Origin of the sequence: Leclercia sp. W17 (assembly GCF_003336325.1) — a bacterium.
Lineage (GTDB): Bacteria > Pseudomonadota > Gammaproteobacteria > Enterobacterales > Enterobacteriaceae > Enterobacter.
Genome location: NZ_CP031101.1, coordinates 2,588,218 through 2,702,039 on the forward strand (window position 1 = coordinate 2,588,218; position 113,822 = coordinate 2,702,039).

The following is a 113,822-nucleotide window of genomic DNA, read 5'->3' on the forward strand; positions in this document are numbered from 1 at the left end:
AAGAACAAACGGGCAAGGCAAAAAATACATCGCGCCTGGCTGGGATCTGAAAGATGAAGCCGGTGTAGGTGTGCGGGTGTGGGCAACCATGAAAGGTGAGGAAGAGCCCCGTGAGTTAGTGATCATGCTTTCTCAGGCGCAGGTTCGCAACTCGACTCTCTGGGCAAGCGATCCACGCCAGCAACTCGCTTACCTCGCGGTTAAGCGCTGGGCTCGCCTGTACTGCCCGGACGTGATTCTCGGCGTTAACAGTGCGGATGAAGTTGAACCGCGCACCGAGAAGGAGATCAACCCGGCCCCCGTCCAGCGCGTGAGTTTGGCTGACATCAAAGGTGACAACGTAACAACCACTCAAAGCGCGCAGGAATCGGCCGCCAACATCGATGGTCTGGCCGATGATTTCCGGGATCGCATTGAAGCGGCTCAGGATGTGGATAACGCCAAAGCAGTTCGGGCTGATATCGAAAGCGCCAAGAACACCCTGGGTTCTGCCCTGTATACCGAGCTGAAAAACAAGGCCGTGAAGCGTTACCACCTGGTGGATGCGTATAACCGGGTTGAGGCAGCAATCAACTCTCTGCCGCAACCCGGAGAGCCGGATGGTGCCGAGCGCTTCGAGGAAGTCGAGTGCGTGCTGGCAGCAGCCAAACGTCACCTGGGGGACGACCTGCACGATAAGTTCAGCATCACCCTAGCAGATATGAAACCGGAATACGTTGGCTAAGGGAGGCGGGAGGGTTCGCCCTCCCGATAGAAAACTTATGCGATTAATCAACCGCAGCACACAGTCACCACTGGCGCGTCAGGCCTGCGACATCGCTTTGGCAGCCCATCAGGAACGCTACGGCAACTACGGGCGCAGCCGGATGAAAGAGACATACACGGTGCGGGTGGAAGGCGTGAAGGTCTGGGTGGAGGTAGTGAACCGCAAGGCGAGCTACGTGGCCACGGCGATGACCGGCATGCGCCGCCTGCGATCCTTACCCGGGCAGGCCGCCTGATATTGAAATATCACCGAGCAACCTCAAACGGCTGATGGCTGTGCCGGGTGCGGAAAAATAGCCAGTTCGCCCCGGCATTCAGTTTATGTGGAGAAAGGTATGAGTGAAGTAATCATGATGGTATCACCCGGGAAATGGGTGTCTGAGGAGCAGTTGATAGCCCTAAAGGGGATTAAGAAGGGAACGCTGAAGAAGGCGCGAGAGAAGACTTTCCTGGAGGGGAAGGAATACAAACACGTTTCTTTTGACTGTAGTCCGTGGGATAACAGCCCTTGTTTTTACAACCTGGATGAGATCGACCGCTGGATTGAGCGTCAGGCCTCAGCGAAACCGCGGCGACAATCTGCTTAAATACTCTGACCATCAACCAACGAGGAATCGTTATGAAATACCCAACAGGAGTGGAAAACCACGGCGGCACGCTAAGGCTGTGGTTCATCTACAAAGGGGTCAGAGTGCGTGAAAGCCTGGGGGTGGCTGACACCCCCAAAAACAGAAAAGTGGCCGGCGAGTTACGGACGTCGATCTGCTATGCCATCAAAACCGGAACCTTCAACTATGCCCAGCAGTTCCCCTCCTCCCAGAACCTGGCGCGGTTCGGGGAGGCAAGGCAAGAGGTAACGATCGGGGAGCTATCCGCGAGATGGCTCGCACTGAAGGAAATGGAGGTGGCTGAATCATCGCTCAACACTTATGGGCGAGTCATTGCTAATGTTACGGCTATTATTGGACCCGGCACCCTGCTTTCCTCAATCACCAAAGAGAGCATGCTGGAAGTGCGGAAGGAATTGCTGACCGGTTTCCAGGTCATGAAGCAGGGGCATAAAACTCCGAAGCGGGGTCGATCCGCTGTTACTGTGAACAACTACATGACCGTGTTGTTCGGTATCTTCCAGTTTGCGGTTGAAAATGGCTACATTTCAAAGTCACCAATGAACGGTGTGGCCCCTCTGCGAGAGTCCCGCCCGGATCCTGACCCAATCACCCGGGAGGAGTTCCCTCGCCTGATTGACGCCTGCCACCATCAACAGAGCAAGAATCTGTGGGCTATCGCCGTTTACACCGGATTGCGGCCGGGTGAACTGTGCGGACTCGCCTGGGAGGATGTGGACTTGAAGGCGGGAACAATCACTGTCAGAAGAAGCCTGACGCAGAAAGGGATATTCACTCTGCCGAAAACCAATGCCGGCACTAACCGGGTTGTGCACCTGATCGAGCCTGCCCTCGAGGCATTCAAAAGCCAGTATAAAATGACCCGTCTCTCTCAGGAGAATAACGTACCTGTTAAGCTGAGGGAGTACGGAAAGAAAGAGTTCAATAAGTGCACGTTTGTTTTCCTGCCGTCCCTGACAGCCAGGGCCGGGAATTACGGCAAGCACTTCTCCATCAACTCCATAGGGAACTCGTGGGATGCGGCGATGAAAAGAGCCGGCCTTCGCCACCGGAAATCGTATCAGTCGAGACACACGTATGCGTGCTGGTCGCTTTCTGCAGGAGCAAACCCGAACTTCATTGCTAACCAGATGGGGCATGCCGATGCCCAGATGGTATTTCAGGTTTATGGGAAGTGGATGGAGGAAAACAACCTGGATCAGATCGCCATGTTGAGTTCAAAATTAAGCGACTTTGCCCCAACCATGCCCCACAGCGACAGGACCGCTGCATAATATCTTTAAATATCTTCGACATACCCCTCTTAGCGCTGAAAATCCATGAACTCTAACGCGGTACCCAGCCAACCGGATACGGCGGCTTTTATCAGGTCAGATGTGGATCTTTCATGTTGTAGTTGAGTCATATTGGCTATCTCGAAAGGGTAAGATGCGTACCGCTAAACCGCATTCAGTATTATTATTAAGAGAACGTCAGTAATACCTTGCAGCACTGCCGCTGGTCTTTCTCAAACAGTTCAATAGCGTCTTTAACGTCTTGATACTCAAAGCGATGAGTAATCAGTTTGTCAGGGTCGATAAGCCCTTTCTCCAGCCAGTCGATGACCACCGGGAATTTATTGGCGTTCAGACGTGACGAGAAAATGGAAAGCTCTTTACCGGTGATCCCCTGCTGCGCAACCTGGCTCGGTTCGCTGGAGAAGCCCATGAGCACAATGCGCGCGCCCGGCGAAGCCAGATTGACAGCCTCCTGCAAAATAGAAGGGTGACAGGCCGCATCAATAATCAGCGTCGGTTTAATGCCCTTCTCTTCCAGCACCGCCTGCAGAGACTGGTTGCCGTTGTTGATGACCCAGTCCGCCCCGCTGCGCTGGGCCATCGCCAGACGCTCGTCGATGCGATCGACCACAATGACCTGTTTCACCTTGTAGACGCCCTTCAGCGCCTGGACGGTGACCAGCCCCATCGGGCCGGCGCCGTAAATGAGCGCCACATCCTGCTCTGTCGGGCTGGCGTGGCCGGTGACGTTGGCCGCGATGGTGAATGGCTCAACCATCACCGCATGTTCATCGCTGACGGCATCCGGAATGACCCAGGCATTTTTTGCGGGTACCACGGCGTATTCGCTGAAGCCGCCGTCACGATGCACGCCCAGTACCACCAGAGAGGTGCAGACGTTCGGTTTGCCGACCGAGCACGGGTAGCAGTGGCCGCAGCTGATCACCGGGTCAACCGAGACGCGCTGGCCCAGGCGTGCGGTGTCGACGCCCTCGCCGACGGCATCGATGACGCCAAAGAACTCATGGCCGATCACACGGGGATATTTGGCGAACGGGTTGTGGCCGCGATAGATATGGCTGTCGGAACCGCAGATCCCGGCCAGCTTCACTTTGACGCACACTTCGCCTGGTGCAGGCGCGGGTAGCGAACGCTCTTCGATCACCAGCGAATTCGGTTGTTGAATAACGATACTTTTCATTTTTTGCTCCTTTACCAGTTCCACAGCGTGCCGTCTTCAAGACGAGCAACAGGCAGGTAAGCGGGATCGTAGGGATATTTCGCCGCCAGTTTTTCATCAAACTCGATGCCCAGGCCCGGTTTATCGCCCGGATGCATGTAGCCATCTTCAAAGGTCCAGTTGATGTTGAAGACCTCCAGCATCTGCTCGGAATAGCCCATGTACTCCTGTACACCAAAGTTTGGTACCCACAGGTCGAAGTGCAGCGCAGCCGCGTGGCAAACTGGCGACAGATCCGACGGGCCGTGTGAGCCGGTGCGTACCTGGTAGAGAGAGGCGAAATCGGCGATTCGACGCATTCCGGTAATGCCGCCCGCGTGGGTGATGGTGGTGCGGATGTAGTCGATCAGCTGCTCTTCGATCAGCTGTTTGCAATCCCAGATGCTGTTGAACACTTCGCCCACCGCAATCGGCGTCACGGTGTGCTGACGGATCAGGCGGAAGCACTCCTGGTTCTCTGCCGGGGTCGGGTCTTCCATCCAGAACATGCGGTACTGCTCAATGCTCTTACCGAAACGCGCGGCTTCGATCGGCGTCAGGCGGTGGTGCATGTCGTGAAGCAGGTGTTCATTGAAACCAAATTTGTTACGCACGGCGTCAAACAGTTTTGGCGTAAAATCGAGGTACTTTTCCGTTGACCAGAGCTGCTCTTCCGGCCAGTTGCCTTTGGTGGCAGGCTCATAGGCCAGCCCTTTCCCTTTAGACATGCCGTAGGTGGTTTTCATTCCCGGCACACCGCACTGTACGCGGATGGCCTTGAATCCCATCTCTTTATGGCGGGCGTAATCTTCCAGCACATCGTCAATGGTGTGACCGGTGGTGTGGCAGTAAACCATCACCCCTTCACGGGAGGCGCCACCCAGCAGCTGGTACAGCGGCATGTTGGCGGCTTTGGCTTTGATGTCCCACAACGCCATGTCGATAGCGGAAATCGCCGACATGGTGACCGGACCGCGACGCCAGTAGGCGCCTTTATAGAAGAACTGCCAGATATCTTCGATACGGTGGGCATCACGGCCAATCAGCTGCGGGCAGAGATGATCTTTCAGGTATGACGCGACGGAAAGCTCGCGGCCATTAAGGGTGGCGTCACCCAGGCCGACAATTCCCTCGTCGGTAGTGATTTTCAGCGTGACAAAGTTACGCCCTGGACAGGTGACAAATACTTCAGCCCCTACAATCTTCATTTTCCGGTTCCTTACATCTTTTACTGTGATGCCGGAAATCTACGTAATTACCCTACTACCATACAAGTATGAAGTTTAAAAAACCTTCGCTGGATCACAGATTGGGCGCTCAGGCGCGCCCCCAGCCTGCCACGATAATCAGCATGCCGCACAGCGCCACCAGCGCTCCGGCCCAGTCGTAGAGGCTTAGCTTCACGCCATCGACCACCCGCAACCACAACAGCGCCGTGCAGACATAGACCCCGCCATAAGCGGCATAGACGCGCCCGCTTGCCGCGGGATGTAGCGTGAGCAGCCAGACAAACAGCGCCAGTGCCACGCCCGCGGGAATCAACAACAGTATCGAAGCGCCTTTCTTCAGCCAGAGCCAGGGCAGAAAACAGCCGAGAATTTCGCACAATGCGGTGGCAAAAAAGAGCAAAGTTGTTTTAAACATATTTAACGTTGTCTGATGTGTGATGAGGTATCATACCTGAATGTGAAAGGAACCCTTCCACACGCCTGATGTGGGTATGCCCTCAAAATGGACTGATGTAACAACTTCGGTGGAATTATCGAATGTCCACCGTCTACAAGGAAATCGCTATGCGTAAAATGAGCACACGCCTCTGCCTGGCTGCCCTGCTGGCTGCTGTTTTCATCGCGCCAGTATCCGCCAACACCAGTAAACTGATTATTGAATCTGGCGACAGCGCCCAGAGCCGTCAAAATGCCGCCATGGATAAAGAGCAGTGGAACGATACCCGCAGCCTGCGCCATAAGGTGAACAGCCGCGTGGAAAAAGAGTGGGATAAAGAAGACGTCGCTTTTGACGCCCGGGATAAATGCCAGCAGAGCGCCAATATGAACGCCTACTGGGAGCCCAACACCCTGCGCTGCCTTGACCGTCGCACTGGCCGTGCCCTGGCTCCCTGATTGTTCCCGTACGCACCGCGCAGGCTCTTGCGCGGTGCTTAGTAGTACTCAATCGTGTTTTTGATGGTGTACTTGCGCGACACCGCCGGCTTCACGCTCTCATCGGTAACCACCAGCTCGCACGCCACCGGGTTGTCGTGGCGATCGTAATCGCAGGTCTGCTTCACCTTACCCAGCCGCTTATCGTTTAGCTGGCTGACCGAGGTGTAGTCCAGTTTCTTACGCTTGTCCGCCGCCGGTGTGGCCGTAATGGAAAGCTGCTGCTCCCCGGAGACGGTGGTTTTACCGAGTGGATAGCCATCTGCATCGTAGCGATAGTTCACCTCCATATCTTTGCCGTGGGCGCTGACGATAAAACCGTTGTCATCGGTATCCCATGAAATCCCCGATGCGGGCAGTTCCGCCAGCTGGCATTTGCCCTGTAGCCGCAGCTTTTTCTGCTGGGTTTGCGCATCCAGATAGTAGTTGGCGTCCAGCACCAGGGCGATGCCGGTATTCGCCTCCAGATCGTGCAGTTCCAGGCTGTCGAAGCAGCCCTCCGTAGAGAGCGTGCCGCTGACGCGCTTGGCCACTTCCCCCTTATCATTGAACAGCGTCTGGCTGAAATCTTTCACCGGTCCGCGCAGGGGATCAAAATCAAATTCGTTAGAAAAACTGGCCATCTCTGGCGTAAACGACAGCGGCGCGGCGGTGTTATCACACCCCGCCAACAGAGCCGCCATGACAAACATAAGCGCGTGTTTATTCACATGACCTACCAATAGCAGAAGAGGATCCCGGGCAGTGTAGCAAATACAAACGTTTACACTATCCCTGCTACTATTATAGTCATACACAGTCGTAAGGAGGCAGATATGAAACGGTTACCCTGGATTACTGCACTTTTGCTGGCGGGCATTGCCCCGGCCGCGCTGGCGGCACCCGATAATTGCGAGCGCATCAAAAGCGATATTCAGCAGCGGATCATCAATAACGGCGTGCCGGAGAGCGGCTTTATGCTGAACATCGTGCCGAACGATCAGGCCGACAAACCCGACGCCGAAGTGGTAGGCCACTGTGCCAATGACACCCTCAAAATCCTCTATACCCGCACCAGCAGCGGCAACTATCCGGTAAGCGGAGGCGGCAATCAGGCCCCTGCACCTCGCGAGCCGCAGTGAATATTCCCCCCGTTAGCGCGGGGGAATTTCGTTTGTTTTGATATACATTAATACCACCCCCTACTTAATGGGTAACACTCCCCTCCATTAGCCCGATCGTCATCACGGCTGAAATCAGTTTTCAAACGACGAACGTAATGGAGTGAGTCATGTCAGATAGTGAGCATAGCGGCGGGATCAGCCGCCGTACCCTCGTCAAATCGACCGCCATCGGATCCCTTGCGCTTGCCGCGGGCGGCCTGTCATTACCCTTTGGTTTACGTCCCGCAGCCGCGGCAGTGCAGCAGGCACGCGCAGATAAAGTGGTCTGGGGCGCCTGTTCGGTCAACTGCGGCAGCCGCTGCGCGCTGCGGCTGCACGTGCGTGACGATGAAGTGTACTGGGTTGAAACAGACAACACCGGCGACGACACCTATGGCAACCATCAGGTGCGCGCCTGCCTGCGCGGACGCTCGATTCGTCGACGCATCAACCATCCCGATCGCCTGAACTATCCCATGAAACGTGTGGGCAAACGCGGTGAAGGGAAGTTTGAACGCATCTCCTGGGATGAAGCCTGGATCTGCTCACCACCAGCCTGCGTAACGTGGTGGGTAAATACGGCAACGAAGCGGTCTACATTAATTACTCTTCCGGTATTGTTGGCGGTAACATCACCCGCTCATCACCTTACGCCTCGCTTGTGGCCCGATTGATGAACTGCTACGGCGGCTTTTTGAGCCATTACGGGACTTACAGCACCGCCCAGATCGCCTGCGCGATGCCCTACACCTACGGCAGCAACGAGGGCAACAGCACCTCGGATATCGAAAACAGCAAGCTGGTGGTGATGTTTGGTAATAACCCGGCGGAAACGCGCATGAGCGGCGGCGGGATCACCTATTACCTTGAACAGGCGCGCGAACGCTCGAATGCGCGCATGATCGTCATCGATCCTCGTTACACCGACACCGCCGCCGGGCGTGAAGATGAGTGGATCCCGATTCGACCGGGAACGGATGCCGCGCTGGTGGCGGGCATCGCCTGGGTGCTGATTAACGAAAACCTCGTCGACCAGCCCTTCCTCGATAAATATTGCGTCGGTTACGACGAAACCACCCTGCCGGAAGGCGCGCCCGCGAATGGTCATTACAAGGCTTATATTCTGGGCCAGGGTGATGATGCCACCGCCAAAACCCCGGAGTGGGCCTCGCGCATCACCGGCATTCCCGCCGATCGCATCATTAAGCTGGCCCGGGAAATTGGCACCGCGAAACCGGCCTACATCTGCCAGGGTTGGGGGCCGCAGCGCCAGGCCAATGGCGAGCTCACCTCCCGCGCCATAGCCATGCTCCCTATCCTGACCGGCAACGTCGGTATTAATGGCGGCAACAGCGGCGCGCGTGAATCCACTTACACCATCACCATTGAGCGGATGCCGCTGTCGGAGAATCCGGTCAAAACGCAGATCTCCTGCTTCAGCTGGACCGACGCCATTGCTCGCGGGCCGGAGATGACCGCCACCCGCGACGGGGTGCGCGGCAAGGATAAGCTCGACGTGCCGATCAAGTTCATCTGGAACTATGCCGGTAACACCCTCATTAACCAGCATTCGGACATCAATAAAACCCACGACATTTTGCAGGACGAAAGTAAATGCGAAATGATTGTGGTGATTGACAATTTTATGACCTCTTCGGCGAAATATGCCGATCTGCTGCTGCCGGATCTGATGACCGTCGAGCAGGAGGACATCATTCCCAACGACTATGCCGGGAACATGGGTTATCTCATCTTCCTCCAGCCGGTGACCGCGCCAAAATTCGAACGCAAGCCCATCTACTGGATCATGAGCGAGGTGGCGAAGCGTCTCGGCCCGAACGTCTATCAGCGCTTTACCGAAGGCCGGACCCAGGCCGAATGGTTGCAGTATCTCTACGCGAAGATGGTGGCGAAAGATCCGCAGCTTCCCTCTTACGAGGAATTAAAAGCGATGGGCATCTACAAGCGTAAAGATCCGAACGGGCATTTCGTTGCCTACAAAAAATTCCGCGACGATCCGGTCGCTAATCCGCTTAAAACGCCGTCAGGCAAAATCGAGATCTACTCCAGCAGGCTGGCCGATATTGCCCGCACCTGGCAGCTGGAGAAGGATGAAACCATCAGCCCGCTGCCGGTCTACGCCTCCACCTTCGAAGGCTGGGACGATCCTGACCGCAGCCAGTTTCCGCTGCAGCTGTTTAGCTTCCACTTCAAGGCCCGCACCCATTCCAGCTATGGCAACGTCGATGTGCTGCAGGCCGCCTGCCGTCAGGAGGTGTGGCTCAATCCGGTGGACGCTGCATCGCGCGGGATCAAAAACGGCGACATGGTGCGGGTTTATAATGCCCGCGGTGAGTTGCGCATTCCGGCGAAAGTGACGCCGCGCATTATGCCGGGCGTCAGCGCGATGGGCCAGGGAGCCTGGCACGATGCCAACATGACCGGGGATCGCATTGACCACGGCTCCTGCATCAACACGCTGACAACCCATCGTCCGTCTCCTCTGGCGAAGGGCAATCCGCAGCACACCAATCTGGTGCAAATTGAAAAGGCGTAGCCAATTAATGTTTCAGCGCGGGGCAACCCGCGCAAATGAAGGATGAAGTCATGAGAGAGTCGTTTGCCTTTACTGCCCGTGTGTTGGGCGCGCTGTTTTACTACGATCCGGATAGCCCCGAAGCCGCGCCGCTGGTCACGGCCTTAACCCACAACAACTGGCAGCAGGACTGGCCGCTGGATGAGTCCCTGTTGGCCCCCATTGCCGACGAGCTTCGCCAGCCTGCCGATGAACCTTTGCGTACCGCCTGGCAGCGGCTGTTTCTGGGCCCGTGGGCGCTGCCCGCGCCGCCGTGGGGCTCGGTCTGGCTGGATCGCGAGAGCGTACTGTTCGGGGATTCCACCCTGGCGTTGCGCCAGTGGATGCGGGAAAACGGCATTGTGTTTGAGATGGCAAACAACGAGCCGGAAGATCACGTTGGCACCCTGTTGTTGATGGCGGCATGGCTGGCAGAAACGGGCCGGGATGCAGAGCGCGACCAGCTGCTGGCCTGGCATCTGCTGCCCTGGAGCACGCGCTTTCTTTCCGTGTTTGTCGAAAACGCAGGCCACCCGTTCTACCGCGCGCTGGGCAAACTGGCACAGCTGACGCTGGCAGAGTGGCAATCCGGCTTGCTGACCCCGGTCGCCGAAAAGCCGCTCTACCGTTAACCCTCTCCTGGCTTACTGCTGATGAGTAAGCCAGGCTCTCCAGCCGCCGAAAGCGGTAATATCCTGTGCCCCCTGCAGGTCGTACTCCTCACAGATAAACCCGGTTAACCAGCGCCCGTCCTCAAGCTCTACTTTCCCCAGTCCCAGTGGCGCCGGAATGCCCGCCAGAAACGATCCCACCTCGGCATGGGGCAGCTCCCACACTTCCACGGCAATTGCTGCCCCCTGTTCGCGGTCGCGCACCATGCCGGGCCGTTTCCCGTCGGCGAGGGCAAACAGGCGATAATGCGGCGCGCTGCGGGTGGTTTCGCGCAAGGTTCCCCCGCGCTGGCGAAGCTGGTGATTCAGCGCCAGGCCGTCCAGATGTGCCCCGCAAACCACCACCGGCAGGCGATCGTGGCTGGCCGTGGTCAGGGGTGCCGTCGCCTGTAACGCACGATCGCCGGGTAGCGGCAGATTCTGGTGACGTTGTAACGCCCCGGCAAGGCTCAGCAGATACTGGTCGGTAAAGGCCCGGCCAAACAGCGTCACGCCTGACGGCAGGCCATTCGCCATGAACCCGGCAGGCACCGCCACGGCGGCATAGTCCAGCAGGTTCATAAAGTTGGTATAGATCCCCAGCTCAGAATTGCGCTTTACCGGCTCCTCCGCCAGCTCGGCCAGCGTCACCGGGCGTGGATAGGTGGGCGTGAGCACGCAGTCAAGGGTCGCCATGACCTCATCGCACAGGCGTTTAAAATGCTGAAGCTGATACTGCGCGTCAAAGGCCGCGACCGCATCGGTACCAGGCGCTTTGCTCAGCACATCGCGGATCACCGGCAGCACTGCATCCGGTTGCTGCGCAATCAGTTTCCCCGCCACGTGATAGCGCTCCGCCACCCACGGGCCGTTATAGAGCAGCGTCGCTGCCGCCAGAAACGGCGAAAAGTCGATGGTCACCGGCACGCCGCCGAGGGCGATCAACCGCGCTTTTGCGGCGTGATAGAGCGCTTCGCTCTCGGAGCAACCAAGGAATTCCAGCCGATCCGGTACGCCGAAGCGGAACCCGGCCTCAGGCAGACCAAACGCCTGCGCGCCGTTCCAGGCTGGATTGGCGCGGCTGTAGTCGTCGCGCGGATCTTTCACTGCCGTGAGCGCCAGCAGCTGGCTCGCCTCTTCCGCCGTGGTGGTAAAGAAGGTCACGCAGTCCAGGGTGCGGCAGGCAGGCACCACTCCGGCGGTGGAAATTAACCCTTTGGTGGCCTTAAGCCCGACCAGGTTGTTGAGCGATGCTGGAACGCGCCCGCTCCCGGCAGTGTCGGTGCCGAGGGCAAAACTCGCCACCCCCAGCGCCACCGCCAGCGACGACCCCGCGCTGGAGCCCCCGGATGGATAATCCGCATTGACGCTGTTACGACAGGCACCATACGGCGAGCGGGTGCCGTTTAAGCCGGTAGCGAACTGGTCGAGGTTGGTTTTCCCCAGCGGGATTGCCCCCAGGGCGATCAGCTGGCCGACGATAGTGGCATCCTGCTCAGCCCGGTATGCAAACGCCGGGCAGGCGGCGGTGGTGACGATGCCCGCCAGATCGATATTGTCTTTAATGGCAAACGGCACGCCGTAGAGGGGAAGCGTCTGCGGGGATTGATCCTCAAGCGCCGCCAGATATGGCTCCAGCTCCTCGGATGTGAGCAGATAAATAAAGGCGTTGAACTCAGGGTTTAGCGCCAGCGCCCGCTCGCGCAGGGTGTTAATCACCTCCCGCGGGGTGAGGCGGCCTTCGCGGTAGGCCTGCGTCAGTACATCGAGACGTAAATCAAAGGGATGCTTCATACTGTTTTCTCCAGGACCACCACACACTGACCCGCCCGTACCGGGGAGCCCGGCTGGACGCGCACCTGACTGACAATCCCATCCTGGGTGGCAAGCAGCGGGATCTCCATCTTCATCGACTCCAGCACCACCAGCACATCCCCCTCGCGGACCGCTTTGCCCACCTCCACGCTCACCTGCCACAGGTTGCCGGAAACCGGGCTGTCGATGCCCGCCTGACCCGGCTGCAGCGGGGCATCATCGCCCTCATCCGCCAGCACATCGCTGCTGTCGAAATGCGCCTGGCCGTTGGCAATCCAGCGCTCGCGCTCGGCGTTAAAGGCTTCCTGTTGATGGGCGCGAAACGCGTCAATTTCCTGCGCTTCGTCAGCGAGAAACTGCTGATACTCCGCCAGCTTCAGGCTGGTGTGCTCAATGCGCAGCGGATAGCGCCCCAGCGGGAAATCGCGCCGGATGGTGAGCAGCTCGTCGGCAGAGACCGGATAGAAGCGTATCTGGTCGAAGAAGCGCAGCAGCCAGGGCTTGCCGCCGAAATCCTCTACGGCGTGATAACGGCTCCACATCTGCAAGGTGCGCCCGACAAACTGATACCCGCCCGGCCCCTCCATGCCGTAGACGCAGAGATAGGCTCCGCCGATCCCCACCGAGTTTTCCGCCGTCCAGGTGCGGGCCGGGTTGTACTTGGTAGTGACCAGACGATGACGCGGATCGAGCGGCGTCGCCACCGGGGCGCCGAGATAGACATCCCCCAGCCCCATCACCAGATAGCTGGCGTCAAACACCGTTTTGTAGACCTCATCGACGTTCGCCAGATCGTTAATGCGGCGGATAAACTCCAGGTTGCTCGGACACCAGGGCGCATCCCGGCGCACGGTGGTCATGTATTTGTCGATGGCTTTCTGGCAGGCCGGATCGTCCCAGGAGAGCGGCAGCCAGACGATGCGCGACGGCACTTCAAGCGCATCCTGTTCGCACACCGCCTGCCACAGCCCGGCCACGGTATCCAGCAGGCTCGCCAGGCTCAGCGCCTCCGGCTGGTAGTGAATTTGCAGGGAGCGGATGCCTGGCGTCAGGTCGATAACCCCATCCAGCGCCCGCGCCTCCAGAGCCTGCATCAGGGCGTGGGCGCGAAAACGCAGGACCAGATCCAGCTCCGGATCGCCAATCTCCAGCAGCAGGTGTGTATCGCCGGAGAGCCGCGCCACCAGCCGTTTATCAGCCTGCCCCTGCTCCAGCATCACCGGCGAGGCGGGTTCGGTCGGCTGCCACGCCACGTCCAGCGGATGCAGGCTGGCGATCTGGGCGGCCTGCGCCTGGGCAAGCTGCCGGGCGGTGGCGATATCCACGGGAACAAAGCGCACCTTATCCCCCGCTTTCAGCTGCCCGATGGCGTGCAGATCGGCTTCGATGATGGTGACCGGGCAGACAAACCCGCCCAGGCTTGGGCCATCCGGGCCGAGGATCACCGGCATATCGCCGGTAAAGTCCACCGCGCCGATAGCATAGGGGTTGTCGTGGATGTTCGACGGATGCAGTCCCGCCTCGCCGCCGCTCTCGCGCACCCACTCAGGCTTAGGCCCGATCAGGCGCACCCCGGTGCGGCTGGAGTTGAAGTGCACTTCCCAGTCGGTGGCGAAGAAGGTTGTCATGTAAGCTGGGGTGAAATACTCCGGCGCGGCGTGCGGGCCGTAGATCACCCGCAGCGTACGCACAGGCTCAAGCGTGGTGCAGAGCGCCGGGGGAAGCGTCTGCGCCGGGCATGGGGCGGTTAAGGGCGAAATGTGCAGCACATCGCCGGTACGCAGCGCCCGCCCGGCGTGGCCGCCAAACTGTCCCAGGGTAAAGGTGCTTTTGCTGCCGAGATAGTCCGGTACGTTAAATCCACCGCGCAGGCAGAGATAGCTGCGGACGCCATCGCCGCGAATCTTCCCCATCCGCAGGGTCATGCCGCTCTGCACCCGGTAGACCCGGTTGGTCTCAAGGGGTTCGCCATCCAGAGTAAAGGCGATCTCCGCCCCGGTCACCGCCAGCTGCGCATCGCAGTTGAATTTCAGCGTCGGGCCGCTGAGGGTGATCTCCAGCCCGGCGGCCCCTTCGTCGTTGCCGAGCAGCCGGTTGCCAAGACGCAGCGCGCGACTGTCCATCGGCCCTGATGGCGGTACCCCTACCGCCCAGTAGCCGGTGCGCCCCGGATAGTCCTGCACCGTGGTTTGCGTCCCGGCGCTGAGTACCTCAAGCGTGGCGGCGTGGTAGTCCAGCCCTTCCAGGCAGCGGGTCCAGGGCTCGCCGCAGGCGAACGGTGTGAAGGTTAAAATCTGCTGCAGGTAGCTACGGTTGGTTTCCACCCCATACAGACGCGTCTCACCCAGCGCCGCGTGGAGAGTCTGAATCGCCGCCTCGCGTGTTGGCTGCCAGGCGATAATTTTTGCCAGCATCGGGTCAAAAAAGGGCGGGACTTCGCAGCCCGATTCCACCCAGCTGTCGATGCGCAGCGTGCGGCGGTTATCTTCCGGAAAAACCACCTCGGTAAGCAGGCCGGGCGATGGCTGGAACTGACGGCCCGGATCTTCGGCATAAACCCGCGCCTGGATGGCGTGGCCCGCCGGGGTCAGGCTGTCGCGCAGGGCCGCCAGCGGAGGCAGAATTCCTGCCGCCAGTTCAATCATCCAGCGCACCAGATCCACACCCCACACCTGCTCGGTGACGCCGTGCTCCACCTGCAGCCGGGTATTCACTTCAAGGAAGTAGAACCGGGCGGCGTCGCTGTCGTAGACGAACTCCACCGTGCCCGCGCTGCGGTAGTTAACCGCTTTGCCCAGCTTAATCGCCGCCTCACACAGCGCATCCGCCATGCCCTCCGGCAGATTGGGCGCCGGGGTCTCCTCCAGCACCTTCTGGTTACGCCGCTGTACCGAGCAGTCGCGGACGCCGAGGGCGATCACCTCCCCCTTGCCGTCGCCAAAGAGCTGCACTTCGAGATGACGCGCCCGCTCAATGTACTTCTCGATAAAGACGCCTGCGTCGCTGAAGTTGTTTTTCCCCAGCCGCACCACCGCGTCGAAAGCGTCGAAGAGTTCCGCCGGGGTATAGCAGACACGCATCCCGATCCCGCCCCCACCGGCGGTGCTTTTCAGCATCACCGGGTAGCCGACCTGTTCCGCTGCCTCCAGCGCCGCGTTCACATCCGCCAGCAGTCCGGTGCCTTCCAGCATCGGTACGCCGTGTTCTTTCGCCAGGGCGCGGGCAGTATGTTTCAGACCAAAGAGGCGCAGCTGCTCCGGTGTAGGGCCGACAAAAGCAATACCCGCCGCTTCGCAGGCCTCGGCAAAGGCGGCGTTCTCGGAGAGAAAACCGTAGCCCGGGTGAATCGCCTGAGCACCGGTCGCTTTCGCCGCGGCGATGATTTTTTCGCTGACCAGATAGGTATTGGCCGCCGGGCCGTCGCCGAGGCTCAGGGCTTCGTCGGCTTCGCGGATATGCAGGCTGCTGATATCCGCCTCGGAATAGACCGCCACGCCGCCGATCTTCATGGCGCGCAGCGTGCGTAGGATGCGGCAGGCAATCGCCCCGCGGTTGGCAATCAAGAGTTTCGTCAACATAGTAAAGACTCAATGGTGGCGGGTCGTCCCGCCGGAAACTGGCTCACCGCATGGTCGTCCACGGGGAAAAAGATTTACGGCAGGATCCGTCCGGCACGCAGTTCAAACAGGCGATAGATCGTCTGGCGCAGGCGCTGCCAGCGTGTCGGCGTCAGTTCCATATCAGCACCTCCGCAGGGGTCGGGTTCCAGCCGTTGCAGGGGTTGTTCAGCTGCGGGCAGTTGGAGATCAGCACGATGACGTTGCACTCTGCCTTCAGCTCAACATATTTGCCCGGTGCGGAGATGCCGTCGGCAAAGGTCAGCCCGCCCTCGGGTGTCACCGGCACGTTCATAAAGAAGTTGATGTTGGCCCCGATATCGCGCTTTTGCAGGCGGCCATCGTGCAGACAGGCGCAGAGGAAGTTATCCCGGCAGCTGTGCATATGGCGCTTGTCGAGCGCATAGCGGACGGTGTTGCTCTCCTGGGCGCAGGCGCCGCCGAGGGTGTCGTGCCGTCCGCAGGTATCCGCCACGATGGTCAGTAGCGGGTTGCCGAGGTTGGAGTAGAGCACGCTCCCGCTGGTCAGATAAGCGTTGTTCTGCCGGCGCAGGGTGCGCTGGGCGTCGTAGCGCTCCCGCGGGTTATCGGCGTTATAAAACAGCGTATCCACCGCCTGGTTGCCCTCCATATCCAGCAGGCGCAGGGTCTGGCCTTTTTTCACTTCAAACAGGTAGGGCTCCCCCGCCGGGATCACATGGCGGAAGCTGGCGTGTTGCGCCTCTTTTACGCTGGCTACGGTCATCATTAGGCTCCTTACAGGGCGAAAAGTTGGGTGTTGGTGATGGCGCGACCGTTTTCCGGACGCGTCAGCAGCGCGTTTATCGCCGCTTCTTCATCTTCCGCCTGTCGCCAGCTCAGCTGCACCGGACGCGGAGCGTACTCTCTGGACGGATCCATCGGATGTTGCAGCGCAGTCATCACCACCAGGGTGTCCATCGGGGCGAACAGCTCCACGTAACTGCCTGGCTGTGAATGGCCGCTGTGGAAGCTGAACTGGCCGTGGTCGTCCACCGTCACTTTGCTGAAGAAGTTGACCACCATCAGCAGATCTTCGAGGTTGAGATTCCACTTGCCCATCTCCACCAGCAGGTTGTCGGTGCCGTTGCGGAAGAAGCCGTTGCGCAGCTCCTGATAGCGCCCCTGGCCATATTTTTCCGTCACTTCGGCGGCGTTGAGTACGCCGCCAAACGGGTCGTGCCAGCCGCAGGTATCGGCAATGATGCCCGCCAGCACGCGGCCCATATCGGAGTAAAAGCAGTGCCCGGCGGTCAGGCGCGCGGTGTGCTGGCCTTTCAGGGTGTCCGGCAGATTCAGGCGCTCGCTCTTCTCATGAGCGTTGAGCATCATCAGGCTGACGTTCGCCCTGCCGTCGGGGTCGGTCATGCGCAGGATCTGCCCGCGCTTAAGCACAAAGGAGAGATGACCGCCGCCCGGCAGGATCTCTTCACGTAAAGTCGTCGTCATAGCGTTAACCCCTTAAGGCATAAACGTTGTCGGGAGTCGTTCCGCTCAGGCTGGAGAGCCGTCTCTCGTTGAGCGGAATATCGTAGGTAATGCGCGCCCCGTAGGCGTTCGGGGCCTGCGGATCGAGGCGCACTTTGTCGAACACCAGCAGGCGGGTACCGAGGTTGAAGCCTTCGGAGAGATCGTGGGTGACCATAAAGACCGTCATGCGGGTTTCGCCCCACAGCTGCAGCAGCAGCGCATGCATCTCTTTGCGGATGCCGGGATCGAGCGCGCCAAAGGGCTCATCCAGCAGCAACACCCGGGGCTGCATAATAAAGGCCTGAGCGATGGCAAGACGCTGTTGCATCCCGCCGGAGAGCTGTGCCGGGTATTTATCCAGCGCATGGCCAAGCCCCACTTTTTTCAGCATCTCTGCCGCCTGTTCCCGCGCAGCGCGTTTTTTCGCACCAAACAGCCGTCCGAGTAGCGGAGATTGCGGCAGTTCGAGGCCGATAGCGACGTTATCCAGCACGCTGAGGTGCGGAAAGACGGAGTAACGCTGGAACACCACGCCCCGGTGACTGTCCGGCTCGGCGACCAGGGTTTTACCGTCGAGGGTGATAGTGCCCCGGCTCGGTTTTTCCTGGCCGAGGAGCAGGCGCAGAAAGGTCGATTTCCCACAGCCGGACGCGCCGACCATCGAGCAGAACTCGCCCTCTTTAATCTGCAGATTCAGGCGCTCCAGCACCACGTGGTCGCCATACTCCTGCCAGATATTGTCGATGGTGATAAAACTCATGTTTTGCCTCCTTCTGCCCACGGGAAACAGCGCTTGTGCAGCTGGCGCAGGGCCAAGTCCATCAGCCAGGCCAGCAGCGTGATCCACAGGACGTAAGGGATAATCACATCCATGGCCATATAGCGGCGCACGAGGAAAATGCGGTATCCCAGCCCGGCAGTCGAAGAGATGGCCTCCGCTGAGATAAGGAATAACCACGCGGAACCCAGCAGCAGGCGCAGGGAAGTGAGCAGACGCGAGAGTAGCTGCGGCAGTACTACCCGCAGCACCAGGGTCCAGCTGTTGGCCCCCAGCGTCTGGGCTTTGATCAGAATTTCCGGTGGGATTTCACAGGCGCGGTGCTCCAGATCCCGGGCCAGCATCGGGGTAATGCCGATCACAATCAGCATTATTTTCGACAGCTCATCCAGGCCGAAGACGATAAACAGCACCGGCAGAATCGCCAGAGGCGGGATCATCGACAGCACCGTCATCAGCGGCGAGAGCGAGGCGCGCCACATGGGAAAGACCCCGGCGGTCACGCCAATGCAGAGGCCAATAAGCGACGCAATCGCCAGCCCCACCAGCAGCCGGGCCAGGCTCACCAGGGTGTCGACCCAGAACAGGTACTCGCCGCTGCGCTTGTCCGGGGTGAAGGCCATCCGGGAGATCGCATCCAGCATCTGTTGCAGGCCGGGCAGCAGCTTGTCGTGTGGGTTGGCGTCCAGCCGCACCGCCGAGCCAAAAAAGTAGGCCGCCAGCAGCAGGACAAATGGCAACATCACAAGCATCAGCCGCATGCCGGAGGTGGGATGGCGATTAATCTGTCGCATGGAGACTCCGTCCGTCATCACAGCTGGCCAGCAACGGCCATTTTCACGAAGCTGTCATCAAAGCGCAGCTTTACGTTGCCCGCATCGCCCTGAGTAACGTCCCCCGGGAAACGCATGCCGATGAAATCGGCGCTCAGTGCCCCCTCACCCAGCAGCCCTTTATCAAAGGAGAACGCCGCCACGCGCTGCATGGTTTTTGCCAGATCCGGTGAGGTGACAAACGCCAGGTTCTCCTGCGGGGTGTAGAACAGGTGGGTGGTTTTCAGCTGCGCCTGATAGCCCGTCAGATCGGTGCCGGACGCTGCTGCCATCGCATTAAGGGCAGTGGCATCCTGGGCTTTCATCAGGCCCATCATTTCGTACCATGCCCCGGTAAGGGCTTTGCCCAGCGCCGGGTTGTCCTTCAGGGTTTCGCTGTTAACCACCATCATGTCAATTAGCTCGCCCGGCACCTGCGAGGAGCTAAACACCTCGGTGGTTTTTGGCGTGCCTTTGATAACAGAGAGCTGCGGATTCCAGGCGACGGCGGCCTGCACGCTGTCGGTGCCGAAGGCGGAGACGATATCCGCATCCGAGGTGTTGACTACGGTGACATCTTTCTCTGCCAGCCCGGCCTTCTCCAGCCCGCGCACCAGCAGATAGTGGGAAACGGAGAGTTCCGGCAGGTAGATTTTCATCCCTTTCAGGTCATTGAGGGTTTTGCCCTCGCCCTTCATTACCACGCCGTCGTTGCCTTCCGAGTAGCTGCCGAGGATCAGCGCCGTTGTGTCCACGCCGCCCGCCGCCGGAATGGTCAGGGCGTCCATGTTGGTCATGGTGCAGCCGTCAAACTGGCCGGCGGTGTACTGGTTGATGGATTCGATGTAGTCGTTGAGCTGTACGACGTTGATCTTGATGCCGTATTTATCGGCCCATTTATCGATGATTTTGCTGGTGCTGATCGTGCCCCAGGGCATCCACCCGGCATAGATGGTCCAGCAGACATTGAACTCTTTTTTGACGGCGGCAAAGGTGGGGAGACTGACCAGCATCGCCAGCGATAATACGAGGGTGCGGAGTAATGGCGTTTTCTTCATGCTTGACCTCTGAGTGGCACAAAATTAGGGGGCAGCGCGACACCGTGGGTGCTGCTGTCTCCCGGGCTTTTGTCCCGCCGTGTAACCTCTCAGAGGTCGCCAGCTCTTGGACCAGTCATCCACATACGTGAACCGGAACCCTAGCCAGCTATTTTTCAAATTGTGTGGTGCACTGCCCTTTCACATTGGTTAAAGCAAAGGGTGTGCCAGAAATTTTTTATGAGGTTTATGAACAGGTTGGCGTTTTGTAAGCCTTAGGCTTCACCGTTTTGGGGAGGACGTACGGGGATGGTGCACTGTGGTGGTGCCCTGGAGGGCGCTGGATAGCCGCGCCCTCCGGACTATCGGGTTACTTGTTATCTTTCTTATCTGAATCCATCATCATTTGCTCGGCTGACTTGAGGTGCTGCTCCACCACCGGGGTGTGTTCGTCGGCCAGGGCCTTCACATCGGGATCCTTGATGTTTTTGGCGTCACTTTGCAGCTTAGAGAGCACCATCTTATGATCCTTGGTGCCGGCGTTTTCCATGTACATCTTGTCAAAGTCGTCGCCGCTCGCTTTTTCCAGCTTATCTGCCATCGCTTTATGTTGCGCATCCGGCTCGGTCGGCAGGGTCACACCTTTTTTCTCAGCGACCCCCTGCACTTTAGTCAGGGCATTACCGTGGTCGTCGACCATCTTCTGGGCGAAGGCTTTAACGTCGCTGCTCTGCGCCTTGCTCAGCGCGATTTTAGCGGCGGCAACCTCATTGATATTGGCCTGGGCCATATCCTTCAACGCTTTTTCGTCACCCGAGCTGAGCTTTTCGCCCGCTGCAGTCTGGCTTGTGGCGCTGCTCTGAGCGGCGCTTGTAGACTGGGCCTGCACACCGACGGTGCAGAACATCGCGGCTACTGCCGATGCGGTCAGCAGCATTTTCAGGTTATTACGTTTCTGCATACAGTTCTCCTGATGGTCATAGGTAAGATTGATGTCAGGTCATTAACCGCGCGTCGCCTCCTGTGGAAATGACAACCGCAGTTGTCAGTATAGGGGATGATTCTCCTCCCCCTGATTTAATGGGAATATTTACCGCAGCCGGGTTTACGGGTGTATAGCAACGATTACGCTGCTGGCTCAAGCTGCCTGGGGGCTTACTGACGGTGTACGATAAGATGCAACGTAATGCTTATGACGCTGTAATCAGCTCCATTTAACCTCCTCGAAAGAAAGTCTTAACTCGGCTGCGGTCTTTTTCCTCTTCTTCTGGCGCAGTAGTGTGCTCCTGAACCCGGCGTGACAAAACAATTCGCGTTCTGTCACCTGACACTTACCGCAATGAAATCAGGAGCAAATGATGAGCCGCTTACATGCCATCACCGAAGGCGAAGCAACCGGTAAAACCGCACAGCTGTTCAGCGCTATCAAAGGCAGCATGGGTAAAGTACCGAATGCTTATCTGACCATTGGCACGCATTCCCCGGAAATACTGGGCCAGATGCTGCAACTGAACGCCACACTGCATAAGGGGAGTCTCAGTGCGCGTGAGCTGGAAGCCATTAACCTGGCGGTAAGCGAAGAGTCTGGCTGTGACTATTGTCTCGCCGCCCATACGCTGATGGCAAAAAAGGCCGGATACACTGACGATCAGACGCATGAATTACGCGAAGCCCGCTTCAGCGAGGATGCGCACATTGATGCGCTGGTGAAGTTTGTTCAGTACCTGGTTTCATCCCGCGGTACCGTGGCGGCTGAGCACGTCGAGACCTTCCGTCAGGCGGGATTCAGCGAGCAGCAGGTCGTGGAAACTATCGGTGCCGTTAGCGCCATCCTGTTTACCAATATGGTTAACCGCGTGAACGACACCGTCGTCGATTTTCCCAAAGTGAGCTGAGGGTTCATAACGTCAGCGACGCAGGAGAGCGTAACCCCGCGCCTCTCCTGATTTTTTTACTTTTTAACGGGCCCGGTGCGTGAAGCGCCGGGCCTTTTTTCGTTAACGAAGATGTGGCGGGAGCGCCCCCTGCAACAGGTTTTGCCAGGCCCGGCGCGGCCTTGCTCAACAAGCAAGGCATTTTAAACCGATCGGTTTTTTTATTTTCTGGAGTCTGGCTTTTTTGATGCGCAGAACGCATATTAAAACGATTGGTTTTTGCTGCAAAAACAACCGCATGGCTGGGACAATATGAGGCCTTCCTGCTGGCTGCGCCCTTCAACAACCCCGCCTTTGACGGCTGTTTTCTGGTTAACGCCTCCCGCGAGCCTGTCGAAGCGCTGACCCTTGTGCGCAACTTCCGCAGCGCAATTGTGGCGCAGCCAGGGCTTAACATTTCTGAAGAGGACGCCGGAGAGAACCGCGACGTGATGGCTGACATTATCTGGTCTACCCTGCCCGCTAACGATAAGCCCTCTGTCAGCGTGGAACTGAAAACCTTTTCTACTCTGGAGCCTGCATGATACGTCTTGAAGATGTGACCTTGTTCGTCCGTTCCGCCGCGCTGGGCAGTTTTTCCAGCGCCGCGCGTGAAGCCGATATTCTCCCCGGCCAGGTCAGCGCGGCGGTCAATCGCCTTGAGCGGGATCTGAATAAACGGCTGTTTGCCCGCTCAACCCGCAGCCTGCGTCTCACCGCCGAAGGGGAAGCCTGGCTGCCCTATGCGCAGGAGATGCTGAATATTCTTCAGGCGGGCGCGGAGCGACTTCAGAGCGGAGAAAATGAAATCCAGGGTGAGCTAAAAATTTCCGTCCCCTCAGATCTCGGGCGTAACGTTTTACTGCCGGTGATCACCGCGTTCTGCGAGAAGCATCCCGGAGTATCGCTGCGCATATTCATGTCCGATAACGTCAGCGATGTGTTTCGCGATCCGGTGGACGTGGCTATCCGCTATGGCTTTCTGGAAAACAGCAGCTACGTTGCGCTGCCTCTGGCGGAAGATAACCGGCGCGTGCTGGTCGCCTCTCCCGCCTATCTGAATAAGAAGGGCCGCCCACGACAGCTCGACGATCTGGCTCTGCATCACTGTCTGCTTTATACGCTGAACGGTCATGTTTATGACAAATGGACCTTCCCGGAAAGGGGCGGCAAACGCCAGCTGACGGTGAGCAGCCGGATGCTGTGTGACGATGCGGATCTTGCCCGTCGCTGGGCCGTGGCGGGAATGGGTATTGCCTATAAATCCTGGATCGATGTCAGCGCCGACGTGCTGGCAGGCCGGCTTGAGGTGTTGCTGCCGGATCAGCCTGGGGAGGCGGTGCCACTTAACCTTATCTGCCCTCACCGTAAACAGTTCTCGCCTGCGATACGCGAGCTACATGCGCAGCTGCATGAAAAACTCAAAGCTATCACGGCGCTGATGCACACTCATCCTGCTTTTTTGCCGGGTGCTCAGGATGCGCAACCCGCGGACAGCGCCTGATAAAAGGCCATTTCAGGGAAATGGCCTTACTGGGCTTATTTTGACAGCGTTGCGGTCATATCAACCTGATTGCCGCTATCGCTTGCGGTGATTTTATATTCTGCCCCCGCCTGCTGTGCCTGGCGGGCAATGTGTGCTTCCGCATCATCCGGAAACACGCCGTCAACGTCTGTGTTCATCCTGGTTTCTTCCAGAGTGACCGCAGATACGTATTGGTCAAAGGAGTATCAGGAGACAATGATGCACCGGGTAGGCTTACTGATTTCCGATCATTTTCAGGTTCTGGGATTGTCCACGCTGAGTATCTTTGAGTTTGCGAACCAGGTAGCTGGCGAACCTTTTTATGATTGTAACGTTTATTCAGAGCGCGGCGGCTCTGTGAAAACCTCTTACGGCTTTGGCGTTGACAGCCAGCCAGTCGCTGCCAACATGGAGATTGATACCTGGCTGGTGGCGGGCGTGTTAACGCCCCTGGAGTTGCCAGCATCACCGGGTATCGTTGAGTTTCTGCAGACGCACGCCCCCCGGGCGAGACGGGTGGCGGGGATCTGTACCGGGGCGTTCGTGCTGGGTCAGGCGGGTCTGTTATCTGATCGTCGTGCCACTACCCACTGGATGCATGCGCAGAGTCTCAAGACCCTGCATCCCACTACCCGCGTCGAAGAGGACCGCATCTTTATCATTGACGATAATATCTGGACCTCTGCGGGGCTTACCGCCGGCCTGGATATGGCGCTGGGCATGGTTGAGAAAGACCTGGGTGCCGAGGTGGCCCGTAGCGTGGCCCATCTGCTGGTGATGCACCATCGGCGTTCCGGCGGGCAGACGCAGCACTCTGAGATGCTGATGCTCGCCCCCCGCAGCGACCGTCTGCAGTCAGCCCTGGAGTATGCGCGTAACAACCTCAGCAAATCCCTGACCATCGAGAGCATTGCGGATGCGGTCCACGTCAGCGCGCGGCAGCTCAGCCGCCTGTTCCGCACTGAAACGGGAAAATCGCCAGCCAAAGCGATTGAAGGACTGCGGCTGGAAAATGCCCGACTGCTGATCGAGCAGAGCAAGCTGTCAATGGAGGTCATTGCCCGTGAGTCCGGCTTTCGCGATCGCCGCCATATGCGCGAGGTCTTTATCCGGGGTTACGGCATTCCACCCCAGTCGCTGCGTACCGGCAAAGCCTGATCGTCCTCTTTTTCTGGCTCCTCTCCCTCTCCACGCATGATGGCCGATCCCCGGCCATCATGATGTCCGAAATCACGACCTTTCTCGTCAGCCGCGCCAGCATCTGACTGCGTACTATGTATTCACCAACCCGATAACTGACAAGGTGAACAACATGACGCAGCACACCCACCTGGTCCGCGCCACCGCCACGCCGTGCTGTGACAATGGCGGTCTGTCGGTTGACCCGCGCGATCCAAATATCGTCATGAGCGCCCGGCATATGGTTGACGCGGCACTCATCGGATTTGCTCGCGACCCACGCATGACCATTCCGTCCCTTAACGATTCTGCGAAGGAGTAAGACCATGAAACTGACCAATAACACTATCTTCATTACCGGCGGTACCTCTGGCATTGGCCGCGCGATGGCAGAAAAATTCCATCAGCTGGGTAACCAGGTGATCATCTCCGGGCGCCGGGAGGCGCTGCTGAAAGATGTCACCGCCGCCAGTCCGGGCATGGATTATGTGGTGCTGGATGTGACCCGCGCCGACAGCATTCAGGCCGCCGCAGAACAGGTGCTGAAGCGCTATCCGGCCCTGAACGTGGTCATCAATAACGCCGGTATCATGCCGTTTGACAATGCGGCAGGCGAGCTGGATGACGCCCAGGCGGTTACGCTGCTGAACACTAACATTCTGGGGCCGGTGCGCGTCAGCGCGGCGTTTATTGAGCACCTCAAACAGCAGCCGGACGCCGTATTGATCAACAACAGCTCGGTGCTGGCCTTCCTGCCGCTGGCCACCAACGCGCTCTATTCAGCGACGAAAGCCGCGATTCACTCCTACACCCTTTCCCAGCGCTTCCTGCTGCGCGACACCAGCGTGCAGGTCATCGAAATTTCCCCGCCGTGGGTGGATACGGATCTGATTTACAAAAGTGGTGACCCGCGCGCCATGCCGCTGGATGCATTCATCAGCGAGACGTTTGACAAGCTCGGCACAGACACCATTGAAGCTATCGTCGATCGCGTGCTGCCTGTGCGCGATAACCCGGGTGCAAACGAACATGCTCTGGTGAATCAGTTCAACCAGTCAGTTGCGGATAACCCAATCCCTGTTCAGTAAGCTCTGCAGGGGCCTCGCGCCCCTGTTCTTTTCCGGAGATGAATCATGAACGCTGTTATCACCGCTTCCCAGCGCCGCGCCCTGCGCGCGCTGAGCATCGCCTATTTTGTCCAGGCGACCGGTGCGCTCTCTGTCGCGGGCAGCCTGCCCGCTATTTCCGCCGCCTGGCAGCTGACCGATGCGCAGAGCGCACGCTTACTGAGTATTTTCGGCCTGACCTTTGCCCTGGCCGCCCCGCTGGTTCAGGTGATGTTTGGTCACTGGCGCCGCCGTCAGCTGGTGCTCACAGGCATCGGGCTTTTTGGCTCTGGCGCCTTCGCGTTTGCGCTGTCACCCTCCTACGATGCGCTCCTCGCCTCCCGCATACTGATGGGCGCAGGAGCAGGATTTATCGGCCCGGTGCTGGTTGCGCTGGGTTCAGAGCTGGTTCATGAAGAGCAACGCGGTCGCGCGATCGGGATGGTGCTGCTTGGGGTATCGATGGCGAGCCTCGCCGGTATTCCCCTCGCCGCGTGGATTGCCAGCCTGTGGGGAGCAAAAGCGCTTTTTGCCCTGGTGGGTGTGGTAAGCCTGCTGAGCGGGCTGAATATTCTCCTGACAGTGCCGGATGAGAGCACAGGGTCGCGCATCCGACTCACTGAAATGGTCAGCGTCCTGTCACAAGGCAAATACCTGACGGCATTCCTGGTGGTGTTTTTCATTACCTCCGGCGTTTACAGCTTTTATTCGTTTATCGCCCCGCTTATACGCGATACCTACACCGGCGGGACGCAGGCTCTCTCCGCAGCGCTTGCGGTACTGGGCATCGCTGGCGTGCTGGGCAACCTCTGGGTCACCCGAGCCGCCGCGCGCTTTACGTCTGAAAGGTTGTTGATGGCGGGCATGACGCTGCTGGTTGTAGACACCGTGCTGATTACCCTGCTGCCGAAAATGCTGGGCGTATTGCTGGTGATGCTCGTTGTCTGGGCCTTTGCCACCGATCTGCTCTGGCCCAGTCAGCAACGCAGGATCGTTGAACTGTCGTCTGTCCGACACCGTGGTATCGCTCTGGCGCTGACCAGCGCCTTTATGTTCGGCGGCATCGGCTTTGGCTCGGCAGTAGCTTCGTGGGTTTATCCCCTGGCGGGGTTTTACGGGCTGGTCGGCATATCAATCTCCTTTATTTTGCTGGCGCTGATGAGCCTGCGGCTGTCAGAAAAGCTCAGAAAACCTGTGGTAATCGCTGAGCCCTGTAAAAATGAAGCCTGAGCGCAGGATCAGCGATGCTGAGATCCCTTCCAGATAATGGCGGGGATGATTCATCACCATAGGAAGCGGTTACTGTCGTGACGACGGCGACACGCGTGGGTCAACCTCTGATATTGCCCACTTAAGCAGGGGTTCGGGCTTCCATTCACCCACAAAAACCCCATAAATAACATGCCATTATAGAAACAATTTTTAACATTACCTGTTTACATTGAAATGATTATTCATATCATCTTGATAATCACTATCACCTTTGCGGTGATGCTTTTGCGCTACGGGGCGTCCATGCCTCCGGCACGTTGAAAAATCAGGATGATCACAATAATGAAATCGCACAGTTATCGCGCGCTAAGCTCATGTTTATTCATGACATTAGCCGCCAATGCCTCTGCCGAAGTACAAAAAGATGAGACGCTGGTGGTCTCTGCCAGCCGTACAAATCACAGCATCGCCGACATGGCGCAGACCACCTGGGTTGTGGAACAGGCTGAAATTGAACAGCAGGTTCAGGGGGGTAAGGAGCTCAAAGAGGTGCTGGCGCAGTTAATTCCCGGCATGGACGTCAGCAGCCAGGGGCGCACCAACTACGGGATGAATATGCGTGGTCGATCCATGATGGTGATGGTGGACGGCGTGCGTTTAAACTCCTCGCGCAGCGACAGCCGCCAGCTGGATTCTATCGATCCGTTTAATATTTCCCGCATCGAAGTCATTTCCGGCGCCACCTCCCTCTACGGCGGTGGCAGCACCGGCGGCTTAATCAATATCGTGACCAAAAAGGGCCAGCCGGAAACGGAAGTGGAGTTCCAGACCGGCCTGAAAACGGGCTTTAACAGCCATAACGATAATGACGAGAACGTCGCAGCGGCGGTCAGCGGTGGTAACGATAACGCTTCCGGACGTCTTTCAGTGGCTTATCAGCGCTTTGGCGGCTGGTACGATGGCAATGGCGATGAGGTGATCATTGATAACACCCAGACCGGTTTGCAATACTCTGACCGTCTGGACGTGATGGGCACCGGCACGCTGAATATCGACGATCATCAGCAGTTGCAGCTCACCACCCAGTATTACAAAAGTGAATCTGACGGTAAGCACGGCCTTTATCTGGGCGAGAACTTCTCGGCAGTAACGGGCGCGGGCAACGCCTATAACAAAAACAATCTCGACTCCGACCGTATTCCCGGCACCGAACGTCACCTGATTAACCTGCAATATTCCAATACCGATTTCTGGGGCCAGGATCTGCTCGCCCAGATTTACTACCGCGATGAGAGCCTGACCTATTACCCCTTCCCTACCCTTTCCGGCGGTCGGGTCACCAGCATTGGCGCGTCGCAGCAAAAAACCGATTTCTACGGCGGCAAGCTCACCATCAACAGCAAGCCGGTGGAGGCGTTGACGCTGACATGGGGTGTGGATGCCGAGCATGAAACTTTCGACGCCAACCAGCAATTTTTCGACCTCAACAAAGCGGCGGCCAGCGGGGGAATGAAGCTGGATAATGCCTATAACGTAGGACGCTATCCGGGCTACAGCATCACTAACCTCGCCCCGTTCCTGCAAAGTAGCTACGACTTCTCCGCGATCACCCTGAGCGGTGGCGTGCGCTATCAGTACACGGAAAACAAGGTCGATGATTTTATTGGCTACACGCAGCAGCAGGCCATTGCCACAGGCAGAGCGACCTCCGCAGACGCCGTGCCGGGCGGCAAGACGGATTACAACAACCTGCTGTTTAACGCCGGTATTCTGGGTCATCTGACCGAACGCCAGCAGCTGTGGTTTAACTTCTCCCAGGGCTTTGAGATCCCGGATCTGGCGAAATATTACGGCTCCGGCACCTATCAGCTGGTGAACGGCCATTATCGCCTGGTCAACAGCGTGAACGTGAACGACTCAAAACTCGATGGGATCAAGGTTGATGCCTACGAGCTGGGCTGGCGTTACACCGGGGATAACCTGCGTACGCAGATTGCCGGGTATTACTCTCTGTCTGACAAAACCATCAACATTAATAAAAGCGACATGACCATCAACGTTGAAGATGACGAACGTCGTATCTACGGTGTTGAAGGCCAGATCGACTATTTCTTCACTGACAGCGAGTGGAGCACCGGCACAAACTTCAACGTCATCAAATCGGAAACCCGCGTCGACGGAAAATGGGAGAAGCTGACGGTAGACAGCGCCAGCCCGTCCAAAATGAGCGCATGGGTCACCTGGGCGCCGGGCGACTGGACGTTGCGTGTGCAAAGCACCCAGACGTTCGATCTGTCTGATGAAGCCGGTAAGAAGATCGATGGTTATAACACCGTGGACTTCCTGGGCAGTTATCTTCTGCCGGTCGGTAAGCTGAGCTTCAGCGTCGAAAATCTGCTGGATGAAGATTACACCACCGCATGGGGCCAGCGCGCACCGGGTCTGTATAGCCCAACCTACGGTGCTGAAAACCTCTATACCTACAAAGGCCGTGGCCGTACCTTTGGCCTGAACTACTCGGTTCTGTTCTGATAGTAAATGCCGCCTGCAATGCGGGCGGCAGTTCGGCCCTTTTACGTTACACTCTGGATCCTGAGCAACCCACCCGCTACTGCTGAGAGGATCGTGTATGCCTGCACGGGATTTATCCAGAATGGGTGCCGCCAACGTGGCGCTAACGGTCAGCCATAGCGGTCAGGCCGTTATTGAAAAGTCTCCTGTTGGCGCGGTGGAGTTTGGTTTCTATCAGAACGCTGCCACGGCGCTTAACGAGGTGGGCATTGCGACCCCGGCGCTCTTTTCCGCCGATGCCACCCTGCGCAAATTATGCATGGAGTATATTCCTTACCCGGTTGAACAGTCTAATGTCGCCAGTGATGAGGTTCTCACGATGCTGGCACGTCTGCACCGTTATCCAGTGAATACCGCATGGCACTACCACCCGCACTCATGGTCAGAAAGGGCGCTCGAAAAAGCGCTCATCCTGCTGGCGTTACCTGAACAAAGCGCACGGCAGCTTCAGCAATTTCAGCAGCGTAGTGATGTGCTGTTTAGCGGCCACCGTCTGATTTCAGGGGACAGCAATGCGGGTAACTGGGGAAGAAGAGAAAATGGTGGGGTCGTGCTGTTCGACTGGGAACGGTTTGGAAAAGGGAGTCCTGCTATCGACCTTGCCCCACTTATAAAGGGAATGGGGACGATGCGCGCGTATGCAGACCTCGCTGAACGCTACTGCACGTTAACGTATCACCATAGTGTCAATGAATTAACGAGAGAAATTGCCATCGCTAAGGCATGGATTGTCACGGAAGTCATTGTGTTACTTTACGAGCGGCAAAAGAGCGCGTTCTCCTTGTATCAAACCTGGTATCAATCACACCTTCCTGACTGGTTAGAGGACACCGCACGACGATTATGAATACAGTCATTCGGGCGACCTTGACAGGCATCATTACCCCGGTGAAAATGCTGTACATTAAAACAGTATTGATAAGGGGTATGTGATGTTCGTTGAACTGGTGTACGACAAACGAAATGTTGCCGGGCTTCCGGGCGCCAGGGAGATCATCCTGGCTGAACTGACGAAGCGAGTGCATCGGATCTTTCCGGATGCCGAGGTAAAGGTTAAGCCGATGCAGGCGAACGGTCTGAATAGCGATGCCAGTAAAAGCGATCGGGAAAAGCTGAACCGTATGCTCGAAGAGATGTTTGAAGAAGCCGATATGTGGCTGGTTGCCGATTAAGCTCAGAAAGCCGCGCATAATCATAGCAGGTGCCGGAGACCGCTTCGTGCCAGAAGCCGTTACTGGCCCCTTCATTATGACCTGCCGGTTATAAACCTTTTAAGATTGAGAACGTTTAAAGACGTTTTGGCCGTGTTGCGAAGTAGACAACCGCTGCTCCGATAGCGACGATGAGCGTATCTTCAATTATGCCACTTCTGGTCTGCCCAATTTCTGCTATGGCTTTTTTGCGTGCCGCAAGTGTGGCATAGGCAAGTGGCACAGCGGCAGAGATAGCGATTGCTGCCCCGGTTTTTTCTTCTCCCTTGGGTGCCAACGCGGCGCCCGCAATTCCTGCACTGGCCACACGCGCTGACAAGCCCAAAAACACGGTGCGGTCTGGCGCTGACTTCATCTTGTCGCCAAACAGCTCACCTGCCCCCATCGCTAACGCGCCAAATTTGAATAACGGACGGTCCAACAGCATGAGGCTCCCCGGTGTGTCGCGCCTGGCAAGGCGTGCTGCTGCGAGGGCCGCCATCGGCGTCATAGAACGGCAGCTGGCGACAACGCCAATTAAAGCGGAATATACAAACCTGGTTATTTTCATTATCAATCTCCCGGATAAACAGAATTTTATTAATTCTTAAGTGTTATTGGGGGCAAGTCAGTCCCTCTCGGCCTCACTGACTTATTTATATGGCCACGTTATTTGAACGCTTTCAGCTGAGTGTTGACCAGGGTGCAGCTTCCTGTGCAATTTCAACTGCAATAGTCATTATAGATGAACGGCCTGATATAGCCGATTTCCTGGAGATATCAGCTCTGATTAGTTAGCTTATGTGCCAGAGCATTATGCTCAGCATTGGCTACCTGCCCGGCATCGGAGAACCGTAATGGATGACTGGACAATAACCTCATAAGGTGTCGCGCTTTACTTCGCGCATAATCATTATTTGCCTGCACTTTAGGGTTATTGCTCGACACAGTAATAAACGTTTGGGAAGTGCTGAATTGTGTCATCAAAGGGGCGGCAAGCCCCTTATGACATCGCCTGCAATCAGTGCGTCGTAATATAGGGCTCTTTCACAAACGCAGCCAGCAACCAAACCAGATCGTGCAGCAGACCGGTCAGTCCTTTCGCGACGCTGGCAGGAAGGGTTCCGCCCATAATCGCTTGCGTCAGGTCCAGAGCATAATCCACCTGGATCGCGGTCTCCTGCCAGCAGTCCGGCACGCAGGAGGTGAGTTTTTCCCCTTCGATAAGTTGGGTTATCAGGTGCGGCGGAAGGTCGGCATCACTGAGGTGTCGCAGCTGACGAAGGGTTTGCAGCAGGCGTTCACAGAGTGCAGCGCGGGTCGCGGTATCATCGGTTTCGAGCAGCACGCTCACCAGGGCGGCGCAACGATCGACGGTTGCGAAAAGGTCCGCATCGGCCGGCACCGGGTGGGTAATAAGTTGCTGAATAACGCTTTCGTCAGACTGCAGATAAGTCAGGGTTGGAACAGTAGCCATCATAAAACTTCCTCTACATGTTGTTTTGTTAACCACCCGTTAGTTCCTACGCTCGGGGGGTAGCGCTGACGGAGGTAGGAATACCGCCCACATAGAAAACGGCCAGCCATACAGCTGCTCCGCCAGCGCCACCATAATTTTAAAAGGGGAATGCGCTGTGGCGACAAAACACGATCGCTTTATGCCCACGGGTTCCTACGCCCGGTTGCGGATATGCCGCAATGCAAAGACTTTACGGCCCTGATTACGTGAAGAAAAGAGTTAACCCTGAATTACACAGGGTTAATTTGGGGTTTGCGAGGCGCCTTCCAGAAATGGTTTGCCGGCGGCGCTTCGCAACCCCGGCCTGGAAATCTACATTCTCAGCGTATCGATCACCGCTCTTAAAGCGGGCGATACGTTGCGATGGGGATAATAGAGGAAGAGCCCGTCCATGCGCAGGCTGTAGCGCTGCAACACCCGAATCAGCGTCCCGCGTTCTAAATCATCTGCCACCAGCTCAACCGGCACGTAAGCCAAACCCAGGCCCAGCCGGGCGGCCTCGGCTTCCATGTAGCTGTCGGACAGAGCCCACTGCCCCTCGGGACGATGCCTGACGCTCTTACCCTCCTGAACCAGTTCCCACTGGTAAAGGCTGCCGTCGGCAAACTGGTAGGCAATGCAGGGGTGGGCCGCTAAATCCGCAGGCGTTTGCGGAAAGCCGTAGCGACGCAAATGATCGGGAGTACCGACCACCGCCATCTCCATGTCGGGCGTAATGCGCACCGCGACCATCCCCTGCCCCACCTCCGGCCCAAGCCGGACCCCGGCATCGAATCGTTCGGCAATGATGTCGACGAAGCGGCTCTCATTCATCAGCTCCAGGCGGATATCGGGGTAACGCTGCTTAAATACCGCCAGCTTTGGCAACAGACATTTATCAATGGCATGCTGGCTGGCGTTAATGCGTACCGTCCCGGAAGGCGTTTCGCGGTAGTGCGCCAGTGTGGCAAGCCCGGTATCCAGAGCATCGAAGGCAGATTCTGTCGCCTGATAAAGCTGCTCCCCCGCCTGGGTCAGGGAGAGTCTGCGCGTGGTGCGCACCAGCAGCTGCACGCCCAGCCGCTCTTCCAGGTCGCGAACAGAGCGGCTAATCCCCGACTGCGCCAGCCCCAGCCGCTGGGCGGCAGCGGTAAAGCTGCCCTCTCGCGCCACCTGCATAAACAGATACAGTTCGTTGTAATTTTCCCGCTTCGCCATCATGCCCCACCAATTTATAACAATATGGTATGAATCCTAGCAGTTTTCGCCCTCTAATCATCACTATTTCTGCTAACTATACTGGCCTCAACATCACAACACAGCCCGGTACCTCTTATGAAAACATTCACCCAAAAACTGTCAGCGGCCATGCCTGCAATGCTGCTATGCGCCTCTTTAAGTGGAGTAACAACCATGAGTTATGCAGAGACAACCAATCCGAACGCCCCGGTATCGATGGTCACCACATGGGACAAAACCTTTGCTGAAAGCAAAAAGGTCGATCACCGTAAAGTCACCTTCCAGACCCGCTACGGCATTACGCTCGTGGGCGATCTCTATCTGCCGAAAGACCGGGGCGATCGCAAGCTGGCGGCGATCGCGGTCAGCGGACCGTTCGGCGCGGTGAAAGAGCAGTCCAGCGGCCTCTATGCCCAAACCCTGGCGGAGAAGGGCTTTGTCACCCTGGCATTCGATCCCTCTTACACCGGCGAAAGTGGCGGCCAGCCGCGCAATGTCGCTTCTCCCGATATCAACACCGAAGATTTCAGTGCCGCGGTGGACTTCCTCGGATTACAAAAAGAGGTGGATCGCAACCGCATCGGTATCCTTGGCATCTGCGGCTGGGGCGGCATGGCGCTGAACGCAGCCTCCATGGACACCCGCGTGAAAGCGGTCGCCACCAGCGTCATGTACGACATGAGCCGGGCGATGGGCCACGGCGTGGGCGATGGTAAAGACCGCTACTCGGCAGCCGATCGCCATGCTGTTCTCGAGTATCTGAACGAGCAGCGCTGGAAAGACGCAGAGAACGGCACCTTTGCCCATGCCGGACATGATATTTATGTCGACAACGGCAAAGCGACCGCCGCTGAACGTATTCTGCCGGAAGCGTTACCTGCCGATCCGCATCCGGTACTGAAAGAGTTCTTTGATTACTACCGGGTGCCGCGTGGTTTCCACGAGCGCTCCGTAAACTCCACCGGCGCATGGACCGCGACCATGCCGCTGTCGTTTATGAACATGCCGCTGTTGAGCTATGCCAAGGAGATCACCATCCCGACGCTGATCGTCACCGGTGAAAAGGCCCACTCGCGCTACTTTGCTGAAGATGCCTACAAAGCCGTCAGCAGCAAGCAGAAAGAGCTGGTGGTTGTCCCGGTCGCTAACCATGTCGATCTCTACGACAACGTCGCCGGTAAGATCCCGTTTGCGCAGTTTGAGCAGTTCTTCAAAACCAGCCTGAAGTAATCCTCTCCGCCACCTGTCCCTGGCAGGTGGCGTTGTTTTCCCCCTTCGTGAAATCTGATTATGTCCACACTGAGCCAAACCACACAGAGTAACGAACGCGCGTACTGGGGCGGTATTTTTGCCATGACCCTGTGCGTATTTGTCCTGATTGCCTCGGAGTGTATGCCGGTCAGCCTGCTGACGCCCATTGCCCACGATTTAGGGGTCACCGAGGGTCTGGCCGGCCAGGGGATTGCCATCTCCGGCGCGCTGGCGGTCCTGACCAGCCTGAGCCTGACCCGTATTGCCGGGAATATGAACCGTAAAACGCTTCTGCTGGGTATGACGGCGCTGATGGCGGCGTCCGGGCTGCTTATTGCCTTTGCCTCCAGCTACCTGGTTTATATGGTCGGGCGCGCCCTGATTGGGATCGCCATCGGTGGCTTCTGGTCCATGTCTGCCGCAACGGCCATCCGCCTGGTGCCGCAACATCAGGTCTCCCGTGCGCTGGCGATTTTCAACGGCGGTAATGCCCTGGCAACGGTGGTAGCCGCCCCGCTCGGCAGCTATCTTGGGGCCACCATCGGCTGGCGCGGAGCCTTCCTGTGCCTGGTTCCGGTGGCAATGATCGCATTCATCTGGCAGTGCTTTAGCCTGCCGATGATGGAGAATGACCGGGCGGCACAGGGTACGGTATTGCGCCTTTTCCGCCAGCCTGTGGTGCGCGTTGGCCTGTTAGCCTGCGGCCTGTTCTTTATGGGACAGTTCGCGTTATTCACCTACGTGCGCCCATTCCTGGAAACCGTCACCCAGGTCAGCGCCTCCGGCTTGTCGCTGATCCTGCTTACCATCGGTATCGCGGGATTTATTGGCACGCTGATTATCGCCGCCTTTTTAAATGCACGCTTTTACCAGACGTTAATGGCGATTCCCCTGCTGATGGCCATCATTGCCGGAGTGTTGATCCTGACCGGGCACAGCGTCTGGATCGTCGCCCTGCTGTTGGGTCTCTGGGGTCTGCTGGCAACCGCAGCGCCAACGGGATGGTGGACGTGGCTCGCCCGTACTCTGCCCGAGGATGCAGAGGCCGGCGGTGGACTGATGGTGGCGGTGATCCAGCTCTCTATCGCCCTGGGCTCCACGGCGGGTGGCATGGTGTTCGATAACGTTGGCTGGCAAAGCACCTTTGGCATGAGTGCTATTTTGCTGCTAAGCGCGGTCGTGCTGACGTTTTTCACGGCACGTAAGCGCTGAACATCAGGAGGCCAGCGTGCCTTTCCCTGTGCGTAACGACTGCGGTGGAATACCGTATCCGCGCATAAAGACATTGCGCATATGACGTCGGTCCCGGAAGCCTGACTCACGGGCGATCACCTCCAGCGGTAAGCGGCTCTTCTCAATCATCAGTCGTGCAGCCTCAAGCCGCAATCGTTCTATCACCCGCGCCGGGGATTTACCCGTTTCATTTAAAAACAGGCGATTGAGCTGACGGGCACTCAGATGTACAGCATGGGCAAGATGCTCAACGGTAAGCGTTTTGCTCAGATTTTGCCGGACATACTCAATCGCCAGCTGCAGGCGGTCGCTTTTAGGGGATATGGCAAGCAGCTCTGAATGCTGGCGCTGCCCTCCCGTCCGGCGCTGATTCATGACCATACGGTGGGCAATATTGCGTGCAACATCGGTACCCTGATCTTTTTCAACCATCGCCAGGACCATATCAAACCCGGCGGTCATGCCAGCCGACGTCCAGATCTGATCGTCGATAATGTAGATCAGGTCCTCTTCGGTTCGTATGGTGGGGTGAAGGACTTTCAGGCTGTGGGTATAAGCCCAGTGTGTCGTAGCGCGCCTCTCCTGCAATAGCCCGGCCTGAGCCAGCACGAAGGCGCCGGTACAAATTCCGGCAATACGGCGCGCGCCGGACGCATGATTTTGCAAAAAATGTATCACCCCCGCGGTTGCCGGTAAGGCGACGGGGGTGAGTACGCCACCCACAAGCCAGGTATCAACCTGGCTCTCTTCAGACAGAGGTTGGGTGATGACATTTATCCCGTAAGACGAGGCCACCTCTCCCCCCTTTTCTGAATATACCGTGCAGTGGTAGAAGGGTTCGCCTTGAATCGCCACGGGTTTAACAGACACCTCAGAGTCATTTAAGATGACTTAAAGAGAGGTGCCCATGAGCGGTAAGCGTTATCCCGAAGAGTTTAAAATTGAAGCGGTAAAACAGGTTGTTGATCGCGGCCATTCTGTTTCCAGCGTGGCAACACGTCTCGGTATCACCACCCACAGTCTTTATGCCTGGATAAAGGCATATGGCCCGGATTCCTCAACCAATAAAGTCCAGTCAGACGCTCAGGCCGAGATCCGACGCCTCCAGAAAGAGCTGAAGCGGGTTACCGACGAACGGGACATATTAAAAAAAGCCGCGGCGTACTTCGCAAAGCTGTCCGACTGAGGTACGCCTTTATCCGTGACAACACCCATTGCTGGCCTGTCCGACTGCTTTGTCGGGTGCTGGATGTGCATCCGAGTGGTTTTTACGCCTGGCTTCAGCAGCCGGATTCACGGCGGCATCATGCTGACCTGAGGCTGACGGGGCTGATAAAGCAGTTCTGGCTGGAGTCGGGTTGCGTTTATGGTTATCGCAAGATCCACCTCGACCTGCGGGATACCGGACAACAGTGCGGAGTTAACCGTGTCTGGCGACTGATGAAGCGAGCCGGGATAAGGGCTCAGGTCGGGTACCGTAGCCCACGGGCACGTAAGGGTGAAACCAGCATCGTGACGCCCAACAGGCTCCAGCGGCAGTTCAACCCGGAAGCACCGGATGAGCGTTGGGTAACGGACATCACTTACATCCGGACTCACGAAGGCTGGCTGTATCTGGCTGTGGTTGTTGACCTGTTCTCGCGCAAAGTTATTGGCTGGTCAATACAGCCCCGGATGACAAAGGATATTGTCCTGAATGCACTTCTGATGGCCGTGTGGCGACGTAATCCTCAAAAGCAGGTGCTGGTTCATTCTGATCAAGGCAGTCAGTACACAAGCTATGAGTGGCAGTCGTTCCTGAAATCATACGGGCTGGAGGGCAGTATGAGCCGTCGCGGTAACTGTCATGACAACGCAGTCGCAGAAAGTTTTTTCCAGCTACTGAAACGTGAACGGATAAAGAAAAAGATCTACGGAACGCGAGAAGAAGCCCGCGGTGATATTTTTGATTACATCGAAATGTTTTATAACAGTAAGCGTCGGCATGGTTCGAGTGATCATATGCCACCAACTGAATACGAAAACCAATATTATCAGCGGCTCGGAAGTGTCTAGATTATCTGTGGCGATTCACCTAATACCAGGTTAGCAAATTCAAAAATTGTCAGCGTCGATAACGCAAGAGACTGGAACTGGTCGGAAATAAGGAGCCCTACCCGATGCATGTCATTAATCCTTCTTCAGTAAAATCTTAATCACCCTGGCTATAGTGGGCTCCCAGCCCCCTGGCTGGACGTCTGTTGTCATTATTTTCTCACCCGGAAGATTTACCAAAAAAACGATTCATCAGGCAATACGTTAATTACCTGGCACGACGCAGTTTTTACTGGATTTAAAACACACCGACGCAAAATGTCCGAAATCGTGCCCGTTTACGTCATTTTCTCACTGGCGTCTTCACGTAATCTCAATTCATCCCTTACACCCTATCGAGGTGATTTAAATGAGTGATTCAGTGAAAGGAACGGCGGTCGTAACAGGTGCATCAACCGGAATGGGCGCGCTGTATGCTGCCCGGCTTGCAAGAATGGGTTACGACCTGATCATTGTTGCCCGCAATCATAACCGGCTCAATCAGATGGCAAGCCATATCACCGCCGACAGCGAACGTAACGTGGAGGTCGTGGCGGCGGACCTGAACGATCCGCAGCAGCTGGCCGCCCTCGAGGAGAAGCTGCGTAATGACGCGAGCATCACGTTGCTGGTGAATAACGCGGGGATGGGCACTCATACTCAGCTCGTTGATAGTAACGTTGAGCAGATGACGAGCATGATCAACCTGAACATCATTGCCCTTACCCGACTGACTTACGCCGTGGTTCCCGGCTTCGTTAAGCGTGGCCGGGGTGCCATCATCAATATTGGCTCCATTGTGGGGATCGCGCCTGAAGTGTTGAATGGCGTATATGGCGGCAGTAAAGCCTATGTTCTGGCATTCACCCGCTCTCTGCACCGGGAGTTAGCTGGCAAAGGTATTCAGGTTCAGGCTGTACTGCCCAGCGCAACGGCGACGCCATTCTGGGATAACGGAGGCCTCCCGCTGAGCCAACTCGACCCGGGTATCGTTATGCAGGCCGAAGATATGGTTAATGCGGCGCTGGTCGGGTTCCAGCGCGGGGAGCTTATTACTATCCCTTCGCTGCATGACGAAAACCGTCTTCAGCAGTGGGAGCAGGCGCGTCAGGCGATCATTGAAGACTTCTCTCACAATGTACCTGCGGCGCGCTATCGGCCTTCTTCAAAGGTGTAATGCCTGAAGAAACAGAGTGATCAGTATTTTTCATCGCATATTCACCATCAACTATTCCCCAGGAAAAAATAATGAAAACGAAACTGAGTGTCAGTGCCCTGTTATTAGCGACGCAGGTCACCGCCGCATGGGCAGCGCCCGTACAAAACAGGCCAGAGCCTACTGCCGGGGTGGCTTCATTTCTCAAGGTACTGAACAGCAGCGGCGGAAAACCGATGGAGGCCTTAACCCCGCAGGAAGCGCGCCAGGTGCTGGTCTCAGCCCAGCAAGGGGCTAAACTGCCAGCGGCGCAGGTAAGCGAAAAAACGATTACCGTTCTCGGCAAGCCCCTGAATCTGACGGTGGTAAAGCCCGAAAACAGCGGAACGCAGACGCTGCCTGTGTTCATGTTTTTTCACGGGGGTGGCTGGGTGCTGGGAGACTATCCAACACATGAACGACTGGTCCGGGATCTTGTAAACGCTTCGGGCGCGGCGGCTGTTTTCGTCAATTACGATCCTTCGCCTGAATCCCACTATCCTGTTGCCATTACACAGGCTTATGAGGCCACGAAATGGGTGGCTGAACATGGCGCAGAAATCGGCGTTGACGGAAAACGCCTGGCGCTGGCAGGAAACAGCGTCGGTGGCAATATGGTGGCTGCCGTCGCGCTGCAGGCAAAACAATTTAACACCCCAGCGATCCGTTATAACGTCATGCTGTGGCCGGTAACGGACGCGCACTTTGATACCGCTTCCTATAATGAATTCGCTGACGGCTATTTTCTTACCCGGAACATGATGAAATGGTTCTGGGATAACTACACCACCTCGGATAAAGAGCGAAATACGATTCTGGCCTCGCCTTTACGCGCGACAGCTGAAGAGCTCAAGGGGCTGCCGCCTACCCTTATTCAGACCGCCGAGCTGGACGTGCTGCGTGATGAAGGTGAAGCGTTCGGGCGCAATCTCGATAAGGCGGGGGTGCCAGTTACCGTCACGCGCTATAACGGGTTGATCCATGACTATGGCCTGTTGAATGCCCTGAGCGAAGAACCAGCGGTGAGAACCGCAATCAACCAGGCGGCTTCCCAGCTCAAAATCCATCTGCAGTAATTCCGTGGCCAGCCAGGGTTCGCTGGCCTTCATTTACGGCTATGACGGTGACTGAACCGTCTTCTGTTCGGAGCGATATTATGAAGGCGATAGTGCTGAACGCCCCCGGTGGGCTCGATCATATTTCATTAACCGATCTGCCCGATCCTGGACAACCTGGTCCGGGCCAGATCCGCGTGGCAATCCATGCCACCTCTTTAAACTTCCACGACTTACTCGTCGCCAGCGGCAAGGTGCCGACCGCCGATCGGCGCATCCTGATGGCTGACGGCGCTGGCGTGGTAGACGCGACCGGCGAAGGTGTCACTGATTTCAAACCGGGCGACAGGGTTGTATCCACCTTTTTCCCTCAGTGGACAGAAGGTGATGTCATAGCGTCAGTCGGTGACTTCGGGCAGACCCCAGGCGATGGCGCCCAGGGATTTGCCGCGGAATATGTTGTGCGCCCGGCCTCGCACTTTACCCTTGCGCCTGCCGGATGGAGTCATGCTGAAGCCGCCACGCTGACCACCTCTGGCCTGACGGCATGGCGAGCCCTGGTCGTCGATGCAGGATTAAAGGCGGGCGATACGGTCCTGACGTTAGGGACCGGCGGCGTGTCGATTACGGCTCTACAGATTGCCAAAAGTATGGGGGCGAACGTGATTGTCACCTCTTCTTCTGATGAGAAGCTGGCGCGGGTAAAAGCGCTGGGAGCCGATCACGTCATCAATTATCGCTCAACGCCGCAGTGGGGAGAAAGGGTCCAGGAGATCACGGGTGGTCGCGGTGCGGATGTTGTCATTGAACTCGGCGGGCCGGGTACGCTGGCGCAGTCGATAGAAGCAGTGCGCATTGGAGGCCATATTGCTTTGATTGGCGTCCTGACGGGTATGGAAGGTGTTATACCGACCGCGATGCTAATGGCAAAACAGGCCCGTCTTCAAGGGCTGGTGGTCGGCAGCAATCGTATGCAACAGGAGTTTGTCAGAGCCCTGAATCAAACCGGCATCCGTCCCGTCATCTCCGACCGTTTTGAAGGTCTGGCTTCTCTTGGTGAAGCATTCAGTCACATGGCCGGCAGAAAGCACTTCGGGAAAATCACTGTTGAATGGTAGCCAGAGGCGAAAACCCGGTTAACGCTTCTATCGCGGAGAGTAAGATGAACCATTATCAGGCAGCAATCATCGGATTTGGTAAAGCGGGCAAAACGCTGGCGGCGGCGCTGGGCCGCGCTGGCTGGCGTGTGGCGATCGTGGAAAAATCGAAAACCATGTATGGCGGCACCTGCATTAACATCGGCTGTATTCCCACCAAAGCGCTGGTACATGATGCGCAGGCCGCCACTGACTTTACTGAGGCTGCGCAGCGGAAAGCATCAGTGGTTGAATTCCTGCGTGAAAAAAATTATCTCAATCTGGCGAATCTCGAGTCAGTGGATGTCATCGACGGGCAGGCGGAATTTCTTGATCCCCATACGTTGAAAATCACGTCAGGAGAGGCGATCCGCACGCTCAGTGCCGACCGTATTTTCATTAATACCGGCGCTGAAGCCCGCTTTCCGCAGATTGAAGGGCTGATCGCCGGGCCACGCATTGTTGACAGCACCGGCATTCTGAATTTATCCAGCCTGCCAAAGCGTCTGGGTATTTTGGGTGGCGGCTATATTGGCGTTGAATTTGCGTCGATGTTTGCGCGTTTCGGCAGCAAAGTTACGCTGTTTGAAACCGCATCGCAATTTCTGGCGCGGGAAGACAGCGATATCAGCGCGGCGGTCGCCACTATCCTGCAGGATCAGGGTGTCAAAATAGAGCTGAACGCGGTGGTTGACGCCGTTACCAGCAGCAGTGAGGGCGTTACGCTGCACACCCCGCAGGGCGATCGCCAGATGGATCTCCTGCTGGTCGCCACCGGCCGCCACCCTGCAACCGGGGCGCTGAAGCTGGAAAATGCCGGAGTCTTAACGGACGCGCGCGGCGCCATCCAGGTTGATAAGAGACTGAAAACCTCGACAGACCACATCTGGGCGATGGGTGATGTCACCGGCGGGCCGCAGTTTACCTATGTCTCCCTCGATGATTACCGCATCGTGTACGATCAGCTGCTGGGTGAAGGAACGCGTACCACGGACGATCGGCTGAATATCCCTTATTCGGTATTTATGACCCCTACGTTGTCGCGTATCGGCTTAACGGAAGCGCAGGCGCGGGAGCAGGGAAAAAATATTCAGGTGGTGTCACTGCCGGTGGCGGCGATCCCGCGGGCACGCGTTATCAACGATACCCGGGGAATGTTGAAAGCCGTGGTCGATAATGACACTCAGCAGATACTGGGCGTGTCGTTACTGGCTGCAGATTCGCATGAGGTGATCAACATCGTAAAAACAGTCATGGATGCCGGGCTGCCGTACACGGTGCTGCGCGATCAGATCTTCACCCACCCCACCATGAGCGAATCGCTGAACGATCTGTTTGCTCTGGTGAAATAGGCGCTATCCCTCAGACAGGCTGACCTGACGTGATGGCGTCAGCCTGCTTTATACGCCACCCACTCTTGCCAGACATTTTCTGGGTCAATATCGCGGTAGCCGCGCTCTCTGATCATATCGTTGGCCGCCTCGTCCGGCAGCCGGATGGCCGTAGCGCCATCGCGGATCGCCTCTACCTCTTCCCGGGTTAACGCCCGCCCCAGCTCCTGCTCTTTATCAATCAGGACGACGATTAAGGCGGGCACAAAAATAATCTGCATATTTATAATCCTTTAATATGTTTGCCTGCCACTTTATCACTGGCTGTTTTGGTCTAGTGCCTGAATCGTGAATTTCATCAGGACGGGAGCTTATGATGCTATAAATCTGGCAAGCCACTCTGGCAGATGTGGTGCTGCTCAGTGCGCTGGGATGCAGTACCTATCGTGCTCACTTTAGTCATGTGGGTGTCAGAGGAATAATTGAATGCCTTTTTAAATGAAACAGGCATACCATCTCTCTATCTACCTGAAGTGGACATTATTCATTTACGCTGACATTCAGCCTTTTGGCTTCCATCGTTATTAACTTTTGGGCAACCGTCATATCGCCGCCGTGAACACGATCTATCAGGTTCTGGATGAGCGTAACCATCAAAAAACTCTTATTAGCAGGAGAGAAATCAGTCATATCAATCCCGCTCTCCTGGAGTTCATGGTGTGCTGCTCTCTCTGTTTCTTCAACAATTTCAGCAGCTTTCTCGTTCATCCGATCAATATGTGCAAAGACAATACGATTGATCATTTCTATCTGTTCTGGCGTGAAATTTTTTTCCATTATTGTCCCTCAAGAAGGTTAGAAACTTTAAAAATCGGTCATATTGCAACAAATATAATAAATGAATAGATCACCACTTAAATAGTAAGACATTCTTAAGCTTGAAGCGGCCAGCGCCTGCTTTGGCATCTGGCCAGATGATGGCTTAACGCATGGTCAGGCCGCCATCAATGGATATGGACTGGCCTGTCACGTAGGATGACGCATCGCTGGAGAGCCAAAGCACCACATCCGCAATTTCTTCAGCCCTGCCATGACGTTGCATAGGAACGCCCTGCACCATCGCCTCCAGCGCCTCTTTCTGGCCTGAGGCAACCATGGCGTCAACCATTGGTGTCCAGATAAGCCCCGGGCAGACGGCATTGACGCGAATATTGCGCGCGGCATACTCGAGCGCAGCACTTTTGGTCAGGCCCAGCACGCCATGCTTGGCGGCGTGGTAGTTAGCGCGTTCTGCACCGCCCACAATCACGCCGATAGATGAGCAGTTCACGATCACGCCGCTGCCCTGCTTACGCATCTGCTGCAGTTCGTACTTCATGCAGCCCCAGACGCCGCGCAGGTTGACCGCCGTGACGCGGTCGAAATCTTCTGCTGTCGCATCCGCAATCTCTGCCAGCACATTCTGGATCCCGGCGTTGTTGAAGGCGATATCGAGGCGGCCAAAGGTCGCGACGGTCTCTTGCACCATCGCGGCGACGTCATCCAGATCCGCTGCATTGCAGGTCACCGCTTTAGCGGTATAGCCGGAAGCCACCAGCGACTCTGCGGCCTGCGTCACCGCCCCGGCGTTAATATCAGCCAGCACGACGGATGCACCCGCCGCAGCATAGGCCTGGGCGGTGGCGAGACCAATACCCGAAGCGGCTCCGGTCACTAAGGCAATTTTATTATTGAGTGAATAGATCATAATATTTTTCCTGTTTAAATACTAAGCTGGCTGTTAAAGATTTTTACCGAAGAACGCAGCAAGTTTATCCACCGCCGGCGTGACGTACTGCGGCTTGTCATATAAATCAAAATGCGATGCGCCGGGAATAATCGTTAATTCCTTCGGCTGTTTTGCATTATCAAAAGCCTGCTGGCTAAATTTACGGGTTTCTGCTTTTTCGCCCGCAATTAATAATACCGGCCGGGGAGAAATATTCTCCATATGCTCCAGCGGGTAATAGGCCATATGCAGCCCCGGGCTGGTCACGACATAGCGGTTTCGGGCATTCGAATGCGCGCCCCGCGGGGTGAGATAATATTCTGTCGCTTCCCGCACAAAATTCGGCGTACTGGCATCGACGCTATCCCGCGCCGGGAGGAGTTGTTCAACCTTCAGCGGGGCACCGGCGGCCTCTTTATTTAACTGCGCATCGACGCTTTGCAGTAATTTCAGCCTGTCGGCAGCCGAGACCGGCGCCCCCTCAATGCCGTTTCGGGTCGCATCTCCGATGTCGTAGGTCACGACCCCGGCGACCGCTTTCACCCGCAGATCGGTTTGCGCTGCGTGGAGGGTATAACCGCCACCAGCACAGATGCCCAACGCCCCGATGCGTGCGGCATCAACCTGCGGCAGGCTGCTCAGGTAGCCAATCGCACTGCGAATATCCTGTACCCGGTCTGCCGGGTTTTCCAGGTCACGCGGCAAACCGCCGCTTTCGCCGTAGTGAGAAGCATCATAGGCCAGAGTAATAAATCCGCGCTTTGCCAGCTGTTGGGCGTAAAGACCCGAGGTCTGTTCTTTTACGCCGCCCCAGGGATGAGAAACGACGATGGCGGGGTATTTTTTCGCGCTATCGTAATCAGGCGGCAGGTAGAGATTGGCCGCCATTTTGACATCACCATTCTGAAACGACACTTTCTGTGCGTTCATGGCATTAATACCTTCGGCAACGGTAGTTGGCTGGGGTTGTTCAGAATATGCAGCGCTGGCAACAAATAATGATGCCAGCAATAATGAAACTTTAGATAATGACATAACGCCTCCTGACCGATATTTCTATCAGCATGATTGATCTGTTTTAATGGTAATTTCGTGAACATTGAGCGTGATGAAAAATACCCACCCGCGCCGTTCAATCTCTTTTCAATTATTTTTTGATTACGCCTGACGGAAATTATTTCCGCCCACTCTTGTTTGCTTGCGAATAAATATACCTGACGTAGTCAACCCAGACCAATGCGGCCTGTTTCTTGCATTTATAAGCAAAATTCATTAATGTTTTTAAACCTGACTTATCTCCTGTGTCGCGTCCGTGTGAGGAAGAAATGGCTCGTGAGGGTTTCAGCGATCTATTAGCGCTTATTGCGGTGGCGCAAACCGGGAGTTTTACCCGGGCTGCGGCGCAGCTGGGTGTTACCCAGCCGGCACTGAGCGCCAGCATCCGCGGTCTGGAGGAGCGGCTCGGCGTACGCGTGTTGCTGCGTAGTACACGGCGGGTATCCCTGACGATGGCGGGGCAACATCTGGTGGACAGGATCGTGCCCGAATTTGCCTACATCGAGAAAGAGCTTGAATCCCTGAACGATCTGCGGGACAAGCCGACCGGCACCCTGCGCATCACCGCCATTGACTATGCCATTCGCCAGGTTTTGTGGCCTAAACTCTTCCCCTTTTTGCAGCAGTATCCCGATATCACCGTTGAGCTGATCAGCGAGTATGCCAGCGTCGATATCGCCGCCAGAGGCTATGACGCCGGTGTCAGATTCGGCATGGAGCTGGCGCAGGACATGATCTCCGTGCGTATCAGTCCGGATGTGGAGAATACGGTGGTCGGATCGGCGGACTATTTTACGCGATTTCCAGTCCCCGCGCGGCCTGAGGCACTCGACCAGCACAGATGCATTCGGCTGCGCACCTCTACTTATGGCGGCCTTTATGACTGGGAATTTACCGAGGGTCAGCGTGAGTTCTCCGTCAGGATCGGCGGCCCCGTCATCTGTAATAACGCTTACGACATTCTCGAAGCCGCAAAAGCAGGATTGGGGCTGGCCTACCTGCCGCAGGATATGGTTCAGCCCTGGCTGGATTCAGGCGAGCTGGTGTCGGTACTCGAAGCATGGTGCCCGCTCTGGCCGGGCTTGCATCTCTATTACCCTAACCGGCGCCAGCATTCCCGGGCCATGACGCTGATGGTTGAAGCGTTGCGTTTCCATGAGAATCAGGCATAACGGCGTGTTTCACGCATAACCGAGGCGGAATATGTCAGGCGAAATCTTCAGGGATATTGTGGCGTTTATTACTATTGCCCGGGAGCGCAGTTTTACCCGGGCTGCCGCCGAACTGGGTGTTTCCCAGTCGGCGTTAAGCCACACCATCCGTAATCTTGAAGCGCGGCTGGGGCTACGACTGCTGATCCGCACCACGCGCAGCGTCTCTCCCACCGAGGCCGGGCAGCGCTTGCTTGAGCGGGTATCTCCCCGCTTCGATGTCATTGCCGGGGAACTGGCCTCCCTGAGCGAGTTGGGCAGCAAGATCGCCGGGACGGTCCGCATCACGGCGTCGGATTTCACCTGGAACACCTTTGTCTGGCCGCGCCTATCCGCTGCTTTGCTGCACTATCCTGACGTCAAGCTGGAGGTATCGAACGATCCGGCCCTGACCGATATTGTTGCCGATCGCTTTGACGCCGGTATCAGGCCAGGCGACAGGATCGGCAAAAATATGGCTTCCGTGCGGATTTCACCCGACTGGCGAAACGTCATTGTGGCCTCCCCTGATTATCTTTCCGCAAGACAGCTGCCGCTCACGCCGGAGGATTTGGCCCGACACGCCTGCATCAATACCCGCTACTCCATGAAAGAGGGTATCAGCCCCTGGGAACTTAAAAAGGGTGACACCCTGGAGGCTTGTCGTGTCGATGGCCCTTTGATCTTTAACTCGGTATATGCGGCGCTCGATGCAGCTCTGGCGGGATATGGTCTGGCTTTTGTACCGGAAAACCTCGCCCGCCCCTGGCTGGATCAGGGCCGTCTTCGTTCAGTGCTTGAGGCGTGGTGCCCGCTGCGCCAGGGGTTCCACATTTTCTACGCCAGCGAGCGCCAGCTCCTGCCAGCACTCTCGATGATTATTGAGACGTTGCGATACGAGCCAGCGGTCCAGGATGTTACATAGTCCCACCGTTCAATGACTGATGGACCCGGGAATTATCTCTGGCAGGGTTCATGGCAGAGCAGCGGATAGGTCTGCCCCGCTAAAAACAGCTGCATAGGTCTGGCTCAATCTATCTATGCGCCAACCGTTAACTAACGCAAAAAGGCGCATGACGTCTTCAGCTAAACGCCATGCGCCGCCTGTGAAGGCATCATCCATATTTAAGCTCAAGATCATCCCTGATATTTAACTGCTGCGCTTGCGTTGCGGCGGCTCAGCCGTGCCAGCGTGACTGCCGGATAATATTGCAGAAGTTAAAAGGAGTGAAACCGGGTTCTTTATCCTTAATAACGTCAGCCTTTACGTTACCGAATGTCGTCTGCGGCTTGTGTTTTATACCGTCATAGAATGCCTGAATAATATCTTCTTTAAATGTTGGCGTACGGGGATACTGCTGCGTAACCGCTTTAATATCTTCTTCTGAGAATTTTTCATAATCGATTCCCAGCACATCCATTTCCACGCCTGCGGTAACCAGGGCTATTTCTGGTGCCATGAACTCAGGTATGCCGGGTGTGGTATGGAGTGCAATGGCTGTCCATACCTTATCAATGTCGGCAGGCGCGATACCATATCCTTCCAGAAAGGTACGCGCTGCATTGGCACCGTCTACTTCAAAACGTTTGTCACAGCTGCAATGCTCATGGGTGAGTCCAATGTCATGGAACATACAGCCAATGTACAGCAGCTCACTGTCTACTTTCAGGCCCCTTTCCTGTCCGGCCAGGGCCGCCCAGTAATAAACCCGGCTTGAATGATTAAACAGCAGCTCTGTTTCGGTGTCCCTGATAAATTCCGTGGCTTCTCTGGCCATACGGCTGTCCGGGACGCTGATACCTTTAATTGCAGAACGCATGAATAACTCCTTAGATGGCTATGGTGTGCCTCTAAATTAGGGTTTATCATTCATGTCTTCTACCGTACTTTTACGACGAATATGGACATCTGGATTTATTCAGACGCCGGGAGAAGAAAATGAGTCATACCATAGCCATACTGGCGGTACCGGGCGTGCAGTTGCTTGATGTAGGCGGGCCTATAGATGTTTTTGCTGAGGCTAACAGAATCCTGGGACGTCAATTTTACCGTCTGTATGTCGTTTCCGTCAGTGGCTCTGCTGTACAGGCCTCGTCCGGCGTCAGGCTTACGGCAGATTTTTCACTCACGGATATTTCAGAACTCGTTCCTGATACGTTTCTCATTGCGGGCGCACCAGGTATGTCTGGTTATACGCCAGAGAGCAATATCCTGGCGGGTATTACCGACTTATGCGAAAAAAGTGAGCGGTTTGGATCCGTATGTACTGGCGCGCTGCTGCTGGCGCTTACCGGAAAACTCAACGGTAAGCAGGTCACCACCCACTGGAATTGTGCGGAACTGCTTTCTATCAGACATCCTGAAATAGTTGTGGAAAGCGATGCGCTGTTTATCGCCGATGGTAGGGTGCGTACTGCCGCCGGTGTGACATCCGGCCTCGATCTGGCACTGAGGCTGGTAGAAGAAGATCTGGGTCGGGAAATTGCGGCCGAGGTTGCGGATCAGTTAGTGATGTTCTTTCGTCGGCCTGTTAATCAGTCTCACTTTGTCAGACGAAGCCAACTTTCCCTGAACGGACGCTCAGCGCTCCAGGATCTTCAGCGTTGGGCAATTCAGAATATTAAAGAGATTGGCTCGGTTTCCATGTTGGCGCAACACATCAACCTTAGTGAAAGGCATCTTACGCGTATATTTCGCCAGGAGATCGGCTTGACCCCGGCTCAATGGCTGGAGCGCGAACGTGTGTCGAAAGCGCGCTTGCTGATTGAAAAAGAGAAGCTGCCCGCAAAAAAATAGCCGCAGAATGTGGTTTCTCAGGTCCGGATGTCATGCGGCGTGTGTTCAGTCGGCTCACAGGCATGACGCCTGCCGCCTATCGGAAGATGGTAAGCCAACAGGAATACTTCCCCACCAAAGTTTGCCCTAAACTCACTGAATAGCGGCTCTGTTGTTAACTCACCCGACAAAGGACACCTGCATCATGCTAAAAATCCTCGGCAAAACCACCTCCATTAACGTGCGCAAAGTGCTCTGGACCTGTGAAGAAGTGGGTCTGGACTATCTTCAGGAAGATTACGGCAGCGGCTTTGCCTCAACGGAAACCGACGCCTTCCGCGCGCTGAACCCGAATGCGATGGTGCCGGTGCTGATCGACAATGATTTCGTGCTCTGGGAATCCAATGCAATCTGCCGCTATCTGGCGCGTAAGGCCGGGCGCGATGACCTTCTCCCGACAGATCCGCAAGCCTGCGCCAACGTCGAACGCTGGATGGACTGGCAGGCTTCGGAATTTAACAACGCCTGGCGCTATGTCTTTCCGGCCCTGGGGCGTAAAAACCCGGACTTTAACGATCCGGCGCGAATTGCCGCAGGAATTAAGGAGTGGAACCACCATATCGCGATCCTTGAGCAGCAGCTGCAACGCACCGGGGCATGGGTGGCGGGCGACACTTTTACCCTGGCCGATGTGGTGCTGGGGCTGTCGGTGAACCGCTGGAAGATGACGCCTTTTGAGCATCCACCGGTGCCCGCTATCGAGGCCTGGTTTGAACGTTTAAATCAGCGCCCGGCGTTTTTACGCCACGGAAATAATGGCATGCTTTGAGCATAATGCGCCGGGTAAATAAGCACTTTGTTATCAAGGTTATTTTATTTAATTACTTAATTCCCGCCCACCTCCGGTGCCTTAATAATTAAGTACTATCCTGGACAATCCATGACCAGGCTTTGCTAGCCTGATTATTCAGGCAAAGCTCAAACCGGAGGTATTCTTTGCTGATTAAACTTAAGAAAGAACGAACCCATCAGGAGGATCGTCGTCTTGCCCTCTGGCTGGCGACCTCCGCAGGATTGCTGAATGCCATTGCGCTGGGGGCTTTCGGCTTCTTTCCTTCCCATATGACAGGCAATACCTCACAATTTTCCAGCGAAGTCTCCTCAACGGATCTGAACGATATTATTTTCTTCGCCACCATTATTTTGTCGTTTGTGACGGGGGCAATTATTGCGCGGATTATTGTTTTATGGGGCATCATGCATAATGTGCGGCTCATTTTTTGTCAGGTTTTGTTTATTGAAGGGTTATTACTGGCCGGCGTCTCTCTGCATGAAATCTATTTTCATACCTTCACGACTAACCGGGAAATTATTATTTTTCTCTGCGGGCTGATGGGTATTCATAATTCCACCTCCACCCAACTTTCCGGCGGGCGGGTACGCTCCACCCATATTACCGGCACCTTAACCGACGCAGGCATTTCGCTGGCCTCCGTGGTGGTGGCGATGCTACGCCGAGATTACTCCAAAGATACGGCCGCACAAACCAGCCAGCTTACAACCCATCTCACCACCCTTTTCTCGTTTATCACGGGAGGGATTGCCGGGCTGGTCCTGTTCAGGTGGTTTGGGTTTACTGCGATGCTGGCCCTGGGCGTAATGCTGGTTTTCGTCGCCACCTTCTCCATCATCAGCACCTCGCTGCGCGTGCGAAAGGTCCGTGCTGCGCTCAGCAAATAACAGACTCCACTTTTCATTAAGTGACGGCGTCACTTAATGAAATTATCTTTAAGACTATTCTGCCTGCCAGTATCCAGCCCTTACCCCATAAGGCTTAACCTCATATACCCACAATATTCATAAGGTTAGAGATAATACCGCTTCGCTGGAACCCTTCCCAAACCCTTGCTATAGCTCCAGTACCCCTGCCAAAACATGGCATAACAACAGGCAACCGGTGGTTGCTATAACGCATGCGCACAGGGAGACACACTGCAATGCATCCATTACTCAAACGCTCGCTGCTTTTTGTCGGCGCCATTATCGTGGTCGTCGCCCTCCTCGTCTGGGGAATTGGGCTGGAGACGATCAAAGCGCGCCAGGTTGACCTGGTCTATCTCGGGCAACAGCATCTGATTTTAGTCTTCTCATCCATGTTCTTCGCCCTGCTGGTCGGTATCCCCAGCGGTATCTTGCTGAGCCGTCCGGCCGCGCGTGGTATCGCCGAATACGTCATGCAGATTTTTAACGTCGGCAACACCCTGCCGCCGCTGGCGGTTCTGGCCCTGGCAATGGTGGTGATTGGCATCGGCGATACGCCTGCCATTATCGCCCTGTTCCTCGCCTCGCTGCTGCCGATTGTGCGTAACACCTACGCCGGACTGTGCTCGGTTCCGGCATCGTTACTGGAAGCGGCAAACGGCATCGGGATGACCAAATGGCAGCGTCTGCGCCAGGTGGAGCTGCCTAACGCCTGGCCGGTGATGCTCTCCGGTATTCGTATCGCCACCGCCATTAACGTCGGTACCGCACCGCTGGCCTTCCTGATTGGCGCCAACAGCTACGGCGAGCTGATTTTCCCCGGCATCTACCTGAATGATTTCCCGACGCTGATCCTGGGCGCGGCGGCCACCGCCCTGTTCGCCCTGATTCTGGATACGCTGCTGGCGGCGCTGGGCCGACTGATGAGCCCGCATCTCGCACGATAACAATAATAAGGAGCTTCTATGAGACTGTTTACCGGCCTGGCGGCGCTATGTACCGCCGCGCTCTTTACCAGCCAGGCGCTCGCAGCGCCCCTGATCCTGGCGACCAAGAGCTTTACCGAACAGCATATTCTCTCGGCGATGACCGTGCAGTACCTGCAAAAGAAAGGGTTTGAAGTTAAGCCTCAGACCAACATTGCCACCGTCATTTCCCGTAATGCGATGATCAACAAGCAGATCGATATGACCTGGGAGTACACCGGTACCTCGCTGATCATCTTTAACCACATCAACAAACGCATGTCGCCAGAGGAGTCTTACGAGACGGTGAAACGTCTGGATGCGAAGCACGGTCTGGTGTGGCTCAAACCTGCTGACATGAACAACACCTACGCCTTTGCCATGCAGCGTAAGCGCGCCGAGGCAGAAAATATCAACACCATGTCAGAACTGGTGGCGAAGATTGAGCAGGTGCGCAAAACCGATCCGGATAACAACTGGATGCTGGGCCTGGATCTGGAGTTCTCCGGACGCAGCGATGGCATGAAGCCGCTGCAGGCGGCCTACAACATGGAGCTCGATCGCCCGCAAATTCGCCAGATGGATCCCGGCCTGGTCTATAACGCGGTGCGCGACGGCTTTGTCGATGCCGGGCTGGTTTACACCACTGACGGACGCGTTAAAGGCTTCGACCTGAAGGTGCTGGAAGATGACAAAGGCTTCTTCCCGAGCTACGCGGTGACTCCGGTGGTGCGCAAGGATACGCTGGAAGCCAACCCGGGTCTGGAAGAGGCGCTGAATACTCTCTCTGCCCAGCTCAATAACGACGTCATCACCGAGCTCAACAAGAAGGTGGATATCGATCATCAGTCACCGCAGCAGGTCGCCCGTGATTTCCTGCGTAGCAAGCAGCTGCTGTAAGGAGGCGCTATGGATACTATTCACTACATTCTTGATAACTGGGGTTACATCATGACCCTGACCTTCCAGCACCTGTGGCTGGTGGCGCTGGCGGTGGGCTTAGCCATTATTATCGGCGTGCCGCTGGGCATTCTGATCGTGCGTCACAAATGGCTGGCGACGCCGGTGCTGGGGATTGCCACCATCGTGCTGACCATCCCGTCCATTGCTCTGTTCGGCCTGATGATCCCCCTCTTTTCCATGATCGGTCAGGGTATTGGCGCCCTGCCCGCAATTACCGCCGTGTTTCTCTACTCGCTGCTGCCGATTGTGCGTAACACCCACACCGCGCTCGACAGCCTGCCGCCCGGCCTGCGCGAAGCGGGTCGCGGCATCGGCATGACCTTCTGGCAGCGTCTGCGCTGGGTAGAAATTCCCATGGCGCTGCCGGTGATTTTTGGCGGCATCCGTACCGCGGTTGTGATGAATATCGGCGTTATGGCCATTGCCGCCGTCATCGGCGCGGGCGGGCTTGGCCTGCTGCTGCTAAACGGCATTGGCGGGAGTGATATTCGTATGCTGATTGCCGGCGCGCTGATGATTTGTCTTTTAGCGATTGTGCTCGACTGGTTACTGCACCGTCTGCAGATCGTTCTGACTCCAAAGGGGATTCGATAATGATAAAACTGGAAAACCTCACCAAACAATTTTCACAGAAGCACGGCCAGACTTTTAAGGCCGTAGATAACGTCAACCTGAACGTGCCCGAAGGGGAGATGTGCGTCCTGCTCGGCCCGTCCGGCTGCGGCAAAACCACCACCCTGAAGATGATTAACCGGCTGATTACCCCGAGCAGCGGCACCATCCAGATTAATGGCCAGGACACCAGCGAGATGGACACCGTGACCCTGCGCCGCAACATCGGCTACGTGATCCAGCAGATTGGCCTGTTCCCGAACATGACCATCGAAGAGAACATCACCGTCGTACCGCGCATGTTGGGCTGGGATAAAGCCCGCTGTAAAACCCGCGCCGAAGAGCTGATGGATATGGTAGCGATGGATCCCCATAAGTTCCTCAACCGCTATCCGCGGGAGATGTCCGGTGGTCAGCAGCAGCGTATCGGCGTGATCCGCGCCCTGGCGGCGGATCCTCCGGTACTGCTGATGGATGAACCTTTTGGCGCGGTGGACCCGATTAACCGCGAGGTGATCCAGAACCAGTTCCTTGAGATGCAGCGCAAGCTGAAAAAAACGGTGATGCTGGTGAGCCACGACATCGACGAGGCGCTGAAGCTGGGGGATCGTATCGCCGTCTTCCGTCAGGGACGCATCGTGCAGTGCGCCAGCCCGGACGAACTGCTGGCGAAACCGGCCAATGAATTTGTCGGCTCGTTCGTTGGCCAGGACCGCACCCTGAAGCGTCTGCTGCTGGTCTCCGCGGGCGATGTGACGGATCAACAGCCAACTCTGACCGTGCGACCGGCCACGCCGCTGCCGGAAGCCTTCGCCATCATGGACGACAACGACATTCGCGCCGTCACCGTGGTGGATGAAAATGGCAAACCGCTGGGCTTTGTGAAGCGCCGGGAAGCGCGCAATGCCACCGGCACCTGCGCCGATCTGCTCCATCCGTTTCGCATGACCGGCAAAGCGGAGGACAACCTGCGCGTGGTGCTGTCACGGCTGTATGAGAGCAACACCAGCTGGATGCCGATTGTCGATGAAGAGGGGCGCTATAACGGTGAAATCTCTCAGGACTATATTGCGGAATACTTAAGCTCCGGACGCACGCGCCGGGCGCTGAATATTCACAGCGACAGTTAATATTGTAAGCCGGGCCTTGCCCGGCTCTTCGCATTGCTAACCCCGCGTTTTCCCGTCAAAATATTGTATCTTCCCCATTTACGCGTAGCCCATGCATCGACTCCATGCTTACCCTGACATCCGTGCGATGTTTCGCCGGTTGCTGATTGCCAGCGTCACCGGCGTGCTGGCGGCACTGGCCGTGGCCCTGTTCCGCCATGCTCTCTATTTACTGGAGTGGTTGTTTCTGAGTAACGAAAGCGGCAGTCTGGTGAATGCCGCCAGCGCCCTGTCACCCTGGCGACGTGTCCTGACCCCTGCTCTCGGCGGGCTGGCTGCCGGGCTGCTGCTGTGGGGATGGCAGAAAATGACCGCCCAGCGGCCCCATGCACCTACCGACTATATGGAGGCGCTGGAAACGGGTGACGGGCAGTTTGACTACGCCGCCAGCCTGGTCAAATCCCTGGCGTCGCTGCTGGTCGTCGCCAGCGGTAGCGCCATTGGCCGGGAAGGGGCGATGATCCTGCTGGCCGCCCTCGCCGCCTCCTTTTTCGCCCAACGCTTTACCCCCAAAACGGAATGGAAACTGTGGATTGCCTGCGGTGCCGCCGCCGGGATGGCCAGCGCCTACCATGCCCCGTTAGCCGGAAGCCTGTTTATCGCCGAGATCCTGTTTGGCACCCTGATGCTGGCCTCGCTCGGCCCGGTAGTAATTGCCGCCGTGGTCGCCCTGCTCACCACCCGTCTGCTCAGCCCCGGCGCGAATACGCTGTATGAGGTACACCTCAGCGACACGCTGACCGGGGTGGATTATTCATTGATCGTGGGAATGGGCCTGCTGGCGGGCATCTGCGGCCCGGCATTGATGTGGCTCATGACGTTCAGCCATTCCCTGTTTCTGCGCCTGAAGCTCTCTCCGCCGTGGCAGCTTGCGCTGGGTGGCCTTATCGTTGGCCTGCTGTCGCTGCTGACCCCTAAGGTCTGGGGGAATGGCTACAGCGTGGTACAGGGGTTCCTGCTGGCGCCGCCGCTGCTGTCGGTCATTGCGGGGGTATTTATCTGCAAGTTGCTGGCGGTTCTGGCCAGTAGCGGCTCGGGCGCACCGGGTGGGGTTTTTACGCCAACGCTGTTTGTCGGCATGGCGACCGGCATGCTGTTTGCCCAGCTCTTTATGCTGTGGTTGCCCGGCTCTGAAACCGCGATTTTGCTGGGGCTGGCAGGGATGGCGACGCTGCTCGCCGCCACGACGCACGCGCCAATCATGTCGGCGCTGATGGTCTGTGAAATGACCGGGCAGTACGTTCTGCTGCCCGGTTTGCTGATTGCCTGTGTGGTGGCGTCCGTGCTGTCGCGAACGTTACGCCATGATTCGATCTACGGTCAGCACCCGGCCGAAAGCAGAGAGGTCGATATACTGCGCTAGCTCACGCTGTTCGGCGCGCGGCAGGTACGGCAGTTCACCCACCAGCGGTGCAGGCAGCTTTTTGCTTAACACATCAATAATTTCGGCATAGTGCGCCAGGCCCGGATTGATGCGGTTCGCTACCCACCCCACCAGCGGCAGGCCGTCATTGGCGATGGCTTGGGCGGTTAGGAGGGCGTGGTTGATACAGCCCTCCTGAATACCGACCACCATCAGCACCGGCAGTTGCTCCTGCACCACCCATTCTGACAGCGGGCGCAGATCGTTCATCAGGCTGCGCCAGCCGCCGGTCCCTTCGACCACCACGTGGTCCACTTTTTCGCTCAGGCTGGCAAGCCCGTTCGATAACAGGGTGTAATTCACCAGCCCGCTGTGCGCCACGCTGCTTTCATCTTCGCTAAGCGCGATGGGGTTAATGGCATGATAAGGAAGTTCTAAAGAGGAGACGCTTTGCAGCACCAGCGCATCTTTATTGCGCAATCCCTCTGGCGTCTCTTTACTCCCTTTGGCTACCGGTTTGTACCCTGCAACACGCTTTCCGCTGGCCATCATGGCTTGCAGCAAGGCGCGGGACACCACCGTCTTGCCGACGGAGGTATCAGTACCCGTTACAAAGAAACGCTTAAGCATCACTTACTCCACCGTTATGCTCTGAAAATATAAATGAAGGAAATAATTCAGTGGAGGAAGTCTAAGGCATGCGCTATCTGCCCGGTTTGAGATAGCGCAATTTTTGGTAAGACTGTAAAAAAACAGTTAACCCTGCAACAGACGAATCAATAGTGAGCCGTTATACATCGCATCCTTCACCAGCGCCGCGCCGGCCATCGTGCCCTGATTGGTGAACTGAGTACTTTCCACCATGATGTGCTTGCTGTAGGCCGGCAAGGACTGCTGGCGGATGGAGTCGGCGATTGCCGGGAAGAGCACATCCGATGCCTGGTTCAGGGGCGAGCCAATGAGGATCTTCTGCGGATTAAAAAGGTTAACCATAATGGCAATGATCCGCCCGACGTTGGTGCCGACGCCGGTGATAATATCTTTTGCCAACAGATCGCCCTGCTGCGCAGCGGCGCAGAGTGACTCGACCGTCAGGGGCTGGCCGTGGAGCGCCGAGCTCATCGACTGGCCGAGCCTGAGTTGGGCCAGCTCCAGCACGCTGTCAACGCTGGCAATGGTTTCCAGACAGCCGTGGTTACCGCAGTAACAGCGCCTGCCATAGGGATCGACCTGGGTGTGACCAATCTCCACCAGGCTGCTACTGCCCGCGTGCAGCAGGCGGCCATCGGTGATCACCCCGGCCCCCACGTTGTGGTCGATCACCACCTGAATCACGTCCCGCGCGCCGCGAGAGGCGCCGAACAGCGCCTCGGCCATCGTCCAGGCGCTGATATCATGCTGAATATAGACCGGCACGCCGGTGTGATTTTTCAACACCTCGCCCAGCGGCATCTCTTTGACGTCGTCGTAGAACGGCATCCGGTGGACAATTCCATTTTCCGTATCAATGATACCGGGCATGGTGATGGCAATGGCGGTGAGGCGTTCCAGCTTCTGCTGATGATGAATGAAGAATTGGTCGATCAGGGCGGTGATCCGCACTTCCAGCGGCTGGACAGCTTGCAGTTCCAGCGGCAGCCGGTCTTCCACCACCAGCTTGCTGCTGAGATCGCGCAGCGCAAGGTAAATTTCACCGCGGCTGATGCGCAATGAGAGGTAGTGCCAGGCTTCGGTTTCCACCACCAACCCAACGGCCGGACGGCCACGACTGCCCGGCTCCTGAATTTCTGTTTCCTGCACCAGGTGAGCTTCGAGCATCTCACGCACAATCTTGGTGATACTGGCAGGCGCCAGTTGCGCAAGCCGAGAAAGATCGATGCGCGAGACCGGCCCAAGCTGATCAATCAGGCGATATACTGCACCTGCATTGGTCTGCTTAATCTGATCGATATGCCCTGGCTGACTATCAGCAACCACCACGTACTCCCTTATTTTCGCGCTTCGAAATAAACTGTGGGCTATGGTGAAGCACTTCTACAGTAATCGTCAAATTTTTACTTAGCCTTGTGATTTACAGCACATTTTTACCCGCTTTTTTTGCCGGTCAGCGACCCATTGCCGCGTTGATAAGCAGATCTTTGAAGCGCTGTGCCGCCGCGCTGAGTTCATGGTGTTTTGACCATACCAGCCACATCTCTGAAACCGCGTCCGGTTCGGCGAGCGCCACCCAGCGCATCTCATGGAGCTGCAGCCGTCTGAACGAGGCCGGCAGGATCGATACCCCCAGCCCCGCCGCCACCAGTCCGATAATGGTCATCGCCTCGCCCACCTCCTGGGTAATCACCGGGTTTACCCCATAGCGCCGCAGTAATCCCAGGATGTCATCGTACAGACCGGTGCCAACGTGCGGGTCAAAAAAGACAAACGGCTCCTGCGCCAACTCCGTTACCGAGATTTCAGCCCTTGCCGCCAGAGGGTGATCCCGGTGGATCATCGCCAGCAGCGGTTCGCGCAGCACACGCTGCCAGGCCAGCGTCTCCGGCAGACGGGTATTGCGCATCAGGCCAAGATCGAGCGAGCCTTCGCTGAGGGGGACAATCTGCTCCCGGGTATTGATCTCCCGGGTCTGGATGTGCACATCCGGCGACAGGCGGCGAAACGACGACAGGGTTTGCGAGATGGAGCGAATAAAGGGTGCAGAGGAGGTAAACCCGAGGCGCAACTCGCCGGTTTCGCCATGGTGCAGGCGCTCTGCCCGGGCAGCTGCCTCTTCCACCATGCTCAGGAGCTGGCGACTGTCCGCCAGAAATTGTCGCCCTGCGGGGGTCAGCCCGACGCTGCGGTTGGTGCGCGCCAGCAGGCGAGCGCCTACCTGCTGCTCAAGAACCTGGATTTGCTGACTCAGCGGCGGTTGAGAGATATTGAGCCGCGCCGCCGCGCGCCCAAAATGTAGCTCCTCCGCGACGGCGACAAAGTAGCGTAGATGACGCAGTTCGATATTCATATTTTAAACGTATCATTTGAGATTATTAATATATTAGACAGAATATTTACAATTTCCTACCCTGATCCCTGTGGTCATACCCGTCACCAGAAATCACGGGATGTTGAAGCAAGGAACTTACGTGAGTCGTACAACAACGGCTGATATCGCCCCAATTAATGATATCGAACTCTTACCCAACAACGCGCAACCGGTTCGGTTTATCAAACGCGGCACGCCGCAGTTTATGCGCGTCACGCTGGCACTTTTCTCCGCAGGGCTTGCCACCTTTGCCCTGCTCTACTGTGTGCAGCCGATCCTGCCGGTGCTATCTCAGGAGTTTGGCGTCTCCCCGGCCAGCAGCAGTATTTCCCTCTCAATCTCGACCGGGATGCTGGCGGTCGGCCTGCTCTTTACCGGGCCGCTCTCGGACGCTATCGGACGTAAGCCGGTGATGGTCACCGCGTTGCTGCTGGCGTCGGTTTGCACCTTGCTGTCAACGATGATGACCAGCTGGCACGGGATTTTAATTATGCGCGCGCTGATCGGGCTTTCCCTCAGCGGCGTGGCGGCGGTGGGCATGACTTACCTCAGCGAGGAGATCCACCCCAGCTTTGTCGCTTTCTCGATGGGGCTCTACATCAGCGGTAACTCCATCGGCGGCATGAGCGGGCGGTTGCTGAGCGGGGTCTTTACCGATTTCTTTAGCTGGCGAATAGCGCTGGCGGCAATCGGCTGCTTTGCCCTGGCCTCCGCGCTGATGTTCTGGAAGATCCTGCCGGAGTCGCGCCATTTTCGCCCTACCGCGCTGCGGCCAAAAACGCTGCTGATTAACTTCCGCCTGCACTGGCGAGATCGGGGGCTGCCCCTGCTGTTTCTCACCGGTTTTCTGCTGATGGGCTCGTTTGTCACCCTCTTTAACTACATCGGCTACCGGCTGATGCTCTCGCCGTGGCATCTGAGCCAGGCGCTGGTGGGCCTGCTGTCGGTGGCCTATCTCACCGGTACATGGAGCTCCCCAAAAGCCGGAGCGATGACCACCCGCTTCGGGCGTGGGCCGGTGATGCTGGTTTCCACCGGCGTGATGCTGGCCGGGGTTCTGCTGACGCTGCTCGCTAATCTGTGGGTGATTTTTGCCGGGATGCTGCTCTTCTCCGCTGGTTTCTTCGCCGCCCACTCGGTCGCCAGCAGCTGGATCGGCCCGCGCGCCCGTCGCGCCAAGGGCCAGGCCTCGTCGCTGTATCTGTTCAGTTACTATCTCGGCTCCAGCATCGCCGGGACGCTCGGCGGCGTGTTCTGGCACCAGTATGGCTGGAACGGCGTAGGCGGGTTTATTGCGCTGATGTTGTGTGGGGCGCTGGTAGTGGGCAGGAGCCTTCATTGCCGTTTGAAATGAGAACACTACCTGGCAAACACCAGCAGCGAATCTGCTCCTGCCGTTAGTGTCAACCCCGTTCTAGTGCATTGGGGATGACAACGGAAGCTGTCAGCATGATACTCATTGGCCAACCCTATATTCCTGTTTCTGGGAAATTGTCCGCGGCAACTAACACGCCGGGTACAAGTGTGGCCTCCATCGTCTCAAGAAAACTATTAGGTGATGCTCGCTTCCCTTTCGGACTCCGACCGAGCGCTCCGATGGGGAAATTATCAAAACTCAAAATGGTTCCTACAAATAAGATAGCAACCTTCATAGGCCGCTGGATCCCTTTTGCAGGTTACGCTGAGTTGTTAATCACTGTTCAGCTTGTCGCAAAACGCACACGTGATAAATATAACCTAATAGCAAGACCCTCCGACCGTATACAGTGGACTTACTTCTGATGGGCAGAGATTACGAAACCGAGGTTATCGGGTATATCATGGAGCATTACCCGATGCGGAAACACTGGTGTAAACCTGGCCTCAAACAGGTCACGAAGGAATGGACGTTAGTCGATGATTTTCAATTTTTGCCAGAAGATGCCCACGACTTTCTGTCAGACCTGTTCGAGCATTTCAAGATTGAGCATTCAAATTTTGATGGGAGAAACTACTTCGAGTATGAGTACCCATTCTGGCAAAAGAGACCTTCACCAGAGCCTGAGATAAAACCCCTCACCGTCTCAATGATTATCGATTCTGCAAAAGCAGGTAGATGGTTGTATGACTAACAATAGAAGGGGCATGTATGCCCCTTTGTTCATATTATTGCCCTCCCTTGTTTCTCCCTGGCTTAATGAATGCATGAAAATTGCAGGAATCACGGTAAACTCCTCTGAAAACATCTATCTGACAGAGAACAAGAACTATGCAGAAAAACGATTCTTATCAGCAACTCACCCGCACCTTCCAGCGTCTCTCCCGCTTCTCCCATCTCTCCGCCATCGCCGGCTGGGACATGCTTACTATGATGCCTGCGGGCGGTAGCGCCGCGCGGGGTGAAGCGCTGGCAGAGCTGAGCGTCCTGCAGCATCAAATCCTGACCGATAAAAACGTGGCCGACTGGCTGCGTAACGCCGAAAGCGAAGATCTTAACGACGTTGAACAGGCTAACCTGCGGGAGATGAAACGCCACTATCAGCAGGCTGCGCTGCTGCCGGAATCGCTGGTTGAAGCCAAATCGCTGGCGGGCAGTAAATGCGAGCATGCCTGGCGCACCCAACGTCCCGCGAACGACTGGCAGGGTTTTGCCGTCAACCTGAAAGAGGTGGTGAAACTGAGCCGGGAAGAGGCCCGCCTGCGCGCGGAGGCCAAAGGCTGCACCCCTTACGACGCGCTGCTGGATATCTTCGAGCCGGACATGACCAGCGCCCGGCTGGACGAGCTGTTTGGCGATCTCAAAACCTGGCTGCCGGATCTGCTGGCGCAGGTGGTCGAGAAGCAGGCGCAGCAATCCTTCGTGCCGCCGCAGGGCCCGTTCCCGACCGCCATTCAGCGTGAGCTGGGGCTGGAGGCGATGAAGAGCCTCGGGTTCGACTTTAACGCGGGCCGTCTGGACGTCAGCGCTCACCCATTCTGTGGCGGCGTGCCGGAAGACGTGCGCATCACCACCCGCTACAACGAAGACGAACTGCTGAGCGCCCTGTTTGGCGTGATCCACGAAACCGGCCATGCGCGCTATGAACAGAACCTGCCGCGCAACTGGCTTGGTCAGCCTATCGCCCTGGCGCGTTCTACCGCTATCCACGAATCCCAGAGCCTGTTCTTTGAAATGCAGCTCGGACGCAGCAAGGCGTTCCTCAACCACCTGCTCCCGGCCGTTCATGAGCGTTTCGGCACCCAGGCGGCCTTTACACCTGAGAATTTTGTCGCCTGGAACCAGCGGGTGAAGCCTGGCTATATCCGCGTGGATGCCGACGAAGTGAGCTATCCGGCACACGTCGTGCTGCGCTATGAGATTGAGCGGGCGCTGATCAACGGTGAAATCGAGGTGGAGGACATCCCGGCGCTGTGGGATGAGAAGATGCAGGCCTGGCTGGGCTTATCAACAAAAGATAATTACCGCAACGGCTGTATGCAGGATATCCACTGGACCGACGGTGGCTTTGGCTACTTCCCGTCATACACCTTAGGCGCTATGTACGCCGCTCAGTTGTTCAGTGCGGCCAAAACCGCGCTACCGGGGCTGGACGCATCCATCGCCGCCGGGGATTTCAGCGCCCTGTTCGACTGGCTGCGCCAGAACATCTGGCAGCACGGCAGCCGTTTCACCACCGCCCAGCTGATTGAGCAGGCGACCGGAGAAGATCTCAACAGCCGTTACTTCCGCGAACATCTTACCTCCCGCTATCTGTAATCCCCCCACGCCGGGTCATCGACCCGGCGTTGTACATATGGTTACACGCCGATACCAATCACTCACGGAAGCCCCGAGATTTCAGGGATATAGTTCTTTCAACGGCCCCGCAGTGGGGTTAAATGAAAAAACCAATTCGAGGGTAAGATGATGAAAAAGGTATTAGCTCTGGTTGTTGCCGCTGCTATGGGTCTCTCTTCTGCTGCATTCGCCGCTGACGCTGTTGCCAACACCGCGGCTCCGGCTGCCACCTCTACCGCGGCACCGGCTGCAAAAACCGTGCAGCATAAAAAACACAAAAAAGCCGCTGTACAAAAAGCGCAGGCGGCTAAAAAGCACCACAAGAAAGCTGTGAAAAAAGAAGAGGCCGCACCTGTAGCCCAGAAAGCGCAGGCAGCGAAAAAACACCATAAAAAAGCAGTGAAACACGAAGCTGCTGCTCCAACCGCAAAACCGGCTGCATAAGCCCGCTTAGCTTAACGTGTCCGCGACGGGCACGTTGGTCATCGGCGCTGTACCGGCAAGGTGGCAGCGCCGTTTTTTTATCCGGAGGGCGTTATGTTGCAGCGCTATCGGTTTGAGTTAATTCTTGTCACGCTTATTTTATGCGCACTTGTCGCGGGTGTGTTTTATATTTCCTGACTGTAGTACGCTGATTTTACTCCCACTTTCGCGCTGTCCCGTCTATAGTTAATTACCAGGGTTCATATTTAATAATCATAATTAATCCCTTTAGAGTGTGATATGCGTAAATCTGTTGCGATTGTGCTGGGAACATTTTCTCTCTTTTCTGGATTAAGTCATGCGGACGATGGCGACAACGAGGCCGCGAACGCCAAAGAGATTCAAACGCTGTTTTTTGGTCATGACGATCGCACGCGTGTCGCCGATCCGTCCCGCGCGCCGTGGGAGGCCATTGGCCAGCTGGAGACAGCCAGCGGAAACCTCTGTACCGCCACCCTCATCACCCCTCGACTGGCGCTGACCGCCGGACACTGTCTGCTGGTGCCGCCGAAAGGTAAACCGGATAAGGCCGTTGCCCTGCGCTTCATCTCGCAAAAGGGGAGCTGGCGTTATGAGATCCACGGCATTGAAGGCCGCGTCGATGCTTCGCTAGGCAGAAGGCTGAAAGCCGACGGCGATGGCTGGATTGTGCCGCCCTCTGCCGCCTCGTGGGATTTTGGTCTCGTAGTATTGCGCAACCCGCCGTCGGGGATCACCCCGCTACCGCTGTTTGCCGGGGATAAAGCGGAGCTGACCGCCGCCCTGAAAGAGGCCGATCGCAAGGTGAGCCAGGCGGGATACCCGGAAGATCATCTGGATGTGCTATACACCCATCAGGACTGTATCGTCACCGGCTGGGCGCAAAACAGCGTGCTTTCTCATCAGTGTGATACCCTGCCCGGCGACAGCGGATCGCCGCTGATGCTGAATACCGCCGCAGGCTGGCAGCTTATCGGCGTTCAGAGCTCGGCCCCGGCGGCGAAAGATCGCTGGCGGGCCGATAACCGCGCCCTGTCGATCACCGGTTTTCGCGACAAGCTGGCAGAGCTGGCCCAGGAGTGACTTAACACTGGCGCTGCTGGCGTAGCGCCATAATCGCCTCTATCGGCATCGGCTGACTGTACCAGTAGCCCTGGAGCTGATCGCAGCCCGCCAGACGCAGCAGCTTCATCTGTTTTTCGTTCTCCACCCCTTCTGCGACCACCGTCATCCCCAGCGCGGTGGCAATGCGCACCGTACCGCTCACCAGCGCCGAGGCCTGTTCGTCATGATCCACCAGCCCGGCCAGGGATTTATCTATCTTGATGGTATTGAAGTTAAAGCGGCGCAGATAGCCGATACTGGAGTAGCCGGTACCGAAATCGTCCAGCGCCACCGCAATACCCTGCGCCTTAAGATTATTGATGGCTGAGCGTGCCCGCTCGGGATTTTCCAGCACGTAGGTTTCGGTTACTTCCAGCTGCAGGCGCGTAGGGGGAAAGCGGCTGAGGGCCAGCGCACCTTCCACTTTGGCTTCAAACTCGGGATCGCGAAACTGCGCCGGGGAGATGTTGACCGAAAGTTTTAAATCCGTGTATGGCTCCAGATCCTGACAGGCCCGGCTGAGGACAAACTGCCCCAGGCCGTAAATCAGACCGCTGGTTTCGGCGACGGTAATAAACTCATCCGGCGCCAGTGGCCCCTGGGGACGCCGCGGCCAGCGCACCAGCGCTTCCACGCCGACCATTTTCTGGCTGCGGGCATCGATGATCGGCTGATACCAGACGTCAAACTCATTATGTTCCAGACCATGACGGATCTGCCCCTCAATCGCCAGCCGACGCTCGCGCACGTTGTTCAGCTCGGCATCATAGTGCGTCACCCGCCCCTTGCCGGTAATTTTTGAGTGGTACATAGCAATATCGGCGCGACGGAACAGCTCGGTGCTGGTGCACTCCACCAGCGTGCCGCTGGCGATGCCGATACTGGCGCCAATGTGGATGGAACGCTCACCGACAATGATGGGCGAGTGGAGATAATCAAGCACAAAGCCGGCAAACGCCGAGGCGAGCGCTTCGGCGTTGTCGCCCCCGATAGTCATGGCAAACTCATCGCCGCCCATCCGGGCCAGCATGCCGTCTTTGGGCACATTGTCGCGCAGCGCGCCCGCGATGATGACGATCAGCGCGTCGCCCACCTCATGGCCGTAGATATCATTGACGTCCTTAAAGCCGTCGAGATCGATAAACACCACGCTTTTGCGATCGGTATCGCCGCGCTGGCTCACCCGCTCCAGCTCTTCAATCAGCGCCCGGCGGTTGGGTAGATGACTCAGCCAGTCGGTGCGCGCCACCGACCGCGCCAGCGTCTCCCCCCGCGCCAGTTTATACAGCCCCACGCAGCTGAAGAGGATAAACAGCAAAATCAGCGCCGCGGTGAGCAAGACGATCTGCGTGATGTCGAGGGAGGCCGCTTTCGCCGCTGCGGCCCCCGGCAGTCGCGGCTGCCATGAGAGATAGCCCAGCACTTCGCCGGACGAGCTTTTTAGCGGCACGCTGACGTCGCTCACCCGCTCCGGCGTAAAGGTCAGGTTATCGATCTGAAATGTATTCCCGAGATCGCGCAGGATTTGTGGGTTGATGTGGCGAGTGATCACCAGAAAACGACGCGTATTATCCCCCACCCGCAGGCTGCCAATCGTCGGGCGAATCAGCCCGACGCCAACAAAAGCAATCCCTGCCCGGGTACGGGTGATCCCGGCGTAGATATTTTTATCTGAGCGCAGGGCGTTGGTATGCATCAGGATCAGCGATTTTAAACCGTCGCCAAAGAAGTCGAGGTTTTTTTCAGCGAAAGGCTGGCCCTGGAACGATCCCCACAGCACCCGAAACCGTTCGTCGAGTACAAAGGTGCCGTCATAGAGATTATTTACTTTATAGCCCGCGCCCCAGGTGTTGTAGAGCCAGTCGATGTCGAGCGCCGGGCGATAGGCCTCCCGCACGGCATCGTCCCAGACCGCGTTATCAATCACCAGCGACCAGACCCGGTTCACCGATGTCTGAATCGCGCCCTCTACCGAGAGCGCGGTGCGCTGCTCGTCGATTTCGTTGGCTTTACTGCTGATAAGGTTGAGGGAGAGATAGAGCAAGGCGACCACAGAGAAAATTAAGCCGACCCCTGCCATGAAGATCATGGCAAACAAGGTCCTGGCAGAAGGAATTTTATGCCAGCTTAAAGGGTTACGCATTCAGTCACCGTCCTTTTTTATGCCCTCCGTCTAAGCGTAATACAGGAGATAAATTTCGCTGCCTGTAATGACAGGCAGCGACGTTATCAGGCCAGTTTTATCATGATCATTCCGGCGAGGAGGAGCACCAGGCCAATCCACCCTTTTTGATTCAACCGCTGTCCGAAGAGGATCCAGCCTGCGGCAAGCGTTGCCGCAATACCAAACCCGCCCCACAGGGCATACGCGACCGACAGATCAATCCCCTTCACCGCCTGTGACAGCGCGCTGAAGGCGCCCAGTACCGCGGCAATCGACAACAGGCCGTACGTTTTGCGGCGAAAACCGTCTGAGAATTTCAGCAGAACGTTGGCAATAATTTCGAGCACGATAGCCAGGGCTAACCAGGCGGCGTGGATCCACTCAAACTGCTGCATGGGTCACCTCCGCACGGGGTTTTGCGGGTTTTCGGGTGCCGGATTTAATTAATATGATGCCCGCCACCAGTGTCGTCAGACCGGCCATTTTCATCAGGGAAAGCGACTCATCAAACAGCATCACGCTGAACAACGTAATTAACAAAATACCAATACCTTCCCATAACGCATAGGCCACGCCCAGGGCGATTTTTTTAACCGCAAAACTGAGGAAAATATAGGACAGCGCAATCATCGACAGCATTAAAATATAGCCACTGTGACTGCCGGTCACGCTGGCCCATTTCATGGAGAGGGTGCCGGTTATTTCAGCAACGATAGCAAGACCTAAGAGGATCCAGTAAAACATGTTTTTCTCCTGCTTGAGAATATAATCCTTCGCGGCTCGCCAGTAACGGCAGCCGGATAAAAAAAACGTAACAGATTAGGCGGACGCAATGCGCCAGCTCAGGCAGAGAGAGGGTCTACAGCGCGTTGCGCCAGTGTTGCTCGCCAGATATCAGGCAAAAAGAGGAGAACAGAGCGGTATTGATGTTTGATAAAACGGTGCTGAACAGATTGTCCATAAAATTACAATTATCTGCGGTGTTGCTTCTCGTCAGTGCAGATGAAAATTGTCTCCGGTAGTTAAACACAGCTGATTTCTACCATAAGCCAGGATTTTACTCAAAGTTTTTTCATTTCTTTACCCTCATCGTTTGCGTTTGGTTAATTTATTAAACGTGCTGCGCCGTTAGAATAAATATAAAGGACATTATCAGGAGCCAGCATGGCGAAACCCATTATTACCCTCAACGGATTAAAAATAGTCATCATGCTTGGCATGCTGGTGATTGTACTGACCGGGATCCGTTTCGCGGCAGATATTATCGTGCCCTTTATCCTGGCGCTGTTTATCGCCGTGGTGCTTCAGCCTGTTGTGCGAAGACTGGTGCGGCTTCGTCTGCCACGCGTGCTGGCTATCACCCTGCCGATCCTGCTTATCGTGGTGCTGATGGCTTTGCTGGTGGCTTATCTTGGCACCTCGCTGAATGAACTGGCCCGCACCCTGCCGCACTATCGCACCTCGCTGGCCGTTCCGCTGCTGCATCTTGAGCCCTGGCTACAGCGGGCCGGGATTGAAGTGTCGATGGAAGAGCTGCTGAAATATATCGACCCCAATGCTGCCATGACGCTGGTAACCGCCCTGCTGGCCCAGCTCTCCAGCGCCATGACCTCCATTTTTCTTTTGCTGCTGACCGTGGTCTTTATGCTGCTGGAGGTGCCGCAGCTGCCGGCGAAACTCCAGCCGCTGATGACCCGCCCGGTGGAAGGCATGGCTGCCATCCAGCGCGCCCTTGACAGCGTGTCGCACTATCTGGTGCTGAAGACCGCCATCAGTCTGGTGACCGGGCTGGTGGAATGGGGAATGCTGACGCTGCTGGAGGTGCGGTTTGCCTTCGTCTGGGCGCTGCTGGCCTTTGCGCTGAACTATATCCCCAACATCGGTTCGGTGCTGGCCGCCATCCCCCCTATTGCCCAGGTGCTGGTCTTCAGCGGTTTTTACGCTGCGCTGGTGCTGCTGGCAGGCTATCTGCTGGTGAACCTGATCTTCGGCAATATCCTCGAGCCCCGCGTGATGGGCCGCGGGCTGGGTCTCTCCACCCTGGTGGTCTTTTTGTCGCTGATCTTCTGGGGCTGGCTGTTGGGTCCGGTTGGCATGTTGCTGTCGGTGCCCCTGACCATTATTGCGAAGATTGCGCTGGAGCAGACGCAGGGCGGCAAAAGCATTGCCCTGCTGCTCAGCGATATGAGCCGGGAAACGTGACGGTTAGCCAAACTCCAGCACCGGCTTGTGGGTTCGTCCCGCCTGGCGGTAATGGGTAAGCGCCGACTGCCAGTCGGTAAAAGGCAGTAGCGTCGTGTCACTGTAATGGCTGGCGACAAGCCATGACCAGATATCACGAAATGTCGCCTGCCATGCCTCAGGTGCGAGCGCATCCAGATAGTTGCGGATATGAAACCAGTGCACCGACGGAAAATGACGCTGTAATGCAAAGGGCTGACCGGAGAGCAAACCGTAGCAGATAAAGGCGGCGCTTTTGTCCATCGCCCCCAGGATCGCCAGCGCCAGCTCGCCGCCGGTGGCGTCATAGACGATATCGCTGGCCGCAGCGACGGCACGCACACTGTTCAGCTCGTGCTGGGCAACGGGGATAATCCCCATCGCCCGCAGCCGGTCTGCGTGTACCGCCGAGCGGTGAATGCCGTAGACCTCGGTTGCGCCCTGCCGAAGCGCCCACTGCCCCAGCAAAATGGCGCAGTCCGAACCGGCGGCCGTCAACAGCACCCGTTTCCCCTGTGGGGGATAGAGGCTGAGCATCAGCCAGGCCGCCAGCGGATTGATGAACGCCCGCGCCGCCAGCGAGTCAGGAATGGTATCCGGAACCGGGATCGCAAGCGTCGCCGGGCAATCCACATACTGCTGCCAGGTGCCTTCCCCGCGCAGGGGCAAAACCCGCTTGCCGAAAAGCGCCGCCGCGCTGTCCGGCGCGGCAATCACTCGCCCTACGCCTTCGTATCCGGCAACGGCAGGCAGGGTAATGCGATGGCGGTAAGCGCCCGTAATGGGGATCAGATCCGACGCGTTGACCGGCGCCATCAGCATCTGCACCCGAAGATATCCCGGCTGCAGCGGCGCTTTTATCGCCGTTTCCCGCCGCAGAACAGTCTCAGGCTCACCAAACTGGCGATAGCATAAAGCGGTGTTTTCCATACGCTAACGGCTGCGTTTGGCGTGACGCTCAAAGTTTTCCTGCTTCGCTTCACCTGATTTACGCAGCGCGACGTAACAGGCGCCGCTGCCGCCGTGGTGCGGCTGGGCGACGCAAAAGGCCTGCACCGCTTCAAACTCCGTTAACCAGCGCGCCAGATAACTGCGCACGATGTTGGCGTGAGAATTGTCGTCGCGCCCTTTACCATGAATGATAATCAGGTTGCGCAGACCGTCACGCTCCGCCTGACGGATAAAGGTGTAAAGCTGTTGGCGGCACTGCTCAACGGGCTGGCGCAGCAAGGTCAGGCTCGCCTGACGCGGATATTTACCCGAGCGTAGCTTGTCGATAACCCCCTGTTGTACCCCTTCACGCTGGAAAGCCAGCTGCTCGGCCAGAGGGATCACATCCAGAAAGCCGGTGGTCAGAAAGTTATCAAGCTGGGTAGTATCCACAGGCTGGCGGGTGCGCGTGGTCCGCGCTGGCTGCCAGTGGACCTCAGCACAGCGCTTGAGGGGCTGGACATCCTCCATCGCATCGAGAAAAAGCGATTTATCTTCTGGGTTCATGGCATCCTCCTGCTTAGCTGACAGGCTACTATACCTGCCCCCTTACCCTGGCTCAATGCGGCGTTGCCCTGTCTGCACGGCCAAAGGACAACCGATAAGAAAATAATAATAAATACAGTTATTTTAATTGGTAATTAAACCTGCCTGAAGTTTATTTTTATTAATGGTAAAGTTTATGACTTAGGTAAAACTTTTAAAAACCAGGCGCTTTCTTATCTGTATTATTGTCAGGAAATGATATATACAAAGGTATCTGCACTATGGAAACAATAAGCAGAGTCGCATGTGGAGCAATGCTGTGTGTACTGTGGGGTCTGTTGGATGTCGACAGGCTCCATTTTTTTAACCTTAATGTGGTTAAGAAATAACCTGCCGGGCGTGACGCCTGAATTGTGTGATTAAAGATGCAGTCAACGGCGTTTGTCGTGAATCCCTTCTTTGAATGAGGTAATAGGTGGCTTTTGGTAGGGGTTCTTTAACCGGGATCATGACCAGACGCTGCGCCAGCAGCGGGTCACAGCCTAACTCCTGCGGCAAAATGCTAAGAAAATCACTGTGCGCCACCAGGCTGATACTTGACGAAAAGGTTTCACATACCACGCCTATATGCGGGATCTGTTCGCGGTGAGAAAACATCTCTTCCAGCTGCTTATAATAACTGCCGCGGGGTGTTGGCATTGTCCAGCTGTATTTCAGTAACTCATTAATTGATTTAGCGCCAGTCGCCGGATGACCTTCGCGACAAAATATCGCAAACGGTTTCTCAAACAATTTTTCAAACGTAAATTCATGATCATAAGGACCCTGATAATAGGTATTTATGGTGAAATCGAGTTCGCCCTGACGTAATTCATTAATCATCGAAACTAATTGCCCCTCCATAATCCGCACTTTGACCTGGGGGTGCTGCTGATGGAAGCGGGTGATAACCGCGGGCATTAGCAAACGAGCAATACTGGCGCCCATGCCAATATTAATCTGCCCCGCCTGCTGGCCCTGTCGCTGACGAATATCATCCTGGGCGCTGCGCAACTCTTCGAGGATCAGGCTGGCATGCTGATAAAAACTCTCTCCGCACTCGGTGAGGGTCACCCCTTTACTGCGGCGGATGAACAGCTGCGCCGCGATGCCCTCCTCCAGCTCTTTAATCGATTTGGTCAGCGCCGGTTGCGACAGGTTCAGTACCCGGCTGGCTCCCCGAATGCTTCCCTGTTTTGCCACTTCCACAAACGCCCGCAACTGGTGAAATTTAACCTGAAATGTCATGTCGGCACCGATAACCGTTGTTTATCAGAGAAAAGAAACTGTCATCTACTGTAATGGAATTGATTGTGCCAGGGTAAGCCACGAACGGTTAAATCTGTGAAAAAACGGTTGGTGATAAGTAAAAACTATCACAGTGTGAAGCAGTTCACATATTCTAATGATGACAGGAAACGATATGCATACACTGGCGCAGGACCTGAAGGCCCTCTCCCCCCAACTCATCGCGTGGCGACGCGATTTTCACCATTTTGCTGAATCCGGATGGGTGGAGTTCCGCACCGCGGCAAAGGTCGCAGAGATACTGGATCAGCTGGGCTATGACCTGGCGATGGGCCGGGATGTGGTCGATGCCGACAGCCGGATGGGCCTGCCTGACGATGCCATCCTGGCAGAAGCCTTTGCCCGCGCCCGTCAGCAAGGCGCGCCTGAAAAATGGCTTGGCGCCTTCGAAGGCGGGTTTACCGGTATTGTCGCCACGCTGCAAACGGGCCGCCCCGGGCCGACGCTGGCGTTTCGCGTGGACATGGACGCGCTGGATCTCGATGAAGCCCGCGACAACGACCATCTACCTTTCCGGGAAGGTTTTGCCTCCTGTAACGGGGGCATGATGCACGCCTGCGCCCACGATGGGCATACCACCATTGGCCTTGGACTGGCGCATCTGCTAATGCAGTACCGCGAGCAGCTCAACGGCACTATCAAACTGATCTTCCAGCCTGCCGAAGAGGGTACCCGCGGCGCACGGGCGATGGTGGCAGCCGGCGCGCTCGACGGCGTGGACTATTTCACCGCCATCCACATTGGTACTGGCGTCCCTGCGGGCACCGTCATCTGCGGCAGCGATAACTTTATGGCCACCACCAAATTCGACGTGCGCTTTACCGGCGTGGCGGCACATGCGGGCGGCAAACCTGAAGAGGGACGCAACGCCCTGCTGGCCGCTGCCCAGGCGGCGATTGGCCTGCACAGCATCGCCCCGCACAGCGAAGGTGCGTCGCGGGTTAACGTCGGCGTGATGCAGGCGGGCAGCGGCCGTAACGTCGTGCCCGCCAGCGCCCTGCTGAAAGTAGAGACCCGCGGCGAGAGCGAAGCGATTAACAACTACGTCTTTGCGCGCGCCAAAGCGGTGATAGACGGTGCAGCGGCGATGTATGGCGTCAGCAGCGAGTTGCGGCTGATGGGTGCAGCCACCTCCAGCACGCCGTCCCCGGCATGGGTGAACTACTTACGCGAGCAGGCGCAACAGGTGGCTGGCGTTGAGCAGGCCATCGATAAGGTGATAGCCCCTGCCGGCTCGGAAGATGCCACCCTGATGATGGCCCGGGTCCAGCAAAACGGCGGGCTTGCCTCCTATATGGTATTTGGCACCACCCTCAGCGCCGGACATCACAACGAAAAATTCGACTTCGATGAGACGGTGATGTTGATTGCCATCGAAACCCTGGCGCGTACCGCGCTTAACTTTCCGTGGACGCGAGGTGTGTAATGTCGTCAATTTACCGTTTTGTTGAGGATGCCATCGACACCCGCGCGCAGCAGTTTACCGCCATTGCCGATGCGATCTGGGATCACCCGGAAACCCGTTTCGAAGAGTTCTGGTCTGCCGAACGGCTTGCCAGCGCCCTGGAAGAGACGGGCTTTACCCTGTCCCGCGAGGCAGGTGGCATACCGAACGCCTTTATTGCCAGCTACGGCGAGGGGAAACCGGTTATTGCCATTCTCGGTGAGTATGACGCCCTGGCAGGATTAAGTCAGCAGGCGCACTGCGCCACCCCGCAAAGCGACACCCCGGGGGCCAACGGCCACGGCTGCGGGCATAACCTGCTCGGCACCGCCGGGCTGGCGGCCGCGGTGGCGGTAAAAAGCTGGCTGGAGCAGCATGGCGGCAGCGGTACCGTGCGCTTTTACGGCTGCCCCGGCGAGGAAGGCGGATCGGGAAAAACCTTTATGGTGCGCGAGGGGCTGTTCGACGATGTGGATGCCGCCGTTACCTGGCACCCCGAAGCGTTCGCAGGCATGTTTAACGTCAGCACCCTGGCCAACATCCAGGTGGCATGGCGTTTTCACGGCACCGCGGCCCATGCGGCCAACTCCCCGCATCTTGGCCGTAGCGCGCTGGATGCCGTCACCCTGATGACTACCGGCACCAATTTCCTTAATGAACACATTATTGAAAAAGCCCGGGTCCATTACGCCATCACCGATACCGGCGGCATCTCCCCGAACGTGGTGCAGGCGCAGGCGGAAGTGCTCTATCTGATCCGCGCCCCGGAGATGGCCGACGCGCAGCAGATCTATGAGCGTATCGAAAAGATTGCCCAGGGCGCGGCGCTGATGACCGAAACCACCGTGGAGCGACGCTTTGAAAAGGCCTGTTCCAGCTACCTGCCTAACCGGACGCTGGAGGCGGCCATGTACCGCGCCGTTCAGCATTACGCTACGCCAGAGTGGAGCGACGAGGAGCGCGCCTTCGCGGCGGAGATCCGCGCCACGCTGAGCGACAACGATCTGCAGAACAGCCTGAAAAATATCGCCGCAACCGGGGGTGAAGCGGGTAAAGCGTTTGCCCGCCGCCATCAGCAGACCCTGCTGATTGACGAGGTGGCTCCTTATGCCATCACCGATAACGTGCTGGCGGGCTCCACCGACGTGGGGGATGTGAGCTGGAAAATGCCGGTTGCCCAATGCTTCAGCCCCTGCTTTACCGTGGGCACACCGCTCCATACCTGGCAGCTGGTTGCCCAGGGCCGCACCTCCATCGCCCACAAAGGGATGCTGCTGGCGGGTAAAGTGATGGGCGCAACCGCCCTGGCGCTTCTTCAGGATCCGGCGCTGCTGGCCGCCTGCCGCGAGGAGTTTACTCAACAAATAACTGAAAAACCGTACGTTTGCCCGATCCCAGAAAACGTGACACCGTCACCTTTAAAATAATAAAACACAACAACACAACACTCCCGAGGAACGCCCATGAGTATGTCATCCATACCTTCGCATTCCCCTACCGGCAAGCTCTATGGTTGGGTTGAAAGGATCGGCAATAAAGTGCCCCATCCTTTCCTGCTATTTGTCTATTTGATTGTGATTTTGATGGTCGCAACCGCCGTTTTGTCAGCTTTTAACGTCAGCGCCCGTAATCCGGCTGACGGCAGCATGGTGGCGGTAAAGAACCTGCTCAGCATTGAAGGTCTGCACTGGTTTTTACCGAACGTGGTCAAAAACTTCAGCGGCTTCGCACCGCTGGGGGCCATCCTGGCGCTGGTGCTGGGGGCGGGTCTGGCTGAACGTTCCGGCCTGCTGCCTGCGTTGATGGTCAAGATGGCCTCCCACGTCAGCGCGCGTTACGCCAGCTATATGGTGCTGTTTATTGCTTTCTTCAGCCATATCTCATCGGATGCCGCGCTGGTGATCATGCCCCCGATGGGAGCGCTGATCTTCCTTGCGGTGGGAAGGCATCCGGTGGCGGGTCTGCTGGCAGCCATCGCCGGGGTCGGCTGTGGCTTTACCGCCAATCTGCTGATCGTCACCACCGACGTGCTGCTCTCGGGCATTAGCACCGAAGCGGCAAAATCCATCGATGCTGCGATGCACGTCAGCGTGATCGACAACTGGTACTTTATGGCCAGCTCGGTGATTGTGCTGACGATTGTCGGGGGGCTGATCACCGATAAGATCGTTGAGCCGCGTCTCGGCAAATGGCAGGGCAGCAGCGATGAAAAGCTGGAAGCGTTAACGCCAGAGCAGCGCCGGGGGCTGCGGGTGGCCGGGGTGGTGTCGCTGCTGTTTATCGCCGCCATCGCGCTGATGGTGGTGCCGGAAAGCGGCATCCTGCGCGATCCGGTGAAGCATACCGTGCTGCCTTCGCCGTTTATTAAAGGTATTGTGCCGCTGATCATTCTCTTCTTCTTTGTCGTCTCACTGGCCTACGGCATCGCCACGGGCAAGGTGCGTCGTCAGGGCGATCTGCCTCAGCTGATGATTGAGCCGATGAAGGAGATGGCCGGGTTTATCGTGATGGTGTTCCCGCTGGCGCAGTTTGTCGCCATGTTTAACTGGAGCAATATGGGCAAATTTATGGCGGTGGGCCTGACCGATATTCTGGAGAGTGCCGGGCTGAGCGGCGTGCCGGCGTTTGTGGGCCTGGCGCTGCTGTCGTCACTGCTGTGCATGTTTATCGCCAGCGGTTCGGCCATCTGGTCGATTCTGGCCCCCATCTTCGTGCCGATGTTTATGCTGCTAGGGTTCCATCCGGCGTTTGCGCAGATCCTGTTTCGCGTGGCGGATTCATCGGTGATCCCGCTGGCGCCGGTCTCCCCCTTTGTACCGCTGTTTTTAGGCTTCCTGCAGCGCTATAAGCCCGAGGCGAAACTGGGTACCTACTATTCGCTGGTCCTGCCGTATCCGCTTATCTTTTTAGGGGTATGGTTGCTGATGCTGGTGGCGTGGTATCTTGTCGGCCTGCCTATCGGGCCAGGGGTCTACCCGCGACTGAACTAAGGAATGTGCCAGATGCTGAGATTACTCGAAGACAAAATTGCAACGCCCCTCGGGCCGCTGTGGGTCATTGCCGATGAGCAATTCAACCTGCGCGCCGTTGAGTGGGAGGAGCACAGCAACCGGATGGTGGAGCTGCTGAATATCCACTACCGGGCGCAAGGCTACGAGCGTATTAGCGCCAGTAATCCGGGCGGGCTGAGCGAAAAGCTCACCGCCTGGTTCGAGGGCGATCTCAGCATTATCGACACCCTGCCAACCGCCACCGCAGGCACCCCTTTTCAGCGTGAGGTGTGGCAGGCGTTGCGTTCCATTCCCTGCGGCCAGGTGATGCATTATGGGCAGCTGGCCGCACAGCTTGGTCGCCCGGGCGCGGCGCGTGCCGTCGGGGCGGCAAACGGCTCCAATCCGGTCAGTATTGTGGTGCCCTGCCATCGCGTTATCGGACGTAACGGCACCCTCACCGGCTATGCTGGCGGGGTGCAGCGCAAAGAGTGGTTACTGCGTCATGAAGGCTATTTACTGCTGTAGTTCCAGGCTTTTAGTGCTTAATATTCCTTAAGTTAGTCGAAATATCCGCAACCAAGTTGTGGAATTTCAAGAAGATGCTAACACATTCACGCTTCTTGTCCTTATTGATGGTTTCCCCAGGCTTACGCAGGGTCAAAAAAGATGTTAAAATTGACCAATATCAATTAAAGCTTGAGCATACCTATGATCCCGGAAAAGCGAATTATTCGACGCATTCAGTCTGGCGGTTGTGCTATCCATTGTCAGGACTGCAGCATCAGCCAGCTCTGTATCCCGTTTACCCTGAATGAGCACGAGCTTGATCAGCTTGATAATATTATCGAGCGTAAAAAGCCGATTCAGAAAGGGCAGACGCTGTTCAAAGCGGGAGACGAACTGAAGTCGCTGTACGCTATCCGCTCTGGCACCATCAAGAGCTATACCATCACCGAACAGGGCGACGAGCAGATCACCGGCTTCCACCTGGCGGGCGACCTGGTCGGCTTTGACGCTATCGGCACCGGTAACCATCCGAGCTTCGCCCAGGCGCTGGAAACCTCAATGGTTTGCGAAATCCCGTTTGAAACCCTGGACGATCTGTCAGGCAAAATGCCTAACCTACGTCAGCAGATGATGCGTCTGATGAGCGGTGAGATCAAAGGCGATCAGGATATGATTCTGCTGCTTTCCAAAAAGAATGCAGAAGAACGCCTGGCCGCGTTTATCTATAACCTGTCCCGTCGTTTCGCCGAACGTGGTTTTTCACCGCGTGAGTTCCGTCTGACCATGACCCGTGGTGATATCGGTAACTACCTGGGCCTGACCGTTGAAACCATCAGCCGTCTGCTGGGTCGTTTCCAGAAAAGCGGCATGCTGGCGGTAAAAGGTAAATACATCACCATTGAGAATGGTGAAGCGCTGGCGGTGCTGGCGGGCCACTCGCGTAACGTCGCATAAATTCATCTGACTGCTGTATGCCAGATCGGTAATTTTACTGATTTATTGATCTGGCAAAACTTCCCCTCTGTTTCATTTTATATATATAGGTTACTCTTTTACTTACAGACTGTGGTGACAGTAGTAAGGAGACCTGTATGGCAAAGTATCAAAACATGCTGGTGGCCATCGATCCTAATCAGGACGATCAACCGGCGTTACGACGAGCTGTCTATTTACATCAACGGATTGGTGGCAGAATCAAAGCGTTTCTGCCGATATATGACTTTTCTTACGAAATGACCACCCTTCTGTCGCCTGACGAACGTACCGCTATGCGTCAGGGCGTGATCAGCCAGCGTACGGCCTGGATCCGCGAACAGGCAAAATTCTATCTTGATGCCGGTGTACCCATTGAGATTAAGGTGGTGTGGCATAACCGTCCGTTTGAAGCCATCATCCAGGAAGTGGTGAGCGGCGAACACGATCTGCTCCTGAAAATGGCCCACCAGCACGACAAGCTGGAAGCGGTGATTTTCACGCCGACCGACTGGCACCTGCTGCGTAAATGCCCGTGCCCGGTGTGGATGGTTAAAGACCAGCCGTGGCCGGAAGGCGGTAAAGCGGTGGTGGCGGTCAATCTTGCCAGCGAAGAGAACTACCACAACGCCCTCAACGAGAAGCTGGTCAAAGAGACGCTCTATCTCGCCGAGAAGGTCAACCATACCGAAGTCCACCTTGTTGGTGCCTATCCGGTTACGCCCATCAACATTGCCATCGAACTCCCGGAATTTGACCCAACCGTTTATAACGATGCCATCCGCGGCCAGCATCTGCTGGCGATGAAATCCCTGCGGCAAAAATTTGGTATCGATGAAAAACTGACCCATGTCGAAAAAGGGCTGCCTGAAGAGGTGATCCCCGACCTGTCCGAGCATCTGCAGGCCGGTATCGTGGTGTTAGGCACTATTGGCCGCACCGGTATTTCAGCCGCCTTCCTCGGCAACACCGCCGAACAGGTGATCGACCATCTGCGCTGTGACCTCCTGGTCATCAAGCCCGATCAGTACCAAACCCCGGTCGAACTCGACGACGATGAAGACGACTAAATGTAAAAAAGCCCGCCAATTGGCGGGCTTTTTTTCTAACTCTCGGTGGCGGGCTGTGTCGAAGGCTGTGCGCTGTCGCCCTCTTTCATCCACGGCGCATGCAGCACCATGCTCGGCAGGGCCAGTTTTACCCCCTCCTCATTCAGGCTCTCCAGGATACGGATATTGATCTCCTGCTGGATATCCATGTATTTGTTGTAATCCGCGGTGTTGACGATATGCACCACCTCAAAGGTGAGACGGTCTTTGTCAAAACCGAGCAGATGGGCACGGTCGAAACGCGTTTCGCCGATATCGGTGATGATTTTTTTCACGTTATCGCCAATGATGCGCAGCTTCTCAGGCGGCGTATCGCTGGCGACGCCGAAGGTAAAGACGATACGGCGCGTCTGCATACGCTTATAGTTGTGCAGCGTTTGCTGAAGCAGGATCGCATTTCCGCAGACAATCTGCTCCCCGCTCAGGCTGCGAATACGCGTCGTTTTAAGACCGATATGCTCCACCGTCCCGGCCACGTCGTTAAACACCACGAAATCGCCAATTTCAAAGGGTTTATCGAACCCTATCGATAGCGAAGCGAAGACGTCGCTCAGGATAGTTTGCACCGCCAGCGCAATGGCGATACCCCCAACCCCCAGGCTGGCAACCAGCGCCGTGATATTAACGCCCGCATTGGCAAGAATAGAGAGCAGCATCACTGACCAGACAATCGCCCGCAGGATCAGGCCGGTGATCACCAGCGTCACAGGATTTTTATGGCTTCCCGGCGCCAGCATCACGTGTCGTAGCCAGGAGACTACCCCCTGATCCATCCACAGCGCCACCTGAATCGCCAGCACCAGGAACCAGGCGTGGCTGAGAGTGCCGGAGAGGCGGTCAGGAAGTTCCACGAAGCGCAGGCTGATAAGAAAAGCGACCACAAAGAGCATGACCCGGCTGGTTCTGTTCAGCATCTCGGTGAGGATCAGCTGCATCCGGCGTGTGGTGGGATGCTTATCGCCCCAGTTGGTGATCCCCTTGTGTACAAAGGTGATGATGCGCTTCAACAGCCAGTAAACCAGAAGCGTCACCACCACCACGGTACCAAAGCCAATCCAGAACGTGGGGGTCATCATGAGCGCCAGAAAATCGAAGTGGGACAAAAACCGCATTATCTCTCCTCCCTTTACACAAAGTTAAAAGTATAGACAGATGGAATACATTGGCGGCAGAAATAAGAAAACCGCCCTGTTGGGCGGTTTGATCAATGTGGATAAGAGAGGCTTACAGCGCTTTTAAGATCGCATCCACGCTGGCCTTGGCATCGCCAAACAGCATGTGGGTGTTCTCTTTAAAGAACAGCGGGTTCTGGACGCCTGCGTAACCGGTGTTCATGGAGCGTTTAAAGACGATAACGTTCTGCGCCTTCCACACTTCCAGAACCGGCATACCGGCGATCGGGCTCTTCGGATCGTCCTGTGCCGCCGGGTTGACGGTGTCGTTGGCGCCGATAACCAGCACGGTGTCGGTGTCAGAGAAGTCGTCGTTGATCTCATCCATCTCCAGCACGATATCGTAAGGCACTTTCGCCTCTGCCAGCAGCACGTTCATGTGGCCCGGCAGACGCCCGGCAACCGGGTGAATACCAAAGCGCACCTTGATGCCGCGGGCACGCAGACGTTCGGTGATTTCCGCAACCGGATACTGCGCCTGCGCTACCGCCATGCCGTAGCCTGGGGTGATGATAACCGTGTGCGAGTTTTTCAGCATGTCAGCGGTCTCTTCCGCGCTGATTTCACGATGCTCACCCACCTCTTCGTCACCGCCGGAAGTTTGTCCGTCGGTACCAAAGCCCCCGGCGATCACGCTGATGAACGAACGGTTCATCGCTTTACACATGATGTAGGAGAGGATCGCACCGCTGGAACCCACCAGCGCACCGGTGACGATCAGCAGGTCGTTGCTCAGCATAAAGCCCGCCGCCGCCGCCGCCCAACCGGAGTAGGAGTTCAGCATGGAAACCACCACCGGCATATCGGCACCCCCGATAGAGGCCACCAGGTGCCAGCCGAATGCCAGCGCGATGATAGTCATCACCAGCAGCGCCAGTACCTGCAAGCCCACGCTGTCGGTGCGCACGAAGACTACCATCAGCAGAAACGACACCACCAGCGCGGCGAGGTTAAGCTTGTGACGGTTTGGCAGCATCAGCGGTTTAGAGGAGATTTTGCCGCGCAGCTTACCGAACGCCACGATAGAACCGGTAAAGGTCACCGCCCCGATGAAGATGCCAAGGAACACTTCGGTCAGGTGGATATTGACCAGAATCGGATCCATCCCCGGCTCGTGATAGAGGTAGCTGTTAAAGCCAACCAGTACCGCCGCCAGACCGACGAAACTGTGCAGGATCGCCACCAGTTCCGGCATCTCGGTCATTTCTACGCGTTTGGCAAGACGAATACCAATCGCACCGCCGATGATCATCGCCACCAGGATCCACGCGACGTTGCCGGTGTCCGGTCCGAAAATCGTGGCAATCAGCGCAATCGCCATCCCGGTGATACCAAAATTGTTGCCCTGCTGCGACGTTTCATGTTTTGAAAGCCCCGCGAGGCTGAAAATAAACAGGACCGCGGCAACAATGTATGCAGCGGTAACTAATCCTCCAGACATAGGTTACCCCTTATCCCTTACGAAACATTTTCAGCATGCGCTGAGTCACGGTGAAACCACCGAAAATATTGATACTGGCGATCAGTACCGCGATAAAGCTCAGGAAACTGACCCAGCCGCCGTGACCAATCTGCAATAATGCTCCGACCACAATGATCCCGGAGATGGCGTTGGTAACCGACATCAGCGGCGTATGCAGCGCATGGGAAACGTTCCACACCACGTAGTAACCCACCACGCAGGAGAGCGCGAAGACGGTGAAGTGGCCGAGGAACTCTTTCGGCGCCACGTCTGCCAGCCAGCCAAAGAGGATAATGGCCAGCGCCATCAAGGCGTACTTACGCCACGGCGAAGCGGGTTTTTCAGGCTCTTTTGGTGCAGGAGCGGCTTTGGCGGCGGCCTGCGGCTGCGCGGAAACCTGAATTGGCGGTGCTGGCCAGGTGATTTCACCCTCACGGACCACGGTGACGCCACGCACGACGACGTCCTCGAAATCAACGGTGATCGTGCCGTCTTTCTCTTTGCAGAGCAGCTTCAGCAGGTTCACCAGGTTGGTGCCGTAGAGCTGGGAGGACTGGGTTGGCAGACGGCCCGGCAGATCGGTATAGCCGATCACCTTCACGCCGTTAGCGGTGGTGGTGACCACACCCGGAACGGTGTATTCGCAGTTACCGCCGTTTTGCGCAGCCAGATCGACGATCACGCTACCGGCCTTCATAGAGTCGACCATTTCGCGGGTGATCAGTTTCGGTGCCGGTTTGCCCGGAATGAGCGCGGTGGTGACAATGATGTCCACCTCTTTCGCCTGGGCGGCGAACAGCGCCATCTCGGCTTTAATAAAGGCTTCGGACATCACTTTGGCGTAGCCGTCGCCGCTGCCCGCCTCTTCTTTGAAGTCCAGTTCCAGGAACTCGGCGCCCATACTCTGCACCTGTTCTTTTACTTCCGGACGGGTATCAAAAGCACGAACGATCGCGCCGAGACTGTTCGCCGCACCAATGGCGGCCAGACCGGCAACGCCTGCGCCAATCACCATGACCTTCGCGGGTGGGACTTTACCCGCAGCGGTGATCTGGCCGGTAAAGAAGCGACCAAACTCATGTGCCGCCTCGACGATGGCGCGATAACCGGCGATATTCGCCATTGAGCTCAGGGCATCCAGCGACTGCGCACGCGAGATACGCGGCACAGAGTCCATCGCCATGACGGTGACGCCGCGCGCCGCCAGCTTCTCCATCAGCTCCGGGTTCTGGGCTGGCCAGACGAAGCTCACCAGCCTGGTGCCCGGATTGAGCAGCGCGATTTCATCCTCTTCTGGTGCATTGACCTTCAGAATGACATCCGAATGCCAGACGTTTGCGCCGTCTACAATCTCTGCGCCCGCCTGAACAAACGCCTCGTCATCGAAACTTGCCAGCTTGCCTGCGCCGCTTTCAACCGCGACGGTAAAACCCAGTTTTAGGAGCTGTTCCACCGTTTTTGGTGTCGCCGCTACACGGGTTTCATTGGCAAACCGTTCTCTTGGTACCCCAATACGCATAGTAATCCCTTCCATCGGTTTTTGATGATGGTTTGTCGAATATTCATCACGGATATATAACGACAGCAACAGGCGTTAACCTGCCGCTCACGACTATCCGCAGAAAATAAAACAGTAACAAACTTTCTATAACCTACTGAAAATACCGCCTGTGATCCACAGCAAGAAAACACTTTTTATGCCTTTAACTGTCAAAAATAAGTGATCTGCATCTCTGACAGGCATATCTACCTTTATTTCGTCGCCAGGGCCGATGTTTAGCTCAGTCGAAGCGGTAAAAACACGATATAGCGCCAGCTAGAAACAACTTATTAACATTAAATCAACTTGTGAAAGTTATATGCTTTATTAGTTTTAGTGGTCAAACGGGTATTTTTTCAACATATCTCTAAAGGTTATGGAAATTGATCGCCCCCTTGCTGCTCGCTGTAAAAAATGGCGCAGACAGCAGAGGGTGTTAAATGCAATAATCGTCAACGTTTTCAAATTAACAACGACACCAGTACCTGGTTTGCGTAAGGCGAAGGATTATTTTTATGAAGCTTAAGAACACTCTCCTGGCGTCCGCACTCCTTGCTGCGACCGCTCTGTCTGCCAATGCCGCGACAGAGTTAACGCCGGAGCAAGCGGCTGCAACGAAACCTTACGATCACGTTACGATCGTAGGTCGTTTTAACGCAATTGGCGATGCAGTTAATGCCGCCTCCAAACGTGCCGATAAAGAGGGCGCCGCCGCATTCTACGTCGTGGATAACTCCGAATACGGCAGCAGCGGCAACCAGCGCGTCACCGTTGCGCTCTATAAAGCCGATGCCCCGAAAGCGGATGAGGTGAAAAACCGTGTGATCAACGGCGTGATGGAGCTGCCGAAAGATCAGGCCGTTCTGCTTGAGCCGTATGATACTGTCACCATCCAGGGCTTCTACCGCAGCCAGCCGGAAGTGAACGACGCCATCACCAAAGCCGCAAAAGCGAAAGGGGCTGACTCCTACTACATCGTTCGCCAGATCGATGCTAACCAGGGCGGCAACCAGCGCATCACTGCTTACATCTACAAAAAAGATGCGAAAAAACGTGTCCTGCAGAGCCCGGATGCCATCCCGGCTGACTCTGATGCTGGCCGCGCAGCCATTGCCAAAGGCGGCGAAGAAGCGAAGAAAGTGGAAATCCCGGGCGTGGCGACCAGCGCTGCACCAGGCGCTTCCGTTGCCGGTGTGGGCCGTTTCTTCGAAACCCAGACCACCAAAGGCGGTCGCTACAGCGTTACGCTCAACGACGGCACCAAAATTGAAGAGCTGAACAACGCCACTGCCGCGCAGATGATTCCGTTCGACAGCATCAAGTTCACCGGTAACTACGGCAACATGACCGAAATTTCTTACCAGGTGGCGAAGCGTGCGGCGAAGAAAGGGGCCAAGTATTACCACATCACCCGCCAGTGGCAGGAGCGCGGTAATAACATGACCATCAGCGCTGACCTGTACAAATAAGTACCCGGGTTCACTCAGGCGGCGTTATGCCGCCTTTTTTTTCGCTTTACCGCCACAATTCAGCCCTTCCTCATTGCATGCGCTCGTAACACTCCGTAAAATCCCGCGCCTTAGCGTTATTCACCATTTTTATGCGCTTCGACGAAATAATTATTCTGGAACCGACCCCTTTTTAAACAGGATGCCAATGGAAAAGAAACTTGGCCTGAGCGCTTTGACTGCGCTTGTTTTAAGCTCCATGCTCGGTGCGGGTGTCTTCAGTCTGCCGCAGAATATGGCGGCCGTCGCCAGCCCGTCTGCGCTGCTTATCGGCTGGGGGATCACCGGCATCGGGATCCTGCTGCTGGCCTTCGCCATGCTGCTGCTGACGCGCATTCGTCCCGACCTCGACGGCGGTATTTTTACCTACGCCCGTGAAGGCTTTGGTGAGCTGGTGGGTTTCTGTTCCGCCTGGGGCTACTGGCTGTGCGCGGTGATCGCCAACGTCTCTTATCTGGTGATCGTCTTCTCTGCGCTCAGTTTCTTTACCGACTCCCCTGAACTGCGCCTGTTTGGCGATGGCAATACCTGGCAATCCATTGTCGGCTCCTCGGTGCTGCTGTGGGTCGTGCATTTCCTGGTACTGCGCGGCGTCCAGACCGCGGCCAGTATCAACCTGGTCGCAACGCTTGCGAAGCTGGTGCCGCTGGGGCTCTTTATCGTGCTGGCGTTTATTGCGTTTCGTCTCGATCTCTTCAGCATGGACTTTTCCGGCGTGGCGCTGGGTGTCCCGGTCTGGGAGCAGGTGAAAAACACCATGCTGATCACCCTGTGGGTCTTTATCGGGGTGGAAGGCGCGGTGGTTGTCTCGGCCAGGGCGCGCAATAAGCACGATGTTGGCCGCGCCACGCTGCTGGCCGTACTGGCCGCATTAGGGGTCTATCTGCTGGTCACCCTGCTCTCCCTGGGCGTGGTGGCGCGTCCGGAACTGGCGGAGATGCGTAACCCCTCGATGGCGGGCCTGATGGTGAAAATGATGGGTTCCTGGGGCGAGGTGGTGATTGCCGCCGGTCTGATCGTCTCCGTATGCGGCGCCTATCTAAGCTGGACCATTATGGCGGCAGAAGTGCCGTTCCTGGCCGCAACCCATAAAGCCTTCCCGCGTCTGTTCGCGCGGCAGAACAAAAACAATGCGCCGTCCGCGTCGCTGTGGTTGACCAACATCAGCGTGCAGATCTGTCTGGTGCTGATCTGGCTCACAGGTTCAGACTATAACACGTTGTTAACCATCGCCTCCGAGATGATTCTGGTACCCTATTTCCTGGTGGGCGCATATTTGTTAAAAATAGCTACCCGACCGATGCATACCGTCGTGGGGATGGGCGCCTGTATTTACGGCTTATGGCTGCTGTATGCCTCCGGACCGATGCATCTGCTGCTCTCCGTCGTGCTCTATGCGCCGGGACTGCTGGTGTTTATTTATGCCCGTCGCACGCACCAGCTCCAGCACGCGCTGAAGCGCCGTGAAATCGTGCTGATTGGCTTATTACTGGTTGCCGCACTACCGGCAACGTGGATGTTGATGGGATAAGCAACCGCGTCCCATCGTCGAACGGATAAGGAGAACACGATGGGACAGGCAAAACCGCTCCCGATCCTGATTACTGGCGGAGGTCGTCGTATCGGCCTCGCGCTTGCCCACCATTTCTTGAATCTTCACCAGCCTGTCATTGTCAGCTATCGCACAAAATACCCGGCGATTGAGACCCTGTGCGAGGCGGGTGCAACCTGTATTCAGGCGGATTTTTCCTCTGACGAGGGCATTCTGGCCTTTGCCGACCAGGTAAAAGCGGAAACCACCGGCTTACGCGCCATCATCCATAATGCCAGCGCATGGATGGCGGAATCCCCGGAGCACTCGCTCAGCGACACGCTCTCCTGCATGTTGCAGATCCATGTCCATGCCCCTTACCTGCTCAACCACGCCCTGCAGGGGCTGTTGCGCGGCCACGGCCATGCCGCCAGCGACATCATCCATTTTACCGACTACGTGGTTGAGCGCGGCAGCGATAAGCACATTGCTTACGCCGCCAGCAAAGCCGCGCTGGATAACATGACCCGCTCGTTTGCCCGCAAGCTGGCCCCGGAGGTGAAAGTCAACGCCATCGCGCCGTCGCTGATCATGTTTAATGAACATGACGATGCTGACTATCGCCAGAAGGCGCTGAATAAGTCCCTGATGAAAATCGCCCCGGGAGAAAAAGAGGTGATTGATTTAATCGACTACATTCTGACCAGCCGCTACGTCACGGGCCGATCCTTTGGTGTGGATGGCGGGCGTCCTTTACGTTAGTGAAAGCGGCTCCAGCAGAAAATTAACACCCAGGCGCTGAGGCTCCAGCAGAGTACCGCCCCGCCCAGCGCCAGGGGCAAACGCATCATGCCGGTGAAGTACCAGAGCGAAAGCAGATAGAGAAAATAGGGAATAATCGACCACATGCCAAACACGATGGTCGCCCGCAGCGCCTCGATCCCGCGCTCCGAAGCGACGATATAGTGGGCAATGAGGGCAAAGGTGGGAAACAGCGGAATCAACCCGGCAATGTAATAATTTTTGCTTTTCGCCAGTACCCCAATCAGTAACACCACCAGCGCACCCAACGCCGCTTTTATCACCAGTCCCATCCTTCTCCCCTTAACAAGACAATAACAATGTCGGGCAGCATAACGGAACGGCAACATTTTGCGAATGATTAATGGAAGGTTAAGGTTGCGCGGTGTATGTTGGCGTTTTCCGCAGACACAGCCTTGCTATGAACAAGATCGTATACGTTGAGGATGAACCCGAAGTCGGTCAGTTGATCGCCGCTTATCTGGGTAAACATGATATTGAGGTCATCGTCGAACCACGCGGCGACCGCGCAGAAGAGGTGGTGGCGCGGGAAAAACCCGATCTGGTGCTGCTGGATATTATGCTACCGGGTAAAGATGGCATGACCCTGTGCCGGGATCTGCGCGCCCGCTGGAACGGTCCGATTGTGCTGCTTACTTCCCTCGACAGCGACATGAACCACATTTTGTCCCTGGAGATGGGGGCAAACGACTACATCCTCAAAACCACCCCTCCAGCTGTACTCCTGGCGCGCGTGCGCCTGCATCTGCGCCAGCACGTTGCCGCCTCCAGCGAATCCCCGGCCCCGCAGCTCACCCCGCACAAGGCGCTGCGTTTTGGCACACTCTCCATCGATCCGGTCAATCGTCAGGTGCTGCTTTCCGGCGAGCAGGTGGCGCTGTCGACGGCTGATTTCGATCTACTGTGGGAGCTGGCAACCCATGCCGGACAGATTATGGATCGGGACGCGCTGCTGAAAAACCTGCGCGGCGTCAGCTACGATGGACTGGACCGTAGCGTGGACGTGGCCATCTCCCGCCTGCGCAAGAAGCTGCTGGATAACGCTACCGAGCCGTTCCGCATTAAAACCGTGCGTAACAAAGGCTACCTTTTCGCGCCCCACGCCTGGGACGTATAGCAGGGGCGACAGCCGCCCTTTTTTACTCCTGATGATTAACCTTTTGCGCCTGCTCGCATAATATGTATTATGTTATAACATAACATTTATGAGGGTGAGAACGTGTTTAATCAAAACAGGGCGCTGGCTTTTGTCCTTACTTTATTCGTGCAGCCGCTATTCGCCGCCACGGTTTATCCGCTGACGGTAGAGAACTGCGGGGTCAAGGAGACCTTTACTCAGGCCCCGCAACGGGTGGTGACGGTGGGGCAACACGAGACGGAATTACTGCTGGCGCTGGGGCTCGAAAAGAAGATCAGCGCAACCTCAGTCTGGTTTGGCCCCCTGCCCGATGCGCTGGCAAAACAGGGTAACGGACTGAAAAAGCTGGCGGATAATGCCCCTTCCTTTGAAGCGGTCACCGCGGAGCGTCCTGATCTGGTGCTGGCCCAGTATCACTGGCATATCGGGCCGCAGGGGGAAACGGGCAGCCGGGAACAGTTCGCCACACTGGGGATCCCGACCTGGATCTCCCCTGCCGACTGCATTGGCAAAAGCGTCACCGACAGCTCGAACGGCGACGGGGCGCGGAGCACACCGTTTTCCATCGCCGAAATCGAACGCGAAATCGATGAACTGGCGACCATTTTCGACGTTCAGCCGCAGGGTAATGCGCTTAACGAGGCGCTGAAACAGCGTATTCAGCAGGCACAGGTCCGTGCTGCCGCGCAACAGACTCGTCCCCTGAAAGTGGTGTTCTGGTTCTCCAGCAGCCGTCTGAAAGGCGATCCCTGGGTGGCCGGCGATTACGGTGCGCCGGGGTGGATCAGCCACACGCTTGGGCTGAAAAATATCATTGATTCCCATGACGAATGGCCTGCCGTGACCTGGGAGCATATCGCCCAGGCGCAGCCTGACGTAATCGTCATCGCTGAGATGTCCCGCCGTCTCTACCCTGCGGATGATGTGGCGGTCAAAAAGGCCTTTTTAAACGACGATCCGGTGACCCAAAACATCCCCGCCGTGAAAAAGGGGCAGATCGTGGTGGTACCCGCGATGTCACTTAACCCCTCCCTGCGTAATGTCGATGCCGTTGAGGCGATCGGCGAAAAACTGGCAACGTTCCAGGCTGAACAATGAGTATCATGACTCTCCGCGCCCCCTTTACCCTGCCGCGCTGGCGGCAGCATAGCCTGATGGCCGTCGGGATAGTGACGCTGCCGTTGATGCTGGTTTTCGCTGCCACCGTCGGGGATATGCCGGTGTCGTATGCGAACGCAGGTAAAGCCATTCTCAACGGTCTGGGTCTGGGTAGCTATGTGCTGCCCCAGGTTGAGGAGGGCATTGTCTGGCAGTACCGCATGAGCCGGGCCCTGATGGCCGCCTGCAGCGGAGGGGGGCTGGCGCTTTGCGGCCTGGTGATGCAGGCCATTCTGCGTAACCCACTGGCGGAGCCCTATCTTCTTGGGATCTCCTCCGGCGCGTCGCTGGGGGCCGTCTGTGTGATGTTGCTGGGGATTGGCGGCAGCACGCTGGGCATCAGCGGTGGTGCCTTTATCGGCGCCTGCTGCGCGTTCGGGCTTATCATGCTTATCACCCACGGCATGACCGACAGCCCGCCACGGATATTGCTGGCGGGCATCGCCGGGACGCAGCTCTTTAACGCCCTGACCGCCTACATTGTCAGCACCTCCGCCAATGCCGAGCAGTCCCGCAGCGTGATGTTCTGGCTGCTGGGCAGCCTGAGCGGGGTTCGCTGGCCGGATGCCATTCTGGCTCTGGCGGTCGTGCTGGCCGGATTTATGGTGATCTTCGCCTTTTCGCGAGCGCTGGATACCTTCACCTTTGGCGATGAGGTCTCCACTACCCTCGGCGTGCCGGTCACCCTGGTGCGCATTATCCTGCTGCTCACCTGCGCGCTGGTGACGGCGGTAATGGTCAGTATCATTGGCGCGGTGGGGTTTGTCGGGCTGGTGATCCCGCACGTTACCCGGATGCTGTGCGGCCCCGGGCATCGCCGCTCCATTCCCCTTACCTTCCTGGTCGGGAGTCATTTCATGATCCTCGCCGATGTGGTTTCCCGCACGCTCATCACCCATCAGGTCCTGCCCATTGGCGTGGTCACCGCGTTAGTCGGCGCGCCTGCCTTTGTGGTTCTGCTCTATCGCAGCCGGGAGAAAAACGTATGACCCTTTCATTAAGCGGATTGCAGGTCACCTTCCAGTCCCGCAACGTGTTGAACAACATCAATCTGCAACTGGAGGCGGGTGAAATCGTCGGCCTGTTAGGGCCAAATGGCTCGGGAAAATCGACGCTGCTGCGCTGTCTGGCCGGGTTACTCCCGCGTCATGCGCACCATATTCAGCTGAACGGCACCCCGCTCAATAAAATCTCCGTGAGAGATCGGGCCAAACAGCTGGCCTTTGTTCCCCAGCATGCCGGAGTGGATGGCGATCTCTGCGTGGAGCAGATTGTCCGGCTGGGGCGCACGCCGCACCGCAGGGGGCTTTTTGGCTGGAGTGAAAAGGATGACCAGGCGGTTGAGCACGCTATCCGCCTGATGAAACTTGCCGGGCTGCGTCACCGGCTGTGGCGGCAGCTTTCCGGCGGAGAGCGACAGCGCTGCCAGATCGCCCGCGCTCTGGCCCAGCAGCCACGGCTGCTTATCCTCGATGAGCCGACCAACCATCTGGATATCGAGTATCAGCTGGAGCTGATGACGCTGATTACGCAGCTACCGATTACGGTGGTGGTGGCCCTGCACGATTTGAATCTCGCCGCCAACTACTGCCACCGGCTGGTACTGCTCAAATCCGGCAGGGTAATGACCAGCGGTCCGCCTGATGCCGTCCTGACCCCGGAGCTGATCGAGCGTGCCTGGCATGTGAAAGCGGACGTGACAAAGCAAGGCGACAGGTTAAATATTCGCTATGCCATGAGGTAGCCGATTGCGTAAAGTGTGCCTTGTCCCGCCGGAGAATGTGAACTGTCTGGCGGGTCAGCATCATTAACGCGTTGTATTTGGGTGATATTCAATGAAAAACTGCTCGTGCGGTTTTAGGTGTTGAGATTTGCAAGAATCATAATTAAATCAGTTACTTATATTGAATCGCCACAGGTTTAACAGACACCTCAGAGTCATTTAAGATGACTTAAAGCGAGGTGCCCATGAGCGGTATGCGTTATCCCGAAGAGTTTAAAATTGAAGCGGTCAAATAGGTTGTTGATCGTGGTTATTCTGTTTCCAGCGTTGCAACACGTCTTGATATCACCACCCACAGCCTTTACGCCTGGGTAAAAAAGTACGGTCCGGACTCTTCCACTAATAAAGAACAGTCAGATGTTCAGGCTGAGATCCGCTGTCTCCAGAAAGAGCTGAAGCGGGTTACCGACGAACGGGACATATTAAAAAAAGCCGCGGCGTACTTCGCAAAGCTGTCCGACTGAGGTACGTCTTTATACGTGACAATACCCGTTGCTGGCCTGTTCGCCTGCTCTGTCGGGTGCTGGATGTTCATCCCAGTGGCTTTTACGCCTCGCTTCAGCAGCCGCATTCACAACGCCATCAGGCAGACCTGAGACTGACAGGACAGATTAAACAGTTCTGGCTGGAATCGGGATGCGTCTATGGTTATCGCAATCTGCGGGACAGCGGGCAACAGTGCGGAGTCAACAGAGTCTGGCGACTAATGAAACGTGTCGGGATAAAGGCTCAGGTCGGATACCGGAGCCCGCGGGCACGTAAAGGCGAGGCCAGTATCGTGTCGCCCAACAGGCTCCAGCGACAGTTCAATCCGGATGCTCCGGATGAGCGGTGGGTTACAGACATAACCTACATCAGGACCCAAGAAGGGTGGCTGTATCTTGTCGTGGTTGTTGACCTGTTCTCACGTAAGGTTATCGGCTGGTCAATGCAATCCCGGATGACAAAGGACATTGTCCTGAATGCACTGCTGATGGCTGTATGGCGGCGTAATCACCAAAAACAGGTGCTGGTTCACTCTGATCAAGGCAGTCAGTACACAAGCCATGAGTGGCAGTCGTTCCTGAAATCACATGGACTGGAGGGCAGCATGAGCCTTCGCGGTAACTGCCACGATAATGCAGTTGTAAAAAGCTTTTTCCAGTTGCTGAAGCGCGAACGGATAAAGAAAAAGATCTACTGAACGCGGGAATAAGCCCGCGGCGATATTTTTGATTACATCGAAATGTTTTATAACAGTAAGCGTCGGCATGGTTCTAGCGTTCAGATGTCACCAACAGAATATGAAACCAGTATTATCAGCGGCTCGGAAGTGTCTAGATTACCCGTGGCGATTCAAGTAGCTGCATCAGCGCCTGTCAGGTTGTTAGCGTTTAATGCGATATAGGGATTCCTTATAAGTAGCGCCTAGGGTGTTATAAGTGATTGGACGGGTCGTATTTAAATAAAAAACCCGGAAGTGCTAAAAAGGACAGAAAAATCAGCAGCAATGCGCAAGTAAACAGTTTCTGTACTCATGTTGATTCTCGCCAACCTACTTTTTTCACGAGCATTGTTGCATATTTCAATACTTTCATCACAAGCAGTGCAAAATATGGAATGACATAATCTGGGGCTAAATTTTTAATGAATGAGGCGAGCCTCTCGTCTCATTCATCAGGTAAATTAATTTACTGATATTAACACATTCGTCGTTTCCCAATCAGGAAATTCATCACACAATATGGAAACTTTTATAACGAATGCCCCCCGCCTTAGCGGAAGGAGATGTATATCAGAACTCATTTCATCAATAGTATTTTGCCTAACAAACCTTAACCCACCCTCTATGTAATCTTCTCTTTCGATATAAAGGTCTCTTTTGGAAAAGTCTGTGATATTTATACTACGCTGAGCGTTCCCAATCAGAGGGAAAAAACCTCTATCTCTAGCTTGAAGCGCAGCACTCCGTTTTTTTGCCGCCTCATTAATTGGATTCTTTGGTAAACTTAGTGATGGCACGGCATAATCATCCATATCACTTGTTGACAATGCAATCAGTCCATCGGGTAGAGAAATACGAACACTTACATTATTAGCTTTTGTAACGGATGTATTACTTATGGTGAATACTGGTAAATTATCTTTTGCGAATAAATAAAACTGCATTGAATCGAGGTAGCTTTCAACCTCGCTTGCTTCAGGTAATTGTTCATTATATTCTACTAAGTCAGCCTCGTTGACGTACCTGCGTAATTCGAATGGTATGTCGGCACGTGTTAAAGGTCTAATTGAATCGTAAGAAAACATTTCGGCATCTACCTCTGGGAGAACTAAATTTAATGCACCTAGAGCCTGATCATGCCCATCTATTACAAAAGATAATTCTGGTTTATTGGTTGATTTTTCAGCCTCCAACAGTCGCACTCTTTCACGAAGATTATTATTCTCTTCCATAGTCTTAACAAGCTTCGTCAAAACTTCCGGATTAGAAGCATCCCCTCTTATCCAGCCCACTCCTGGTTCTTCAGTGAAGATTGAATCGCCACGGGTTTAACAGACACCTCAGAGTCATTTAAGATGACTTAAAGAGAGGTGCCCATGAGCGGTAAGCGTTATCCCGAAGAGTTTAAAATTGAAGCGGTAAAACAGGTTGTTGATCGCGGCCATTCTGTTTCCAGCGTGGCAACACGTCTCGGTATCACCACCCACAGTCTTTATGCCTGGATAAAGGCATATGGCCCGGATTCCTCAACCAATAAAGTCCAGTCAGACGCTCAGGCCGAGATCCGACGCCTCCAGAAAGAGCTGAAGCGGGTTACCGACGAACGGGACATATTAAAAAAAGCCGCGGCGTACTTCGCAAAGCTGTCCGACTGAGGTACGCCTTTATCCGTGACAACACCCATTGCTGGCCTGTCCGACTGCTTTGTCGGGTGCTGGATGTGCATCCGAGTGGTTTTTACGCCTGGCTTCAGCAGCCGGATTCACGGCGGCATCATGCTGACCTGAGGCTGACGGGGCTGATAAAGCAGTTCTGGCTGGAGTCGGGTTGCGTTTATGGTTATCGCAAGATCCACCTCGACCTGCGGGATACCGGACAACAGTGCGGAGTTAACCGTGTCTGGCGACTGATGAAGCGAGCCGGGATAAGGGCTCAGGTCGGGTACCGTAGCCCACGGGCACGTAAGGGTGAAACCAGCATCGTGACGCCCAACAGGCTCCAGCGGCAGTTCAACCCGGAAGCACCGGATGAGCGTTGGGTAACGGACATCACTTACATCCGGACTCACGAAGGCTGGCTGTATCTGGCTGTGGTTGTTGACCTGTTCTCGCGCAAAGTTATTGGCTGGTCAATGCAGCCCCGGATGACAAAGGATATTGTCCTGAATGCACTTCTGATGGCCGTGTGGCGACGTAATCCTCAAAAGCAGGTGCTGGTTCATTCTGATCAAGGCAGTCAGTACACAAGCTATGAGTGGCAGTCGTTCCTGAAATCATACGGGCTGGAGGGCAGTATGAGCCGTCGCGGTAACTGTCATGACAACGCAGTCGCAGAAAGTTTTTTCCAGCTACTGAAACGTGAACGGATAAAGAAAAAGATCTACGGAACGCGAGAAGAAGCCCGCGGTGATATTTTTGATTACATCGAAATGTTTTATAACAGTAAGCGTCGGCATGGTTCGAGTGATCATATGCCACCAACTGAATACGAAAACCAATATTATCAGCGGCTCGGAAGTGTCTAGATTATCTGTGGCGATTCAGATTTTGTATAGCGCCGTTGAGACTTTTTGAACTAACTCATCCTCTTTATCCCAAAAAGCGCATAACTGATCATCTAATACCTTTTTTTTAAATACTTCCAGCATTTCTATTTTTTCTGGGTCAGTCTCTCTATTTTCCTTAGTTGTGGTAAATGATTTACTAGGCAGAAAACATAACGTTGGTATATTTTTTTGCCTTGCGTAATCGAATTCCTTTTCTGTGAAGCTTACACCATCCGTCTCGGATATACTACCGTAACGCTCACCGACGATTAATACATAATAATCGCTATTATCTATAGCTTTTTTGATGGTATTCCATTGTTGTCTTCCGCTTGCACTGAACATTTCCATGCCCGCTGGAATGTGGTTCATACTCAGGATATGTTCGGTCACCTTCCTCCGTGCGGGGAATAAATCAGTGTAAGTAGAACTAACGAAAATCTGATATCTCACATTATTAGCCATTTAATTAACCTTTTGCTGTGCACTTATTCGGCAAAATATTCACCATAAACTCATTTTAAGATATCTCACGATAAGTTGTCTCGCATCATCAAACCCTTAACACTCCTCCGCCATGTACCCGACTCCCCGCAGTCGCTCTATTCATTCCAGTTGCGCTGTCGTCAGTTTACCGCCCTTCGCTTTCATCTCGATGCGCAGTCCATGCCACTGCCCTGACGGCAGATACAATATCAGGCCAGGATAACCCGCCCGCTTGAATTCACTGGTTGCTTTGGGCCCGCGCTTTACCTCGTTCGGTACATGCACCAAGTAGTCACCTAACCGGTGGCCATTGATAACCGTTAGATCCGCCTACTGGAGCGGTGCTTCTTATTCCAATAACTCAGAATCTACGCGCGCACAACTCCCGCCGGTTGCGGTGGACATGGCTTTAGCCCTGCTACTGATGGCAATCAGCATATCGATGGAGATCTTCACTGTGCGCCTCCCATGGCAACGACGCCCAGTCCCAGCGCGTGATACTGCAACCCCAGCTGGCTGCCGTTCCCACGCCGCAACGTTATTGTGCAGCTCGCGATGGCAGATGCGACACATCGGCGTAACTTGAAAATCACCTGCATTTGTACCGGTGCTCCCCAAACCATGCCCGATCAGATGGTGGGGATCATCGCCGGTCGGCCAACAGCCCTGCGTCTTTACCCAGTCGGTGTACTGATGGCACTCCCAGCGGAGAATCTTAGGCCGCCGCATATACTGAGCTGGCGCGTCGAGTTCGACGGCAGCGCTCAGCACCGGTGATTCTTTGACAGCAGCAACAATAATGCCGCGTGGATCCGACGTGTTAACATGCAGGTCGCACTCCTGATACACCGTTTTGAACGGCTCAGTGTGAGGAAGATTAAGGATGCCGCGTATAGCGCTCTCCGTCAGGCACTCAGCAATTCGCTGACCAATCCAGCGCATCACCGGCACAGCCATGCTGTTGCCGAGCGCTTTATACAGCGGGCCATCTTTTACCAGACGACAAGCTGCCTCTGCCGTTAGTGCCGGGTTATGGTGGCGCTGGTAGACGTATTCTTCGACGGTAATCTATTTATGCTTACCTGTCGCGATTAAAGTGTGATTATCCGGGAATCCATGCAGGCGTTCGCATTCAGCAAGAGTAAGGCGACGAATTGCAAACGCTCTAGTCGCAATAATTGGTTGCCTTTGACTAGGTTCCCCGTGACTCGCAGCAATGGCACCTACCAGACTTCCATCGCCACCAATTACCATATTCGTCATACCTACGGCTGCTGGATGCTCTCTGCCGGGGCCAATCCAGCGTTAATTGCAAATCAGATGGGCCACGAGAATGCACAAATGGTTTATACAGTGTACTCTGCCCGGATAAACGCGCTCGACGTTGATCAGATAGCATTCCTGAACCAGCGCATCGGTGGATACAGCAGTGTGAACCAGCTGCCCCCAGAGGTAGATGAGCACCAGCTAACAAATTGAAGTTACGGTAATATTTCATGAAAAAACTGTTCGTGCAGTTTTACCTCCTGCTGTTCGTCTGCTTTCTGGTGATGACCATGCTGGTTGGGCTGGTCTATAAGTTCACCGCCGAGCGGGCGGGCAGACAGTCGCTGGATGATTTGATGAAAAGCTCGCTCTATCTGATGCGCAGCGAACTGCGTGAGATCCCCCCTCACGACTGGGCGCGTACCATCAAAGAGCTGGATCTGAACCTGTCATTCAAACTGCGCATTGAGCCGCTGAAGAAATACACCCTGGATGCCCCAACCATGCAGCGGCTTCGCGCAGGCGATATCGTGGCGCTGGACGATCAGTACACCTTTATTCAGCGTATTCCACGTAGCCATTACGTCCTGGCGGTCGGCCCTGTGCCCTATCTCTACTTCCTGCATCAGATGCGCCTGCTGGATATCGCCCTGCTGGCCTTTATCGCCATTTCGCTGGCCTTCCCGGTGTTTATCTGGATGCGCCCCCACTGGCAGGACATGCTGCGCCTCGAGGCCGCCGCCCAGCGTTTTGGCGACGGGCATCTGACCGAACGGATCCACTTCGACAGCGGCTCCAGCTTTGAGCGGCTGGGGGTGGCCTTTAACCAGATGGCTGACAATATCAACGCCCTGATCGCCAGCAAAAAACAGCTGATCGATGGTATCGCCCACGAGCTGCGCACCCCCCTGGTACGGTTGCGCTACCGGCTGGAGATGAGTGAAAACCTGACCGAAACAGAGTCACAGGCGCTGAATCGCGATATCAGCCAGCTCGAAGCGCTGATTGAGGAGCTGCTGACCTACGCCCGCCTCGACCGACCGCAGAACGAACTTAAGCTCACCACCCCGGATCTGCCTGCATGGCTGCGCAGCTACGTGGAGGATGTGCAGAGCGTTAATCCGCAGCGCACGTTGCTGATCAGCAGCGTGGACGGTGATTACGGCGCGCTGGATATGCGTTTGATGGAGCGGGTATTGGATAACCTTGTCAACAACGCCCTGCGCTACAGCGATAACCAACTGCGGATCGCATTGACGCTAAACGGCAGCCGCGCCAGTTTGTCAGTGGAAGATGATGGCCCGGGCATTGCGCCAGAGGCCCGCCAGCGAGTGTTTGAGCCTTTTGTCCGACTCGACCCGAGCCGGGACCGCGCCACCGGCGGCTGCGGCCTGGGGCTCGCGATCGTCCACTCTATCGCCCAGGCGCTGGGGGGTGACGTCAGCTGCGAAGCCAGCGACCTCGGCGGGGCCCGTTTCTGCTTCCACTGGCCCGTCTGGCATCATATCGCCCTGCCCATCCCTGACTGACCTAAACCGCACGCTGGCCTGACCCGGCGTGCTGTGCTATAAACTAAGTATGTTGTAACTAATGTGGTGTGCTATGGCAACTTACGATCTTATCGAACGCTTAAACTCAACCTTTCGCCAGATGGAGCACGAGCTGGCGCAGTTAACCCCCGAGCTCCAGGCCTGTCGCCTGCTGGCCGGGCGCGTCTTCTCCCTGCCGGACGTCGCCAAAGGCGCCGAGCACGATCCGCTCAACGCCATTACGGTTAAGCAGCACCTCGGCCAGGAGGCGCTGACGATGGCGCTGCAACACTATCGTCACCTCTTTATCCAGCAGCAATCCGAGAATCGCAGCAGCAAAGCCGCCGTGCGCCTGCCGGGGGTGATCTGCCTGCAGAGCGACGCCGCGCACCGGGAGCAAATCACCGACCGCATTGCGACTATTAATGCCTTAAAAGCGGGATTTGAAAAAATCGTCACCGAGGAGTCAGGCCTGGCCCCCGCCGCCCGTTTTGAGTGGGTGCATCACCAACTGCCGGGTTTGATCACCCTCAACGCCTATCGCACGTTAACGGTGATCAACCATCCCGCCACCCTGCGCTTCGGCTGGGCCAATAAGCACATCATCAAAAATTTCACCCGCGATGAGGTGCTGGCGATGCTGGAGAAAAGCCTCAAGTCGCCGCGCGCCGTAGCGCCCTGGTCACGGGATCAGTGGGTGGAGCGGCTGGAGGCAGAATATACGGCCATTCACTCTCTGCCTGCGGAGGCGCGGCTGAAGATCAAGCGGCCAGTAAAAGTGCAGCCAATCGCCCGCGTCTGGTATGCCGGGCAGCAAAAGCAGGTGCAATACGCCTGCCCGACGCCGCTGATCGCCCTTTACGACGCCGATCAGGGAGCGGTGATCCCGGATATTGGTGAACTGCTCAATTACGATGCGGACAACGTTCAGCACCGTTATAAGCCACAGGCACAGCCGCTGCGCTTGATTATCCCGCGGCTGCACCTCTACGTGGCGGAGTAACTATTTCAGGCTGCCGACCATCTCTTCCGGGCGGACCCAGCTGTCGAACTCGGCCTCGGTGAGATACCCCAGCGCCAGGGCGGAGGCTTTCAGGGTCAGCCCCTCTTTGTGCGCTTTTTTGGCGATTTCCGCCGCCTTGTCATAGCCGATATGGGTATTGAGCGCCGTCACCAGCATTAACGACTCGTTGAGCAGCTGGCTGATGCGCTCGCGATTCGGCTCGATGCCTACCGCGCAGTGCTCGTTAAAGCTCTCCATCCCGTCCGCCAGCAGACGCACCGACTGGAGGAAGTTGTGGATCACCATCGGACGGTAGACGTTCAGCTCAAAGTTGCCCGAGGCCCCGCCCATGTTCACCGCCACGTCATTGCCCATCACCTGACAGCAGAGCATGGTCATGGCTTCGCACTGGGTCGGGTTGACTTTACCCGGCATGATGGAGCTGCCCGGCTCGTTCTCCGGGATGCTGATTTCACCGATGCCGCAGCGCGGCCCGGAAGCCAGCCAGCGCACGTCGTTGGCGATTTTCATCAGCGAGGCCGCCAGCCCTTTCAGCGCTCCGTGGGCATGCACCAGCGCATCACAGGTCGCCAGTGCCTCGAACTTGTTCGGCGCCGTGACAAACGGCTGCCCGGTGATATTTGCCAGCTCTTCAGCCACCCGTACCGCGTATTCTGGATGGGTGTTGAGGCCAGTGCCCACTGCGGTGCCACCCAGCGCCAGCTCCGCCAGGTGCGGCAGGCTGTGGTCGATATGGCGCAGATTGTGATCGAGCATCGCCACCCAGCCGGAGATCTCCTGGCCCAGGGTCAGGGGCGTGGCATCCTGCAGGTGGGTACGGCCAATTTTGACGATATCGGCGAAAGCCTGGGCTTTGTCATTGAGGGTCTGCTTCAGAACGTTCAGCTGCGGGATGAGCTGTTCGCGCAGGGCGATGAGCGCCGCCACATGCATCGCCGTGGGGAAGACATCGTTGGAGCTTTGGCTTTTGTTGACGTCGTCGTTGGGGTGGATCTTGCGCTCCATGCCGCGCACGCCGCCGAGCAGCTCGCTGCCGCGGTTCGCCAGCACCTCATTCATGTTCATATTGCTCTGGGTACCGGAGCCGGTCTGCCAGATGGCGAGGGGGAACTCATCAGGATGTTTACCCGCCAGCACTTCATCGGCGGCGGTGATAATCGCGTTAGCTTTCTCCCCGGAGAGCAGGCCTAAATCCTGGTTGACCTTCGCCGCGGCGCGTTTGGTCAGCGCCAGGGCCTGGATCAACGAGACCGGCATCTTTTCAGTGGAGATACGGAAATGTTCCAGCGAACGCTGGGTTTGTGCGCCCCAGAGTTTGTCCTCAGGAACGTCGATGGCACCCATCGAATCTTTCTCACTGCGTGAGGTGGTCATACTTTCTCCTTGATAACACTGAAGTGGATTGCTCACAGCTCAAAGAAACAAGTATTGATGAGATAAGAAAAAGGGTATGGCGCTTTGTGCGCTCTTTTTGTTGCCCGGCTGTGCCGGGTGGCGCTGCGCTTACCCGGCCTACATGTTTGGTAGGCCGGGTAAGGCGTAGCCGCCACCCGGCAGGTTCACAAACTACTTCACACAGGCCGAACACTGGGAGGACTGGATCTGTTTGAAGAAGTCATTACCTTTGTCATCCACGAGGATAAACGCCGGGAAGTCTTCCACTTCGATTTTCCAGATCGCTTCCATCCCCAGCTCCGGATACTCCACGCACTCGAGGCTCTTAATGCTGCCCTGCGCCAGCACCGCGGCCGGGCCGCCGATGCTGCCGAGGTAGAAGCCGCCGTGCTTGTGGCAGGCGTCCGTCACCTGCTGGCTGCGGTTGCCCTTCGCCAGCATGATCATGCTGCCGCCGTTGGCCTGGAGCTGATCCACGTAGGAGTCCATACGCCCGGCGGTGGTTGGCCCTAAGGAGCCGGAGGCATAGCCGTTCGGGGTTTTTGCCGGGCCCGCGTAATAGATCGGGTGATCTTTAATGTACTGCGGCAGCCCTTCGCCATTATCCAGACGCTCTTTCAGCTTCGCGTGGGCGATATCGCGGCCCACGATAATGGTGCCGTTCAGGGACAGACGGGTCGAGACCGGGTATTGAGAAAGCTGGGCCAGGATCTCACTCATCGGACGGTTCAGGTCAACGCGTACCGCCTCGCCCTCGCCCGCTTTGCGCAGCGCTTCCGGAATGTACTTACCTGGGTTGTTCTCCAGTTTCTCGATCCAGATGCCGTCGCGGTTGATCTTCGCTTTAATGTTGCGGTCCGCCGAGCAGGAGACGCCCATCCCCACCGGGCAGGATGCGCCGTGGCGCGGCAGACGGATCACGCGGATATCGTGGGCAAAATATTTGCCGCCAAACTGGGCACCAAGGCCGAGGTTCTGGGCTTCCACCAGCAGTTCCTGTTCAAGCTGAACGTCGCGGAATGCCTGGCCGTGCTCGTTACCTTCGGTCGGCAGATTGTCGTAGTACTTGGTCGAGGCCAGCTTGACGGTTTTGAGGGTGCTTTCCGCCGAGGTGCCACCGATCACAAAGGCAATGTGGTACGGCGGACAGGCCGCGGTGCCGAGGGTGCGCATCTTCTCCACCAGGTAGTTTTTCAGCTTGCCCGGCGTGAGCAGCGCTTTGGTCTCCTGATAGAGATACGTTTTGTTCGCTGAACCGCCGCCTTTGGCGATGCAGAGGAATTTGTATTCGTCGCCATCCACGCTGTAGAGGTCAATCTGCGCCGGCAGGTTGGTGCCGGTATTAACCTCTTTGTACATATCTAGCGGGGCGTTTTGTGAATAGCGCAGGTTGTCTTCGATATAGGTGTTATACACGCCGTGCGCCAGGGCCGCTTCGTCGCCGCCACCGGTCCAGACGCGCTGGCCTTTTTTACCCATGATGATGGCGGTGCCGGTATCCTGGCAGGTCGGCAGAATGCCTTTCGCCGCGATATCGGAGTTACGCAGGAACTGCAGGGCGACGTACTTGTCGTTTTCGCTGGCCTGCGGGTCGCTGAGGATATCGGCCACCTGCTGCTGATGCGCCGGGCGAAGCATGAACGAGGCATCGTGGAACGCCTGTTGCGCCAGTAAGGTCAGGGCCTGCGGGTCAACTTTCAGGATCTCCTGTCCTTCAAACTCAGAGACAGAAACGTGGTCGCGGGTTAACAGGTAATATTCGGTCTGATCCTTGGCCAGCGGGAAAGGATCCTGGTAATGGAAGGGTTTATTCGACATTGATCTCTCACTTACTGCTTCGGTCTGTTTATTTAGAGCAGATGTTCCGCTGCCCTGCTTAAAAGCGAGTCAGCCTATCCTACACAATTTTTTAACAAAAACTGAGACTAGTACGACTTTTTCCGCGCGCAGGTTACTTCCGCACAGTTTATTGCTTTAATACGGGCAGATAATTCCACATATGAAACAGGGCTTGATAATGCAAAAACTCATCAACTCAGTGCAGAACTACGCCTGGGGAAGTAAAACTGCGTTAACGGATCTCTACGGTATCGCCAACCCGGACAACCTGCCGATGGCAGAGTTGTGGATGGGGGCACACCCGAAGAGCAGCTCAAAAATTACCGATGCCCAGGGCGAACGCTCCCTGCGTGACGTTATCGAGGGTGATAAAGCCACGCTGTTGGGCAGCGCCGTCGCCGAACGCTTTGGCGAACTCCCTTTCCTCTTCAAGGTACTTTGCGCCGATCAGCCGCTCTCCATTCAGGTTCACCCGAACAAGCAGGCCTCCGAAGCGGGTTTTGCGAAAGAGAACGCGGCAGGCATTCCGCTGGACGCCGCCGAGCGTAACTATAAAGATCCGAACCACAAACCGGAACTGGTCTTTGCCCTGACGCCGTTCCTGGCGATGAACGCCTTCCGCGAGTTCTCCGAGATCGTTTCGCTGCTGCAGCCGGTTGCCGGGGCGCACAGCGCCATTGCCCACTTCCTCGAACAACCGGATGCCGATCGCCTGAGCCACCTCTTCGCCAGCCTGCTTAATATGCAGGGGGACGAAAAATCCCGTGCGCTGGCGGTACTGAAAGCGGCCCTGAACAGCCAGAAAGGCGAACCCTGGCAGACCATCCGCGTGATTTCGGAATTTTACCCGGACGACAGCGGCCTCTTCTCCCCGCTGCTGCTGAACGTGGTGAAACTGGAGCCGGGCGAAGCGATGTTCCTGTTTGCCGAAACGCCGCATGCCTACCTGCAAGGGGTGGCGCTGGAGGTAATGGCTAACTCCGATAACGTACTTCGTGCGGGGCTGACGCCGAAATACATCGACATCCCTGAACTGGTGGCCAACGTCAAATTCGTCGCGAAACCGGCGGCTGAGCTGCTCACCCAGCCGGTGAAAAACGGCGCAGAGCTGGACTTCCCCATCCCGGTGGAGGATTTTGCGTTTTCCCTGCACGATCTCAGCAGCGAAGAGACCCGTATTGCCCAGCAGAGCGCGGCTATTCTCTTCTGCGTTGAGGGTGAAGCGGTGCTGAGCAAGGGCGAGGAGCGCCTGGTGCTGAAGCCTGGTGAGTCGGCCTTTATTGCCGCGAATGATTCCCCGGTTAGCGTCAGCGGCGTCGGGCGTCTGGCGCGGGTATTCAACAAGCTCCAGTGACCTGCTGAATTTTTTAACAATTTTTGCTAAGCTATTGCTAACCTTATGACCTCACCGGGCGGTTTTCACCGCTCGGTTTCATTTTATGGATAATCACGATGAAAAAATCGGTTATAGCTGCAGGCGTTATTGTTGCATTAGGGCTGGTCTGGACGGGCGCGGCCTGGTACACCGGGAAACAGCTGGAGAGCCGTCTGGGTGAGATGGTGGCCCAGGCGAACAGTGAACTTAAGCGTACCGCGCCGGAAGCCGGACTGGAGCTGAGCTATCAGGATTATCAGCGCGGCGTGTTCAGCAGCCATCTGCAGATGGTCGTTAAGCCGGTAGCAGGAATCACAAATCCGTGGCTGCAACCGGGACAGAGCCTCGTGCTGAACGAAGATGTCGACCACGGTCCGTTCCCGCTGGCCCAGCTGAAATCCTTCAACCTCATCCCCTCCATGGCCTCGGTCAAATCGACGCTGGTCAATAACGAAGCCTCAAAGCCGCTGTTCGATCTGGCGAAGAATGAGTCGCCTTTTGAGGTCAATACGCGCATCAGCTATGCCGGTGATACCCGTTCTGATATCGCCCTGAAAGCCCTGAATTACGAGAATGGGGACGAGCAGGTTGCGTTCAGCGGCGGTAACTTCCAGCTTGATGCCGATCGCGACGGCAAAAACGTCTCGCTGAAAGGTGAAGCGGCAAGCGGCCGGGTCAACGCGGTGAACGAGTACGATCAGAAAGTCCAGCTGACCTTCAATAACCTGAGCATTGATGGCAACAGCCGTCTGACCAGTTTTGACGAGCGCATCGGCGATCAGAAACTGACCCTCGATAAAATGGCTATCGCCATTGAAGGCAAAGAGATGGCGGTGCTGGAAGGCACAGATCTGAAAGCCACTGCGGATCTGTCTAAAGATGGCAAGAGCATCAACAGCCAGCTGGATTACAACCTGAAGAGCCTGAAAGTGCAGAATCAGGATCTGGGTACCGGCAAGCTGACCCTTAAGATCGGCAATATTGACGGTCAGGCATGGCACCAGTTCAGCCAGCAGTATCGCGCTCAAAGCCAGGCGCTGCTGGCGGATAAAGAGCTAATGACCAACAATCCGGCGCTCTATCAGCAGAAAGCGGCGGAAGCCTTCTTCGGTAATCTGCCGATCCTGCTTAAAGGCGAGCCGGTAGTGACTATCGCGCCGCTGAGCTGGAAAAACAGCAAAGGCGAAACCAACTTCAACCTGTCGTTGTTCATGAAGGATCCCGCCACCGCCACCGGTGAAGCGCAGACCCTGGCGCAGGAAGTGGATCGCAGCGTGAAATCGCTGGAGAGCAAGCTGACCATCCCGATGGACATGGCAACCGAATTCATGACCCAGATTGCGAAGCTGGAAGGCTATAACGAGGATGACGCCGGCAAGCTGGCCAGCCAGCAGGTGAAAGGCCTGGCGGCGATGGGACAGATGTTCCGCATCACCACCGTGGAAGATAACGTGATCGGCACCAGCCTGCAGTACAGCAATGGTCAGGTGACCCTGAATGGCCAGAAGATGCCGCTGGAGGAGTTTGTCGGCATGTTTGGCGTACCGGCCCTGAACCTGGCGGTACCGGATGAACCTGCGGCTCCGCCAGCACCGGCTGCTCCGCCAGCGCCTGCGGTTCCTCAGCAGTAAACAGCAAAACCCCTCTGCGGAGGGGTTTTTTACTGCCAGTCATCCTTTCCAGCCGGTCAGGAAGTCCATCAGCAGAGCGTTCACTTTCTCCGGTTGCTCTTCCTGCGGCAGATGTCCGCACTCTTCAATACCATACGCCCTCAGATCGTCCGCCATTTCCGCCCAGACGCTCTGCATATCGAACAGCTTGCCGACAGCGTGAAAATCATTGCCCCACAGCGACATCACCGGGCAGGCAATTTTAACCTCTGCGTCCGCCAGATCCTGTGCCACATCCTCTGCATTGGCGCGATAATCGGCCATCGCCCCCCGCACGGCACCGGGCGCCTGATAGGCCCGGACGTAGGTATCAAACGCCTCGCCGCTGATGGTGGAAGGATCGTAAGTCCAGTCCGAGAAGAAATGGCGTAGCCAGATATGCTCCCGACCGGCAATCAGGGCTTCCGGCAGGTCGGGCACTAGATGGAACAGGAAGAACCAGTAGGCGCGGGCGATGGAGGCATTCAGATCGCGCGCCACAATACGCGTGGGCACGTTATCCATCACCACCAGGCGATCCACCAGCTCAGGATAATCTTTCGAAAAGCGGGTGGCGACACGTGCGCCGCGGTCATGCCCTACCAGCACCACTTTCTTCAGGCCGAGGACGTGCATCAGCTCGCGGATATCGCGCGCCATAGTGCGTTTATCGTAGCCGGAGGCCGGTTTATCCGTTTCTCCGTACCCGCGCAAGTCCGGGGCTATTACCCGGTAATGCTTCGACAGAACCGGGATTTGATAGCGCCAGGCGTAGTTCGTTTCCGGGAAGCCGTGGAGCAGGATCACCGGTGCGCCTTGCCCCTCTTCAACCACGAACTGACGGATGCCATTCGCTGTTACGGTGTAACTTTTCATTCTGCTCTCCTCGTCTTATTTCAGCAGTGGCACGTCGGTCGCACGTTGATACGGGCCGTAAATCGCCGGGTTCCAGTTGTAACCCTGAGCGTCGGCGGTAATGTGCCCGATGCCCGGGAACGCCAGATGCGCTGCCGCCAGCCATTCGCCCTCTTTCGCCAGGACGTTGAACTCCTGCCCGCGTGATGAGGTGGCTTTTTGCGCATCCACGTCAAAGCGAATCGACACTTCCGGGTGCGGGAACTGCACCGCAGGGGCGTGAATCAGGTCGCCGATAAAGTTGATGCCCTTCCCTTGAGAGGCAAAACGATACACCGTGCTGCCGGGTGTATGGCCGGGTGCGTAGGCCGTCTGGACTTCAGGGATCGGCGAGGCGGGCGGCACAAAGGTTTTCAGGCGTCCCGCCGCTTTATAGGAGGCCAGGGCGTGTTGGGCGATAGCGAAATACTCTTTTGCATTGGCGGGGGCGCTGGCCTCTTTCGCCGGATCCAGCCAGTAGTCAGCTTCCGCCTGCGGCACGTAAACCGTGGCATTAGGGAATAGCGCCTTACCCGCGGCATCGCTCAGGCCGCAGACGTGGTCCAGGTGGAGGTGGGTCAGGAAGATGGTGTCCACCTGCTCAGGGCGATACCCGGAGGCTTCCATGTTGGGAATCAATTGCCCTGCGGTTTGCGGCACGCAGTGGCCCGCCCCGCTGTCGATCATCACCAAATGCTTACCGGTGTTGACTAAAAAGGCGTTAAAGGAGGTGGGCATGCGCTCGGCATCAATCTTATGCTGCGCCAGCAGGACGCGAATTTTGTCGGCTGAGAGCCCTTTTAACAGCGACGGCGAGAGATCGTTGTAGCCATCGAAAAGCGCCGTCACCTCATATTGCCCCACCGCCAGGCGATAGTAACCCGGCACCTGCTGTTTAATCTGCGCGGGTGCGTCTGCCCACACAGAGCCCGCCAAAAACAGGCTGCTGAGCGCTAAAACCGTTGTCATCTTTTTCATCTTCACTCCGAACTCACTGTTTATCAGGATGTGGAGTGACTATGGCGCTATAACGACAATTAGTGTAGATGTGTAATTTGATACGCCAGTATAACGGGATGCGAGATAATGAGACTGGACGATGTGGAAGTGTTCGTTGAAGCGATAAAAGCGGGAAGCCTGGCGGGTGCCGCACGTCGGCTCTCAATGAGCGCCATGGCGGCCTCGCGATGCCTGAATAATCTGGAAGCAGAGCTGGGCGTGCGGCTGGTGCATCGCACCACACGCTCCCTTTCACCCACCAGCGACGGCGAGGTCTTTTTACCCCATGCCCAGGCGCTGCTGGAAGATAAAACCAATGCCCTGGCCGACCTCTTTCCTGATGGCGCCTCCCTTTCCGGGCGGCTTCGCATTACCGCCTCGGCTGCGTTTGGCCGTAAAATCATCGCCCCGATGCTGCCCGATTTTATGCGCCAGCATCCCGCCCTGCAGGTCGATCTGCTCGCCACCGATGAACAGGTTGATATTGTCGGGAAAGGTATCGACGTGGCGTTACGTATCGCCCCGCTGCGGGACAACCGGCTGGTGGCCCATCGCCTCTGTGATAACCCCCGTGACCTCTGCGCCAGCACAGCGTATCTGGCGGAGCATGGCTATCCGAAAACGCTCAGCGATCTTGCGGCGCACAGCTGTTTAACCACCTCTGATACCACCCACTGGGCGTTCGACCAGGGGGGACAGCGAAGCAAACAGAGAGTATCGGGGCGGTTTTCGGCGAATTCTATCGAGGCGATCTTTGAGGCGTGCCTGGGCGGCATGGGCATTGCCAACCTGTCCCGCTGGTACCTTGAACCCGCCTTTACGCAAGGCCTGGTGAAGCGGATCGCGCTGGAGGATGCCAGGCCGGAAGCGCTGGCCGTCTGGGCCGTCTACCCGACGTCGCGGTTGATTCCAGTTAAGGTGCGCAAGTTTGTCGAGGCACTGGAGGCGCGGCTGGCGCTGAACCCGCTCACGCCACACGCCTGACGCTACTTCACCGGTACCAGCCGGGCCGACACAATCTGGTGCCCGGCCTGCACGTCGGCTTTATCGATCCGCTGCATAATACGGTCGGCCAGCGTGTAGCCCATTTCCCGCGCCGGGGTGGTGGCCCAGACAATCGGCAGATCGTCCAGTGCGTTCTCTGACACATCCGCAAAGGCGCCCAGCGCCACCTGATGACCAAAGAAGGTTTCAACCCCACCTTCCCCGCTCTGGCGCCCGGCACGGATCAGGCCAAACCAGGCCCCCATGGCGATAACATCGTTATAGCAAATCACGGCGCTGATGGTGGGGCTGGCGCGCAGCAAGTTGCCGATCGCCTCTGCCGCCTGCCTGTGGCGGGATTCACACTCCACCACCCACTCGCTGTGGAACGGCAGGCCGTATTTGATCAGCGTCGCACAGTAGCCGCCCACCCGTTCGGCGCGCGTCAGCGACGAGCTTTTACCGCCCAGCCAGGCAATTCGCTGATGGCCGCGGCGAATAAGATGTTCGGTCAGCATTTGTGCCGCCTGCATGTTATCCGGGCGCAGGGTATCCGCTTCGTCGAGATAGCTGGCGCGGGAGGCAAACACCAGCGGAACCCCTTTGGCTGCCGCGCGCTCGCACAGTTCATTGCTTACCCCGGAGGCCCCGGCAACGATCACCCCATCCACCCCCTGCGTCAGCAGCATATCGAGGCGCTGGAGCAGCTGATCCGCCTCCCGGCCGCCATGCAGTAAAAAGACCATCCGCCCCTGGGCTTCCAGCGCCTCCGTCAGACCCGCCGTCACTTCGGCATAGAACGGCGAGGTCAGGTCGCGGACAATCAGGCCAATCACCCCGCTTTGCCCACCGCGCAGCGCCGAGGCCTGGCGGTTGCGAACGAACCCCAGTTGCTCAACCGCCTCGTTGACGCGCTGCCCCGTCGCAGGGGAGATGCGCCCTTTCCCGCTCAGAACCAGTGAAACCGTGCTCACGGAGACACCCGCCGCCAGCGCGACGTCGTTAATGGTAATTTTTTTCGCTACAGCCATGTGTGGGGTGTCTCCCTGATAATGAGATCGGTAAAACGTTTTATCACTACGTTATCTTTATACCCTCTACCAAAGCCTGAGAATGTGATTTAGCGCGCACTAAACTTTGATAAAACGTTTTATCTTCTCGCAGCACTGAGGCAGGTAAATCTATTTTAACAATAAAGGAGTCGTTTTATGACGGCGAAAGCAGCACAAAAAATCTCGCTGTGGGAGTTCTTCCAGCAACTGGGTAAAACCTTTATGCTGCCCGTGGCTCTGCTCTCCTTCTGCGGGATCATGCTGGGTATCGGCAGTTCGCTCAGCAGCCACGATGTTATTACCCTGATCCCGTTCCTCGGCAACCCGGTGCTGCAGGCGATCTTTATCTGGAGACTATTAAGCCTTTTAACGAAGTGGATTGATGCTGGATTGAAGTGCGGTAACTTCTGCTATGTTGCCGCGATACGATTTGTCATGTGTAATGAACTAACGTCGTTTCGCGGTAACTTTATGCCCCACCCATGCCCCATCACACTACCCTGTCATCCTGCAGCGCACTGTTGATGAAGAACGTCACGCGCCCCATCACCTCAACTTCCTCCGCAGCCTCCCCCTCGATCGCTTCACCATCATCCGTGATTAATGCCCTACCCATCACTCTGGCAAACTGCGTTCTGCCGCCGGACAAAATCAGCAGAACCTGATTCTGTACCAGCCTGGTGCACGGCTCGATGACCGCAAACCCACTCGACGTTTCCAGGATGCGGCTGTCCATGCCAATCCCGCAGATACGTTCAGGCGTTAACCGCTGCTCTACATAGTCGCCAGCTGGAGAAGGGAATCCCATTACAGAACCCTCCCCATGTTGCGGAGCATCCACAGCCGGTTCTGGCTGTCGTCCGGCGTCTTATCAACGAAGAATGTCTGGTAATACTCCATCCACTCGTTGGCGTCGGCCAGGGTGAAATGATGGTGAACTTTTGCCAACTCGCGGATAAAGTCTTCAGTCCTCAGGCACCGGTATCCCTTGGGGTTTAGCTGTATTGCGGCCACAAATGCGGCGTGAATGTCGGAACGGCGGGGCATGATCTGCACTCCTTGTTACTGTTTTTATATACAGTAGTTTTAAAGATAGTGCAGATCAAGAGTAAGCGAGCAGTTCTATGTCTTAAAGATCACTTAGCACCATACATCAGCGTAACGCTGATGCGCTGCGAAGTTCCGGATCTGTTCTCAACATAGATAGCCCCGGCAGTTGAGCTGACGGTAATCTTGCCGTCCGTGCCGGTTGTTCCTGTCAGAACGAGCGTGTTCACATCAACACCAGAGGATTTGCTGACTGAGGTGATTTGCGCCACCGAGACAGCCCGGGCAACGGCAATGAGATATTCCGCCGGGCCTATGCTTACCATCAAAAATCCGGTAAACGCTGAAGCCTGCATGGGCACAGAAAATACCGAATCATCGGCAACGGTTGCATCGTAACTGATAGGGAAATTGGTATCTTTAATTGCGCCAGGAGACAAGGATACGTTGTTCATGGTGCCAATCCGCTGGAATGGTGTGGCAACACCCAGCACATCGACGGTCTGATCGACTATGATGCCATCAAGTGTTCCAGCGACACGCTCGAGCCTTACGCCGACACCGGCGCCCCGAGAACCTTTGTATTGCAGACTGATATCCTCCTGGTAGCCCCCGTACCACCCTGCTTGATGCTGATCCCGTTGATGACCTTGTCATTAGCCATTACCCCGTCGACCGATACGCCATCTACAGAACCTGTCCCTGTCGTTTCAATGTTCACGACGGCAGGCGCCTCAAAACCAGTTAACCCCCTGCAGTTAATATCATTGACCTTCACGCCGCTGATCTTCTTTGATTTAGCCGTAATGCTGACGGGAATGGACTTGCAGTTGCTGCGAACACCGGTCACGGTTGCTGAAGTAATATTGTTAACCCCCTGACCGCCGACGCTGACAATCGCCGCTGGCCCGAGGCCGTCACCAACCACCATTACATCTTCAACGAGGGCATCTGAGCCTTCAACGCAGATAACGCATGAGTTCGCACCAACATCAACACCTTCATCAAATGTGGCCCTGATCTGTTTGGCAGTGGATTTCCCTCCGGAAAGAAGGATGCTGTTTGAGGCCTTACCCACCCATACGTCATCCAGCTCAACCAGTTGCTGGTTAGAGTTGATAAACCATCCTGAACTGCGAAAGGTTGTAGGGAAATTATCGGAAAGCTCAAATTGCATGCCAGAGAAGCGCACACCATTAGCCTGGGCGGTAAATAAATCGTAACCGTTACCCAGCGCCTCAAAAATAGTACGACGCGAGCCCAGACAGCGGATCCATGTTGCCCGCGGCACTATCAGTCCGAAACCTATCGGATAACGACCGCTATCGAAATCGACAGAGCCTTCACGGGTATTGTCCAGCGATGCAAACAGTTTTGCGAGTGCCGGGGCCTGATCAATGGCTGCGTCATTAACAGGCACAACCCCAAACCAGGAGGCGTGGACATCATGCGAATCCTCACCGCTGTCCTCATCATTTCTCAATAAAACAGAGCCATCCCCACGGAATATGTATTGCTTGGGTGACTCAATATTTCCCGTGATTGTCAGCGTATTGCCAGCAGGTATAGTGATATAGGCACCATAATCGAAATACAGAGGCGCATCCAGCGTGCCAGTGGTAAAGACGTGCTCACCGTTTGCCAGTCGTACATACCCTACCCCCGCAATCATCGCGGTAGCACGCTCAAGAGATGATGCCCCTGGGTAGTCCAGTATCGTTCTGAATTCCTGGTTTTTATCCTGTTGAGTACGCCCGTTGCCAATGCCACTCAGTGATGCGCCAGTTGGCTTTGCGAGATCTGCTCTTAATGATGCATCTCCTACGCCCACCCATTTACCCGGCCCGACACCACCTGCGCTTTCCGGAGTGGAGCCAGGCGGAACGACTTTGGGCTGTGACCAGTCTCCATCCCAGCGGTAGTACTCGCCATTGCTTTCGAGCTGCAGAACAGTGTTAGGAGTGTCGAGGGTAGCACCCTGTTCAAAAGACTTCTTCGTGATATAGCCATACTTCAGCATCGCCTGGTAAGCGTCGTAATTCAGGCCGGCGATTGTACGATGTTTTTGACCAAAACGATCGGTATAAGTGTGGCTGTCACTGGTAACGAATTCGTCTATTTTCCCGGCGTTGAATTTCAGGTCGCGCGGCGTTTCACTCGGCACAGGCAAATTTGTAGGTTGAGTGGCCATAATTTTTCCATAAAAAAACCCGGCGCAGTGGCCGGGTTGAGATGGTTATTCGGAATTACTGGTAGACGCTGTCGCTGTACTCAGAGACGGTCAGGGATACGGTGTTATCGCTGTTGGGTTTAATGCTGTTTACGGTCCACAGCTGGCTGTCCAGTTCTTCAACGGTGGCGATCAGGTAGCGCGATGGAAGCTGCACCGTGTCGCCGTTCCAGATATTGAGTTGGATCGCCGGTACTGCTGCGTTGAAACCATAAGGCGTGTCGCTACGCGGAGTTGCCGGATAACGCAATGTAGGATTACCCAGGCTGTCGGTGACCAGCACATACATCGTGCCGGAAAAGCTGATCGGCTCGCTGGTATCGAAATTGTTACCGGTGCGCCCAGTGATGTATCCCTGCTGCTGGTTGCTGTCGTAGATGTCTGGCATCTGGATAACGCTTCCGACCTGGATGATCCCATCTTCAAACACCCTGGCATTCATCCTGACACGGGAATACATCAGGCGCCTTGTTTCCCTCAGCGCACGCTCACGCGCCTGGTACTCGTTGCGGAAGCCGACGATCTCCAGTTTGTTGGGGTTCTCCGCCTCCTGCTCAACAATCACCCCGTTCAGCACCCGGTAGTTGATGTAGGTCTTGTTGTTCGTGGTCGGATGAACATACGACACCTGCACGCCGTCATATCCTCCGGGCAGCGTAGCCTCGTAGGTGATTTTGTACTCGTCCGTTTTCATGTTGGCCCGGTTGAATACCGCCGCCGGGTAGTCCACCTTCTGATCGCGGGTAAACGTCAGCACGCCGTCATCCCAGTACGCCATGACAGAGGCGGCATTGCATATCGCACGCACCCGATCACCCAGGGAGTCGTTCTCGTCATCAAACGTGTAATCGAACTGACCGAGGCGGTCATCCGGCAGGTTTTCGGCGATCGCATAGAGGCCGTAAAGGTCAATGCTGCTTTCCGGCTGAGCGCCCATAACGAGCCAGGTATGCGCCACCGCATCGGCGAAGGAGCGCGACGGCCGCAGCGTGTAATCCACCGCCTGCGTCGCCAGGTCGTAGGTGATTGTGTGGCGGGTTACCAGCGCGTTGTATTTGCGCTCCCGGCTGCCCAGGGCATTCTCGGTCGCCCTCACCTTCACGCGCACCAGTGTGTCGGTCGGGTGAACCACGTTCGTGCGGATGTTGATGGCATGAATCTCTTCGACCTTCAATACCGATGCGTCACTGGCATTGTCGGTACGCTGGAAGCTGATCGCATATCTGCCGAAACCAGCGGCGGGCGTCAGTTTGTCCGTGCGGTAGAACACCTCGCTGGTATGGTCGTGTGGAGTGCCCTGGTAATAGGTGAACG

The 113,822-nt window shown here is 56.4% G+C and carries 107 protein-coding genes, 6 pseudogenes and 1 riboswitch (2 of these 114 only partly in view); of the genes and pseudogenes, 65 read left to right on the top strand and 48 right to left on the bottom strand.

What is annotated here, in order from left to right; translation table 11 throughout:
- The 4 genes from DVA44_RS12620 to DVA44_RS12635 all read left to right on the top strand — a co-directional run.
- A protein-coding gene (locus DVA44_RS12620) for a RecT family recombinase (protein WP_114387132.1) crosses the window boundary here: on the top strand, positions 1–724 show its 3' portion. 362 nt of this gene lie to the left of the window's left edge; the window shows 724 of its 1,086 coding nt (coding positions 363–1,086); its start codon lies beyond the left edge, outside the window; the stop codon is at positions 722–724.
- 37 nt (positions 725–761) lie between these two features.
- Entirely contained in the window at positions 762–1,001 is a 240-nt protein-coding gene (locus tag DVA44_RS12625; RefSeq protein ID WP_088902320.1) for a DUF4060 family protein, read from the top strand.
- A gap of 99 nt (positions 1,002–1,100) precedes the next feature.
- Positions 1,101–1,352, top strand: a complete 252-nt coding sequence (xisR, locus tag DVA44_RS12630) for an excisionase family protein (protein WP_032617963.1) — start codon at positions 1,101–1,103, stop codon at positions 1,350–1,352.
- A 32-nt stretch (positions 1,353–1,384) separates the two neighbouring features.
- Positions 1,385–2,668, top strand: coding sequence for a site-specific integrase (locus DVA44_RS12635; RefSeq protein ID WP_114387133.1), 1,284 nt, complete (start codon positions 1,385–1,387; stop codon positions 2,666–2,668).
- 187 nt (positions 2,669–2,855) lie between these two features.
- On the opposite strand, the gene DVA44_RS12640 is transcribed toward DVA44_RS12635, so the two are convergent.
- From DVA44_RS12640 to DVA44_RS12650, 3 genes are all read right to left on the bottom strand, one after another.
- Entirely contained in the window at positions 2,856–3,872 is a 1,017-nt protein-coding gene (locus DVA44_RS12640) for a Zn-dependent oxidoreductase (RefSeq protein WP_114387134.1), read from the bottom strand.
- 11 nt (positions 3,873–3,883) lie between these two features.
- Complete coding sequence (rspA, locus tag DVA44_RS12645) at positions 3,884–5,098, bottom strand: starvation-sensing protein RspA (protein WP_103824472.1); 1,215 nt, start codon at positions 5,096–5,098, stop codon at positions 3,884–3,886.
- A 109-nt stretch (positions 5,099–5,207) separates the two neighbouring features.
- Entirely contained in the window at positions 5,208–5,534 is a 327-nt protein-coding gene (locus DVA44_RS12650; protein WP_103824473.1) for a YnfA family protein, read from the bottom strand.
- Positions 5,535–5,683: 149 nt separating this feature from the next.
- On the opposite strand from DVA44_RS12650, the gene DVA44_RS12655 reads away from it, so the two are divergent.
- Positions 5,684–6,013, top strand: a complete 330-nt coding sequence (locus DVA44_RS12655) for a DUF1283 family protein (protein ID WP_114315083.1) — start codon at positions 5,684–5,686, stop codon at positions 6,011–6,013.
- Between the two features lie 38 nt (positions 6,014–6,051).
- Here the strand turns inward: DVA44_RS12655 and DVA44_RS12660 are convergent, their stop codons facing one another.
- Entirely contained in the window at positions 6,052–6,744 is a 693-nt protein-coding gene (locus DVA44_RS12660) for a YnfC family lipoprotein (protein ID WP_168194516.1), read from the bottom strand.
- 123 nt (positions 6,745–6,867) lie between these two features.
- On the opposite strand from DVA44_RS12660, the gene DVA44_RS12665 reads away from it, so the two are divergent.
- The 3 genes and pseudogenes from DVA44_RS12665 (at position 6,868) to dmsD (ending at position 10,401) form a co-directional block, all read left to right on the top strand.
- Positions 6,868–7,173, top strand: a complete 306-nt coding sequence (locus DVA44_RS12665; protein ID WP_103824474.1) for a DUF1161 domain-containing protein — start codon at positions 6,868–6,870, stop codon at positions 7,171–7,173.
- Between the two features lie 149 nt (positions 7,174–7,322).
- Positions 7,323–9,751 (top strand): annotated as a pseudogene (gene ynfE / locus DVA44_RS12670) (selenate/tellurate reductase subunit YnfE).
- Between the two features lie 35 nt (positions 9,752–9,786).
- Positions 9,787–10,401 carry a Tat proofreading chaperone DmsD gene (dmsD, locus tag DVA44_RS12675; protein ID WP_114387136.1) on the top strand — a complete coding sequence of 205 codons (615 nt, stop codon included), beginning with the start codon at positions 9,787–9,789 and terminating at the stop codon, positions 10,399–10,401.
- Between the two features lie 12 nt (positions 10,402–10,413).
- Here dmsD and atzF read toward each other — a convergent pair whose 3' ends face one another.
- The 8 genes from atzF to DVA44_RS12715 all read right to left on the bottom strand — a co-directional run bounded on the left by atzF (position 10,414) and on the right by DVA44_RS12715 (position 20,927).
- Positions 10,414–12,213: an allophanate hydrolase gene (atzF, locus tag DVA44_RS12680; protein WP_114387137.1), complete on the bottom strand. Its 1,800-nt coding sequence runs from the start codon at positions 12,211–12,213 to the stop codon at positions 10,414–10,416.
- On the bottom strand, positions 12,210–15,812 hold the full coding sequence (gene uca / locus DVA44_RS12685) for an urea carboxylase (protein ID WP_114387138.1): 3,603 nt from the start codon (positions 15,810–15,812) through the stop codon (positions 12,210–12,212). Before uca ends, atzF begins: the two co-directional genes overlap by 4 nt.
- A 151-nt stretch (positions 15,813–15,963) precedes the next feature.
- Positions 15,964–16,599: an urea amidolyase associated protein UAAP2 gene (locus DVA44_RS12690; RefSeq protein ID WP_114387139.1), complete on the bottom strand. Its 636-nt coding sequence runs from the start codon at positions 16,597–16,599 to the stop codon at positions 15,964–15,966.
- A gap of 8 nt (positions 16,600–16,607) precedes the next feature.
- On the bottom strand, positions 16,608–17,318 hold the full coding sequence (locus tag DVA44_RS12695) for an urea amidolyase associated protein UAAP1 (RefSeq protein ID WP_114387140.1): 711 nt from the start codon (positions 17,316–17,318) through the stop codon (positions 16,608–16,610).
- A 4-nt stretch (positions 17,319–17,322) separates the two neighbouring features.
- Entirely contained in the window at positions 17,323–18,099 is a 777-nt protein-coding gene (locus DVA44_RS12700) for an ABC transporter ATP-binding protein (RefSeq protein ID WP_114387141.1), read from the bottom strand.
- Positions 18,096–18,911 carry an ABC transporter permease gene (locus DVA44_RS12705; RefSeq protein WP_114387142.1) on the bottom strand — a complete coding sequence of 272 codons (816 nt, stop codon included), beginning with the start codon at positions 18,909–18,911 and terminating at the stop codon, positions 18,096–18,098. Before DVA44_RS12705 ends, DVA44_RS12700 begins: the two co-directional genes overlap by 4 nt.
- A 17-nt stretch (positions 18,912–18,928) precedes the next feature.
- On the bottom strand, positions 18,929–19,987 hold the full coding sequence (locus DVA44_RS12710; protein WP_114387143.1) for a putative urea ABC transporter substrate-binding protein: 1,059 nt from the start codon (positions 19,985–19,987) through the stop codon (positions 18,929–18,931).
- Between the two features lie 56 nt (positions 19,988–20,043).
- A riboswitch (guanidine-I (ykkC/yxkD leader) is annotated at positions 20,044–20,142 on the bottom strand.
- Between the two features lie 194 nt (positions 20,143–20,336).
- Complete coding sequence (locus DVA44_RS12715; protein ID WP_114315103.1) at positions 20,337–20,927, bottom strand: DUF4142 domain-containing protein; 591 nt, start codon at positions 20,925–20,927, stop codon at positions 20,337–20,339.
- Positions 20,928–21,324: 397 nt separating this feature from the next.
- Here DVA44_RS12715 and DVA44_RS12720 point away from each other — a divergent pair, with 397 nt between their 5' ends.
- From DVA44_RS12720 to DVA44_RS12730, 3 genes are all read left to right on the top strand, one after another.
- Positions 21,325–21,861: a carboxymuconolactone decarboxylase family protein gene (locus DVA44_RS12720; protein WP_103824485.1), complete on the top strand. Its 537-nt coding sequence runs from the start codon at positions 21,325–21,327 to the stop codon at positions 21,859–21,861.
- Positions 21,862–22,112: 251 nt separating this feature from the next.
- On the top strand, positions 22,113–22,424 hold the full coding sequence (locus DVA44_RS12725; RefSeq protein ID WP_114315105.1) for a hypothetical protein: 312 nt from the start codon (positions 22,113–22,115) through the stop codon (positions 22,422–22,424).
- Positions 22,421–23,383, top strand: a complete 963-nt coding sequence (locus DVA44_RS12730; RefSeq protein WP_114315106.1) for a LysR family transcriptional regulator — start codon at positions 22,421–22,423, stop codon at positions 23,381–23,383. The genes DVA44_RS12725 and DVA44_RS12730 overlap by 4 nt, the downstream gene beginning before the upstream one ends.
- 35 nt (positions 23,384–23,418) lie before the next feature.
- On the opposite strand, the gene DVA44_RS12735 is transcribed toward DVA44_RS12730, so the two are convergent.
- A complete protein-coding gene (locus tag DVA44_RS12735; RefSeq protein ID WP_114315107.1) occupies positions 23,419–23,562 on the bottom strand; it encodes a YdgH/BhsA/McbA-like domain containing protein in 144 nt (47 codons plus the stop codon).
- A 61-nt stretch (positions 23,563–23,623) separates the two neighbouring features.
- Here DVA44_RS12735 and DVA44_RS12740 point away from each other — a divergent pair, with 61 nt between their 5' ends.
- From DVA44_RS12740 to DVA44_RS12770, 7 genes are all read left to right on the top strand, one after another.
- Positions 23,624–24,562 carry a GlxA family transcriptional regulator gene (locus DVA44_RS12740; RefSeq protein ID WP_114387144.1) on the top strand — a complete coding sequence of 313 codons (939 nt, stop codon included), beginning with the start codon at positions 23,624–23,626 and terminating at the stop codon, positions 24,560–24,562.
- A gap of 154 nt (positions 24,563–24,716) precedes the next feature.
- Positions 24,717–24,905 (top strand): hypothetical protein, encoded by a 189-nt coding sequence (locus DVA44_RS12745; RefSeq protein ID WP_114387145.1) that lies wholly within the window; start codon positions 24,717–24,719, stop codon positions 24,903–24,905.
- A 4-nt stretch (positions 24,906–24,909) separates the two neighbouring features.
- Positions 24,910–25,671, top strand: coding sequence for an SDR family oxidoreductase (locus DVA44_RS12750; protein WP_114387146.1), 762 nt, complete (start codon positions 24,910–24,912; stop codon positions 25,669–25,671).
- Between the two features lie 45 nt (positions 25,672–25,716).
- Positions 25,717–26,919, top strand: a complete 1,203-nt coding sequence (locus DVA44_RS12755; RefSeq protein WP_114387147.1) for an MFS transporter — start codon at positions 25,717–25,719, stop codon at positions 26,917–26,919.
- 324 nt (positions 26,920–27,243) lie between these two features.
- Entirely contained in the window at positions 27,244–29,433 is a 2,190-nt protein-coding gene (locus DVA44_RS12760; RefSeq protein ID WP_114387148.1) for a TonB-dependent siderophore receptor, read from the top strand.
- A 97-nt stretch (positions 29,434–29,530) separates the two neighbouring features.
- Entirely contained in the window at positions 29,531–30,319 is a 789-nt protein-coding gene (locus DVA44_RS12765) for a phosphotransferase family protein (protein WP_114387149.1), read from the top strand.
- Between the two features lie 85 nt (positions 30,320–30,404).
- Complete coding sequence (locus tag DVA44_RS12770) at positions 30,405–30,644, top strand: DinI family protein (protein WP_103179457.1); 240 nt, start codon at positions 30,405–30,407, stop codon at positions 30,642–30,644.
- Positions 30,645–30,759: 115 nt separating this feature from the next.
- On the opposite strand, the gene DVA44_RS12775 is transcribed toward DVA44_RS12770, so the two are convergent.
- The 3 genes from DVA44_RS12775 to DVA44_RS12785 all read right to left on the bottom strand — a co-directional run bounded on the left by DVA44_RS12775 (position 30,760) and on the right by DVA44_RS12785 (position 33,378).
- Positions 30,760–31,233 (bottom strand): hypothetical protein, encoded by a 474-nt coding sequence (locus tag DVA44_RS12775; RefSeq protein WP_114315112.1) that lies wholly within the window; start codon positions 31,231–31,233, stop codon positions 30,760–30,762.
- A gap of 450 nt (positions 31,234–31,683) precedes the next feature.
- Positions 31,684–32,139: a hypothetical protein gene (locus DVA44_RS12780; RefSeq protein WP_114388418.1), complete on the bottom strand. Its 456-nt coding sequence runs from the start codon at positions 32,137–32,139 to the stop codon at positions 31,684–31,686.
- A 354-nt stretch (positions 32,140–32,493) separates the two neighbouring features.
- On the bottom strand, positions 32,494–33,378 hold the full coding sequence (locus tag DVA44_RS12785; protein ID WP_103824494.1) for a LysR family transcriptional regulator: 885 nt from the start codon (positions 33,376–33,378) through the stop codon (positions 32,494–32,496).
- A gap of 117 nt (positions 33,379–33,495) precedes the next feature.
- Here DVA44_RS12785 and DVA44_RS12790 point away from each other — a divergent pair, with 117 nt between their 5' ends.
- Positions 33,496–34,629, top strand: a complete 1,134-nt coding sequence (locus DVA44_RS12790; RefSeq protein WP_114387150.1) for an alpha/beta hydrolase — start codon at positions 33,496–33,498, stop codon at positions 34,627–34,629.
- A 60-nt stretch (positions 34,630–34,689) separates the two neighbouring features.
- On the top strand, positions 34,690–35,862 hold the full coding sequence (locus DVA44_RS12795) for an MFS transporter (protein ID WP_114387151.1): 1,173 nt from the start codon (positions 34,690–34,692) through the stop codon (positions 35,860–35,862).
- A 3-nt stretch (positions 35,863–35,865) separates the two neighbouring features.
- On the opposite strand, the gene DVA44_RS12800 is transcribed toward DVA44_RS12795, so the two are convergent.
- Positions 35,866–36,753: a GlxA family transcriptional regulator gene (locus tag DVA44_RS12800; protein WP_246843569.1), complete on the bottom strand. Its 888-nt coding sequence runs from the start codon at positions 36,751–36,753 to the stop codon at positions 35,866–35,868.
- Between the two features lie 37 nt (positions 36,754–36,790).
- Here DVA44_RS12800 and DVA44_RS12805 point away from each other — a divergent pair.
- The 5 genes from DVA44_RS12805 (at position 36,791) to rclA (ending at position 42,694) form a co-directional block, all read left to right on the top strand.
- Positions 36,791–37,938, top strand: a protein-coding gene (locus DVA44_RS12805; RefSeq protein ID WP_114387153.1) for an IS3 family transposase whose coding sequence is annotated in 2 segments (ribosomal slippage) — positions 36,791–37,028 and positions 37,028–37,938 — 1,149 coding nt in all. Because the reading frame shifts where the segments join, the coding sequence is not laid out codon by codon here.
- Positions 37,939–38,326: 388 nt separating this feature from the next.
- Entirely contained in the window at positions 38,327–39,133 is an 807-nt protein-coding gene (locus DVA44_RS12815) for an SDR family oxidoreductase (RefSeq protein ID WP_114387154.1), read from the top strand.
- A 71-nt stretch (positions 39,134–39,204) separates the two neighbouring features.
- Positions 39,205–40,227: an alpha/beta hydrolase gene (locus DVA44_RS12820; RefSeq protein WP_114315117.1), complete on the top strand. Its 1,023-nt coding sequence runs from the start codon at positions 39,205–39,207 to the stop codon at positions 40,225–40,227.
- Positions 40,228–40,307: 80 nt separating this feature from the next.
- Positions 40,308–41,324 carry an NAD(P)-dependent alcohol dehydrogenase gene (locus DVA44_RS12825; protein ID WP_114388419.1) on the top strand — a complete coding sequence of 339 codons (1,017 nt, stop codon included), beginning with the start codon at positions 40,308–40,310 and terminating at the stop codon, positions 41,322–41,324.
- A gap of 44 nt (positions 41,325–41,368) precedes the next feature.
- Positions 41,369–42,694, top strand: a complete 1,326-nt coding sequence (rclA, locus tag DVA44_RS12830; RefSeq protein WP_114388420.1) for a reactive chlorine resistance oxidoreductase RclA — start codon at positions 41,369–41,371, stop codon at positions 42,692–42,694.
- Between the two features lie 38 nt (positions 42,695–42,732).
- Here the strand turns inward: rclA and DVA44_RS12835 are convergent, their stop codons facing one another.
- The 4 genes from DVA44_RS12835 to DVA44_RS12850 form a co-directional block, all read right to left on the bottom strand.
- Positions 42,733–42,954: a hypothetical protein gene (locus DVA44_RS12835; RefSeq protein WP_114387155.1), complete on the bottom strand. Its 222-nt coding sequence runs from the start codon at positions 42,952–42,954 to the stop codon at positions 42,733–42,735.
- A 259-nt stretch (positions 42,955–43,213) separates the two neighbouring features.
- A complete protein-coding gene (locus DVA44_RS12840; RefSeq protein WP_103179448.1) occupies positions 43,214–43,510 on the bottom strand; it encodes a nitroreductase in 297 nt (98 codons plus the stop codon).
- Between the two features lie 145 nt (positions 43,511–43,655).
- Complete coding sequence (locus DVA44_RS12845; RefSeq protein WP_114387156.1) at positions 43,656–44,420, bottom strand: SDR family NAD(P)-dependent oxidoreductase; 765 nt, start codon at positions 44,418–44,420, stop codon at positions 43,656–43,658.
- A 33-nt stretch (positions 44,421–44,453) separates the two neighbouring features.
- A complete protein-coding gene (locus DVA44_RS12850; RefSeq protein ID WP_114387157.1) occupies positions 44,454–45,476 on the bottom strand; it encodes an alpha/beta hydrolase in 1,023 nt (340 codons plus the stop codon).
- Between the two features lie 290 nt (positions 45,477–45,766).
- Here DVA44_RS12850 and DVA44_RS12855 point away from each other — a divergent pair, with 290 nt between their 5' ends.
- A complete protein-coding gene (locus tag DVA44_RS12855) occupies positions 45,767–46,669 on the top strand; it encodes a LysR family transcriptional regulator (protein ID WP_114387158.1) in 903 nt (300 codons plus the stop codon).
- A gap of 31 nt (positions 46,670–46,700) precedes the next feature.
- On the top strand, positions 46,701–47,612 hold the full coding sequence (locus DVA44_RS12860) for a LysR family transcriptional regulator (protein ID WP_114387159.1): 912 nt from the start codon (positions 46,701–46,703) through the stop codon (positions 47,610–47,612).
- A gap of 253 nt (positions 47,613–47,865) precedes the next feature.
- Here DVA44_RS12860 and DVA44_RS12865 read toward each other — a convergent pair whose 3' ends face one another.
- On the bottom strand, positions 47,866–48,507 hold the full coding sequence (locus DVA44_RS12865) for an HD domain-containing protein (RefSeq protein ID WP_114315124.1): 642 nt from the start codon (positions 48,505–48,507) through the stop codon (positions 47,866–47,868).
- Positions 48,508–48,626: 119 nt separating this feature from the next.
- Between DVA44_RS12865 and DVA44_RS12870 the strand changes: the two genes are divergently transcribed.
- The 9 genes from DVA44_RS12870 (at position 48,627) to clcB (ending at position 56,296) form a co-directional block, all read left to right on the top strand.
- Positions 48,627–49,484, top strand: a complete 858-nt coding sequence (locus DVA44_RS12870) for a GlxA family transcriptional regulator (RefSeq protein WP_371413810.1) — start codon at positions 48,627–48,629, stop codon at positions 49,482–49,484.
- A gap of 32 nt (positions 49,485–49,516) precedes the next feature.
- Positions 49,517–49,627 carry a hypothetical protein gene (locus DVA44_RS26250; protein WP_371413811.1) on the top strand — a complete coding sequence of 37 codons (111 nt, stop codon included), beginning with the start codon at positions 49,517–49,519 and terminating at the stop codon, positions 49,625–49,627.
- 41 nt (positions 49,628–49,668) lie between these two features.
- The gene (locus tag DVA44_RS12875; protein WP_114387160.1) at positions 49,669–50,292 is read left to right on the top strand and encodes a glutathione S-transferase family protein; all 624 of its coding nucleotides are present in this window, start codon (positions 49,669–49,671) and stop codon (positions 50,290–50,292) included.
- A gap of 167 nt (positions 50,293–50,459) precedes the next feature.
- Positions 50,460–51,203 carry a YoaK family protein gene (locus DVA44_RS12880; protein ID WP_114387161.1) on the top strand — a complete coding sequence of 248 codons (744 nt, stop codon included), beginning with the start codon at positions 50,460–50,462 and terminating at the stop codon, positions 51,201–51,203.
- A gap of 257 nt (positions 51,204–51,460) precedes the next feature.
- Complete coding sequence (gene osmY / locus DVA44_RS12885) at positions 51,461–52,171, top strand: osmoprotectant ABC transporter permease OsmY (protein ID WP_114387162.1); 711 nt, start codon at positions 51,461–51,463, stop codon at positions 52,169–52,171.
- A gap of 18 nt (positions 52,172–52,189) precedes the next feature.
- On the top strand, positions 52,190–53,089 hold the full coding sequence (osmX, locus tag DVA44_RS12890) for an osmoprotectant ABC transporter substrate-binding protein OsmX (RefSeq protein WP_103824509.1): 900 nt from the start codon (positions 52,190–52,192) through the stop codon (positions 53,087–53,089).
- 9 nt (positions 53,090–53,098) lie between these two features.
- Positions 53,099–53,746, top strand: a complete 648-nt coding sequence (osmW, locus tag DVA44_RS12895) for an osmoprotectant ABC transporter permease OsmW (protein ID WP_114387163.1) — start codon at positions 53,099–53,101, stop codon at positions 53,744–53,746.
- Entirely contained in the window at positions 53,746–54,894 is a 1,149-nt protein-coding gene (gene osmV / locus DVA44_RS12900; RefSeq protein ID WP_103824510.1) for an osmoprotectant ABC transporter ATP-binding protein OsmV, read from the top strand. The genes osmW and osmV overlap by 1 nt, the downstream gene beginning before the upstream one ends.
- 91 nt (positions 54,895–54,985) lie before the next feature.
- Positions 54,986–56,296 carry a voltage-gated ClC-type chloride channel ClcB gene (clcB, locus tag DVA44_RS12905; protein ID WP_114387164.1) on the top strand — a complete coding sequence of 437 codons (1,311 nt, stop codon included), beginning with the start codon at positions 54,986–54,988 and terminating at the stop codon, positions 56,294–56,296.
- Here the strand turns inward: clcB and bioD are convergent.
- The 3 genes from bioD to DVA44_RS12920 form a co-directional block, all read right to left on the bottom strand.
- Positions 56,231–56,926, bottom strand: coding sequence for a dethiobiotin synthase (gene bioD / locus DVA44_RS12910; protein ID WP_114315131.1), 696 nt, complete (start codon positions 56,924–56,926; stop codon positions 56,231–56,233). The genes clcB and bioD overlap by 66 nt on opposite strands.
- Positions 56,927–57,052: 126 nt before the next feature.
- Positions 57,053–58,273: a sugar metabolism global transcriptional regulator Mlc gene (gene mlc / locus DVA44_RS12915; RefSeq protein WP_114388421.1), complete on the bottom strand. Its 1,221-nt coding sequence runs from the start codon at positions 58,271–58,273 to the stop codon at positions 57,053–57,055.
- 127 nt (positions 58,274–58,400) lie between these two features.
- Complete coding sequence (locus tag DVA44_RS12920; RefSeq protein ID WP_114387165.1) at positions 58,401–59,300, bottom strand: LysR family transcriptional regulator; 900 nt, start codon at positions 59,298–59,300, stop codon at positions 58,401–58,403.
- Positions 59,301–59,421: 121 nt separating this feature from the next.
- On the opposite strand from DVA44_RS12920, the gene DVA44_RS12925 reads away from it, so the two are divergent.
- The 6 genes and pseudogenes from DVA44_RS12925 (at position 59,422) to DVA44_RS12950 (ending at position 64,623) form a co-directional block, all read left to right on the top strand.
- The gene (locus DVA44_RS12925; protein WP_114387166.1) at positions 59,422–60,675 is read left to right on the top strand and encodes an MFS transporter; all 1,254 of its coding nucleotides are present in this window, start codon (positions 59,422–59,424) and stop codon (positions 60,673–60,675) included.
- A gap of 59 nt (positions 60,676–60,734) precedes the next feature.
- Positions 60,735–61,103, top strand: a pseudogene (locus DVA44_RS26255) (STM2901 family protein); the annotation flags it as partial.
- On the top strand, positions 61,103–61,432 hold the full coding sequence (locus tag DVA44_RS12935) for a DUF1493 family protein (protein ID WP_114387167.1): 330 nt from the start codon (positions 61,103–61,105) through the stop codon (positions 61,430–61,432). The pseudogene DVA44_RS26255 and the gene DVA44_RS12935, both read left to right, overlap by 1 nt.
- A 137-nt stretch (positions 61,433–61,569) precedes the next feature.
- A complete protein-coding gene (locus tag DVA44_RS12940) occupies positions 61,570–63,057 on the top strand; it encodes a carboxypeptidase M32 (protein ID WP_114387168.1) in 1,488 nt (495 codons plus the stop codon).
- 150 nt (positions 63,058–63,207) lie between these two features.
- Positions 63,208–63,522, top strand: coding sequence for an acid resistance repetitive basic protein Asr (gene asr, locus DVA44_RS12945; RefSeq protein WP_114387169.1), 315 nt, complete (start codon positions 63,208–63,210; stop codon positions 63,520–63,522).
- Between the two features lie 279 nt (positions 63,523–63,801).
- On the top strand, positions 63,802–64,623 hold the full coding sequence (locus tag DVA44_RS12950; protein WP_114387170.1) for a serine protease: 822 nt from the start codon (positions 63,802–63,804) through the stop codon (positions 64,621–64,623).
- Position 64,624: 1 nt separating this feature from the next.
- Here the strand turns inward: DVA44_RS12950 and DVA44_RS12955 are convergent, their stop codons facing one another.
- The 3 genes from DVA44_RS12955 to mdtJ form a co-directional block, all read right to left on the bottom strand.
- A complete protein-coding gene (locus tag DVA44_RS12955; protein ID WP_114315137.1) occupies positions 64,625–66,787 on the bottom strand; it encodes an EAL domain-containing protein in 2,163 nt (720 codons plus the stop codon).
- An 86-nt stretch (positions 66,788–66,873) separates the two neighbouring features.
- Positions 66,874–67,203, bottom strand: a complete 330-nt coding sequence (mdtI, locus tag DVA44_RS12960) for a multidrug/spermidine efflux SMR transporter subunit MdtI (protein WP_103824519.1) — start codon at positions 67,201–67,203, stop codon at positions 66,874–66,876.
- Positions 67,190–67,552, bottom strand: a complete 363-nt coding sequence (gene mdtJ, locus DVA44_RS12965; RefSeq protein ID WP_114315139.1) for a multidrug/spermidine efflux SMR transporter subunit MdtJ — start codon at positions 67,550–67,552, stop codon at positions 67,190–67,192. Before mdtJ ends, mdtI begins: the two co-directional genes overlap by 14 nt.
- A 420-nt stretch (positions 67,553–67,972) precedes the next feature.
- Here mdtJ and DVA44_RS12970 point away from each other — a divergent pair, with 420 nt between their 5' ends.
- Positions 67,973–69,010 (top strand): AI-2E family transporter, encoded by a 1,038-nt coding sequence (locus tag DVA44_RS12970; protein ID WP_114387171.1) that lies wholly within the window; start codon positions 67,973–67,975, stop codon positions 69,008–69,010.
- Positions 69,011–69,013: 3 nt separating this feature from the next.
- Here the strand turns inward: DVA44_RS12970 and DVA44_RS12975 are convergent, their stop codons facing one another.
- From DVA44_RS12975 to DVA44_RS12985, 3 genes are all read right to left on the bottom strand, one after another.
- Positions 69,014–69,958 (bottom strand): zinc-dependent alcohol dehydrogenase family protein, encoded by a 945-nt coding sequence (locus DVA44_RS12975; protein WP_114387172.1) that lies wholly within the window; start codon positions 69,956–69,958, stop codon positions 69,014–69,016.
- Between the two features lie 3 nt (positions 69,959–69,961).
- Positions 69,962–70,525 (bottom strand): DNA endonuclease SmrA, encoded by a 564-nt coding sequence (gene smrA / locus DVA44_RS12980; protein ID WP_114387173.1) that lies wholly within the window; start codon positions 70,523–70,525, stop codon positions 69,962–69,964.
- Between the two features lie 357 nt (positions 70,526–70,882).
- Entirely contained in the window at positions 70,883–71,791 is a 909-nt protein-coding gene (locus DVA44_RS12985) for a LysR family transcriptional regulator (protein ID WP_114315143.1), read from the bottom strand.
- Positions 71,792–71,966: 175 nt separating this feature from the next.
- On the opposite strand from DVA44_RS12985, the gene DVA44_RS12990 reads away from it, so the two are divergent.
- The 6 genes from DVA44_RS12990 to uspE all read left to right on the top strand — a co-directional run bounded on the left by DVA44_RS12990 (position 71,967) and on the right by uspE (position 78,837).
- Positions 71,967–73,277: a M20 family metallo-hydrolase gene (locus DVA44_RS12990; RefSeq protein WP_114315144.1), complete on the top strand. Its 1,311-nt coding sequence runs from the start codon at positions 71,967–71,969 to the stop codon at positions 73,275–73,277.
- Positions 73,277–74,722, top strand: coding sequence for a M20 family metallopeptidase (locus DVA44_RS12995; RefSeq protein ID WP_114315145.1), 1,446 nt, complete (start codon positions 73,277–73,279; stop codon positions 74,720–74,722). The genes DVA44_RS12990 and DVA44_RS12995 overlap by 1 nt, the downstream gene beginning before the upstream one ends.
- A gap of 36 nt (positions 74,723–74,758) precedes the next feature.
- On the top strand, positions 74,759–76,285 hold the full coding sequence (abgT, locus tag DVA44_RS13000) for a p-aminobenzoyl-glutamate transporter (RefSeq protein ID WP_114315146.1): 1,527 nt from the start codon (positions 74,759–74,761) through the stop codon (positions 76,283–76,285).
- Between the two features lie 12 nt (positions 76,286–76,297).
- On the top strand, positions 76,298–76,813 hold the full coding sequence (ogt, locus tag DVA44_RS13005; RefSeq protein WP_103824528.1) for a methylated-DNA--[protein]-cysteine S-methyltransferase: 516 nt from the start codon (positions 76,298–76,300) through the stop codon (positions 76,811–76,813).
- 183 nt (positions 76,814–76,996) lie between these two features.
- Positions 76,997–77,749, top strand: coding sequence for a fumarate/nitrate reduction transcriptional regulator Fnr (gene fnr, locus DVA44_RS13010; protein WP_032617879.1), 753 nt, complete (start codon positions 76,997–76,999; stop codon positions 77,747–77,749).
- A gap of 137 nt (positions 77,750–77,886) precedes the next feature.
- Complete coding sequence (gene uspE, locus DVA44_RS13015) at positions 77,887–78,837, top strand: universal stress protein UspE (RefSeq protein WP_114315147.1); 951 nt, start codon at positions 77,887–77,889, stop codon at positions 78,835–78,837.
- A 35-nt stretch (positions 78,838–78,872) separates the two neighbouring features.
- Here the strand turns inward: uspE and DVA44_RS13020 are convergent, their stop codons facing one another.
- The 3 genes from DVA44_RS13020 to pntA all read right to left on the bottom strand — a co-directional run bounded on the left by DVA44_RS13020 (position 78,873) and on the right by pntA (position 83,029).
- Positions 78,873–79,988, bottom strand: coding sequence for a mechanosensitive ion channel family protein (locus DVA44_RS13020; RefSeq protein ID WP_114315148.1), 1,116 nt, complete (start codon positions 79,986–79,988; stop codon positions 78,873–78,875).
- Positions 79,989–80,100: 112 nt separating this feature from the next.
- On the bottom strand, positions 80,101–81,489 hold the full coding sequence (pntB, locus tag DVA44_RS13025; RefSeq protein ID WP_114387174.1) for a Re/Si-specific NAD(P)(+) transhydrogenase subunit beta: 1,389 nt from the start codon (positions 81,487–81,489) through the stop codon (positions 80,101–80,103).
- A gap of 10 nt (positions 81,490–81,499) precedes the next feature.
- Complete coding sequence (gene pntA / locus DVA44_RS13030; protein ID WP_114387175.1) at positions 81,500–83,029, bottom strand: Re/Si-specific NAD(P)(+) transhydrogenase subunit alpha; 1,530 nt, start codon at positions 83,027–83,029, stop codon at positions 81,500–81,502.
- 536 nt (positions 83,030–83,565) lie between these two features.
- On the opposite strand from pntA, the gene ydgH reads away from it, so the two are divergent.
- The 3 genes from ydgH to folM all read left to right on the top strand — a co-directional run bounded on the left by ydgH (position 83,566) and on the right by folM (position 86,851).
- On the top strand, positions 83,566–84,519 hold the full coding sequence (gene ydgH, locus DVA44_RS13035; protein WP_114387176.1) for a DUF1471 family protein YdgH: 954 nt from the start codon (positions 83,566–83,568) through the stop codon (positions 84,517–84,519).
- 187 nt (positions 84,520–84,706) lie between these two features.
- Positions 84,707–86,089: an amino acid permease gene (locus DVA44_RS13040; RefSeq protein ID WP_114387177.1), complete on the top strand. Its 1,383-nt coding sequence runs from the start codon at positions 84,707–84,709 to the stop codon at positions 86,087–86,089.
- 39 nt (positions 86,090–86,128) lie between these two features.
- Positions 86,129–86,851: a dihydromonapterin reductase gene (gene folM, locus DVA44_RS13045; protein ID WP_114387178.1), complete on the top strand. Its 723-nt coding sequence runs from the start codon at positions 86,129–86,131 to the stop codon at positions 86,849–86,851.
- Here folM and DVA44_RS13050 read toward each other — a convergent pair.
- Entirely contained in the window at positions 86,848–87,183 is a 336-nt protein-coding gene (locus DVA44_RS13050) for a GlpM family protein (protein ID WP_103179408.1), read from the bottom strand. The two genes, folM and DVA44_RS13050, sit on opposite strands and share 4 nt — an antisense overlap.
- A gap of 128 nt (positions 87,184–87,311) precedes the next feature.
- Between DVA44_RS13050 and rstA the strand changes: the two genes are divergently transcribed.
- The 5 genes and pseudogenes from rstA to DVA44_RS13075 all read left to right on the top strand — a co-directional run bounded on the left by rstA (position 87,312) and on the right by DVA44_RS13075 (position 92,310).
- A complete protein-coding gene (rstA, locus tag DVA44_RS13055) occupies positions 87,312–88,028 on the top strand; it encodes a two-component system response regulator RstA (protein ID WP_114387179.1) in 717 nt (238 codons plus the stop codon).
- A gap of 88 nt (positions 88,029–88,116) precedes the next feature.
- Positions 88,117–89,147: pseudogene (locus tag DVA44_RS13060) on the top strand (ABC transporter substrate-binding protein).
- 5 nt (positions 89,148–89,152) lie between these two features.
- The gene (locus tag DVA44_RS13065; RefSeq protein WP_246843636.1) at positions 89,153–90,196 is read left to right on the top strand and encodes an iron ABC transporter permease; all 1,044 of its coding nucleotides are present in this window, start codon (positions 89,153–89,155) and stop codon (positions 90,194–90,196) included.
- Entirely contained in the window at positions 90,193–90,951 is a 759-nt protein-coding gene (locus tag DVA44_RS13070; RefSeq protein ID WP_114387181.1) for an ABC transporter ATP-binding protein, read from the top strand. Before DVA44_RS13065 ends, DVA44_RS13070 begins: the two co-directional genes overlap by 4 nt.
- Positions 90,952–91,175: 224 nt before the next feature.
- Positions 91,176–92,310 (top strand): annotated as a pseudogene (locus DVA44_RS13075) (IS3 family transposase).
- A gap of 345 nt (positions 92,311–92,655) precedes the next feature.
- Here DVA44_RS13075 and DVA44_RS13085 read toward each other — a convergent pair.
- Positions 92,656–93,426, bottom strand: coding sequence for a hypothetical protein (locus DVA44_RS13085; protein WP_114387183.1), 771 nt, complete (start codon positions 93,424–93,426; stop codon positions 92,656–92,658).
- A 144-nt stretch (positions 93,427–93,570) separates the two neighbouring features.
- Here DVA44_RS13085 and DVA44_RS13090 point away from each other — a divergent pair.
- Positions 93,571–94,718, top strand: a protein-coding gene (locus tag DVA44_RS13090; protein ID WP_114386812.1) for an IS3 family transposase whose coding sequence is annotated in 2 segments (ribosomal slippage) — positions 93,571–93,808 and positions 93,808–94,718 — 1,149 coding nt in all. Because the reading frame shifts where the segments join, the coding sequence is not laid out codon by codon here.
- Positions 94,719–94,733: 15 nt separating this feature from the next.
- On the opposite strand, the gene DVA44_RS13095 is transcribed toward DVA44_RS13090, so the two are convergent.
- Together DVA44_RS13095 and DVA44_RS13100 are read right to left on the bottom strand one after the other, a co-directional pair.
- Positions 94,734–95,132: a DUF4062 domain-containing protein gene (locus tag DVA44_RS13095; RefSeq protein WP_246843570.1), complete on the bottom strand. Its 399-nt coding sequence runs from the start codon at positions 95,130–95,132 to the stop codon at positions 94,734–94,736.
- Between the two features lie 441 nt (positions 95,133–95,573).
- On the bottom strand, positions 95,574–96,182 hold the full coding sequence (locus DVA44_RS13100; protein WP_114387185.1) for a DUF968 domain-containing protein: 609 nt from the start codon (positions 96,180–96,182) through the stop codon (positions 95,574–95,576).
- 291 nt (positions 96,183–96,473) lie between these two features.
- Between DVA44_RS13100 and DVA44_RS26045 the strand changes: the two are divergent.
- From DVA44_RS26045 to tus, 3 genes and pseudogenes are all read left to right on the top strand, one after another.
- Positions 96,474–96,704 (top strand): annotated as a pseudogene (locus DVA44_RS26045) (site-specific integrase); the annotation flags it as partial.
- 17 nt (positions 96,705–96,721) lie between these two features.
- The gene (gene rstB, locus DVA44_RS13110) at positions 96,722–98,020 is read left to right on the top strand and encodes a two-component system sensor histidine kinase RstB (RefSeq protein ID WP_114387187.1); all 1,299 of its coding nucleotides are present in this window, start codon (positions 96,722–96,724) and stop codon (positions 98,018–98,020) included.
- A gap of 73 nt (positions 98,021–98,093) precedes the next feature.
- The gene (gene tus, locus DVA44_RS13115) at positions 98,094–99,023 is read left to right on the top strand and encodes a DNA replication terminus site-binding protein (protein WP_114387188.1); all 930 of its coding nucleotides are present in this window, start codon (positions 98,094–98,096) and stop codon (positions 99,021–99,023) included.
- On the opposite strand, the gene fumC is transcribed toward tus, so the two are convergent.
- On the bottom strand, positions 99,024–100,418 hold the full coding sequence (fumC, locus tag DVA44_RS13120) for a class II fumarate hydratase (RefSeq protein WP_114387189.1): 1,395 nt from the start codon (positions 100,416–100,418) through the stop codon (positions 99,024–99,026). It lies immediately after the preceding gene.
- Positions 100,419–100,610: 192 nt separating this feature from the next.
- Positions 100,611–102,257: a class I fumarate hydratase FumA gene (gene fumA, locus DVA44_RS13125; protein ID WP_103824540.1), complete on the bottom strand. Its 1,647-nt coding sequence runs from the start codon at positions 102,255–102,257 to the stop codon at positions 100,611–100,613.
- Between the two features lie 199 nt (positions 102,258–102,456).
- Here fumA and manA point away from each other — a divergent pair, with 199 nt between their 5' ends.
- Both manA and DVA44_RS13135 read left to right on the top strand, forming a co-directional pair.
- Positions 102,457–103,632 (top strand): mannose-6-phosphate isomerase, encoded by a 1,176-nt coding sequence (manA, locus tag DVA44_RS13130; RefSeq protein ID WP_114387190.1) that lies wholly within the window; start codon positions 102,457–102,459, stop codon positions 103,630–103,632.
- A gap of 98 nt (positions 103,633–103,730) precedes the next feature.
- The gene (locus DVA44_RS13135; RefSeq protein ID WP_114387191.1) at positions 103,731–105,284 is read left to right on the top strand and encodes a YdgA family protein; all 1,554 of its coding nucleotides are present in this window, start codon (positions 103,731–103,733) and stop codon (positions 105,282–105,284) included.
- A 39-nt stretch (positions 105,285–105,323) separates the two neighbouring features.
- On the opposite strand, the gene DVA44_RS13140 is transcribed toward DVA44_RS13135, so the two are convergent.
- Entirely contained in the window at positions 105,324–106,178 is an 855-nt protein-coding gene (locus DVA44_RS13140) for an alpha/beta fold hydrolase (RefSeq protein ID WP_114387192.1), read from the bottom strand.
- A 15-nt stretch (positions 106,179–106,193) separates the two neighbouring features.
- Entirely contained in the window at positions 106,194–107,165 is a 972-nt protein-coding gene (locus DVA44_RS13145) for an MBL fold metallo-hydrolase (protein ID WP_246843571.1), read from the bottom strand.
- A 117-nt stretch (positions 107,166–107,282) separates the two neighbouring features.
- On the opposite strand from DVA44_RS13145, the gene DVA44_RS13150 reads away from it, so the two are divergent.
- Positions 107,283–108,179, top strand: coding sequence for a LysR family transcriptional regulator (locus DVA44_RS13150; protein WP_114387194.1), 897 nt, complete (start codon positions 107,283–107,285; stop codon positions 108,177–108,179).
- Between the two features lie 2 nt (positions 108,180–108,181).
- Here DVA44_RS13150 and DVA44_RS13155 read toward each other — a convergent pair whose 3' ends face one another.
- Positions 108,182–109,210 (bottom strand): Mal regulon transcriptional regulator MalI, encoded by a 1,029-nt coding sequence (locus DVA44_RS13155; protein WP_114387195.1) that lies wholly within the window; start codon positions 109,208–109,210, stop codon positions 108,182–108,184.
- Between the two features lie 177 nt (positions 109,211–109,387).
- Between DVA44_RS13155 and DVA44_RS13160 the strand changes: the two are divergent.
- Positions 109,388–109,582 (top strand): annotated as a pseudogene (locus DVA44_RS13160) (PTS sugar transporter subunit IIBC); the annotation flags it as partial.
- 139 nt (positions 109,583–109,721) lie between these two features.
- Here the strand turns inward: DVA44_RS13160 and DVA44_RS13165 are convergent.
- The 5 genes from DVA44_RS13165 to DVA44_RS13185 form a co-directional block, all read right to left on the bottom strand.
- Positions 109,722–110,039: a hypothetical protein gene (locus DVA44_RS13165; protein WP_114387196.1), complete on the bottom strand. Its 318-nt coding sequence runs from the start codon at positions 110,037–110,039 to the stop codon at positions 109,722–109,724.
- Positions 110,039–110,278 carry a hypothetical protein gene (locus tag DVA44_RS13170; protein ID WP_114387197.1) on the bottom strand — a complete coding sequence of 80 codons (240 nt, stop codon included), beginning with the start codon at positions 110,276–110,278 and terminating at the stop codon, positions 110,039–110,041. The genes DVA44_RS13165 and DVA44_RS13170 overlap by 1 nt, the downstream gene beginning before the upstream one ends.
- Before the next feature lie 89 nt (positions 110,279–110,367).
- On the bottom strand, positions 110,368–110,733 hold the full coding sequence (locus DVA44_RS13175) for a hypothetical protein (protein ID WP_114387198.1): 366 nt from the start codon (positions 110,731–110,733) through the stop codon (positions 110,368–110,370).
- A gap of 95 nt (positions 110,734–110,828) precedes the next feature.
- Positions 110,829–112,469: a hypothetical protein gene (locus DVA44_RS25690; RefSeq protein ID WP_168194484.1), complete on the bottom strand. Its 1,641-nt coding sequence runs from the start codon at positions 112,467–112,469 to the stop codon at positions 110,829–110,831.
- Between the two features lie 55 nt (positions 112,470–112,524).
- Positions 112,525–113,822 carry the 3' portion of a host specificity factor TipJ family phage tail protein gene (locus DVA44_RS13185; protein WP_114387199.1) on the bottom strand. It continues 1,180 nt past the right edge of the window, so 1,298 of the gene's 2,478 nt are visible here — the last part of the coding sequence; its start codon lies off the right edge, out of view; it ends in the stop codon at positions 112,525–112,527.

Excerpts from the sequence above, each read along its gene's own strand:
- DVA44_RS12625 (WP_088902320.1), top strand. The coding sequence starts at position 762 with ATGCGATTAATCAACCGCAGCACACAGTCACCACTGGCGCGTCAGGCC.
- xisR (WP_032617963.1), top strand. The coding sequence starts at position 1,101 with ATGAGTGAAGTAATCATGATGGTATCACCCGGGAAATGGGTGTCTGAG.
- DVA44_RS12635 (WP_114387133.1), top strand. The coding sequence starts at position 1,385 with ATGAAATACCCAACAGGAGTGGAAAACCACGGCGGCACGCTAAGGCTG.
- DVA44_RS12640 (WP_114387134.1), bottom strand. The coding sequence starts at position 3,872 with ATGAAAAGTATCGTTATTCAACAACCGAATTCGCTGGTGATCGAAGAG.
- rspA (WP_103824472.1), bottom strand. The coding sequence starts at position 5,098 with ATGAAGATTGTAGGGGCTGAAGTATTTGTCACCTGTCCAGGGCGTAAC.
- DVA44_RS12650 (WP_103824473.1), bottom strand. The coding sequence starts at position 5,534 with ATGTTTAAAACAACTTTGCTCTTTTTTGCCACCGCATTGTGCGAAATT.
- DVA44_RS12655 (WP_114315083.1), top strand. The coding sequence starts at position 5,684 with ATGCGTAAAATGAGCACACGCCTCTGCCTGGCTGCCCTGCTGGCTGCT.
- DVA44_RS12660 (WP_168194516.1), bottom strand. The coding sequence starts at position 6,744 with ATGTTTGTCATGGCGGCTCTGTTGGCGGGGTGTGATAACACCGCCGCG.
- DVA44_RS12665 (WP_103824474.1), top strand. The coding sequence starts at position 6,868 with ATGAAACGGTTACCCTGGATTACTGCACTTTTGCTGGCGGGCATTGCC.
- dmsD (WP_114387136.1), top strand. The coding sequence starts at position 9,787 with ATGAAGGATGAAGTCATGAGAGAGTCGTTTGCCTTTACTGCCCGTGTG.
- atzF (WP_114387137.1), bottom strand. The coding sequence starts at position 12,213 with ATGAAGCATCCCTTTGATTTACGTCTCGATGTACTGACGCAGGCCTAC.
- uca (WP_114387138.1), bottom strand. The coding sequence starts at position 15,812 with ATGTTGACGAAACTCTTGATTGCCAACCGCGGGGCGATTGCCTGCCGC.
- DVA44_RS12690 (WP_114387139.1), bottom strand. The coding sequence starts at position 16,599 with ATGATGACCGTAGCCAGCGTAAAAGAGGCGCAACACGCCAGCTTCCGC.
- DVA44_RS12695 (WP_114387140.1), bottom strand. The coding sequence starts at position 17,318 with ATGACGACGACTTTACGTGAAGAGATCCTGCCGGGCGGCGGTCATCTC.
- DVA44_RS12700 (WP_114387141.1), bottom strand. The coding sequence starts at position 18,099 with ATGAGTTTTATCACCATCGACAATATCTGGCAGGAGTATGGCGACCAC.
- DVA44_RS12705 (WP_114387142.1), bottom strand. The coding sequence starts at position 18,911 with ATGCGACAGATTAATCGCCATCCCACCTCCGGCATGCGGCTGATGCTT.
- DVA44_RS12710 (WP_114387143.1), bottom strand. The coding sequence starts at position 19,987 with ATGAAGAAAACGCCATTACTCCGCACCCTCGTATTATCGCTGGCGATG.
- DVA44_RS12715 (WP_114315103.1), bottom strand. The coding sequence starts at position 20,927 with ATGCAGAAACGTAATAACCTGAAAATGCTGCTGACCGCATCGGCAGTA.
- DVA44_RS12720 (WP_103824485.1), top strand. The coding sequence starts at position 21,325 with ATGAGCCGCTTACATGCCATCACCGAAGGCGAAGCAACCGGTAAAACC.
- DVA44_RS12730 (WP_114315106.1), top strand. The coding sequence starts at position 22,421 with ATGATACGTCTTGAAGATGTGACCTTGTTCGTCCGTTCCGCCGCGCTG.
- DVA44_RS12735 (WP_114315107.1), bottom strand. The coding sequence starts at position 23,562 with ATGAACACAGACGTTGACGGCGTGTTTCCGGATGATGCGGAAGCACAC.
- DVA44_RS12740 (WP_114387144.1), top strand. The coding sequence starts at position 23,624 with ATGCACCGGGTAGGCTTACTGATTTCCGATCATTTTCAGGTTCTGGGA.
- DVA44_RS12745 (WP_114387145.1), top strand. The coding sequence starts at position 24,717 with ATGACGCAGCACACCCACCTGGTCCGCGCCACCGCCACGCCGTGCTGT.
- DVA44_RS12750 (WP_114387146.1), top strand. The coding sequence starts at position 24,910 with ATGAAACTGACCAATAACACTATCTTCATTACCGGCGGTACCTCTGGC.
- DVA44_RS12755 (WP_114387147.1), top strand. The coding sequence starts at position 25,717 with ATGAACGCTGTTATCACCGCTTCCCAGCGCCGCGCCCTGCGCGCGCTG.
- DVA44_RS12760 (WP_114387148.1), top strand. The coding sequence starts at position 27,244 with ATGAAATCGCACAGTTATCGCGCGCTAAGCTCATGTTTATTCATGACA.
- DVA44_RS12765 (WP_114387149.1), top strand. The coding sequence starts at position 29,531 with ATGCCTGCACGGGATTTATCCAGAATGGGTGCCGCCAACGTGGCGCTA.
- DVA44_RS12770 (WP_103179457.1), top strand. The coding sequence starts at position 30,405 with ATGTTCGTTGAACTGGTGTACGACAAACGAAATGTTGCCGGGCTTCCG.
- DVA44_RS12775 (WP_114315112.1), bottom strand. The coding sequence starts at position 31,233 with ATGAAAATAACCAGGTTTGTATATTCCGCTTTAATTGGCGTTGTCGCC.
- DVA44_RS12780 (WP_114388418.1), bottom strand. The coding sequence starts at position 32,139 with ATGGCTACTGTTCCAACCCTGACTTATCTGCAGTCTGACGAAAGCGTT.
- DVA44_RS12785 (WP_103824494.1), bottom strand. The coding sequence starts at position 33,378 with ATGGCGAAGCGGGAAAATTACAACGAACTGTATCTGTTTATGCAGGTG.
- DVA44_RS12790 (WP_114387150.1), top strand. The coding sequence starts at position 33,496 with ATGAAAACATTCACCCAAAAACTGTCAGCGGCCATGCCTGCAATGCTG.
- DVA44_RS12795 (WP_114387151.1), top strand. The coding sequence starts at position 34,690 with ATGTCCACACTGAGCCAAACCACACAGAGTAACGAACGCGCGTACTGG.
- DVA44_RS12815 (WP_114387154.1), top strand. The coding sequence starts at position 38,327 with ATGAGTGATTCAGTGAAAGGAACGGCGGTCGTAACAGGTGCATCAACC.
- DVA44_RS12820 (WP_114315117.1), top strand. The coding sequence starts at position 39,205 with ATGAAAACGAAACTGAGTGTCAGTGCCCTGTTATTAGCGACGCAGGTC.
- DVA44_RS12825 (WP_114388419.1), top strand. The coding sequence starts at position 40,308 with ATGAAGGCGATAGTGCTGAACGCCCCCGGTGGGCTCGATCATATTTCA.
- rclA (WP_114388420.1), top strand. The coding sequence starts at position 41,369 with ATGAACCATTATCAGGCAGCAATCATCGGATTTGGTAAAGCGGGCAAA.
- DVA44_RS12835 (WP_114387155.1), bottom strand. The coding sequence starts at position 42,954 with ATGCAGATTATTTTTGTGCCCGCCTTAATCGTCGTCCTGATTGATAAA.
- DVA44_RS12840 (WP_103179448.1), bottom strand. The coding sequence starts at position 43,510 with ATGGAAAAAAATTTCACGCCAGAACAGATAGAAATGATCAATCGTATT.
- DVA44_RS12845 (WP_114387156.1), bottom strand. The coding sequence starts at position 44,420 with ATGATCTATTCACTCAATAATAAAATTGCCTTAGTGACCGGAGCCGCT.
- DVA44_RS12850 (WP_114387157.1), bottom strand. The coding sequence starts at position 45,476 with ATGTCATTATCTAAAGTTTCATTATTGCTGGCATCATTATTTGTTGCC.
- DVA44_RS12855 (WP_114387158.1), top strand. The coding sequence starts at position 45,767 with ATGGCTCGTGAGGGTTTCAGCGATCTATTAGCGCTTATTGCGGTGGCG.
- DVA44_RS12860 (WP_114387159.1), top strand. The coding sequence starts at position 46,701 with ATGTCAGGCGAAATCTTCAGGGATATTGTGGCGTTTATTACTATTGCC.
- DVA44_RS12865 (WP_114315124.1), bottom strand. The coding sequence starts at position 48,507 with ATGCGTTCTGCAATTAAAGGTATCAGCGTCCCGGACAGCCGTATGGCC.
- DVA44_RS12870 (WP_371413810.1), top strand. The coding sequence starts at position 48,627 with ATGAGTCATACCATAGCCATACTGGCGGTACCGGGCGTGCAGTTGCTT.
- DVA44_RS26250 (WP_371413811.1), top strand. The coding sequence starts at position 49,517 with ATGCGGCGTGTGTTCAGTCGGCTCACAGGCATGACGCCTGCCGCCTAT.
- DVA44_RS12875 (WP_114387160.1), top strand. The coding sequence starts at position 49,669 with ATGCTAAAAATCCTCGGCAAAACCACCTCCATTAACGTGCGCAAAGTG.
- osmY (WP_114387162.1), top strand. The coding sequence starts at position 51,461 with ATGCATCCATTACTCAAACGCTCGCTGCTTTTTGTCGGCGCCATTATC.
- osmX (WP_103824509.1), top strand. The coding sequence starts at position 52,190 with ATGAGACTGTTTACCGGCCTGGCGGCGCTATGTACCGCCGCGCTCTTT.
- osmW (WP_114387163.1), top strand. The coding sequence starts at position 53,099 with ATGGATACTATTCACTACATTCTTGATAACTGGGGTTACATCATGACC.
- osmV (WP_103824510.1), top strand. The coding sequence starts at position 53,746 with ATGATAAAACTGGAAAACCTCACCAAACAATTTTCACAGAAGCACGGC.
- clcB (WP_114387164.1), top strand. The coding sequence starts at position 54,986 with ATGCATCGACTCCATGCTTACCCTGACATCCGTGCGATGTTTCGCCGG.
- bioD (WP_114315131.1), bottom strand. The coding sequence starts at position 56,926 with ATGCTTAAGCGTTTCTTTGTAACGGGTACTGATACCTCCGTCGGCAAG.
- DVA44_RS12920 (WP_114387165.1), bottom strand. The coding sequence starts at position 59,300 with ATGAATATCGAACTGCGTCATCTACGCTACTTTGTCGCCGTCGCGGAG.
- DVA44_RS12935 (WP_114387167.1), top strand. The coding sequence starts at position 61,103 with ATGGGCAGAGATTACGAAACCGAGGTTATCGGGTATATCATGGAGCAT.
- DVA44_RS12940 (WP_114387168.1), top strand. The coding sequence starts at position 61,570 with ATGCAGAAAAACGATTCTTATCAGCAACTCACCCGCACCTTCCAGCGT.
- asr (WP_114387169.1), top strand. The coding sequence starts at position 63,208 with ATGAAAAAGGTATTAGCTCTGGTTGTTGCCGCTGCTATGGGTCTCTCT.
- DVA44_RS12950 (WP_114387170.1), top strand. The coding sequence starts at position 63,802 with ATGCGTAAATCTGTTGCGATTGTGCTGGGAACATTTTCTCTCTTTTCT.
- DVA44_RS12955 (WP_114315137.1), bottom strand. The coding sequence starts at position 66,787 with ATGCGTAACCCTTTAAGCTGGCATAAAATTCCTTCTGCCAGGACCTTG.
- mdtI (WP_103824519.1), bottom strand. The coding sequence starts at position 67,203 with ATGCAGCAGTTTGAGTGGATCCACGCCGCCTGGTTAGCCCTGGCTATC.
- mdtJ (WP_114315139.1), bottom strand. The coding sequence starts at position 67,552 with ATGTTTTACTGGATCCTCTTAGGTCTTGCTATCGTTGCTGAAATAACC.
- DVA44_RS12970 (WP_114387171.1), top strand. The coding sequence starts at position 67,973 with ATGGCGAAACCCATTATTACCCTCAACGGATTAAAAATAGTCATCATG.
- DVA44_RS12975 (WP_114387172.1), bottom strand. The coding sequence starts at position 69,958 with ATGGAAAACACCGCTTTATGCTATCGCCAGTTTGGTGAGCCTGAGACT.
- smrA (WP_114387173.1), bottom strand. The coding sequence starts at position 70,525 with ATGAACCCAGAAGATAAATCGCTTTTTCTCGATGCGATGGAGGATGTC.
- DVA44_RS12985 (WP_114315143.1), bottom strand. The coding sequence starts at position 71,791 with ATGACATTTCAGGTTAAATTTCACCAGTTGCGGGCGTTTGTGGAAGTG.
- DVA44_RS12990 (WP_114315144.1), top strand. The coding sequence starts at position 71,967 with ATGCATACACTGGCGCAGGACCTGAAGGCCCTCTCCCCCCAACTCATC.
- DVA44_RS12995 (WP_114315145.1), top strand. The coding sequence starts at position 73,277 with ATGTCGTCAATTTACCGTTTTGTTGAGGATGCCATCGACACCCGCGCG.
- abgT (WP_114315146.1), top strand. The coding sequence starts at position 74,759 with ATGAGTATGTCATCCATACCTTCGCATTCCCCTACCGGCAAGCTCTAT.
- ogt (WP_103824528.1), top strand. The coding sequence starts at position 76,298 with ATGCTGAGATTACTCGAAGACAAAATTGCAACGCCCCTCGGGCCGCTG.
- fnr (WP_032617879.1), top strand. The coding sequence starts at position 76,997 with ATGATCCCGGAAAAGCGAATTATTCGACGCATTCAGTCTGGCGGTTGT.
- uspE (WP_114315147.1), top strand. The coding sequence starts at position 77,887 with ATGGCAAAGTATCAAAACATGCTGGTGGCCATCGATCCTAATCAGGAC.
- DVA44_RS13020 (WP_114315148.1), bottom strand. The coding sequence starts at position 79,988 with ATGCGGTTTTTGTCCCACTTCGATTTTCTGGCGCTCATGATGACCCCC.
- pntB (WP_114387174.1), bottom strand. The coding sequence starts at position 81,489 with ATGTCTGGAGGATTAGTTACCGCTGCATACATTGTTGCCGCGGTCCTG.
- pntA (WP_114387175.1), bottom strand. The coding sequence starts at position 83,029 with ATGCGTATTGGGGTACCAAGAGAACGGTTTGCCAATGAAACCCGTGTA.
- ydgH (WP_114387176.1), top strand. The coding sequence starts at position 83,566 with ATGAAGCTTAAGAACACTCTCCTGGCGTCCGCACTCCTTGCTGCGACC.
- DVA44_RS13040 (WP_114387177.1), top strand. The coding sequence starts at position 84,707 with ATGGAAAAGAAACTTGGCCTGAGCGCTTTGACTGCGCTTGTTTTAAGC.
- folM (WP_114387178.1), top strand. The coding sequence starts at position 86,129 with ATGGGACAGGCAAAACCGCTCCCGATCCTGATTACTGGCGGAGGTCGT.
- DVA44_RS13050 (WP_103179408.1), bottom strand. The coding sequence starts at position 87,183 with ATGGGACTGGTGATAAAAGCGGCGTTGGGTGCGCTGGTGGTGTTACTG.
- rstA (WP_114387179.1), top strand. The coding sequence starts at position 87,312 with ATGAACAAGATCGTATACGTTGAGGATGAACCCGAAGTCGGTCAGTTG.
- DVA44_RS13065 (WP_246843636.1), top strand. The coding sequence starts at position 89,153 with ATGACTCTCCGCGCCCCCTTTACCCTGCCGCGCTGGCGGCAGCATAGC.
- DVA44_RS13070 (WP_114387181.1), top strand. The coding sequence starts at position 90,193 with ATGACCCTTTCATTAAGCGGATTGCAGGTCACCTTCCAGTCCCGCAAC.
- DVA44_RS13085 (WP_114387183.1), bottom strand. The coding sequence starts at position 93,426 with ATGGAAGAGAATAATAATCTTCGTGAAAGAGTGCGACTGTTGGAGGCT.
- DVA44_RS13100 (WP_114387185.1), bottom strand. The coding sequence starts at position 96,182 with ATGGCTGTGCCGGTGATGCGCTGGATTGGTCAGCGAATTGCTGAGTGC.
- rstB (WP_114387187.1), top strand. The coding sequence starts at position 96,722 with ATGAAAAAACTGTTCGTGCAGTTTTACCTCCTGCTGTTCGTCTGCTTT.
- tus (WP_114387188.1), top strand. The coding sequence starts at position 98,094 with ATGGCAACTTACGATCTTATCGAACGCTTAAACTCAACCTTTCGCCAG.
- fumC (WP_114387189.1), bottom strand. The coding sequence starts at position 100,418 with ATGACCACCTCACGCAGTGAGAAAGATTCGATGGGTGCCATCGACGTT.
- fumA (WP_103824540.1), bottom strand. The coding sequence starts at position 102,257 with ATGTCGAATAAACCCTTCCATTACCAGGATCCTTTCCCGCTGGCCAAG.
- manA (WP_114387190.1), top strand. The coding sequence starts at position 102,457 with ATGCAAAAACTCATCAACTCAGTGCAGAACTACGCCTGGGGAAGTAAA.
- DVA44_RS13135 (WP_114387191.1), top strand. The coding sequence starts at position 103,731 with ATGAAAAAATCGGTTATAGCTGCAGGCGTTATTGTTGCATTAGGGCTG.
- DVA44_RS13140 (WP_114387192.1), bottom strand. The coding sequence starts at position 106,178 with ATGAAAAGTTACACCGTAACAGCGAATGGCATCCGTCAGTTCGTGGTT.
- DVA44_RS13145 (WP_246843571.1), bottom strand. The coding sequence starts at position 107,165 with ATGACAACGGTTTTAGCGCTCAGCAGCCTGTTTTTGGCGGGCTCTGTG.
- DVA44_RS13150 (WP_114387194.1), top strand. The coding sequence starts at position 107,283 with ATGAGACTGGACGATGTGGAAGTGTTCGTTGAAGCGATAAAAGCGGGA.
- DVA44_RS13155 (WP_114387195.1), bottom strand. The coding sequence starts at position 109,210 with ATGGCTGTAGCGAAAAAAATTACCATTAACGACGTCGCGCTGGCGGCG.
- DVA44_RS13165 (WP_114387196.1), bottom strand. The coding sequence starts at position 110,039 with ATGGGATTCCCTTCTCCAGCTGGCGACTATGTAGAGCAGCGGTTAACG.
- DVA44_RS13170 (WP_114387197.1), bottom strand. The coding sequence starts at position 110,278 with ATGCCCCGCCGTTCCGACATTCACGCCGCATTTGTGGCCGCAATACAG.
- DVA44_RS13175 (WP_114387198.1), bottom strand. The coding sequence starts at position 110,733 with ATGAACAACGTATCCTTGTCTCCTGGCGCAATTAAAGATACCAATTTC.
- DVA44_RS25690 (WP_168194484.1), bottom strand. The coding sequence starts at position 112,469 with ATGGCCACTCAACCTACAAATTTGCCTGTGCCGAGTGAAACGCCGCGC.